General features: G+C 33.0%; 110 protein-coding genes (2 of these 110 only partly in view). 53 read left to right on the forward strand and 57 right to left on the reverse strand.

Annotation, left to right across the window (positions count from 1 at the left end; genetic code table 11):
• The 4 genes from C4S29_RS03745 to C4S29_RS03760 all read left to right on the forward strand — a co-directional run.
• Positions 1-497, forward strand: the 3' portion of a protein-coding gene (locus C4S29_RS03745) for an enoyl-CoA hydratase-related protein (protein ID WP_103912769.1). The gene continues 271 nt to the left of window position 1, outside the view; the window shows 497 of its 768 coding nt (coding positions 272-768); its start codon lies beyond the left edge, outside the window; the stop codon is at positions 495-497.
• Entirely contained in the window at positions 497-931 is a 435-nt protein-coding gene (locus C4S29_RS03750) for a deoxycytidylate deaminase (RefSeq protein ID WP_103912770.1), read from the forward strand. Before C4S29_RS03745 ends, C4S29_RS03750 begins: the two co-directional genes overlap by 1 nt.
• Before the next feature lie 12 nt (positions 932-943).
• Positions 944-1,861, forward strand: coding sequence for a site-specific tyrosine recombinase XerD (xerD, locus tag C4S29_RS03755; RefSeq protein WP_103912771.1), 918 nt, complete (start codon positions 944-946; stop codon positions 1,859-1,861).
• A 148-nt stretch (positions 1,862-2,009) separates the two neighbouring features.
• The gene (locus C4S29_RS03760) at positions 2,010-2,525 is read left to right on the forward strand and encodes an NUDIX hydrolase (RefSeq protein WP_103912772.1); all 516 of its coding nucleotides are present in this window, start codon (positions 2,010-2,012) and stop codon (positions 2,523-2,525) included.
• Here the strand turns inward: C4S29_RS03760 and C4S29_RS03765 are convergent.
• From C4S29_RS03765 to C4S29_RS03815, 10 genes are all read right to left on the reverse strand, one after another.
• Entirely contained in the window at positions 2,512-2,970 is a 459-nt protein-coding gene (locus C4S29_RS03765; protein ID WP_103912773.1) for a heme-binding domain-containing protein, read from the reverse strand. The two genes, C4S29_RS03760 and C4S29_RS03765, sit on opposite strands and share 14 nt — an antisense overlap.
• Positions 2,971-3,055: 85 nt before the next feature.
• On the reverse strand, positions 3,056-4,828 hold the full coding sequence (locus tag C4S29_RS03770; RefSeq protein ID WP_103912774.1) for an Ig-like domain-containing protein: 1,773 nt from the start codon (positions 4,826-4,828) through the stop codon (positions 3,056-3,058).
• 48 nt (positions 4,829-4,876) lie between these two features.
• A complete protein-coding gene (locus tag C4S29_RS03775; RefSeq protein WP_103912775.1) occupies positions 4,877-6,112 on the reverse strand; it encodes a serine hydrolase domain-containing protein in 1,236 nt (411 codons plus the stop codon).
• Between the two features lie 76 nt (positions 6,113-6,188).
• Entirely contained in the window at positions 6,189-7,118 is a 930-nt protein-coding gene (locus tag C4S29_RS03780) for an NAD(P)-dependent oxidoreductase (protein ID WP_103913032.1), read from the reverse strand.
• Positions 7,119-7,196: 78 nt separating this feature from the next.
• Positions 7,197-7,721 carry an acyl-CoA thioesterase gene (locus C4S29_RS03785; protein WP_103912776.1) on the reverse strand — a complete coding sequence of 175 codons (525 nt, stop codon included), beginning with the start codon at positions 7,719-7,721 and terminating at the stop codon, positions 7,197-7,199.
• Positions 7,722-8,396, reverse strand: coding sequence for a hypothetical protein (locus tag C4S29_RS03790; RefSeq protein WP_103912777.1), 675 nt, complete (start codon positions 8,394-8,396; stop codon positions 7,722-7,724). It abuts the gene before it with no gap.
• Between the two features lie 86 nt (positions 8,397-8,482).
• Positions 8,483-9,163, reverse strand: a complete 681-nt coding sequence (locus C4S29_RS03795; protein ID WP_103912778.1) for a T9SS type A sorting domain-containing protein — start codon at positions 9,161-9,163, stop codon at positions 8,483-8,485.
• Between the two features lie 62 nt (positions 9,164-9,225).
• On the reverse strand, positions 9,226-11,337 hold the full coding sequence (locus C4S29_RS03800) for a TonB-dependent receptor (protein ID WP_103912779.1): 2,112 nt from the start codon (positions 11,335-11,337) through the stop codon (positions 9,226-9,228).
• A gap of 614 nt (positions 11,338-11,951) precedes the next feature.
• On the reverse strand, positions 11,952-12,659 hold the full coding sequence (locus C4S29_RS03810) for a WG repeat-containing protein (RefSeq protein ID WP_103912781.1): 708 nt from the start codon (positions 12,657-12,659) through the stop codon (positions 11,952-11,954).
• 19 nt (positions 12,660-12,678) lie between these two features.
• Positions 12,679-13,056: a DUF2752 domain-containing protein gene (locus C4S29_RS03815; RefSeq protein WP_103912782.1), complete on the reverse strand. Its 378-nt coding sequence runs from the start codon at positions 13,054-13,056 to the stop codon at positions 12,679-12,681.
• Positions 13,057-13,244: 188 nt separating this feature from the next.
• Between C4S29_RS03815 and C4S29_RS03820 the strand changes: the two genes are divergently transcribed.
• The 3 genes from C4S29_RS03820 (at position 13,245) to C4S29_RS03835 (ending at position 18,089) form a co-directional block, all read left to right on the forward strand.
• Positions 13,245-13,553 (forward strand): hypothetical protein, encoded by a 309-nt coding sequence (locus C4S29_RS03820; RefSeq protein ID WP_103912783.1) that lies wholly within the window; start codon positions 13,245-13,247, stop codon positions 13,551-13,553.
• 410 nt (positions 13,554-13,963) lie between these two features.
• Positions 13,964-16,240 carry an aconitate hydratase gene (locus C4S29_RS03830; protein WP_103912784.1) on the forward strand — a complete coding sequence of 759 codons (2,277 nt, stop codon included), beginning with the start codon at positions 13,964-13,966 and terminating at the stop codon, positions 16,238-16,240.
• A gap of 349 nt (positions 16,241-16,589) precedes the next feature.
• Positions 16,590-18,089 carry a GH1 family beta-glucosidase gene (locus C4S29_RS03835; protein ID WP_103912785.1) on the forward strand — a complete coding sequence of 500 codons (1,500 nt, stop codon included), beginning with the start codon at positions 16,590-16,592 and terminating at the stop codon, positions 18,087-18,089.
• A 262-nt stretch (positions 18,090-18,351) separates the two neighbouring features.
• On the opposite strand, the gene C4S29_RS03840 is transcribed toward C4S29_RS03835, so the two are convergent.
• The 6 genes from C4S29_RS03840 to C4S29_RS03865 form a co-directional block, all read right to left on the reverse strand.
• A complete protein-coding gene (locus C4S29_RS03840) occupies positions 18,352-19,104 on the reverse strand; it encodes a hypothetical protein (protein ID WP_103912786.1) in 753 nt (250 codons plus the stop codon).
• Positions 19,105-19,540: 436 nt separating this feature from the next.
• Positions 19,541-20,218: an RluA family pseudouridine synthase gene (locus C4S29_RS03845; protein ID WP_103912787.1), complete on the reverse strand. Its 678-nt coding sequence runs from the start codon at positions 20,216-20,218 to the stop codon at positions 19,541-19,543.
• The gene (locus tag C4S29_RS03850) at positions 20,219-20,545 is read right to left on the reverse strand and encodes a hypothetical protein (protein WP_103912788.1); all 327 of its coding nucleotides are present in this window, start codon (positions 20,543-20,545) and stop codon (positions 20,219-20,221) included.
• Complete coding sequence (gene panB, locus C4S29_RS03855) at positions 20,545-21,360, reverse strand: 3-methyl-2-oxobutanoate hydroxymethyltransferase (RefSeq protein WP_103912789.1); 816 nt, start codon at positions 21,358-21,360, stop codon at positions 20,545-20,547. Before panB ends, C4S29_RS03850 begins: the two co-directional genes overlap by 1 nt.
• Before the next feature lie 94 nt (positions 21,361-21,454).
• Complete coding sequence (locus C4S29_RS03860; protein WP_103912790.1) at positions 21,455-21,835, reverse strand: VOC family protein; 381 nt, start codon at positions 21,833-21,835, stop codon at positions 21,455-21,457.
• Between the two features lie 137 nt (positions 21,836-21,972).
• Positions 21,973-22,683, reverse strand: a complete 711-nt coding sequence (locus tag C4S29_RS03865; protein WP_103912791.1) for a Crp/Fnr family transcriptional regulator — start codon at positions 22,681-22,683, stop codon at positions 21,973-21,975.
• Positions 22,684-22,769: 86 nt separating this feature from the next.
• Between C4S29_RS03865 and C4S29_RS03870 the strand changes: the two genes are divergently transcribed.
• The gene (locus C4S29_RS03870) at positions 22,770-25,145 is read left to right on the forward strand and encodes a heavy metal translocating P-type ATPase (RefSeq protein ID WP_103912792.1); all 2,376 of its coding nucleotides are present in this window, start codon (positions 22,770-22,772) and stop codon (positions 25,143-25,145) included.
• A gap of 117 nt (positions 25,146-25,262) precedes the next feature.
• Here C4S29_RS03870 and C4S29_RS03875 read toward each other — a convergent pair whose 3' ends face one another.
• Entirely contained in the window at positions 25,263-27,296 is a 2,034-nt protein-coding gene (locus tag C4S29_RS03875; protein WP_103912793.1) for a M13 family metallopeptidase, read from the reverse strand.
• A 174-nt stretch (positions 27,297-27,470) separates the two neighbouring features.
• Here C4S29_RS03875 and ccoS point away from each other — a divergent pair, with 174 nt between their 5' ends.
• From ccoS to C4S29_RS03920, 9 genes are all read left to right on the forward strand, one after another.
• On the forward strand, positions 27,471-27,677 hold the full coding sequence (gene ccoS / locus C4S29_RS03880) for a cbb3-type cytochrome oxidase assembly protein CcoS (protein ID WP_103912794.1): 207 nt from the start codon (positions 27,471-27,473) through the stop codon (positions 27,675-27,677).
• Positions 27,678-27,686: 9 nt separating this feature from the next.
• Positions 27,687-29,969: a cytochrome-c oxidase, cbb3-type subunit I gene (ccoN, locus tag C4S29_RS03885; protein ID WP_103912795.1), complete on the forward strand. Its 2,283-nt coding sequence runs from the start codon at positions 27,687-27,689 to the stop codon at positions 29,967-29,969.
• Between the two features lie 21 nt (positions 29,970-29,990).
• Positions 29,991-30,197: a cbb3-type cytochrome oxidase subunit 3 gene (locus tag C4S29_RS03890; protein ID WP_103912796.1), complete on the forward strand. Its 207-nt coding sequence runs from the start codon at positions 29,991-29,993 to the stop codon at positions 30,195-30,197.
• 6 nt (positions 30,198-30,203) lie between these two features.
• Positions 30,204-31,082 (forward strand): c-type cytochrome, encoded by an 879-nt coding sequence (locus tag C4S29_RS03895; protein WP_103912797.1) that lies wholly within the window; start codon positions 30,204-30,206, stop codon positions 31,080-31,082.
• 53 nt (positions 31,083-31,135) lie between these two features.
• Positions 31,136-32,587 (forward strand): cytochrome c oxidase accessory protein CcoG, encoded by a 1,452-nt coding sequence (gene ccoG, locus C4S29_RS03900; protein ID WP_103912798.1) that lies wholly within the window; start codon positions 31,136-31,138, stop codon positions 32,585-32,587.
• 5 nt (positions 32,588-32,592) lie between these two features.
• Positions 32,593-33,048: a FixH family protein gene (locus tag C4S29_RS03905; protein WP_103912799.1), complete on the forward strand. Its 456-nt coding sequence runs from the start codon at positions 32,593-32,595 to the stop codon at positions 33,046-33,048.
• On the forward strand, positions 33,039-33,776 hold the full coding sequence (locus C4S29_RS03910) for a sulfite exporter TauE/SafE family protein (RefSeq protein WP_103912800.1): 738 nt from the start codon (positions 33,039-33,041) through the stop codon (positions 33,774-33,776). The genes C4S29_RS03905 and C4S29_RS03910 overlap by 10 nt, the downstream gene beginning before the upstream one ends.
• 74 nt (positions 33,777-33,850) lie before the next feature.
• The gene (locus C4S29_RS03915; RefSeq protein WP_103912801.1) at positions 33,851-34,603 is read left to right on the forward strand and encodes a hypothetical protein; all 753 of its coding nucleotides are present in this window, start codon (positions 33,851-33,853) and stop codon (positions 34,601-34,603) included.
• A 2-nt stretch (positions 34,604-34,605) separates the two neighbouring features.
• Positions 34,606-35,385, forward strand: coding sequence for a hypothetical protein (locus C4S29_RS03920; RefSeq protein WP_146063251.1), 780 nt, complete (start codon positions 34,606-34,608; stop codon positions 35,383-35,385).
• A 5-nt stretch (positions 35,386-35,390) separates the two neighbouring features.
• Here C4S29_RS03920 and serS read toward each other — a convergent pair whose 3' ends face one another.
• The 5 genes from serS to C4S29_RS03945 all read right to left on the reverse strand — a co-directional run bounded on the left by serS (position 35,391) and on the right by C4S29_RS03945 (position 41,324).
• The gene (gene serS / locus C4S29_RS03925; RefSeq protein WP_103912803.1) at positions 35,391-36,659 is read right to left on the reverse strand and encodes a serine--tRNA ligase; all 1,269 of its coding nucleotides are present in this window, start codon (positions 36,657-36,659) and stop codon (positions 35,391-35,393) included.
• Positions 36,660-36,712: 53 nt separating this feature from the next.
• Complete coding sequence (locus C4S29_RS03930; RefSeq protein ID WP_103912804.1) at positions 36,713-37,219, reverse strand: hypothetical protein; 507 nt, start codon at positions 37,217-37,219, stop codon at positions 36,713-36,715.
• A gap of 93 nt (positions 37,220-37,312) precedes the next feature.
• Positions 37,313-38,560, reverse strand: a complete 1,248-nt coding sequence (locus C4S29_RS03935) for an oligosaccharide flippase family protein (RefSeq protein WP_103912805.1) — start codon at positions 38,558-38,560, stop codon at positions 37,313-37,315.
• A gap of 2 nt (positions 38,561-38,562) precedes the next feature.
• Positions 38,563-40,200, reverse strand: a complete 1,638-nt coding sequence (locus tag C4S29_RS03940; protein ID WP_103912806.1) for an asparagine synthase-related protein — start codon at positions 40,198-40,200, stop codon at positions 38,563-38,565.
• Positions 40,200-41,324, reverse strand: coding sequence for a glycosyltransferase family 4 protein (locus tag C4S29_RS03945; RefSeq protein WP_103912807.1), 1,125 nt, complete (start codon positions 41,322-41,324; stop codon positions 40,200-40,202). Before C4S29_RS03945 ends, C4S29_RS03940 begins: the two co-directional genes overlap by 1 nt.
• Positions 41,325-41,380: 56 nt before the next feature.
• Between C4S29_RS03945 and C4S29_RS03950 the strand changes: the two genes are divergently transcribed.
• A complete protein-coding gene (locus C4S29_RS03950) occupies positions 41,381-42,190 on the forward strand; it encodes a class I SAM-dependent methyltransferase (RefSeq protein ID WP_103912808.1) in 810 nt (269 codons plus the stop codon).
• Between the two features lie 4 nt (positions 42,191-42,194).
• On the opposite strand, the gene C4S29_RS03955 is transcribed toward C4S29_RS03950, so the two are convergent.
• The 7 genes from C4S29_RS03955 to C4S29_RS03980 form a co-directional block, all read right to left on the reverse strand.
• Positions 42,195-42,686 (reverse strand): hypothetical protein, encoded by a 492-nt coding sequence (locus C4S29_RS03955; protein ID WP_103912809.1) that lies wholly within the window; start codon positions 42,684-42,686, stop codon positions 42,195-42,197.
• The gene (locus C4S29_RS14720) at positions 42,676-42,849 is read right to left on the reverse strand and encodes a hypothetical protein (protein ID WP_159969821.1); all 174 of its coding nucleotides are present in this window, start codon (positions 42,847-42,849) and stop codon (positions 42,676-42,678) included. Before C4S29_RS14720 ends, C4S29_RS03955 begins: the two co-directional genes overlap by 11 nt.
• Complete coding sequence (locus tag C4S29_RS03960) at positions 42,849-43,634, reverse strand: (Fe-S)-binding protein (RefSeq protein ID WP_103912810.1); 786 nt, start codon at positions 43,632-43,634, stop codon at positions 42,849-42,851. The genes C4S29_RS14720 and C4S29_RS03960 overlap by 1 nt, the downstream gene beginning before the upstream one ends.
• A gap of 31 nt (positions 43,635-43,665) precedes the next feature.
• On the reverse strand, positions 43,666-44,121 hold the full coding sequence (locus C4S29_RS03965) for a GNAT family N-acetyltransferase (RefSeq protein ID WP_103912811.1): 456 nt from the start codon (positions 44,119-44,121) through the stop codon (positions 43,666-43,668).
• Between the two features lie 40 nt (positions 44,122-44,161).
• Positions 44,162-45,490, reverse strand: a complete 1,329-nt coding sequence (locus C4S29_RS03970) for a (Fe-S)-binding protein (protein ID WP_103912812.1) — start codon at positions 45,488-45,490, stop codon at positions 44,162-44,164.
• Positions 45,491-45,503: 13 nt separating this feature from the next.
• A complete protein-coding gene (locus C4S29_RS03975; protein ID WP_103912813.1) occupies positions 45,504-46,454 on the reverse strand; it encodes an MlaD family protein in 951 nt (316 codons plus the stop codon).
• A gap of 119 nt (positions 46,455-46,573) precedes the next feature.
• Positions 46,574-48,727 (reverse strand): SurA N-terminal domain-containing protein, encoded by a 2,154-nt coding sequence (locus C4S29_RS03980; RefSeq protein ID WP_103912814.1) that lies wholly within the window; start codon positions 48,725-48,727, stop codon positions 46,574-46,576.
• Between the two features lie 351 nt (positions 48,728-49,078).
• Between C4S29_RS03980 and lon the strand changes: the two genes are divergently transcribed.
• The 14 genes from lon (at position 49,079) to C4S29_RS04050 (ending at position 66,452) form a co-directional block, all read left to right on the forward strand.
• Positions 49,079-51,478, forward strand: coding sequence for an endopeptidase La (lon, locus tag C4S29_RS03985; protein WP_103912815.1), 2,400 nt, complete (start codon positions 49,079-49,081; stop codon positions 51,476-51,478).
• 279 nt (positions 51,479-51,757) lie between these two features.
• The gene (thrA, locus tag C4S29_RS03990; RefSeq protein WP_103912816.1) at positions 51,758-54,208 is read left to right on the forward strand and encodes a bifunctional aspartate kinase/homoserine dehydrogenase I; all 2,451 of its coding nucleotides are present in this window, start codon (positions 51,758-51,760) and stop codon (positions 54,206-54,208) included.
• 64 nt (positions 54,209-54,272) lie between these two features.
• Entirely contained in the window at positions 54,273-55,205 is a 933-nt protein-coding gene (locus C4S29_RS03995; RefSeq protein WP_103912817.1) for a homoserine kinase, read from the forward strand.
• A gap of 35 nt (positions 55,206-55,240) precedes the next feature.
• Complete coding sequence (gene thrC / locus C4S29_RS04000) at positions 55,241-56,533, forward strand: threonine synthase (protein WP_103912818.1); 1,293 nt, start codon at positions 55,241-55,243, stop codon at positions 56,531-56,533.
• Between the two features lie 83 nt (positions 56,534-56,616).
• A complete protein-coding gene (locus C4S29_RS04005) occupies positions 56,617-57,732 on the forward strand; it encodes an AI-2E family transporter (protein WP_103912819.1) in 1,116 nt (371 codons plus the stop codon).
• Between the two features lie 270 nt (positions 57,733-58,002).
• Positions 58,003-58,920, forward strand: coding sequence for a DUF4349 domain-containing protein (locus tag C4S29_RS04010; RefSeq protein WP_103913033.1), 918 nt, complete (start codon positions 58,003-58,005; stop codon positions 58,918-58,920).
• 27 nt (positions 58,921-58,947) lie between these two features.
• Positions 58,948-59,379 carry a hypothetical protein gene (locus tag C4S29_RS04015; RefSeq protein WP_103912820.1) on the forward strand — a complete coding sequence of 144 codons (432 nt, stop codon included), beginning with the start codon at positions 58,948-58,950 and terminating at the stop codon, positions 59,377-59,379.
• A gap of 125 nt (positions 59,380-59,504) precedes the next feature.
• Entirely contained in the window at positions 59,505-61,145 is a 1,641-nt protein-coding gene (gene pgi / locus C4S29_RS04020) for a glucose-6-phosphate isomerase (RefSeq protein WP_103912821.1), read from the forward strand.
• 6 nt (positions 61,146-61,151) lie between these two features.
• Positions 61,152-62,036 (forward strand): bifunctional 5,10-methylenetetrahydrofolate dehydrogenase/5,10-methenyltetrahydrofolate cyclohydrolase, encoded by an 885-nt coding sequence (locus C4S29_RS04025; protein WP_103912822.1) that lies wholly within the window; start codon positions 61,152-61,154, stop codon positions 62,034-62,036.
• 174 nt (positions 62,037-62,210) lie between these two features.
• Complete coding sequence (locus C4S29_RS04030; protein ID WP_103912823.1) at positions 62,211-62,840, forward strand: 7-carboxy-7-deazaguanine synthase QueE; 630 nt, start codon at positions 62,211-62,213, stop codon at positions 62,838-62,840.
• A 27-nt stretch (positions 62,841-62,867) separates the two neighbouring features.
• Entirely contained in the window at positions 62,868-64,235 is a 1,368-nt protein-coding gene (locus tag C4S29_RS04035; RefSeq protein WP_103912824.1) for an exopolysaccharide biosynthesis polyprenyl glycosylphosphotransferase, read from the forward strand.
• A 39-nt stretch (positions 64,236-64,274) separates the two neighbouring features.
• Complete coding sequence (locus tag C4S29_RS04040; protein ID WP_103912825.1) at positions 64,275-65,027, forward strand: MlaE family ABC transporter permease; 753 nt, start codon at positions 64,275-64,277, stop codon at positions 65,025-65,027.
• On the forward strand, positions 65,027-65,845 hold the full coding sequence (locus tag C4S29_RS04045; RefSeq protein WP_103912826.1) for an ABC transporter ATP-binding protein: 819 nt from the start codon (positions 65,027-65,029) through the stop codon (positions 65,843-65,845). Before C4S29_RS04040 ends, C4S29_RS04045 begins: the two co-directional genes overlap by 1 nt.
• The gene (locus tag C4S29_RS04050; protein WP_103912827.1) at positions 65,829-66,452 is read left to right on the forward strand and encodes an outer membrane beta-barrel protein; all 624 of its coding nucleotides are present in this window, start codon (positions 65,829-65,831) and stop codon (positions 66,450-66,452) included. Before C4S29_RS04045 ends, C4S29_RS04050 begins: the two co-directional genes overlap by 17 nt.
• Before the next feature lie 34 nt (positions 66,453-66,486).
• Here the strand turns inward: C4S29_RS04050 and C4S29_RS04055 are convergent, their stop codons facing one another.
• Both C4S29_RS04055 and C4S29_RS04060 read right to left on the reverse strand, forming a co-directional pair.
• Positions 66,487-66,813, reverse strand: a complete 327-nt coding sequence (locus C4S29_RS04055) for a hypothetical protein (RefSeq protein WP_103912828.1) — start codon at positions 66,811-66,813, stop codon at positions 66,487-66,489.
• Positions 66,814-66,895: 82 nt separating this feature from the next.
• Entirely contained in the window at positions 66,896-67,702 is an 807-nt protein-coding gene (locus tag C4S29_RS04060) for a M48 family metallopeptidase (protein WP_103912829.1), read from the reverse strand.
• A gap of 189 nt (positions 67,703-67,891) precedes the next feature.
• On the opposite strand from C4S29_RS04060, the gene C4S29_RS04065 reads away from it, so the two are divergent.
• Positions 67,892-68,422, forward strand: coding sequence for a DUF4251 domain-containing protein (locus tag C4S29_RS04065; RefSeq protein ID WP_159969822.1), 531 nt, complete (start codon positions 67,892-67,894; stop codon positions 68,420-68,422).
• Here the strand turns inward: C4S29_RS04065 and meaB are convergent, their stop codons facing one another.
• From meaB to C4S29_RS04125, 11 genes are all read right to left on the reverse strand, one after another.
• On the reverse strand, positions 68,423-69,406 hold the full coding sequence (gene meaB, locus C4S29_RS04070; protein ID WP_103912831.1) for a methylmalonyl Co-A mutase-associated GTPase MeaB: 984 nt from the start codon (positions 69,404-69,406) through the stop codon (positions 68,423-68,425). It abuts the gene before it with no gap.
• A 5-nt stretch (positions 69,407-69,411) separates the two neighbouring features.
• Positions 69,412-71,529 (reverse strand): methylmalonyl-CoA mutase, encoded by a 2,118-nt coding sequence (gene scpA / locus C4S29_RS04075; protein ID WP_103912832.1) that lies wholly within the window; start codon positions 71,527-71,529, stop codon positions 69,412-69,414.
• A 439-nt stretch (positions 71,530-71,968) separates the two neighbouring features.
• Entirely contained in the window at positions 71,969-72,448 is a 480-nt protein-coding gene (locus C4S29_RS04080) for a hypothetical protein (RefSeq protein WP_103912833.1), read from the reverse strand.
• 120 nt (positions 72,449-72,568) lie between these two features.
• Positions 72,569-73,654: a peptide chain release factor 1 gene (prfA, locus tag C4S29_RS04085; protein ID WP_103912834.1), complete on the reverse strand. Its 1,086-nt coding sequence runs from the start codon at positions 73,652-73,654 to the stop codon at positions 72,569-72,571.
• A gap of 122 nt (positions 73,655-73,776) precedes the next feature.
• Positions 73,777-75,501 (reverse strand): tetratricopeptide repeat protein, encoded by a 1,725-nt coding sequence (locus tag C4S29_RS04090; protein ID WP_146063252.1) that lies wholly within the window; start codon positions 75,499-75,501, stop codon positions 73,777-73,779.
• 96 nt (positions 75,502-75,597) lie between these two features.
• Positions 75,598-76,467, reverse strand: coding sequence for a PstS family phosphate ABC transporter substrate-binding protein (locus C4S29_RS04095; protein WP_103912835.1), 870 nt, complete (start codon positions 76,465-76,467; stop codon positions 75,598-75,600).
• A 250-nt stretch (positions 76,468-76,717) separates the two neighbouring features.
• On the reverse strand, positions 76,718-77,560 hold the full coding sequence (locus tag C4S29_RS04105; RefSeq protein ID WP_103912836.1) for an energy transducer TonB: 843 nt from the start codon (positions 77,558-77,560) through the stop codon (positions 76,718-76,720).
• Between the two features lie 18 nt (positions 77,561-77,578).
• Positions 77,579-78,151 carry an ExbD/TolR family protein gene (locus C4S29_RS04110; RefSeq protein WP_103912837.1) on the reverse strand — a complete coding sequence of 191 codons (573 nt, stop codon included), beginning with the start codon at positions 78,149-78,151 and terminating at the stop codon, positions 77,579-77,581.
• 3 nt (positions 78,152-78,154) lie between these two features.
• Positions 78,155-78,760, reverse strand: a complete 606-nt coding sequence (locus tag C4S29_RS04115; protein ID WP_103912838.1) for an ExbD/TolR family protein — start codon at positions 78,758-78,760, stop codon at positions 78,155-78,157.
• A 71-nt stretch (positions 78,761-78,831) separates the two neighbouring features.
• A complete protein-coding gene (locus tag C4S29_RS04120; RefSeq protein WP_103912839.1) occupies positions 78,832-79,698 on the reverse strand; it encodes a MotA/TolQ/ExbB proton channel family protein in 867 nt (288 codons plus the stop codon).
• Between the two features lie 276 nt (positions 79,699-79,974).
• Entirely contained in the window at positions 79,975-83,001 is a 3,027-nt protein-coding gene (locus C4S29_RS04125) for a leucine--tRNA ligase (protein ID WP_103912840.1), read from the reverse strand.
• 503 nt (positions 83,002-83,504) lie between these two features.
• Here C4S29_RS04125 and C4S29_RS04130 point away from each other — a divergent pair.
• Genes C4S29_RS04130 through C4S29_RS04140 form a run of 3 tightly spaced genes read left to right on the forward strand, consistent with a single transcriptional unit; the run spans position 83,505 to position 85,893 of the window.
• A complete protein-coding gene (locus C4S29_RS04130; protein ID WP_103912841.1) occupies positions 83,505-84,482 on the forward strand; it encodes an acyltransferase family protein in 978 nt (325 codons plus the stop codon).
• 26 nt (positions 84,483-84,508) lie between these two features.
• Positions 84,509-85,264 carry a glycosyltransferase family 2 protein gene (locus C4S29_RS04135; protein ID WP_103912842.1) on the forward strand — a complete coding sequence of 252 codons (756 nt, stop codon included), beginning with the start codon at positions 84,509-84,511 and terminating at the stop codon, positions 85,262-85,264.
• Positions 85,264-85,893: a deoxyuridine 5'-triphosphate nucleotidohydrolase gene (locus C4S29_RS04140; RefSeq protein WP_103912843.1), complete on the forward strand. Its 630-nt coding sequence runs from the start codon at positions 85,264-85,266 to the stop codon at positions 85,891-85,893. Before C4S29_RS04135 ends, C4S29_RS04140 begins: the two co-directional genes overlap by 1 nt.
• 82 nt (positions 85,894-85,975) lie before the next feature.
• Here C4S29_RS04140 and C4S29_RS04145 read toward each other — a convergent pair whose 3' ends face one another.
• The 5 genes from C4S29_RS04145 to C4S29_RS04165 all read right to left on the reverse strand — a co-directional run bounded on the left by C4S29_RS04145 (position 85,976) and on the right by C4S29_RS04165 (position 89,749).
• Positions 85,976-87,220 (reverse strand): 3-deoxy-D-manno-octulosonic acid transferase, encoded by a 1,245-nt coding sequence (locus C4S29_RS04145; protein WP_103912844.1) that lies wholly within the window; start codon positions 87,218-87,220, stop codon positions 85,976-85,978.
• A 4-nt stretch (positions 87,221-87,224) separates the two neighbouring features.
• On the reverse strand, positions 87,225-87,563 hold the full coding sequence (locus tag C4S29_RS04150) for a cupin domain-containing protein (protein WP_103912845.1): 339 nt from the start codon (positions 87,561-87,563) through the stop codon (positions 87,225-87,227).
• A gap of 267 nt (positions 87,564-87,830) precedes the next feature.
• Entirely contained in the window at positions 87,831-88,301 is a 471-nt protein-coding gene (locus C4S29_RS15015; protein ID WP_103912846.1) for a DUF1648 domain-containing protein, read from the reverse strand.
• Between the two features lies 1 nt (position 88,302).
• On the reverse strand, positions 88,303-89,019 hold the full coding sequence (locus C4S29_RS04160; RefSeq protein WP_103912847.1) for a C40 family peptidase: 717 nt from the start codon (positions 89,017-89,019) through the stop codon (positions 88,303-88,305).
• Between the two features lie 82 nt (positions 89,020-89,101).
• Entirely contained in the window at positions 89,102-89,749 is a 648-nt protein-coding gene (locus C4S29_RS04165; protein WP_103912848.1) for an O-methyltransferase, read from the reverse strand.
• Positions 89,750-89,824: 75 nt separating this feature from the next.
• Here C4S29_RS04165 and C4S29_RS04170 point away from each other — a divergent pair, with 75 nt between their 5' ends.
• Together C4S29_RS04170 and C4S29_RS15020 are read left to right on the forward strand one after the other, a co-directional pair.
• A complete protein-coding gene (locus tag C4S29_RS04170) occupies positions 89,825-90,064 on the forward strand; it encodes a hypothetical protein (protein WP_103912849.1) in 240 nt (79 codons plus the stop codon).
• Between the two features lie 82 nt (positions 90,065-90,146).
• The gene (locus C4S29_RS15020; protein WP_394338658.1) at positions 90,147-90,365 is read left to right on the forward strand and encodes a type II toxin-antitoxin system RelE/ParE family toxin; all 219 of its coding nucleotides are present in this window, start codon (positions 90,147-90,149) and stop codon (positions 90,363-90,365) included.
• A 54-nt stretch (positions 90,366-90,419) separates the two neighbouring features.
• On the opposite strand, the gene C4S29_RS04175 is transcribed toward C4S29_RS15020, so the two are convergent.
• Positions 90,420-91,253 (reverse strand): OmpA/MotB family protein, encoded by an 834-nt coding sequence (locus C4S29_RS04175; protein ID WP_103912850.1) that lies wholly within the window; start codon positions 91,251-91,253, stop codon positions 90,420-90,422.
• Between the two features lie 126 nt (positions 91,254-91,379).
• Here C4S29_RS04175 and tilS point away from each other — a divergent pair, with 126 nt between their 5' ends.
• Both tilS and C4S29_RS04185 read left to right on the forward strand, forming a co-directional pair.
• The gene (tilS, locus tag C4S29_RS04180) at positions 91,380-92,660 is read left to right on the forward strand and encodes a tRNA lysidine(34) synthetase TilS (protein WP_103912851.1); all 1,281 of its coding nucleotides are present in this window, start codon (positions 91,380-91,382) and stop codon (positions 92,658-92,660) included.
• 90 nt (positions 92,661-92,750) lie between these two features.
• Entirely contained in the window at positions 92,751-94,820 is a 2,070-nt protein-coding gene (locus tag C4S29_RS04185; protein ID WP_103912852.1) for a protein-disulfide reductase DsbD family protein, read from the forward strand.
• A gap of 75 nt (positions 94,821-94,895) precedes the next feature.
• On the opposite strand, the gene C4S29_RS04190 is transcribed toward C4S29_RS04185, so the two are convergent.
• The 3 genes from C4S29_RS04190 to C4S29_RS04200 form a co-directional block, all read right to left on the reverse strand.
• Complete coding sequence (locus C4S29_RS04190; protein ID WP_233740477.1) at positions 94,896-97,415, reverse strand: hypothetical protein; 2,520 nt, start codon at positions 97,413-97,415, stop codon at positions 94,896-94,898.
• 136 nt (positions 97,416-97,551) lie between these two features.
• Positions 97,552-98,331: a GLPGLI family protein gene (locus C4S29_RS04195; RefSeq protein WP_103912854.1), complete on the reverse strand. Its 780-nt coding sequence runs from the start codon at positions 98,329-98,331 to the stop codon at positions 97,552-97,554.
• Between the two features lie 25 nt (positions 98,332-98,356).
• Complete coding sequence (locus C4S29_RS04200) at positions 98,357-98,620, reverse strand: hypothetical protein (RefSeq protein WP_146063253.1); 264 nt, start codon at positions 98,618-98,620, stop codon at positions 98,357-98,359.
• A 536-nt stretch (positions 98,621-99,156) separates the two neighbouring features.
• Here C4S29_RS04200 and C4S29_RS04205 point away from each other — a divergent pair.
• Positions 99,157-99,675 (forward strand): ExbD/TolR family protein, encoded by a 519-nt coding sequence (locus C4S29_RS04205; RefSeq protein ID WP_103912856.1) that lies wholly within the window; start codon positions 99,157-99,159, stop codon positions 99,673-99,675.
• A gap of 59 nt (positions 99,676-99,734) precedes the next feature.
• Here the strand turns inward: C4S29_RS04205 and C4S29_RS04210 are convergent, their stop codons facing one another.
• Positions 99,735-100,106 carry a rhodanese-like domain-containing protein gene (locus C4S29_RS04210; RefSeq protein ID WP_103912857.1) on the reverse strand — a complete coding sequence of 124 codons (372 nt, stop codon included), beginning with the start codon at positions 100,104-100,106 and terminating at the stop codon, positions 99,735-99,737.
• 316 nt (positions 100,107-100,422) lie between these two features.
• Here C4S29_RS04210 and C4S29_RS04215 point away from each other — a divergent pair, with 316 nt between their 5' ends.
• The 4 genes from C4S29_RS04215 (at position 100,423) to C4S29_RS04225 (ending at position 103,841) form a co-directional block, all read left to right on the forward strand.
• Complete coding sequence (locus C4S29_RS04215) at positions 100,423-101,205, forward strand: alpha/beta fold hydrolase (protein ID WP_103912858.1); 783 nt, start codon at positions 100,423-100,425, stop codon at positions 101,203-101,205.
• A 533-nt stretch (positions 101,206-101,738) separates the two neighbouring features.
• On the forward strand, positions 101,739-102,098 hold the full coding sequence (locus C4S29_RS14655) for a hypothetical protein (protein WP_146063254.1): 360 nt from the start codon (positions 101,739-101,741) through the stop codon (positions 102,096-102,098).
• Positions 102,099-102,127: 29 nt separating this feature from the next.
• Entirely contained in the window at positions 102,128-102,667 is a 540-nt protein-coding gene (locus C4S29_RS04220; RefSeq protein ID WP_185116938.1) for a phage tail protein, read from the forward strand.
• A 148-nt stretch (positions 102,668-102,815) separates the two neighbouring features.
• Complete coding sequence (locus C4S29_RS04225; RefSeq protein WP_103912859.1) at positions 102,816-103,841, forward strand: T9SS type A sorting domain-containing protein; 1,026 nt, start codon at positions 102,816-102,818, stop codon at positions 103,839-103,841.
• Positions 103,842-104,131: 290 nt separating this feature from the next.
• Here C4S29_RS04225 and C4S29_RS04230 read toward each other — a convergent pair whose 3' ends face one another.
• Positions 104,132-105,655, reverse strand: a complete 1,524-nt coding sequence (locus C4S29_RS04230; RefSeq protein ID WP_103912860.1) for a SulP family inorganic anion transporter — start codon at positions 105,653-105,655, stop codon at positions 104,132-104,134.
• Positions 105,656-105,702: 47 nt separating this feature from the next.
• Positions 105,703-106,707: a DHH family phosphoesterase gene (locus tag C4S29_RS04235; RefSeq protein ID WP_103912861.1), complete on the reverse strand. Its 1,005-nt coding sequence runs from the start codon at positions 106,705-106,707 to the stop codon at positions 105,703-105,705.
• A gap of 374 nt (positions 106,708-107,081) precedes the next feature.
• Between C4S29_RS04235 and rpmH the strand changes: the two genes are divergently transcribed.
• Positions 107,082-107,240: a 50S ribosomal protein L34 gene (gene rpmH / locus C4S29_RS04240; protein WP_054511485.1), complete on the forward strand. Its 159-nt coding sequence runs from the start codon at positions 107,082-107,084 to the stop codon at positions 107,238-107,240.
• 346 nt (positions 107,241-107,586) lie between these two features.
• Positions 107,587-108,297 carry a cell division ATP-binding protein FtsE gene (locus C4S29_RS04245; RefSeq protein WP_103913036.1) on the forward strand — a complete coding sequence of 237 codons (711 nt, stop codon included), beginning with the start codon at positions 107,587-107,589 and terminating at the stop codon, positions 108,295-108,297.
• Positions 108,298-108,301: 4 nt separating this feature from the next.
• Here C4S29_RS04245 and C4S29_RS04250 read toward each other — a convergent pair whose 3' ends face one another.
• The 3 genes from C4S29_RS04250 to C4S29_RS04260 are packed head-to-tail and all read right to left on the reverse strand — an operon-like array spanning position 108,302 to position 111,044.
• Positions 108,302-108,997, reverse strand: a complete 696-nt coding sequence (locus C4S29_RS04250) for a tRNA1(Val) (adenine(37)-N6)-methyltransferase (protein ID WP_103912862.1) — start codon at positions 108,995-108,997, stop codon at positions 108,302-108,304.
• A gap of 6 nt (positions 108,998-109,003) precedes the next feature.
• A complete protein-coding gene (locus C4S29_RS04255; RefSeq protein ID WP_103912863.1) occupies positions 109,004-110,458 on the reverse strand; it encodes a sensor histidine kinase in 1,455 nt (484 codons plus the stop codon).
• Positions 110,439-111,044 carry a riboflavin synthase gene (locus tag C4S29_RS04260; RefSeq protein ID WP_103912864.1) on the reverse strand — a complete coding sequence of 202 codons (606 nt, stop codon included), beginning with the start codon at positions 111,042-111,044 and terminating at the stop codon, positions 110,439-110,441. The genes C4S29_RS04255 and C4S29_RS04260 overlap by 20 nt, the downstream gene beginning before the upstream one ends.
• 205 nt (positions 111,045-111,249) lie before the next feature.
• Between C4S29_RS04260 and pdxA the strand changes: the two genes are divergently transcribed.
• The 6 genes from pdxA to rocD all read left to right on the forward strand — a co-directional run.
• A complete protein-coding gene (gene pdxA / locus C4S29_RS04265; protein ID WP_103912865.1) occupies positions 111,250-112,323 on the forward strand; it encodes a 4-hydroxythreonine-4-phosphate dehydrogenase PdxA in 1,074 nt (357 codons plus the stop codon).
• A 96-nt stretch (positions 112,324-112,419) separates the two neighbouring features.
• On the forward strand, positions 112,420-112,941 hold the full coding sequence (locus C4S29_RS04270) for a YceD family protein (protein WP_103912866.1): 522 nt from the start codon (positions 112,420-112,422) through the stop codon (positions 112,939-112,941).
• A 51-nt stretch (positions 112,942-112,992) separates the two neighbouring features.
• Positions 112,993-113,196 carry a 50S ribosomal protein L32 gene (rpmF, locus tag C4S29_RS04275; protein ID WP_103912867.1) on the forward strand — a complete coding sequence of 68 codons (204 nt, stop codon included), beginning with the start codon at positions 112,993-112,995 and terminating at the stop codon, positions 113,194-113,196.
• A gap of 107 nt (positions 113,197-113,303) precedes the next feature.
• The gene (accB, locus tag C4S29_RS04280) at positions 113,304-113,783 is read left to right on the forward strand and encodes an acetyl-CoA carboxylase biotin carboxyl carrier protein (RefSeq protein ID WP_103912868.1); all 480 of its coding nucleotides are present in this window, start codon (positions 113,304-113,306) and stop codon (positions 113,781-113,783) included.
• 80 nt (positions 113,784-113,863) lie between these two features.
• The gene (accC, locus tag C4S29_RS04285; RefSeq protein WP_103912869.1) at positions 113,864-115,219 is read left to right on the forward strand and encodes an acetyl-CoA carboxylase biotin carboxylase subunit; all 1,356 of its coding nucleotides are present in this window, start codon (positions 113,864-113,866) and stop codon (positions 115,217-115,219) included.
• A 50-nt stretch (positions 115,220-115,269) separates the two neighbouring features.
• Positions 115,270-115,343 carry the beginning of an ornithine--oxo-acid transaminase gene (gene rocD / locus C4S29_RS04290; RefSeq protein WP_103912870.1) on the forward strand. Its footprint extends 1,201 nt past the window's final position, so only the first 74 of its 1,275 coding nucleotides appear in the window; its start codon is at positions 115,270-115,272; its stop codon lies beyond the right edge, outside the window.

Below are 115,343 nucleotides of genomic sequence, written 5' to 3' on the forward strand. Positions count from 1 at the left end.
TTAATAAAATTGAAAATTTAAGCAAACCGGTTATCGCAGCAGTCAATGGTTTTGCGTTAGGCGGCGGTTTAGAATTAGCAATGTCTTGCCACATTAGATATGCGTCCGAAAACGCAAGATTGGGTTTGCCAGAAGTGACTTTAGGCTTAATTCCGGGATATGGCGGCACGCAAAGATTGCCGAAATTAGTCGGAAAAGGAATGGCAAATGAAATGATTTTTTCGGCAAAAATGATTTCTGCTCAAAAAGCGAAAGAAATTGGTTTGGTAAATGAAGTTTTTTCTAGCGAAGAACTTTTAGATAAATGTATGGAATTAGCCAACATAATCTCCAGAAATTCCCCGCTCGCAATTGAAAAAGCCATCAAAGCGGTTAACTTATCTGACACCGCAGAAGGCTTTGAAACTGAAATAAAATCCTTCGGAGAAGTCTTTGATTTAGCAGACAAAACTGAAGGCGTCACTGCATTTTTAGAAAAAAGAAAACCCAATTTTTAATGGCAGAAACAACAAAATTTGATATCGCCTACTTAAAAATGGCGATAGAATGGGGAAAATTGTCTTATTGCAAACGAAAAAAAGTGGGCGCATTAATCGTGAAAGACAGAATGATAATTTCTGACGGTTACAACGGTACGCCATCTGGATTTGAAAATTGCTGCGAAGATAAAGACGGAAATACACATTGGTATGTGCTGCATGCAGAAGCAAATGCAATTTTAAAATTGGCTTCATCCACGCAATCTGCAAAAGATAGCACGCTTTACATCACACTTTCACCGTGCAAACAATGCAGTAAATTAATTTTGCAAGCGGGTATTAAAAAATTAGTTTACATGGAGGATTATTCAGATTTTGATGGGATTTCATTTTTAAAAGAACACAAAATAGAAATTTTAAAAATTGATAAAAAGCAACTTATTGAGGCTTAAATAGAACGTAAAATGAACTGGAATGAAAGGATTAAAGAATTTGAAGACTACTTGCGTTTAGAAAAAAATTTCTCTAAAAATACTTTAGATGCTTATTTGCGGGACATTAATAAGGTGAAAAAATATGTTTCAGAAAATCTCCCAGAAGCCACGCCAGAAAATATTTCTTATGTGCAAATCCAAGAATATTTGTTTCAAAATTCTAAAACCAAATCTAGCGAACGCTCGCAAGCCAGATGGTTGTCTTCCATAAAATCTTTTTTTAAATATTTGGTAGCAGAAGAGATCCGCGAAGACAATCCGACTTCGCTTTTAGAAGCGCCAAAACTTGGGCTTTATTTGCCAGATACACTTTCGGAAAAAAATATTACAAAATTGATAAATGCCGTAGATCGCAGTTCTGATCTTGGCGAAAGAAATTATTGTATTATAGAAGTGCTTTACGGCTGCGGTTTGCGCGTGTCTGAATTAATAGATTTAAAAATTTCTAATATTAATTTTAAAGAAAATTACGTGAGCGTTTATGGAAAAGGCGACAAAATGCGCTTCGTACCTCTCGCAGATTTTACGGCAAAAATTATTTTAAATTATATAAAAAAAATCAGAATTAATTTTAAAATTAATAAAAAATCTGAAGACATTTTATTTTTGAATAGACGCGGCAATGCGATGACTCGCGTTATGGTTTTTATTATCATCAAAGATTTGGCCCTAAAAGCCAACATTAAAAAGAAAATCTCACCGCACACTTTTCGGCATTCATTTGCGACACATTTGCTTCAAAATGGCGCAGATTTGCGATATATTCAAGAAATGCTTGGGCATTCGAGCATTACAACTACAGAAATTTACACGCATTTACAAACGGAAGAATTGCGGGATGTGATTCTAAATTATCACCCGAGAAATAAATTTACCACAAAAGCCTAAAAAGAAATATTATACATAACGTTTTTTAAAGGAAAAAAGTTGAACAGCAAATTTTGCTTTTGCCATCTTATAATTTGCTTGTTATTACGAGATGATCTTTTGCTTTTAAAATTTTAAAAACTCTTATGCTAATCAAAATTATATTAAAATGGAAGAACTCAAAGTTTGCCCAAAATGCGGCCACGAAACTTTAATTTGGAACAATGTTTCAAAATTAACTTGCAGCAACTGCGATTTTGTAATGTACCAAAATGTTGCGGCAGCAGTTGCGGTTTTAATTAAATTTGAGGAAAAATATCTTTTTACGAGACGAAATAAAAATCCACAAAAAGGCTTTTTGGATCTGGCCGGCGGTTTCACAGACCCAAAAGAATCTGGGGAAGAAACTTGTGTAAGAGAGCTAAAAGAAGAGTTAAATCTTGATATTACAGCAGAAAATCTAAAATATATTGGCAGTTTACCAAATATATATCTTTATAAAAACATTAAATACAACACTTTAGATTTATTTTACTTGTATGAAATGGCTGCTGGAAGCGATTTTAATCTTCAGATAGAAGAAATTTCTGAAACGCTTTGGCTTGAAAAAGAAAATATTAAATTAGAGGACATCGCTTTCGATTCCCAGCGAAAATTTTTGAAAAAATATTTTAATATTTCTTAGATTTTAGCAATTTTTCAAAATAAGAAGTTAAAACTTTTCTTTGCGCGTTGCTAAGATTGGCTTTCGGATGATAGGGAATATAAGCTGTCATCGGCATAGATTTACCATCCAATTCTTCGATGGAATTTGTGAGCATACTTTCCTTTAAATCCGAATTAAAAGTAGCCCATTCAGAAAAATTTAGGTGTTCTCTCCCCTCGTTGATGTGGTGTTTTATAGACCAAGAAATCGGCGCAATAAAGGCGTAATCTGGATAAATGGTTTCGTTGGAATGGCAGTCGTAACAGGCATTTTTTAAAAACGCGCGTATTTTTGGCGGCGCGTTCACAACATCTACGAAATTTTCTGATTTTTTTACAGGTTTATTAGTTCTATCAATTGGTATGAACTGGATCGCTGCAATTACCACCAAAAACCAGTATAAAATAGTTTTAAACGTTTTCATTTGTAGATATTTATTTTTTTATAGCTCGTATTCAATCGCTCAACATCGCTGGCGTTTTTTTACAAACTTTTTTATAGCGATTTCATTATTGTCTATCAAGGCTATCATCTCGGCCGGTTTTCAACTCAAATTTTTTATTTGCATCGCCATTTGTTTTATCCTCCGATTTTTTGTCTGCTTGGTTTGGAAGACTAGTTTGCACAGGTTCATCTTGCAAATCTTCGCCATCATCGGCTGGCAATTGATTTTTCAAATCCCAAGATTCCACAATTTCCCACAATGGTTTTACGCGCAATTTTTTATTAAAATTATAGACATCTTCCGCATAAGTTTGCGTTGTAAAATCCGCAGTATCCCAAACGCCATTTTCATTGTTATCCACTAAAATTCTGACGCTGTAAGTTCCCGGTTTTAGTTCTGTAAACTTATTTTCTGCCGTGGTAGATTTTTTTTGATATATAATTTTCTGGGTATTATCTAAAAGCTGAATCCAAAACGGATGTTCTGGTTTATTAATTAAATTTAAAGTAAAACTGCCATAATTTTCGGCTTTATCAATCTCAAAATTCCATTGGTAAGATTTCGCAATACTTTCAAAATAAGAGGCTACAGATTCTTTTAAAACCGTTAATTGGTATTTTTTTCCTTCTTTAAAATCTGCTTTAATGTAAATTTCATGCGGATTTAATTTTGAAATTTCAGCCTTGAAATCCTGCTTTATACTATCTGAAAGCAATGAAAATTTTTCAGGTAAAATAGTTTCAATCGGAAGATTAGAATAAATTTTATAATCTCTGTTTGGCGGCAACACATTTCCTTCTCGGTTACTAAGTTCCATCACACTTTTCGGGTCGTATTTGTAGAAGAGTGAAATACTGTCTTTTTTTGAAGGTATTTCGTAAGAAAATTTTAGATTTTGTGAATTTTGCAAGCCAATATTTTCGCGCTGTGCATCAAAATAAATATTAACACTGTCTGATTTTGGCTCATGAAAAACTTTATAATTCTTCAGTAAATTTCCTTTTGCTTCTACTTTCACTTCCTCTGGATGGCCTTCAAACAAAAGCAAAATCCCGCCTGTTTCTGGTTTCCATTCCACATATTTTTCGACTGGTTTTGATGGATAAATATCCAAATTTAAGCCTGAAATATTTTGTTTTAAATCTATTTCCTCTTTCAGAAAACCCACTTTTTCTTTCCCATTATCAAACACAGAATTACCATTTTCATCTTCAAAGGCTATGATTTTGTATTTTCCTGGAGAAAGATAATTAAGTTCAAAATAACCGTCTGGATCTACTTTTGTGATGTAGTAAGGTTTTTGACGGTAATTCATAGAATCTTTCACTTGAAACAAGCCGACTACAATATTTTTTTCTTTGCCATCGCTAGTGCCCTTTTTAGTTGCAAAAGCATCTTTCACAACGCCACTTATATACAAATCATCAATTTTATCGCCCGTAGAAAATGCAAAATTAAAATAAGGCAAAATGTTTCCCTCATTATTATCTTGGATAGAATTTCCAAAATTAAAACTGTAAGTAGTGTTTTTTTGCAAAGTATCTTTCCATTGTATCAAAACATATTTTGTGGATAAATTGGAAGGATAAATTTTAGAAATTTGCTGAATTGGTGGCGAAATAATAAGGTTTTTGGTGATGTCTTTTAATTTCACATATTCATCAAAATCCAAACGCAATTGTTTAATATCTCTCGGCACGTTGATGCGTGAAGAATCTATGTTGGAACCTAAAAATTTGGGCGCAATAGTGTCTTTTGCACCACCCACAGGCGAACCAACGCGTGCGCAAGAAAATGCAAAAAAAGCAAAAATAAATAGATATAAGTAATTTTTCATTGAAGGTAAAATTCGGCGGAAAGTTACGGAATTTATAGACTTTATTTTCTATTCTGAACTATCATCTGTCTTCAAACTATCTTTTTCGGTTACTTTTAATAATTTTTCTGTCTCATAAGGGAAATCTTCGAATAAACCAGAAAGCGACAAGGCAGAATAAAGGCGCTGCGAATATTTATTTCCAATCGCCACAATGGTGACTTTTGATTTTAAAAGATGGGCAAAAACGGCATTGCTTCCGTGCCACCAACCGTTATGATAAGTGAGTTTTTCACCATTATTAAATATTTTCATTCTAAAACCAATGCCATAATTATTTACGCCCGCGTTTTCATTGCTGTGCGGTTCAAAAACCAATTTCATTAGATCAGGACGAAGAAAATTTTTGGCAAAAAGTGCTTTAGAAAAATTAAATAAATCGCGCGGCGTGGTGTACACATTTTTGTCACCATAAATAAGATCTAATCGGTCTAAAGGATACAATTTATTTCCTGTATTATAAAAGGATTGCGCGGCTGAAAGTGAATCTTTTTCCTGATAAATATAAGTATCTTTCATTTCCAAAGGCTTAAAAACAATTTCTTGCATCGCCTTTGGAAAGGGCATTTTCGTTACTTTTTCTACAATTAAAGCCAACAATGCGAAATTGGTATTGCAATACATAAAGCCCGAATTTGTAGCTTTTGCAAGTTCTGGTTTGTATGTTTCTAAAAGATTCAAAACATCTTGGTTTGAAAGAAATTTTTTAGATAAGACGGGCGCTTTTGGATCTATTTTTTCAATAACATATTCATATTTTGGCAGGCCACTTCTCTGCGTGAGAAGGTTAAAAACCGTTACATCTGGATAAGGAAATTTTGGGAAAAATTTTGTGACATGATCGTCTAATTTCAGTAAACCGCCTTCCACTAATTTCATCGTTGCCATCGCCGTCATTGTTTTAGAAACAGATGCAACGTGCAGCGGTGTATCCTTATTAATGGGCATTTGCTCATTTTCCCGGCCAAAACCTCGGTAATCTTCAAAAAGAATTTTATCGCCTTTTGCCACTAGAAGTCCGCCACTTAAATTGCCATCTTCCCAAACTGTTTTATAGTAATTGGCAAGAACTTTTTTTACAGAATCTTCATTTTTAAGACTTAAATTATCGTCTTTAAAAACAGTTTTTAAATCTACATTTCCAAAATTAGGGAGTTTAGATTCGTTCGCAATTTTATTTGATTTTTTTTTACAAGAAGTTAGGCAGAAAGCCAGAAATAAAAGGAAAAAAGTTCGGTTCAGCATTTTTTATCAGCGGGGATTTTTTAAAAAAAAACGAATTTAGGAATAATATGCTGAAAAAGCCTTTGGCGTAAAAAGATTAAGAATATTTTAACAGAATTTTATCTACAATCACCTGGGCCAATTTTTCTTTACTTTCCACCGTCCAGCCAGCAATATGTGGTGTGATAATTACTTTTTCAGAATTTAAAAGAAATTCTAAGTTATCGTTTTTCACTTCGATATTTTCGAAAGATGCTTTTTCGAATTCTAAAACATCTAAAGCGGCGCCTTTTATTTTCCCAGATTTTAAGGCTTTTACAAGCGCTGACGTTTCTACATTTTTCCCACGTGCGGTATTAATTAAATAAAAATTATTCTTCATTTTAGAAATAAAATCTTCATTAATTATATAATGTGTGCTTTCATTTATCGGTAAATGCAAACTAATGAAATCGGCACTTTGTTGCAATTCTTCTAAAGAAACTTGGCTTGCAAATTCATCTTGCAAATTGGGTAAAATATCATGGAAAATAATTTTCGCACCGAAACCTTGCAATCTTTTTGCAACGGCTTTTCCCATATTTCCGTAACCAATAATGCCAAAGGTTTTTCCTAAAATTTCTTCGCCACGGTTTTCTTCGCGTTTCCAAATGCCTTTTTTTACTTCTTCTGAAGAAATAATTAATCTATTCATCAGCAACAAAAGCATGCCTAAAACCTGTTCTGCAACAGCATCTCTATTTCCTTCTGGCGAATTAATGAGCGTAATTCCTAATTCTTCGGCAACTTTTACATTAATGTTTTCCATTCCCGCGCCCACTCTTGCAATGAATTTTAAATGTTTGGCGTGGCGTAAAAAATTTTCATCTAAAGGAATTCTACTGCGGATAATAACAGCATCAAAATTTGAAATTTTTTCTAAAACCTCATCGTAAGTGGATGTGAAATCTTCCTCAAAAGTGAAACCTTTTGCAGAAAGTTGCTTTTCAATTAATGGGTGATTTTTATCTAAAAGTAGGATTTTCATTTTGCTTTTTTTCTTGGAATATTTTAACACAAAAGCACTAAAAAATTTTTGTGGCATTTGTATTTAACTGAAGTCGTTTTATTCTGCGGAAAAAAGTTTTTTTAGTTCCACGCTGTCTTTCGCCTTCATTCTTCCGCCTAAAATAAGTGATAATTCTTTTCTGCGCAAAGCAGCATTCCAACGCTCAATTTCTAATTCTGTTTCGGGCGTTGCTTCTGGTATTGGAACCGGATTATTGTATTCATCAACCGCAACGAAGGTGTAAATACCGTTATTGGTGTGTATTTTTGTTTGTTTAATAGGATCATCTAACCAAACATCTACATAAATTTCCATGGAAGTGGAAAAGGCGCGCGAAACTTTGGATTCTAAAACCACAATGCCTCCTTCTGGAATGGGATGATCGAACGAAACGTGATTTACGGAAGCGGTTACAACTCTTCTGGCGCAATGTCTGGCGGCAGAAATCGCAGCACAACGATCCATTTTTGCGAGCAACTCACCACCGAATAAATTCCTTAAAGAGTTGGTTTCGTTTGGTAAAACGATGTTCGTCATTACCGTAAGCGATTCGCTTACCGTTTTCTTATTTTTTGGAGGCATCTATTTTAATTTTGGGGTAGGAATTTTGGATTTAGTAGAATCTATTTTCGTTGAATCTTTCAAAAGATTTCTCGATTTTACAACAGAATCAGTTTTAGTTTTTTTTAGATTTTTAAACGATTTTTTACCAAATATAAGTTCAGGGTTTTGTGTTCCTAAATAAATAATTGCCGTTACAGGAATTATTAAAAGTAGCCACCAAAACGGATTTCGACTGGTTTTATATTCATTTTCAAGACTTTTACCAAGAGCAGATTTTCTATTTTTCAGTTCACTTAAATTCAATTCTTCCAATCCGAAATTTTCTGGGCTTTCTGTAGAAAAATGTTTGCCTTTAAAAATAAAATTTCCCTCATCATTAAAATAAAAAGTACCGAGATCAGGAATTTCTAAAACTATTTTATTCTGTAACGTGAATTTCCAATAATTGACTAATTCTGCTATTTCGGCATAACTTTCATTAATATCTATATTTTTTTCTTTTGCAACAAATTGTATGAAATTTTCGTCTTTTAAATTAAAATCTTCAGTAAAGAAAAACTCTTTTGCAGGCGGCAAAAGCGCGGCTAATCTTTCGTCATAAAAAGCAGGTACATTTTTTTGCTGAAAAATTCCAAAACCTGGAATTTTTACTTCTGTTTTTATTGATAAATACTTTAAGATTAAATCCGTCATCTTCATAGTTTCAGCAAATTTAAGGTAATTTTAAACAAAAAAAAAGACTGCGCGATGCAGTCTTAAGTATTTCTAAAAGAAAAATCTTATTTTATAAATTTCACTACTTCGGTTTGGCTACCGTTAGAAATTTTTACCATATAAGTTCCTCTTTGTTTTACATTAAGGTCTATAGACGAATCTGAAGATTTCACTTGTGATTTATTTACCACTTTTCCAGACATATCATAAACCGTAATATCTAAATTACCCGCTTGCTTAGTGTAAAGTTTCCCACCTGCAACAAAGGATTTATTTTTAGCAGAAACCAAATCACTCACACCTAAAGTAGAAATGGTAACTGGGCTCCATCCAGTTGCATGCGCGCCATCTGTTGTAGCGAAACCTCCAGATGTAGGGTTTTGATAATAGCCGCCAGTACCATTAGAAGTATTGTAAATAAAATTAATATTATTTACAGTAGTTCCTGTAGAAAAAATTGTAGCTAAATCTACTGATACAGAAAAATTACCACTACCATCATCTACCATCGCCGTGCCTGGCCAACCACCCAAAACATTTGTGCTAGAAGAACCGTTTGGTGTTGTGTCTGCAACATCTGTATACGCATATAAGTTTACTGGTGAAGAAGTCCAATCTGTACCTCCTGAACCATCTACTCTACAAGTAAATGTAACAGTATTCCCAGAAACCGACACATTCATTTGCTGTGCAAACATCAAAATGCTACTTGTAAGCATTAAGAAAGAAAATAAAAGTTTTTTCATCGTAATAAATTTTAGTTAAGATTAATTACAAATATATTAATTTTTCATTACGAAAATGTAAATTATTTAAAAAATTTCCACGAAACACCGATGGATACTATTGTCCCAGATTGAGAAAAATAATAAGGGCCGTCATAAACAAAGCCATTATTCACATATTTTTTATTAAATAAATTATTAACTAAAAGTTTAAATGTAAAATCATTTCTATTAATTTTTAATTGATAATTTGCTAAAAAATCTGCAACAACATAATCCTTTAATTGATACAATTTATTCTCCGTATTATCCAAATATTGCTTCCCGACATATTGACTCTGAATTTTTAAATTAAAATTTTGTATCGGCGAATACTGCAAACTTAAATTAGAAATTATATCTGGCGATAGAGAAATAGAAGTGGTTCCGAGGTTTTGTAAATTATTTTCGGAAATAAAATTTTTATTTTTATTTTGGCTAAAAGTGGCATTTCCGGCCAACAGAAACTTTCTAGATAAAGGAATTATTGTTGCAATTTCGATTCCCGCACGATAACTTTTGCCAGAATTCACGCGGATAAATTCGCCAACGTTATTTATTTGCCCGTTATATACCAACTGATTTTCGTAATTCATAAAATATACATTGGCCGTAAGAGAAGCATTTCCTAATTTTTTTTCTAAACCCGCTTCAAAATCATGGAGTTTTTCGGCTTGCGTTTCTGGGTTCGAAAATAAATCATCGCGGTTGGGTTCGCGGTGTGCATGGGCATAAGAAAAGAATAATTTTCCGCCAATTATTTTATAATTAATACCAAATTTGGGGTTAAAGAACAGCCAGTTTTTATCTAAATTCACACCTTCATCGTCGCCTTGTTGAATAATTTTTGTAGAATAACCAATATTTCTGACTTGTAAATCGCCAAAAAATTCAAAATTATTGACTTTAACTAAAGCTTTTGCGAAACCTGAAATTTCATTTTTTAAAGACGTATTTCTATAATATTCAAACGCATTAATTTCAGGAAACTGAACGCCAGAAACATTTCCAAAATGCCGCCCAAAATATTGATTGGCAACCACACCAAAATTTACATCTAGATTATTAAATTTACCATACAACGTAGAAACTGCGCCATAAAAATCGTTATTCAACCATTTTTTTCGCGTGAAATCTGTGTTTGCAACTTCTGTATTATTAACGAAAATATTGGGCAAATTATAGGTAGAAAATTTTGCATCTTGCTTATAATTGTCGTAGTAACCTTGTCCTTTTGTATAATGAAACGTAGTTTCAAGATTCCAATTTTTATTTAAAATTTGTTCCCACAATAATTGATAGTGGTTTTGTTTATAATTATCGGTTTCATTATTATAAAAGCCAATAATTTTAGAAAAAGTGGGATCATAAATAGCGCCAGAAATATTAAATTTCGGGTTTGTCAGCCAGGTTTCACGATCAATTCCGTTCCAAGCTTGGTAAGTTTTTTCTTTTCCGCCAAAAGTTAGAAAACGTAATTTTGTTTTTTTGGCTTCATACAGAGCGGTAAATTGGTAAGAATCTAAATCTGAAAAAGCACGATCGACGTAGCCGTCGGAATGGATTTTGGAGTAGCGCGCAAAAAGCGATAGTTTATTATTTAAGAACTTTCCAGAACCGATTTCAGCGGCATATTTTTGGGTATTAAAAGAGCCGAAACTCGCATCAGATTTCAAATAAAATTTTTCTGAAGGATCTTTCGTAAGAACATTCACACTCGCTCCGAAAGCTGAAACGCCGTTACTAGAAGTTCCCACGCCGCGTTGAATAATAATATTGGAAGCAGAACTCGCCAAATCTGGCACATCTACAAAATAAGTTCCTTGGCTTTCAGAATCGTTATAAGGAACGCCGTTTAGCATTACATTTATAGAACTTCCACCAACGCCTCGAATTCTAAAACCTGTGTATCCAACGCCATTTCCTGCATCTGAAGTAGATAAAACCGAGGTTTGATTTTTAAGTAAAATCGGCAAATCTTGCCCGAGATTTCTATCGCCCAAATCTTTCTCAACATTGATGATGTCTTTTGAAACAGGCAATCTTCTGGTAAAATTTACGGACTCAATCTCTTTCACATTCAGAGAATCTTGTGGCTTTTTTTGTGCAAAAATAATGGGACCTGCACAAAGTCCTAAAATAAAAAATCCTTTCATTCTTTTAATTTTTTTAAAATAAATTATTAGAATAAAAGGGGAAATAATAAGATACGGTCACCAAAATAGTTTGGTGTTTTTCCCTAAACAGCATTACCTGTTCTAGGTTCTTTGGGTATCATCTCAGCCTTTCACAGCACCCCTTTTTTCTTGATGCAAAGATAAAAAAATATTGAATATTAAGTTTAAAATCTTGATTTTTTTTTGGGCGCCAAATTTCCTCGTTCCGTTCCCAATCTTTTTTGCTTCACTTCGTTCAGCAAAAAAGGATTTCCACTCAACTCGGGGCGCAAATTATTTAGAAAAAGAAAATTTTAAAAAAATCTGAAAAGAAGATGCAGTAGAAATAAATTAATACAATTAAAAAAATTGCAGTTACTTTTATGAGTTTAGAAGATTTAAAAAAGTACGAAAATAATAATACATGAATTAGCGCTAATGAATAATAAATATAATTTGGGAGATTTCCATACTTTTCATTAAACCCATCTAATCCGGCTCCTGAACCAGTAATTCCAATAACAATGGTGAAAGATTCAAAAAAATACAACAAATAAGCAAACAGTAAATTGAGTAAAATAATTAAAATTTTCACAATTTTATTTAATTAAAATTTAATAAGCCACATTATTCTCATCCACATAAAAATAATTTTTGCCGTCTAAACTTACTTCAAACATTTTACCAAGTTTCCAGGAGTAGTTCATTTTAATGTCGGCATAAATAAATGGTATAACCACTTTTCCAGTTTTGGTAATCACGCCAAATTTATTATTGTAAACCGCTACAATCATCGGGTTATCAATATCATCGCCTTCCATCACGTGCAATCTCTGATATTGCGGATAAATTACAAAATCGCGATAATCTGCCTCATTGATGATGTCTTTATCTACCAAACCATAAAAGCCTTTCATCACATAGGCTTGGTATTTTTGCGCTTTGTACGGTGTAGTACATTTTGCTAAATCTTTTTTATCATATTTATAAACTATTTTTCCGCTTTTATTGATGCGATAGGCAATTTCGTTTAACTCAACTGTGGCAAAATCTTTAGTTCCATATTTTTTCGCATTTGGGTTTGAAGAATTTAGCAGATTGCAATCAGGATTAAAAAACATAGCTATATGAAACTTTGGCGCAATCACAAAATCACGGTTGTGATTCACGTAGCCTACTTTGCCATTAATTTTTTGCGGAATTAAATCGGGGATTTTATTTACCAAAACAGAATCTGACGTTGAATTGGTCATCTGCGCAGAATAAAATAGCGCAGAAAAAAGGGAAAAGATTAATAAAAATCTATTTATAAACGTTTTCATAACAAATCAAAAATAAGCATTATAAATTTCGTAAAATAAAAAACAAAATAATGATTGCCACAACCATATAAATGGCAGTTTTGCCAAAAAGTAATTTTCGGGTTTTAGGATATCTGTTTTTTAAACCAAACCATTCAAATAAAATTCCCACAAAAACGTAAGGAATTGCTAGCACAAACAAGAGATTGTAGGAAAAAGCCCTATAAATATCGCCGTGCAAAAGCGCATGCAAAGCACGCTGACTGCCGCAACCAGGGCAATCTAAACCGCTTAATGTTTTAAATGGGCATTTTATGAAATAAGAATTTGAGAGTGGATTTGCAAAATAATAAAAGCCTAAACCACCCAAAATAAAAACGAAAAACAAAATGGAATTAATATTTTTCTTAAACCACATTTCAATTAATAATTACTTTTTTGAGTAAATATATCATTTTTATACCAAAAAGGTAAATTTTCAACTTTGTCTATAGATTGTTTTTAAAATAAATTAATGGTTTTTAAAAATTGTAATTTTTTGATTTGAAATTTTACTAGTTAAAAAAAATTGAGGATATTTAATAATTTTGTATAAATCTTTGAAGCATGAAATCTACACGAGAACTTTTTAAAAATAAGCCATCACTCCTTGAAGAGCCAGAAGTGATCGACCTTTTGGAATATTGTGAGGAATTAGAAAGTGAAATTGTAGAATTTAAATTTCAAAAAAAAAATAATAAGGAACTTGTAATGCTGGATATGCTTCAGGAAGTGATAAAAGGCTGCAATGCCTTAGAAAAAGAGCAAATGGAACACGAGCGCTTTGGCTACGAAGCTCCGCAATATCAAGAATCAATTTTAAATCTTAAGCGATATATTTTGGATCGTTGTAGAGATGAAAAAATTTATCTTTGAAGGGTTTTTTTAAATTTAAGTTCAATCTACAGGTTTATTTGTGTGCAATATTCAATTTAATAGGCGATTTTTATAATTGGATTATGCTTCACAATAAAATTTACAGAATTTGCAATAAAACAAAGTTTAATTGCTTTTTTGTGCAACTCTAGTGTTTTATTAATCATAGATTTTTTTTAATCATTTTGCATTTATCTAAAATTTATTTGTTAGGAATATGTTTATTTTGATTTTCTACAACATTTTAATTCAGATGAATTTTTTATTAATCGAAATTTAGAACAATGTACTTTAAGTAAAATATAGATAAAAATAATTAACAAAATCATTAATCTAAATAAATTTATAATGATATCAATTTATAATTCCTTAAATTTGACTCTTATAAATTTAAGATTAAAAAACAAGGTATGACTTTCGACATTGACATGATTAAAAAAGTGTATGAGCGTTATCCAGAGCGTATTGCAGCCGCAAGAAACGCCGTAGGAAAACCATTAACACTTGCAGAAAAAATTCTTTATTCTCACCTTTGGGACGGAGCCGCAACGGAAAGTTTCGCTCGTGGAAATTCTTATGTAGATTTTGCACCAGACAGAGTTGCCATGCAAGATGCAACAGCACAAATGGCTTTATTGCAATTTATGCAAGCTGGAAAAGCAAAAGTAGCAGTTCCTTCCACCGCTCACGCCGATCACTTGATACAAGCAAAAGTAGGCGCCGAAAAAGATTTACAAGAATCATTAAATAAGAACTCGGAAGTTTTTAATTTTTTAAGTTCAGTTTGTGATAAATACGGCATCGGTTTTTGGAAACCGGGCGCAGGAATTATCCACCAAGTAGTTTTAGAAAACTATGCATTTCCAGGCGGAATGATGATTGGAACTGACTCTCACACAGTAAATGCAGGTGGTTTGGGAATGGTTGCCATCGGTGTTGGTGGCGCGGATGCAGTTGATGTAATGGCTGGAATGCCTTGGGAATTAAAAATGCCTAAACTAATCGGAATAAAATTAACAGGAAGACTAAATGGTTGGACTTCCGCTAAAGATATTATCTTAAAAGTAGCCGGAATTCTTACTGTAAAAGGCGGAACTGGGTGCATCGTAGAATATTTTGGTGAAGGTGCAATTTCACTTTCTGCAACTGGAAAAGGAACCATTTGTAATATGGGCGCAGAAATTGGCGCAACCACATCAACTTTTGGTTATGATGATTCTATGCGAAGATATCTTTCTGCAACAGGAAGACAAGATGTTGTAGATGCAGCAGATAAAATTGCAGAACATTTAACAGGTGATGCAGAAGTTTATGCCAATCCAGAACAATATTTTGATGAAGTAATTGAAATTAATTTAGATGAATTAACACCTCATCTTAACGGTCCTTTTACACCAGATTTAGCGACACCAGTTGCAGAATTTAGAGAAAAAGCCTTGGCAAATGATTGGCCTATAAATATAGAATGGGCTTTAATTGGTTCTTGTACAAACTCTTCTTATGAAGATTTATCAAGAGCGGCTTCTGTAGTTGAAGACGCTGTTGCAAAAGGCGTAAAACCAAAAGCAATTTTAGGAATTAATCCTGGTTCTGAGCAAGTAAGATTTACAGCAGAAAGGGATGGATTTTTAGATTCTTTTAGAAAATTTGAAAACGCTAGAATTTTTACCAACGCTTGTGGACCTTGTATCGGACAATGGGACAGAGAAGGCGCAGAAAAAGGCGAGAAAAACTCGATTATTCACTCATTTAATAGAAATTTTGCTAAAAGAGCAGATGGAAATCCAAACACTAATGCTTTTGTAGCCTCACCAGAAATGGTTGCAGCCATCGCAATTGCAGGAAGACTAGATTTTAACCCAATCACTGATACTTTAACCGCAGAAAATGGTGAACAAATAAAATTAAACGAACCATCAGGAAGCGAACTGCCGAGCAAAGGTTTCGCAGTTGGAGATAACGGTTTTCAAAAACCTTCCGAAGACGGATCTGGCGTGAAAATTATTGTAAATCCAGATTCTGACCGTTTACAATTATTAACCCCTTTCGAACCTTGGGATGGAAAAAACATTACCAACGCTAAAGTTTTAATAAAAGCTTTTGGAAAATGTACAACAGACCATATTTCTATGGCTGGACCTTGGTTAAAATACCGTGGACATTTAGATAATATTTCCAATAATATGTTGATTGGTGCCATAAACGCTTACAACATGGAAACCAATAAAGTTAAAAATGAATTAACCGGCGAATATGGCGAAGTGCCTGCAGTAGCAAGAGCGTACAAAGCAGCGGGCGTTCCAACAATTGTAGTTGGTGATCATAATTACGGCGAAGGTTCTTCCAGAGAACACGCCGCAATGGAACCTAGACATTTAGGAGTAAAAGCCGTTTTGGTTAAATCTTTTGCGAGAATTCACGAAACGAATTTGAAAAAACAAGGAATGCTTGCTTTAACATTCGCGAACGAAGAAGATTATAACAAAATTCAAGAAGATGATGTTGTGAACTTTTTAGATTTAGACCAATTTGCTCCAGGAAAAACTTTAAGTATTGAGTTTAAACATAAAGACGGAAGTTCTGATGTAGTTTTAACCAACCACACTTACAACGATGCACAAATCGATTGGTACAAAGCAGGTTCTGCATTAAATTTAATTGCAGCGGAAGCGGCAAAAAACGCTTAATTTCCTCACCCTAAATTCCTCTCCAAAGGAGAGCGGCTTTAAAAATCCCTTTCGAAAGAGAGGGATTTTTTTATTTTCGATTACTCTCAAACGGGCTATACCGTTTTCAGAATAAATTGTAGTTTTTGCTTTTTTTGAAATTTATATCATCTACAATAGCAAAACTTATTATATATTAAACAATATGTATTATGATAATAAATTTTAAGCTTACGAAAGGTGCTCTAAAAAAAACTAAAATTTCCTTTTTATTTAATAATTCATCAATCCATCATAATTACCTAATAAAACCCCAAAAATCTTGAAAAATTATCATTACATTTGAGAATAAAAATTATTCAAAATACACATGAAAAGCACTGAATTTGAAGATAACAGAAGGAATTTTATTAAGAAAATCGCAGTTGGAGGTTTGGGTCTTGCAACCCTACCGTTAATAACCTCTTCTCAAAAGGAAGAAAAAAAATTGATCCTTCCAAAATCAGATCATCTCATTTTAGATAATACCAGTTTTCCTGCCGATTTTCTTTGGGGAACGGCAACTGCTGCTTATCAAGTGGAAGGCGCTTACAAAGAGGACGGACGAGGTCTATCCATTTGGGATACATTTTCTCATATTAAAGGAAACATTAAAAATAATGATACGGGCGATGTCGCCAACGATTTTTATCACAGATATAAAAGTGACATCCAACTAATGAAAGATTTAAACACTAAAATTTTTAGATTTTCCATTTCATGGTCGCGGATTTTTCCTGATGCAACAGGCAAACCCAATCAAAAAGGAATAGATTTTTACAATAAATTGGTAGATGAATTACTCGCAAACGGCATACAACCCTTTGCCACACTATATCATTGGGATTTGCCGCAATATTTACAAGACAAATATAAAGGTTGGGAATCTAAAGAAACCTCCAAAGCATTTGGTGATTATGCTGCTTATGTCGCAAGAAATTTGGGAGATCGAGTTAAAAATTTCTTTACAATTAATGAGTTTCGGACGTTTATAGAATTGGGTTATGGCGCAGGCGTTTTTGCGCCTGGATTAAAATTACCAGAAGAAAAACTGGGACAAGTTCGGCATAATGGTGTATTAGCGCATGGTTTGGCCGTACAAGCCATCCGAGCAAACAGTGGCGCAGACGTAAAAGTAGGTTTAGCCGATAATCTTTCAATCGCTGTGCCCGTTATTGAAAACGAAAAAAATATAAAAGCTGCTAAAATTGCGATGCGCGAAATTAATGCGAGTTATCTTACGGTTATTTTAGAAGGAAAATATACAGAAAATTATCTAAAATCTTTTGGCAAAAATCCCCCAAAATTTACAGAGGAAGAATTAAAAATCATTAGTTCACCTTTGGATTTTGTGGGGCTAAATGTATATAATCCAACACATTTAATTGAAGCCGCAGATAATAAATTAGGGTATGAAGTTATACCTTTTGCAAAATCTTTCCCAACCACTACTTCGAAATGGGAATATATTGCTCCAGAAGCACTTTATTGGGCTACAAAACACGTAAAAGATATTTGGAATGTGAAAGAAATGTACATTACAGAAAATGGAAGCAGCAGCACCGATGAAAGAACGGCAGACAATAAAATATATGATACTGATAGAATTTCCTTCTTAAGAAATTATCTTACCCAACTGCAACGCGCCACTTCTGAAGGCGTTCCTGTAAAAGGCTATTTCTATTGGAGTTTAATGGATAATTTTGAGTGGACTAGCGGCTACAGCATTACTTTTGGACTTTATAATGTAGATTTTAAAACGCAAAAGAGATTTCCAAAATTAAGTGCGGAATACTACAAAGAAGTGGCGACTAATAACAAAGTGATGTAGTAAATTTTAATCTAGGAAAAAAAAATAAAATTAATTTTTCAAAAACTTGCGTAGAACTCAATCTTTCAGGAAAATTTATGAATATTCGTAATATGGTCAAAAATACTTGGTCTTTTGCGGAAAATCTTTTTAGATTAAGACAAAAAAGAAGATGGTGGATTGATTCGTGGGAAATAAAAATAAGGTGATTTTAGATTAAATTTATCTACTAAAATGCTTTTTTATTCTTCATACAATCGAAAATTTCTTTTAAAAGTGTTATCTAAAACTGGTTTATAAGTGCAATATTCAAAGAAGCATCCGATAAATTTGCGACGGCACCAGCGGAATAAATATACAGTCTCAATACATCACCTTTATTAAAAAAAGCAATTCTGGTATATAACATTGTCCATCTATTTCCAGAATTCGTTTGCCAAATACCATCAGGTATATCTGCATTTGAAACACCAACCGCTTGAAATATGTTTCTTGCCGAACTTCCGTCCACCAATCTAATACTAGATTTTATAATATAAGTTCCGCTCTTTGCGACAGTGTAAGTATAATTTGGCGCACCATTCCAAACGCCACCACCTACGTTGCTAACAACCGTAGGCAATGGAACAGTATTAAATCCATTTGCTGCAATCGTAGCATTTGTAGTTCCACCGGCACCACTGCCTAAAGATGCCGTAAAAACTGGCGAACTATTTTGCTGATTTAAAGGTTGCCAAATTACGCCATCAAAATAATAATATCCAACACTTAAAACCCTCGCAGTTGCAGCAACAGTTGCGCCTGTAATATCACTTACATAAACTATTGAACCCGTTTGTGCAGCGCCATAGTTTGTTTTTGCATTGAGTTGTGCAAGTGTAAGTCTCGGTGCAATGATGCCATCAGAAACTGCAGCATCAGTTGGTTTTCCAACTACATCAAGAGTAGCTTTCGGCAGATCTGTATTGATACCTACATACTGCGCCTTACCAAGTCCGAAAATTAGTAAAATTATATAAAAGATTATTTTCTTCATTTTTTAAAATTTAAACTTTATCAAAAATACAAAATATAGAAAGGTATTTACTAATAAAAGAAAATTCAAAAGTTTTCAACAAATTATAAAAATTTCAACACCAATTATTATTATAATTAAATTACGGTAGTTTTTTATTTTATCTTCTATATTTGAAATTGTCAATCAAAAATACTAGAATTAATTTTATATTTCAAAGAAATTTGTAATAACCTGAGTTCGATTATTAATTAATTTTAAAAACTCAATGTAAACTGGATACAGCCCAAGGCCAATAATTAACTTACAATCCATTCATAACCATAATATTAAAACTAATATAACAATCGAAATCAAGTTAAAACTTAAAAGCCAACTGATAATGTATATTCATAAAAAATAGTTGAACTATATTTTTACTATTTCCCAAAACAAATAAACTTTGAAGTCTGAAAAACTACGCATCACAAGCCTTCCAAACCGCATCATTCTCCGGAACTGGCGCAGTAACAGCAATTTTATGTTGCGTGACAGGATGTAGAAATTCTAATTTTCTGGCATGCAAATGAATGCCTCCATCAGCATTTGAGCGTGCTGAACCATATTTTAAATCACCCTTTATTGGAACACCAATTTTTGCTAATTGTGCCCGAATTTGATGATGTCTTCCAGTTTCTAAATCTACTTCCAACAACTGAAAATTATCTAAAACTTTTAAAATTTTATAATTTAAAATGGCTTCTTTTGCGCCTTCTGTTGGTTTCGGGAAAACGGTAGATTTATTGTTTTTCTCGTTCTTTTTTAAATAATGAACAAGTTTTTGCGCTTCTGGAATTTCGGTTTTAGGAACCACCGCCCAATAGGTTTTTTTTATTTCGCGGTTTTTTACCATTACTGTTAGCCTCGATAACGCTTTTGAAGATTTAGCATAAATTACGCAGCCAGAAGTGGGTCTATCAATTCTATGAACCAAACCGAGAAAAACATTTCCTGGTTTTTTTTCTTTTATTTTAATGTAATTTTTTAAGGAATCTAAAAGCGATTCATCGCCCGTTTTATCGCCTTGCACCAGTTGTCCCGCTTTTTTATTGATGATTAAAACGTGGTTATCTTCGAATAAAATTTGTTCTTGCATTTATGGTCGTTGGATTTTTGGTCTTGCAACCAATGAAATGATGACACCAGCCAAAAACCCGATTGTTTTAAGGAAACTTACACCCAAACTTGCTGGGATAAAAGCACCGATAATGCACAATGCAGCAGCGCCATACATTGGGTAAATCAACTTTGGATTAGATAATGTGGGTGCCTGGAAAAAGAAACTCCCAGCTATTAAAATATAAAATAATTGGTTGTAAATAAAATAGTTGATTTCTTGTGAAAAAGGTTGGATCCACCCGATAATCAAACATGCTAATGCGGCGAATGATAAAATTGCTTGTGTACTAAACTGATTGTTCATTAATAACTTTCTTTTTCGTTAGGGAATTCTTGGTCTTTCACATCTTTCACGTATTGCGAAACTGCACCAGTAATTTCTGTATATAAATCTAAATAACGCCGCAAAAATTTTGGCGAAAAATCCTTATTCATTCCCACCATATCGTGGTAAACCAAAACCTGGCCGTCACAAAATTGTCCTGCGCCAATTCCAATTGTAGGAATTGAAATACTTTCTGATACTTTTTGGGCTAAATGGGCCGGAATTTTCTCTAAAACCACAGCAAAACAGCCCAATTCTTCTAAAAGTTTTGCATCAGAAATTAATTTTTCAGCCTCTGCATCTTCTTTCGCGCGCACTTTATAAGTCCCAAATTGATAGATACTTTGCGGCGTTAACCCCAAATGCCCCATCACCGGAATACCTGCATTTACAATTTTTTTTATCGATTTTTCAACTTCAATGCCGCCTTCTAGTTTTATAGCGTGTGCGCCAGATTCCTTCATAATTCTTACGGCAGAATCCAAAGCTTTTTGCGAGTCACTTTGGTAAGATCCAAAAGGTAAATCTACTACAACCAAAGCTCGAGAAACACCTCTCACAACACTTTGCGCGTGGTAAATCATTTGGTCCAAAGTAATCGGCAAAGTGGTTTCGTGGCCTGCCATCACATTTGAAGCAGAATCTCCCACCAATATTGCATCTACTCCACCAGCATCTACCATTTTTGCAGTTGTAAAATCATACGCCGTGAGCATCGTGATTTTTTCTTTATCGAACTTCATCTTTCGCAAAGTCTCGGTGGTAATTCTCTTTATTTCTGAATGTACGGACATTTTTTTATATTAAATATTTAAAAATTATTTGAAAATAATTTACTTTTAATTTTACTTTCATTTTTTGAACGTGCCATGTGGCAAGTTCCAACTATTACTTTTTTTTCATTTTTATTTGAAATACATTTCCTTCCAAATCTTCGCCATCGCAAAGCCAAAAATCATAATTTTGGAAAGTTTTTATTTCTCGCATTGCGACTTTTTTTTCAATTAATAATTGTCTTACTTCATTGATGTCTTCATCGATTTCAAAAATTAATTTCGCGTTATTATCAAATTTATAGCCTTCTTTTAATTCTTTTAAATATTGTGCACCAATTTTATGAAGTCCTAATTTACAATTTCCAGTTTCTAAAAGTGCCCATTCTGAATGGTATTCTTCTATTATTTTAAAATTAAAAACATCTTCATAAAAAAATTTTAATCTATCTACATTTTGTACATAGAAAATAATGCTGTTTAAATTAAATTTCATTGCAAAATTTTTTAGTTCTTCAAAATATTTTTTTAATTAAACTTATGAAGAGTTTTGTCAGCCCGTAGTAATTTTAGCGGCCTAGATTCCTACGGAATGACAAAAGCAAGCAAAAAAGTCTTCTTTAAGGCATTTCCTTAATTCACGTGTCCCACTTTTCGCAGTTTCTCGTGGTTGATAATTTTTATATTTCTACCTTCTGCTTCAATTAAATGGTCATTCTTAAATTCAGAAATTAATCGGATTGCGCTCTCTGTAGCCGTGCCAATAATATTTGCAATTTCCTCTCTGGTCAATGAAATATTGATAAAACCTTCAGGATTGGTCCCTAATTTTTGCTCCAGCAAAAGTAAGATTTCTGCCAATCTTTCGCGTACTGTTTTTTGGGCTAAAAATGTGATTGTATTAGAAGATTCGCCCAATTCGAAAGCAATTTTTTGCAACATTACGAAACACAATTTAGTATCAACCTCCAAAAGATGCATAAAAATATCTGCGGGTAAAAAAGTGACTTCAATTTCAGACATTGCTTCTGCACTTGCCTGGAAATCTTCGCCGCAAAGCAGTGAACGATAGCCAATTAAGTCGCCTTCCTTTATAAAACGCAAAATTTGTTCTTTGCCATAAACGCCAGATTTTGAAAGTTTTAAAGTTCCTTTTTTTATAAAATGTACGCCTTTTGGCTTTTTACCGTCTTCAAAAAGAAGATGTCCTTTTTTAAAACTTAATTCCTGTTTTTCAGCCAAGTACTTTTCAAAATCTGCTTCTGAAAGATTTTTTTTAAAAGATTCTTCATTAAAAACTTTTTGGAAATTCTCGGAAACTGCTTGTTGTTGTTCTAAAGACATAACTAATGACATTTATCAACAAAAATAGAGATTTTAAAGCCGTGATACAACATTAAATATTATAATTTTGCAAATCATTAAGATAGATGGTTCAAAATAATTGTTTTCACTGCGGGCAAGAATTTGAGAAGGAACGCATTTCCTTTGACGGTAAAGAATTTTGCTGTAATGGTTGCAAATCGGTATATGAAATACTGAATATGAACGACTTAGGGAATTTTTATGAACTTAATAGAAATTCCGGAATCCGCCCGAATTCTGAAAATAACGACCAATTTGATTATCTTGATACACCCGAAGTTTTTGATAAAGTAGTCGATTTTTCTGAAGGAAAAACCACTTTGGTCACTTTTAAAATCCCTGTAATACATTGTTCTTCTTGCATTTGGCTTTTAGAAAGTTTGCAAACCTTAGAACAAAATATTCAATATTCCCAAGTAAATTTTACGCGAAAAACGGTGCAAATTTCTTTTAACAATGAAGAATTGCCACTAAGTAAGTTAGCAAAATTGCTGACCGATCTAGGCTACAAACCCGTTGTAAGCATGGAAACAGCGGACAAGAAAGAAGAATTTTTAGATAAAACTTTAATTATAAAAATTGCAATTGCTGGTTTTGCATTTGGAAACGGCATGTTTTTCAGTTGGCCAGAATATGTAGGTGGAAACGATTTTTATTTTCATCAATATAAAAATTTATTTCGTTTACTGATGTTTCTTTTGGCATTCCCCGTTGTATTTTATTCTGCTTCCGACTATTATAAATCTGCTTGGTATGGCTTAAAAAATAAAATAATCAACATAGATGTTCCAATTGTAATTGGGATTTTTGTGCTTTTCGGAAGAAGCCTTTATGAAGTTTTGACGGATTATGGACAAGGCTATTTTGATACTTTATGCGGCTTGATTTTCTTTATGCTTTTAGGTAAATATTTCCAGAAAAGAACTTACAGTGCGCTGTCTTATGATAGAGATTACAAATCGTTTTACCCAATTGCCGTCACGAAAGTTGATTTTAACGGCGCTCAACAAAATATTTTATTGTCAGAATTGAAAGTGGGCGATAGAATTATGGTAAGAAATCAGGAAATAATTCCTGTGGATGCTATTTTAATAAAAGGTGAAGCGAATATCGACAATAGTTTTATCACCGGAGAATCTGCTTCAATTCCGAAAAAAGCGGGCGATAAAATTTTCGCAGGTGGAAAACAGGTTGGCGCTATTTTAGAATTGGAAGTCATTAAAAACGTTAATCAAAGTTATCTCACGCAACTTTGGAACAAGGAAACTTTTAAAAAAATAGAATCTGGTTTGGATACGATGACGAACCAATTGAGTAAATATTTTACTTTTATAATCCTCAGCATCAGTTTATTAGCCGGCATTTATTGGATAAGAACAGATTTTGAAAAAATGTTTCAGGTGGTTTCTGCGATTTTAATTGTGGCTTGCCCTTGCGCTTTGGCACTTTCTGCGCCTTTCACTTTTGGGCATATCATGCGGATTTTAGGACGGAATAAATTTTATGTAAAAGATGCTTTAACGATAGAAAAAATTGCAAAAATCAACACTTTGGTTTTTGATAAAACGGGGACAATTACGCACAATAAAAAGTCGGATATCAAATATTTAGGAGCAGAAATTTCTGATTTTGATTTGGAAAACATTAAAACTTTAATTAAAAATTCTACGCATCCGCTTTCGAAATTGTTGTACGATTTTATTGATGTTGAAGACCCTTATTTTGAGATTGAACATTATATAGAAATTGCTGGAAAAGGCTACAGCGGAAAAGTAAGAAGCCACGTTTACAAAATAGGTTCGGCTAATTTTGTTGGAGAAAATTCTAAGGATTTAGAAACAGCGGTTTACATTAAAAAAGACGACCAATTTTTGGGTAAATTCATCTTTAAAAATGAATATAGAAAATCATTAAAGGAGATGTTTTTTTCACTTAAAGATTTTAAAATCAATATTTTAAGTGGCGATAATGAATCGGAAAAATCTGTTTTAGAAAAATTAATTAATAATGCAGACGAATTAAAATTCAACCAAACGCCAGAAGATAAACTGACATACATCCAAAATTTGCAAAATTCTGGGGAAAAAGTGGCCATGTTTGGCGATGGACTGAATGATGCAGGTGCTTTGAAGCAAAGTAATGTAGGCGTTGCGATTGCTGATGATAGCAATTCTTTCACACCGTCTTCCGACGTGATTATGGATGGCAGCAAAATCACAAGAATTAAAGATTATTTTGATCTTTGCAAAGATGCCGTGAGCATTGTGAAAATCACTTTTGTAATTAGTTTAATGTATAATATCGTCGGTTTAAGTTTTGCTATTACTGGACATTTATCGCCATTAAAAGCGGCAATTTTAATGCCGATAAGCTCTATTTCTGTGGTGGCTTTCACTTCTGTTGCAACTTGGTGGCGAAGTAGAAAATATTTTGAAATTTAATTTTTTACTATTATTCTTTTTTGGCTTAAAACAAAAACTGAAGAATAGAAATTCAATTAAAAATAAAAAGCAGCGAAAAATTTTCGCTGCTTTTCTTAGAATTTAATTTAAAATATTCTACCAAATTTTTACTCGTAAAGAATCTGGAATATACATTTTATCACCTTTTTTAATATTAAAGGTTTTGTAGAAGGCTTCAACATTCGGGAAAGGTCCATTCACACGGTATTTTGCGGGCGAATGAACATCTGTCAATAATCTTTGAGCCAAAGATTCTTTTCTGATATTATAAAGCCAACCCAAAGAATAACCCAAGAAAAAGCGTTCCGCAGGTGTTTGCCCGTGAAGTTTTTTACCTTCTTTATATTGTTTGGTTTTTGTAAACGCATCCCAACCTAAAAGCACGCCACCTAAATCTGCAATATTTTCGCCCAAAGTTGCTTTTCCATTGATGTGAATGCCTTTAATTGGCTCAAATTGATTAAATTCATTAACCATCACATCTGCTCTTTTGTTAAATTTCGCCACATCTTCTGGCGTCCACCAATTTTTAAGATTTCCTTGCGCATCGAACTGTCTGCCTTCATCATCAAAACCGTGCGTGATCTCGTGGCCGATTGTTGAAGCAGCGGCGTAACCATAAACCAAAGCATCATCTAAATCCGCATCTTTTGTGCCCGGAACAATGAAAATTCCGGCTGGTAAAACGATTTCGTTATTTGACGGATTGTAATAGGCGTTGTACGTTTGTGGCGTCATTTCCCATTCGTCGCGATTTACTGGTTTTCCTAATTTATTTAAATCATAATTATTTTGCCATTTATTGGCTGCAATTACGTTTAACACATAAGGTTGGTCTTTAATTTCCATGGCAGAAAAATCTTTCCACTTATCTGGATAGCCCACTTTTTTCTTCATTTTGGCCAATTTATCTAAAGCCTTTACTTTGGTTTCTGGGCTCATCCAATCTAGTTTTTGGATGCGTTCTTTTAAAGCGCCACGGATTTCTTCCACAATATTTTCATATCTTTTTTTAGCAGTCGCATCAAAGTTTTCTTTTACGAATAACTGACCTAAAGCCTCGCCGATTGCATTTTCTTCAGTTCCTAAAACTCTTTTCCAGCGAACTTCCTGTTTTTTGGTACCGTTTAAAGTTTTACCATAAAAATCAAAATTTTCCTGATCAAAATTTTTGCTTAAATATGAAGCAAATTCTGACACTAAATGGTACTTCATGTAGTTTTTCCAAACGTCAATTGGTGTTGATTTTAATAAACCACTTAGAGATTTCAAATATTCTGGCTGCCCAATAATTACGCTATCCACTTTCTTTACATCGGCTTGATTTAACCAAGAGACCCAATCAATATTTGGTGTTAATTTTGGTTGAATATCTGCAATCTTGTATTTGTTGTAGTTTTTATAAGGATCACGCAAACCTTCTAATTTTCTGCTGGATTTTGCCATTTGAGTTTCTAAATTGAAAGTATTTTCGGCTGATTTTTTTGCAGTTGCAGAATCTTGGCCAATCATCGCAAGTATTCTCTGAATATGTTTTGGATAAAGGTTTCTCACTTTCGTGGTTTGCGCATCGGTATTAAAATAATAATCTCGATTTGGCAAGCCAAGACCGCCCTGGTCAATATTATAAGCCATCACAGAACTTTTTTTGGAATCTTGCGCCACACCAGCATTAAAAAGCGTAGAAACACCAATTTTCTGTAAATCTGCAGCGGTTGTTAAAAGTGAACTTTCATCATTGATGGCGTCAATTTCGGCTAAATAATTTTTTAAAGGTTCAAAACCACTTTTATCGATATTTAAAGTATCTAAACCACTTTTCCAGAAATTGGCAATTTTTTTAGAAATATCATCTTTCGGATTTTTTACGGCTTCTTCGTTGATGGTTTTTAATCTTTTTTGTAAATCGTCAATCACCAATCTGCCAATTCCGTTGCTGCTGTATTGATCTGGAATTGGGTGTTTTTTAATCCAACCACCATTGGCGTAATCAAAAAAATCATCGTTTGGCCTTACAGTTGAATCTATGTCTGTAGATAGAAAATCTACGGGTGGAATTTCTTTTTTCTTGCAAGCACCTAAAAAAAAGAGACTTAAAATTAAAATTAGAAAATGGTTTTGGGGTTTCATAATAGTCGTTTATTTAAAATTTTTCTAAATTACAAAACGTTTGCGAAAGCGAATTGATTTTTAAGTAAATTTGCTGGATGAATAATTACTTTTAACAATAATTAACGTTTGCTGACGAAAGTCATTTAAAAATTATATTTTTAAAAATAATTCTTCCTACTTTTGTAAGCAATTATGGATATACTATACTTAATGATAATTTGCAGCGTTTCTATTGCTGTTGTATTCTTGGTTATATTTATAATTGGTGCAAAAAACGGACAGTTTGAAGATGATGAATCTCCCGCAGTTCGAATTTTAATGGAAAACGAGATATTAAAAGATGAGCCTAAAATTGATGAAAACACCGAATCAGTTTTAGAAAACAAAAAAAATAAGTGATTGATATTTATGGAAACACAAAAATTTAGTTATGACAATGGCATTGTACGCGCTTTTCTATATGCGACAGTAGTTTTCGGACTTTTGGGTATGTTAATTGGCCTTACGGTTGCCTTGCTACTTTTTTACCCAGAATTGCCAGAATTTTTATTCGGGACTGATGATTTAACCATTAAAAGTTTATTTTCTGGAAATCATCTGCAAGGACTTATCGCTACCCAAGGGAAATTTGGTTATGGTAGGTTGAGAATGATGCATACTAACACGGTGATTTTTGCTTTCGTAATGAATGGATTTTTTGCTGGTGGCTATTATTCTCTTCAAAGATTATTGAAAACCAGAATGTGGAGTGACACATTATCATGGGTTCATTTCTGGGGGTGGCAATTGATGATTGTTTCATCTTTAGTAACATTTATGTATGGCATCAATACTTCAAAAGAATATGCAGAACACGAGTGGCCAATTGATATTTTAATTTTAATCGTTTGGCTTATTTTCGGAATAAATATGTTCGCGACCATTGCCAAAAGGCGAGTTCGACATTTGTATGTAGCAATCTGGTTCTACATTGGGACTTGGGTTGCGATTGCAATGCTTCACGTTTTCAATAATTTAGAAGTGCCTTTAACTTTTGGTGGCTGGAAATCTTACTCTGCCTACGCTGGTGTGAAAGATGCTTTGGTACAGTGGTGGTATGGACATAATGCAGTGGCATTTGTTTTAACGACGCCTATTTTAGGTTTGATGTATTATTTTTTACCAAAAGCCGCAGACCGTCCAGTTTTTTCATATAAATTATCTATCATTCACTTTTGGTCTTTAATTTTCGTTTATATTTGGGCTGGTCCTCACCATTTGCAATACACTGCAATTCCAGCATGGGCACAAGCTTTAGCAACAGGTTTTTCAATTATGTTGATAGCACCATCTTGGGGTGGAATGCTAAATGGACTTTTAACTTTAAGAGGCGCTTGGGATAAAGTTCGAGAAAATCCGGTGTTAAAATTCTTTGTTGTGGCATTAACTTGTTACGGTATGGCGACTTTCGAAGGTCCATTATTAGCTACAAAAACTTTGAATAAAATTGGGCATTTTACCGATTGGGTAATTGGTCACGTTCACGTTGGAGCACTTGGATGGAATGGTTTTATGACTTTTGGTATGATATATTATCTTTTACCAATTATGTGGAGAACCAAATTGTGGTCAACCAAGTTAGCAAACTGGCACTTCTGGTTGGGAACTATGGGTATTATTTTTTATGTAGTGCCGATGTATATTTCTGGTTTCACACAAGGATTGATGTGGAAACAATTTAACCCAGATGGAACACTTTTATATAAAAACTGGTTAGACACTGTTTCTGCTGTTATCCCATATTATGAGATGAGATTTGTAGGTGGTTTATTCTATATTTCGGGTGTAGTTTTAATGTGTGTGAATGTTGTTGCAACTGTAAGACAAGGTTCTTTTCAGAAAAATGTACCTGCTGAAGCACCTGCTTTGGCTAGAATTTCAAACTCAAGAAAAGAGGGCGAAGGCATCCATTTATGGATAGAAAGAATACCAGTTTTATTGACAGTGCTATCTTTGTTTGCCGTATCAATTGGTGGTTTCTTTGAAATTGTTCCTACTTTAACAATCAAATCCAATGTTCCAACAATTTCCGCTGTGAAACCATATAGTCCGTTAGAATTAGAAGGAAGAGATATTTATATCCGTGAAGGTTGTAACGCTTGTCACTCGCAAATGATTCGCCCATTCAGAGATGAAGTAGTACGTTTTAATGGTAAAAACGGGCAATATTCAAAGGCAGGAGAATTTATCTATGATAGACCATTCCTTTGGGGTTCCAAAAGAACAGGTCCAGATTTGCAAAGAGAAGGTGGTGTAAGACCTAGTTCATGGCATTTTAAGCATATGCTAAATCCAAGGGTTACTTCAGCTGGCTCTATTATGCCAAGGTTTCCGTGGTTAATTGCTAATACTTTAGATAGAAGCCAATTGGTAGATAAAATAGTGTTCATGAAAGATGTTTATGACGTGCCTTATACTAAAGCAGAAATTGATACTGCTAATGCTTGGGCAGACCATCAATCAGACCATATAGTAAAACAAATTTACAGTGAAGCAGCAGATGTGAAAGAAGAATTTGCAAAAAGAAAAGCGGAAGAAGGAAGTAAATTTGTACCTTTAGAAAAAAGAGAAATTGTTGCAGTTATCGCCTATTTACAAAGATTAGGAACAGATATTAAAACAACGGAAGTTAAAACAGCTAGTATAAAATAAACTTTCAGGAAGAAAGAACTTATGGTACCACAAAATTTTAAAGATATATTATCAAACGGTGAGCATGTTGGTTTGTACCAAACTATTGCAATGTTTATTTTTCTTGCCTGTTTTGTTGGGTTGTTAGTTTATGTTTTCTCTAGATCTAAAAAACACTATGAGGAAGAAGCCAACGCTCCACTACAAGATGATATTGAAGAAAATGACCCATTTTTTAAAAAAAATTAAGCCATTATGAAAAAAAGAAATCCGGTATCAATTACCATTTTAGCAGTATTGCTAATTATTATAGTCGCATATTATTTATTCGTTCAAAATTTCACCTATTTAACTTCTCCACTCTTTTGGGGCACAGTTTTTATTTGTGTCATTATAGTCATGATTCAAAACTCAATCGGCGATTTAGTTGAAAATCAAAAATTTTTGAAATTATCTGAAGCTGAAAAAAGTGCATATTTAGAAGAAAAATCTAAACCGTACTTTAAAGCATTATATGAAAGTGCTTTCAAAAAACAATCGGTTTCCGAAGAAAAAGATATTTTAATAGATCATGGCTTCGATGGTATTATGGAACTCGACAATCAACTACCGAAATGGTGGCTAGGTCTATTTTATTTTGGTTGTGCTTTTTGCGCCATCTACATGGCTTCGTTTTGGTTGACAGATTTTGCGCACCCAGTAAAGGAATATGATGACGAATACAAAATGCAAACTGCTGCTGTTGCAGAATATATGAAAAATGTCCCACAAGCCACATTAGAAACTGCTGTATTCTCTGAAGATAATGTTGAAGCTGGAAAAGAAGTTTTCCAAACTAACTGCGTTACCTGCCATGGCGAAGGTGGAAGAGGTGGTATTGGCCCTAATTTAACAGATAAATATTGGATCAACCAACCCGAAAAAACCCTATTTAAAAACGTTTTCTGGATGGTGGAAAATGGTTCACCAAACAATCCTACAATGCAAGCATGGGGCAAAAATGGTGTAGTTTCTGGTAACGATATCCAAAATGTGGCTGCGTATGTGTATCACATCAACCAAGAGCAACCACCAATCACAGTTGCTGAAGGCGGCGCTGCTCCACAAGGAACAGAAGCCCATTGGGAAAAATAACAATAAAAACTAAAACCGAATTTATTATTAATAATAATTAATACGGTACATTTATGACCGATCCAGAAAAAGAATACAAAGGCGGACAAGGGCAAGTTATAGAAGCCGAAACTTTCCGCGATTCCGTAGGTACTATGGAAGTCTCGGGTAAAAGAAAGTGGGTTTTCCCCCGTAAACCTTCAGGCAAATTCACCAACTATAGAAATATTGTTGCCTATTTTTTGCTAATTGTTTTTTTTGCCATGCCTTTTGTTACGATTAATGGTAATCCATTCTTTTTATTTAATATTTTAGATCGACAATTTTTCATAATTGGCCAGCCTTTTTATGTGCAAGATTTCTTTATACTTGCTTTAGGTTCAATTACTGCAATCGTCTTTGTCATTCTATTCACAGTAGTTTTTGGAAGAATTTTTTGTGGCTGGGTTTGCCCACAAACCATTTTTATGGAAATGGTCTTTCGGAAAATAGAATACCTTATTGAAGGCGACAGAAACAAACAAATAAAACTAGATAAACAAGAATGGAACTCTGAAAAAATACTCAAACGAGGCCTGAAATGGGGTATTTATGTTCTTATTTCTTTAGTCATTTCTCATTTAATGTTCATGTATATTGTGGGTTACAAAGAAGTATTCCGCATTATGAAAGAAGGCCCAATCCAAAATCCAACCAATTTCTTGGTCATGATTTTATTTACAGCAGCCTTCTATTTCGTTTTTGCCTGGTTTAGAGAGCAAGTTTGTACCTTGGTTTGTCCTTATGGAAGACTGCAAGGTGTTTTGATTGATAAGCAAACTATCAACGTATATTACGACTTCAAAAGAGGCGAAAACCGTTCATCTTGGCGAAAAAATGAAGATAGAAAAGCAGAGGGAAAAGGAGATTGTATAGATTGTAACCAATGTGTAGTCGTTTGCCCCACAGGAATAGATATTAGAGATGGGCAACAATTAGAATGTATTAATTGCACAGCATGTATTGATGCTTGCGATGATGTAATGGCAAAAGTAGGACTTCCATTAGGATTAATTCGCTATGCTACAGAAGAAGAAATTGAAGAGGGTAAACCTTTCACATTTTCTAACAGAATGAAAGCTTACACCGCTGTATTACTCTTGCTTATCGGATTTTTAGGATTTTTACTATCTAGCCGAGGTGATATGGAAGCCAAATTTATAAAACCCGCAGGATCTAGTTATTTCATTCGTGATGGGCAGATTAGCAATACCTATAATTACACTTTTTTAAACAAAGCCAATAAAGATCAAATTGTAACCATCAAAATTATTGCACCAAAAAACGGCGTTGTTAGTTTTGGCAATACCGAAAATATTCTATTAAAAAAAGACAAAATATCTAAAGGTTCTATTAATGTAGGTTTCCCAGAAAAAGAAATTACAGCATCTAAACAAAATATTACTATTGGCGTATACGATAAAGATGGTAAACTTTTAGACAGCTTCAAAACTTATTTTGAAGGACCATTTAAAATGCAATTTTAAAAATTATGTTTAAAAAATTCAACTGGGGACATGGTGTAATTTTAGCTTTGGCATCCTTTATTATTTTCATAATGTTTATGATTCTAGTATTCACACGTGGTCAGCAAAATGCAGAAGTGGTTTCAGATCATTATTATGAAGATGAATTGGTTTACCAAGATGTCATCAACGCAAAAAATAACGCAGATAAATTGCCCGCAAAACCTGCTTTTGAGCAAAACATTCATGGTATAACACTCACGTTTCCCGCAGACATTAAACCCAACGATGGCAAAGTTCATTTTATACTTTTCCGAACAAATGATGCCAACCTCGATGTAAAAAAGGATGTAGAACTTTCGAACAACCATTCATTTACTATACCTGCAAAAATATTAATAGCAGGATCTTACACTTTAAAAGTAAAATGGATTGTGGATAAGAAAAATTACCAAGTAGATTACGACGTATTATGGAAATAGCACTAATTTTTTCTGCATTGGCCTTAGGTTTCGCATCAGGATTTCATTGTATCGGAATGTGCGGCCCTATTGCACTCTCAATGGGTTTAACCAAAAAACAAGCCACTAATTATTATCTCCAAAATCTAACTTATCAATTGGGTAGAGTTACCACCTACTCCTTTATGGGTGCTGTTTTAGGAATTGTGGGGCAAAGTTTTAAATTTGCAGGCTTCCAATCTTACCTTACCATTTTAGTAGGAATTCTATTAATCATAATGGCCTTATTTTCTTTTGGTGGAAAAGATTTCGCAGCAAAAATTCCTTTTTTATCGAAATTTTTGTTTAGAGTAAAAATGAATTTGGGCAAATTATTGCAAAAAGCAGATTACAAATCAAGATATTTAACGGGCATTCTAAACGGATTTCTCCCTTGCGGAATGGTTTATATGGCATTAACGGCATCATTAGCCGCGGGTGGAATTATGCAAAGCGCAATCTTTATGGCACTTTTCGGCTTAGGAACCATACCATTTATGTTTGCTGTTGTATTATTAGGAAACTTAATGACGACTGCATTTAGAATCAAAGTTTTAAAACTAATCCCAATTGTGATGATTATTTTAGGTGGCTTGTTCATTCTTAGAGGTTTAGAATTAGGAATTCCCTTTCTTTCACCGCCTGCAAATTCACTACAAATACACAATTCTCCCATGAAAATGGATATGGATCATTCTAGTTGTCATTAAATTTCATTTGAATATCCAAAATTAAAGATTGCTGCTTATAAATTTTTTATTAATTTTATATAAATTAATAAAAAATGAAAATAAAATATTTACTTCCTTTCGCAATCACACTACTTACTCTGCTACAATCCTGCTCCATCACAGCAGAAAACACGTATCATAAAGACGCAACGTCTAGCATGTTAATGACGATGAACATGAAAGAAGCCCTAGATATGCTAAAAAACATGGGTGACTCTTCAACCACCAAAAGCCCAATCGATTTTTCTAAATATCCAAAAACTTGGGAAAGCCTATACACTGTTGAAAAAAATGCAGCAGAAAAAAAAGGGCAACAATATGACGCAGTTGGCGACTCTGCCGAAGTTATGAAGAAAGTTTTCACCAAACAAAACCTAGATGAAAACGGCGAAATGAATGGTTTTTCTCTTAAATATGATCATCTTGCAAACGAAGAACTAAAAATATTATCTAAACTCAATTCTAAAAATAAAGACCCATTTTCTTCGGTAGATTTCATGGAATGGGATGGAAAAAAATTGGTTATAATTTTAGATCAATTAAACCCTGAAAACTTGATGAAAGATTCAAAATCAGAAGGAAAAGAAGAAATGGCGCAAATGAAATCTATGCTGCAAATGTTTAAAATGAACTATACAAACACCATCAGATTTGACCAAAAAATAGCAAAAATAGAAGGAAAACACGATTGGATTTCGCAAAAAGATGATCATACTATACTTTTGAACATAGATCTTTCTAAAATAATAGATCCAGACTCCAAATTAAAAAATAGTGATCCGAAAATTATAATTACAACTAAATAATAATGAGAAATTTTTGTAAGTACATAGTTTTACTTTCGCTATCCACATTACTTTTTTCATGTACTACCAACTCTACTACTTCTTTTCATAAAGATGAAACGCAAAGTAGTACCACAGATTTGGACTTTACTCAATTTCTAGCTTTATCCAAAGCATTTGCTCCAAATTCTGAGGCTGCCTTTGCCGATACAGTAGAAAAATTAAAAAAAATACCAACAGACTGGATAAGTTTTGATGTGGCAGCAACCAAAATGTTTGGTGAAGACAAAGTCGACTTCTCCACGCCAAGTGATACGCTTGATTTAATGAAGAAAATATTTATAAAAACAAACTATTTGGAAAAGGATCTAAGTGGAATTTCTTTAAAATACCAGAACTTAAATGCTAAAGAAATGGAACTGCTGAAATATTTTTTTTCTACTCAAAACTTTGGATTCAGTTATCCAAACGCACAGTTAACAAAATTTAATGGCAACCAATTAACAATTGATACAAACAAATTAGTCTCCGAAGAAATTACAAAATTTTTCGATGACACTTTTGCTAAATCAGATGTAAAAACAAATGAAGTACAAATTAGAGCGATATCAAAAATTTTTGAAATTAATTACACGAACATTCTAAAATTTGATAAAAAGATAAAATCCATAAAAGGAAATCATCCGTGGATCAGCAAAAAAGATGATTACACTGTTCTTATAAATTATAAATTATCCGATTTTTACAGCGAAAAATATCAAAATGCGAATCACGATAAGGAAGTAATTATTACGACGGAATAAAAATATTAATCCAAAAACTCAAACTTCGTATAAGCTGCAATTTTTGGAGGTATTCTAATGCCTTTTTCTGTTTGATTATTCTCTAACAAAGCCGCCATTATTCTCGGTAAAGCCATTGCAGAACCATTTAATGTATGCACCAATTGCGTTTTTCCATCACTTTTAAAACGGCATTTTAGACGATTCGCCTGGAAGGTTTCAAAATTTGAAACCGAAGAAACTTCTAACCATTTTTCTTGTGCGGCACTCCAAACTTCAAAATCATACGTCATTGCTGCCGCAAAACCTGTATCGCCGCCACAAAGACGAAGAATTCTATATGGCAATTCTAAATCTTCCAAAATACTTTGCACGTGTTTCACCATTCCTTCTAATGCTGCGTAAGAATTTTCAGGTTTTTCTAAACGCACAATTTCTACCTTTTCAAATTGATGCAAGCGGTTCAAACCTCGAACATGTGCGCCATAACTTCCCGCTTCTCTTCGGTAACATTGGGAAAAAGCTGTCATTTTTATAGGCAAATCCTTTTCATCAACAATCATATCGCGGTAAATATTCGTCACCGGAACTTCTGCTGTGGGAATTAAATATAAATTATCTTCATTTATAAAATACATTTGCCCTTCTTTATCCGGCAATTGACCCGTTCCGTAGCCAGACGCTTCATTTACCACGTGCGGCGGATTTACTTCTAAATAGCCTGCTTCCGTATTTTTATCTAAAAAATATTGCACCAAACTACGTTGTAATCTCGCGCCCTTTCCCAAATAAACGGGAAAACCGGCTCCCGCAATTTTTACACCGAGTTCGAAATCTATAATATTAAATTGTTTTGCCAATTCCCAATGCGGAATTGCGCCTTCTCCTAAAGCTTTCACTTCTTGAGATTGGAAAATAATTTCGTTATCCGTCTCAGAACTTCCAGCCTTCACTTTTTCAAAAGGAATATTTGGTATCTGGTATAAAACATCTAATAATTTTTGCTCAATATCTTTTAATTTTTGCTGATAGATACCTATTTTTTCTTTGAAATCGGCTGTTTTTATTTTTGCATTTTCTGCTTCATCTTTCTTACCATTTTTCATTAAAATCCCAATTTCTTTGGAAATTTTATTCATTTCCGCAAGATTTCCATCTAACTCGGATTGGGTAGATTTTCTTTCTGAATCTAAATTAATGGCATCATCAACCAAGTTTAAATCTTTGAAATTTCTCTTTTTTAAACCTTCTAAAACTTTTTCTTTTTGCTCTTTTAAAAAACTAACCTGTAACATAAATGGTAATATTTGTGTTGAATTTAATTAAAATTAAATCCCTTTTTTTAAATTTATTTAATAATTGTAACTACGTTTGGCTCGCCTGCCACTTTTGTAAATTTCAACTTTCCATTGTAATACAATTTTGAAATCTGAAATAACGTCGGCGACCACGAATATTCTATTTTAACTGTGTCTGTATCTAGTGTAGAATTTACCGAATCTATCTTTTTCGTTAAATTAATATAAAAATCAGACTCGTAAGTCTTATTTGTGGCACTCACAGAATCCGTCAAAATACGAACTGCTCCTGCAGCATAATCTATATAATTTACGGTATCTGCATCTTTCAGAAGTGAAAAAGAACTGATCGGGACATTGTCTCTCTCGGCGTTTAAATCTACTAACGCCACACTAAAAAACGATCCAGTAAGTTTAGAGTTCAATAAATCTTTACCTGTAGCATCTTTAATATAGAGATTCACCACCTGATCGATATTCTGCACATCTTCTTCATTTCCGCGGCAAGAAAAAGCAGCGAAACCAATAATCATCAAAATAAAAAATACATTTTTCATTGGTGCAAAGATAATTTTATTTTGAAAGGAAATAAAATTGAATTCAGAATTGTTTTATAAAAATTATTATAAAAAATAAAACCAATTTTAAAACTAACGCAATTTTTTTAAATAATTAAAAAAGAAAATCATAGACGCCAATCCTGTAAACAAAAGTGTAATCCCCAGGCTAAAACCCATTCCCAAAATACCATATTTCGGTACCAAAATAAAACCACAAATCGTGACTAAAACTAAGGCAGAAAATGACACAACAGTGTTAATTTTCATTTTTCCTACGGCAGAAAGCAGATTCCCAAAAAGATTTCTAAACAGCATATTGCAACAAAACACAAACAAAAAAACAGAAAAAAGCACTGCATTATCCGCATATTCTTTTCCGAAAAAAGAATTTAAAATAAAATCTCTAAATAAAAACCCAACCGTAAATATTAAAATACAAATCGGAATAAAAATTTTATAATAATTACGAATATAATCGCTCAAAAATGTTTTGTTAGAATAATTTTTTGCCAATACAGGAAAATCACTTTGCATAAAAGTAACGGCCAAAAACGTGATATTTGCAGGAATTAAGAGCGCTACTTTGTAATGCGCAACGGCATCGCCATTCATCATAAAACCTAAAAGTAAAATATCTGCAGAAAAAAGCGCATCGCTCATCAAAGCAGTACCAGACGCATGAAAACCATAACTCCAAATTTCTTTTTTGTTTAAAATTTCAGAAATACCTTTAAATTTAAAAGCACTTTTTTGATACCAAAACAAGGCGATAAACGGCGAAATGGCGACTGCAACTAAATAGCCTTTTAATCCTAAAAAATAAGTAAAAAACAAAATAAAAAACAAACCAGAAATATTCACGACATTATTTACTAAAGCAAAACTGCGGTTTTTGCCATTAATGCGAAGTTCAGATTGTATATGACTTAAAAAATAAAAACCAATAAGCCTAATCCCAAAAAAAATAAAAATTAAAATAATATCTTCATATTTCGAAACAAAAAAAATGGCTGTTCCCAAAAATATAACAGTGAGTAACAGTTGATAATAGAAACCAGATTTAAACAAATATTTCGTTAATTTTTCTCTAGAAACCTTATCAGATTCCATAGAACCGAAACGCAGCAAACTTTGCTGGCTGCCCATCCCATTGAACGCAGCAAAAATGCTAAAAACCGAAATTACCAAACTTAAAGTTCCAAATTCTGCCATCGGAAGCAAACGAATTGTAAAAATAGAACCTGCAAAAGCACAAACTTTCGCAATAAAAAGAGAAAAAAAAACGTATTGCCCTTGGTTGCTGATGAAATTTCGAAGAAATGCCTGTAGATTTTTCATCTTTAAAAATAGAGTTTGAAAATAGACAAAATATTTACAGCTTGCGCTTTTGCATAAAAGTCTTCTTTTAAAAACAAGGTTTGCACATCTTTTTGCAACTCTGGGAACGCATTTAAACGCTCCAGATTTTCAGAAAAATAAGTTTCATAACTATTTTTTAAAACTTTACTATTATCATAATAAAATTGATACGGACACATTTTAATCTCACCTTCTCTCCCCAGAATTTTACCTTTAATAATATCGTATTTTATTTTTTTATAATAATCTCCAAACTTTGTTTTCCACGCTGCATTGGGCTTTAGCAACGTTCTTTCCCAAATATATTCCGTAGATTTGGGGCAATATTCAGCAATCCATTTCAAATAAAATTTTTGATTAATTTTCCAATTTTCGGGTAAACTGACCGCCAATTTTATAAAATCTTTTGTCATAAAAGGCGAAGTTTGATAGGCTTTTTTCTGAAAAACCTGCGCGCCCAAAACCGTTCTGTTAGAAGCAATATTTCTAAAATAAAACATTTCTTCTCGTTCATAATTTCTTAAAATATTCTGAAGATGGGCTTCAATTTTTGGCAAAAATTCAGCATTGTAAACTATCTTTTTGAGATCTCCCTTATATTTGTACGGTTTTGTATTAAATCCGCCTAAAATTCCATCACCAATTTGCCCACTGTGGAAAATTTTGAAATCATTCTTTTGTTGCTTTTCTATGGCGTAATTCGCATGAATACCGCCTGTAAAAAGACAAGTTCCTTCCGAAATTGCGGTAAGTTCATCAATATTTTTTAAAAAAATTCCACCATTTAAAGGCACAAATTCATAGGGAATTTCAAAATCTTTGGCTATTTTTTTTGAAATTGTTTCATCCAAATAGCCTGATTGCGAAAAACAGAACGCAGAGGTTTTATAATTGTTTTTTAAAGCATAAAGTAGCGCTACTCTACTGTCTAAACCGCCGCTCAGAAGGGAAAGCGAAATAGAACCATATTCTAAATCTTTTTCATATTCCATTTTTATGGCTTCAGTAAAAATTCGATCGGTTTCAAATAGCGCATCTTTCTCTGAACCTTTGAAATAAGCGGTGTTTTTTAAATTGAAATAATCTGATTTTTCAAGAGTATTAGTTTCAATATTAATTTTTAGAAAATGACCATCTTCTAATTTATAAACCTCTTTTAGCGGCGTAGAATCTTCCAACATATTAATACAAACTAAAATTTGATAAAGCGCATCAATATTTGGTTCAGAGAAAATATTTTGTGATTTTAAGGTTTTATCTAAACGGAGCAAAGAAGAATCTATAAAAATTTGATCATCTTTTTTTGTATAAAACAAGCGTTGAGTGGACGTTGGATTGGTGAAAACTAAAATTTCTTTCGCCCTTTTATTCCAAATAAATCCTCGAAATTCACCCTCTAAAACTTCAATTGCTTTTACGTTTTTAGTTTTAATGAGTTCTAAAAAAAATCTATGAAAATCTATGGATTTTGAATTAAGAAGTTGCGTTTTATTTAATATTAAACCTTCGATACCAATTTTAAAATCTTCATTATCAATTAAAAAACTATCATTTCCCACGGGAAAATTTGTGGAAATTGAAACTTCATTTTTAAATAAATGTATAGAAAAGCCTGTCATTACTTTAAAACCTGTTCATAAATTTCTGAAAATTCTCTTGCTATTGTTTCGATTGAAAAAGTAAATTTAGCATATTCTTGCATTTTATTTTGAAATTCATTTTTAGGCTGCTTAAGTATCTCTATCATCGCCGCTTCAAGTCCAGATTCATCGCTATTCTGCAAAAGTATGCCAAAATCTTCAGGAAAAAATTCAGATATCCCACCCACATTTGTAGAAATTACTTTTATGCCACTAGCAAACGCTTCAGCAATAACACAGGGTTGATTCTCATCTTCACTAAATAAAATAAAACAGTCTGCATTTTTCATCTTGTCTGCAACTTGGGGTAAAGTTTGCGTGCCAAATACTTCTATTTTATCCTTAAATTCAGACTTTTCTACTGTTTCTAGTAATTTAGAATAGTCACCGTCTCCACCAATTTTTAATTTTACTTTGTATCCTAATTTTAATATATTTAAAGTAGAATTTAATATTTTATCGGCGTTTTTTCTAGGAATTAAGTTTGAAATATGAATAAAAGTAAATTCTGGATTTTCGTTTTTTTTAGGAAAAAAAAGACTTGTATCTACTAGGTTTGGTATGACTTTCAATTTGGTTTTTATGCCCAAATTTTCTAAACCTTTAAGTAAATCTTGGCTAACTGGTAAAATATAATCTGCACAGTTGCCAATTATTTGCGCAGTTTTTTTTATTTTAAATGGTGTTTTATTTTGATTAATTTCTCTGAGCGCCGTCCAATGCTCGGTAATTACAAACGGAATTTTATATTTTTTTTTAAGATAAACTGCGAAAAACATGGAATTGTGCAACACATTCGCGTGCACTAAATCTGGTTTCTGCATTTTAACAAAACCCTTTTTATATGCCAACATCCGGCGCGGAAAATTACGCAAAGGATTGCGAGAATTTTTATAGTAAACGATAAGCGTGCGCAGTCCGTTCACAATTTTATCATCAAATAAAAATTTTTCTTTTTGGTTAAAGTCGCCAATGGCATGCAGAATTTCCACGTCATTATAAAGCGCAGCGGCTTCAGCGTGGCGTTGCACAAAATTGCCGTTTGTAGGTTCCAACTTATTCGGAAACCAAGATGAAATGAAGAGTATTTTTTTTCTTTTCAATATTTTTATATATGTACTATCTTTGGCAACTCACTTATTTATGAAAATTTAAAATAATGATTGTTAAATTTAAAAAAATTCTGTCTTTTATTAAAATATTAATTAAAGAACCAAGCTTAATCAACATCACACTCACAAATAATGCAATACAACAAGAAAAATTCATACAAAAGTACGGCAATTTTGTCGCTTTACCGCAAATTGAAATAAAAGACTTGCAGCAAAAAAGTGCGCCGCCAATTGAAAGTTTCCTAAATGATGGTAGTTCACTAATAATGGATTTACATTTGCTAAAGGCGCTCGCCGGGAGAGAAAATGTGAATTCATATTTCGAAATTGGTACTTGGAGGGGAGAAAGTGTGTATAATGTTTCAAAAGAAATTGATGATTGCACCACGATGAATTTATCCGAACAAGAAATGAAAGCTTTGGGTTGGAGAGCAAAATATGCTGAACAGCACGGAATACTTTCAAAAAAGAATGACAAAATTCTTCATCTGGATGGCAATAGCAAAGATTTTAATTTCGCAGGACTCGACAAGAAATATGATTTAATTTTCATTGATGGCGATCATTCTTATGAGATGGTTTTAAATGACACCAAAAAAGTTTTTCAGCATCTAACTCACGAAAATACGATTGTGGTTTGGCATGATTACGCCTATAATCCACAGAAAATAAGGTTTGAAGTCTTCAGGGCAATTTTAGATGGCGTGGGAATAGAAAATCGAAAATGGCTTTACCATCCGAAAAATACCTTATGTGCGGTTTTTATTAAAGAAAAAATTCAAAGTTCAACGTTTGACGAAATGGAAATCCCGAAAAGTTTATTTGAAGTCCGCTTCAATGAAAAAGATTTTAAATAAAATTTTAATCTAGATAAATTTTAGCCCAACTTTCCTTCAAAGGCAGCAGAAATTCATTTAAAAAATTAAGATAAGAGTCTTTAGAAAAATCAAAAACTTCGATATCATCTGATAATTCTCTACTTTTTATTTTGGCGCGAAAATCTTGTAATTTTAAGGTTTTTACTTCCCCATTTTCTATGAAACTGGCTTTCATTCGGTCAAAAAATCCTAATTGAAATTCGCCATCAAGATTTCTCATAATTCCGCTTAAAGCATCGATAGAACAGCCGGAAGCCAATTCTTTATCTTCATCCACGCAAACCACAACAAACTGGTTTTTTTCAATTTTAAACGAAGCGGAAAGCGGTTTTCCGTGCGCAGCCCAAGTGGGCAAAAAATCATATAAATATTCTGTAATTTTCTTGGCTTCAAGCGCTGTGAAAGGGCGCGAAGCGGGAAAGACAATCACTCTATAATCATTTACTTCAACAGAAGTAGCGTCTTCAATTTTCATTTTTTTTCTTTTTTAATTCTACAAAGCCCAAAAGCACGATTAAGACACTTGAAGCGGTGCTAAAATAATTTAATTTTGACGTTTCAAAATTAGCCGACCAAAGGTTTCCGGCAAATAATAAAACGCCAGAAACCATAAAAAAATATGGTATTTTGCTTTTCATTATAAATCTTCCGCCTCAGCCAAAAGTTCTACAATATCACGAACTTCAACTTCCGTGTTTTTATTAAAATGTTTTACGCCGTCCGTCATCATTGTGTTACAAAATGGGCAACCTGTGGCGATAATTTTAGGATTTTCTGCTAGTGCTTCCTCGGTGCGTTCGATGTTGATGTCTTTATCTCCTGGTTCTGGTTCTTTAAACATCTGCGCGCCACCTGCTCCACAGCAAAGGCCGTTGCTTTTGCAGCGTTTCATTTCTACCAATTCTGCGTCTAGTTTTTGCAAAAGCATTCTTGGTGCTTCATATTCTCCGTTTGCTCTTCCTAAATAACAAGGATCGTGAAAGGTGATTTTTCTTCCTTTAAAAGTTCCGCCTTCAATTTTTAAGCGGCCTTCTTCCATCATTTTTTTTAGAAATTGCGTGTGGTGCAATACTTCATATTTACCGCCTAATTCTGGATATTCGTTCTTTAAAATATTAAAACAATGTGGGCAAGCGGTTACAATTTTTTTTATGCCATAACCGTTCATTATTTCGATGTTGGTAAACGCCATCATTTGGAAAACAAATTCGTTACCAGCGCGTTTTGCAGGATCGCCATTGCAGGATTCTTCCTGTCCTAAAACGGCAAATTCTACGCCTATTTTATTTAAAATTTTGCAGAACGCTTTGGTAATTTTCTTAGCACGATCATCAAAACTACCCATACAGCCTACAAAAAATAGAATTTCTGGTGATTTTCCTTCGGCGGCATATTCTGCCATTGTTTTTATGTTGAAATCCATTTCTTTTTAAATTATAAATTTTGGATTAATCTTAAATCTTTTTAATCATTTTAATATTACATCTTGCATACTCAGATTTTTCTACGGGAATTTCGTCAAATCCGAATTTTCGATATAAATTAATTGCGGGCTCTAATTTTGTATTTGAATATAAAAATAGATTTTCGCATTTCATTTTTTTTGCTTCGTCTATGCAATGTTGCATTAACAAATTTCCATAGCCTTTTCCTTGTGCAGTTTCATCAACGGCCATTTTTGTAAATTCTAATTCGCCATATTCATTATACATTAAAGCAAAAGTTCCGATTGCTTTTCCGTTTTCTACAGCAAAATAAATGTTTCCACCTTTTTCTAAAATATACTTTTGGGGATTTGAAAGTACTTCTTCGTCATAAGGTTCAACAACGAAATATTTTTCTAACCAAGCGGTATTTAAAGTTTTAAAATCATTGGCATATTTTGCTTGGAAAGACATTATTTCTGGCATTTTTAAAATAAAATTAAAACTGAAAATTTTCTAATAAAACTTACTCTTTCGCCCAATTTAAACGATCTGCTTGGTTGAATTGCCAAGGCGCGGCATTATTTTCTACGTTGGTCATCATAAGATTTAGTTCGCTTGGCGCGGAAGATTGTTCCATCACCAAAAACCGCCGCATTTCTACGATAATAGAAAGTGGATCTATGAGAATCGGGCAGGCTTCTACGCAGGCGTTGCAAGTTGTGCAAGCCCAAATTTCTTCTGGTAAAATATGATCATTAATTAATTTTTTACCGTCATCAATAAATTTTCCATTTTTATTGATGTTTTTGCCAACTTCTTCTATTCTGTCTCGCGTATCCATCATTATTTTTCGCGGCGAGAGTTTTTTTCCTGTAATATTTGCGGGGCAAACAGATGTGCATCGTCCACATTCTGTGCAAGAATAAGCGTTTAATAATTGTACTTGGTTTAAATCAAAAATATCATTGGCACCAAATTTCTCTGGAATTGCATTTGGATCTGCTTCTGGCGGGGCGGCATAAGGATCGGCATTTGGATCCATCATGAGTTTTATTTCTTTGGTAACAGAATCTAGATTATCCAACTCGCCTTTCGGTTTTAATTTAGAATACCACGTATTTGGAAAGGCTAAAATAATATGTAAATGTTTAGAATAATAAAGGTAATTCATAAAAAATAAAATGCCCAGAATATGAAACCACCAAGCGGAACGCTCAAAAATTTCTAAAGTATTTACACTAAAATTTTGAAAAAATGGCGCTAAAACATTTGAACTAAATGGAAAACTACCGTGAACCGCTAATGCCCCTTTTTGCTGCAAAACCAAATCGGAGGTGTTCATTGTAAGAAAAGCAATCATCAAAGCAAATTCTATTACCAAAATCCAGTTTGCATCGTCTTTTGGCCACCCAAAAAGTTCTTTCATTTGAAATCTTTTGATGCCATAAAAGTTTCTTCTGATGAAAAATAAAACGACTGCAACGATCACGAGAACTGCTAAGATTTCTAAAGTTGCGGTGAATAATGCATAAATATTTTGGCCAAAAATCCCGGCTAAAAACCGGTGTGTTCCAAATAAACCATCAATGAGAATTTCTAAAAGTTCGAAATTAATAATGATAAAACCGACATAAACAATGATGTGTAAAATGCCTGCTATAGGTCTTTTTACCATTTTTGTTTGGCCTAAAGCAATTTTCGCCATGGTCGCCCATCGTTCTGAAGGTCTATCATTTCTATCAATCTTTTTACCCAATTTGATATTGCGATAAATTTCGCGCAAACTTTTTGCAAAAAGACCGAAACCAACTGCTATTGCAATAAAGAAAATAATATTTGAAATATAGGCCATATCAAAAAAGGTTTTAATCTTTAGTATTTTTGCCGAAAACTGAAAAATTAATGTAGCGTTTCGGGTTTGCTTTCAAATCTTCTATTAAACTATTTAAGTTTGCCGAAGTTTTGTTCAAGTTGTCGTAAAGTTGATCATCTTGCATAAGTTTCCCTAAAGAACCTTTGCCATTTTGAATTCCAGAAATCACACCATTTAATTTGTCTGCGGTGATGCTTAGTTTATCAATCGTATTATTCAATTTTTTTACATCTAACTCATCTGCTTTAGTTCCGAACTTATCTATTGTGCTTTTTGCACTTAAAGTTAGTAAATTGGCGTTATCTAATACTTTTTCTACGCGAGGATTTGTGCTTGCTAGCAGCGCATTGGTTTCTTTTGACGTATTTTCAAAAGATAATACAGTTCTATTTAGATTAGTTAATAATGTGCTAATTTCTCGCCGATTTTTCTCATTTAATAATTGATTGGTATTTGCCGCAAGAGAATCCACTTGTTTTAGCACGCTTTGTACTTGGTCTTTTACTGGGGCTAATTGTGATGAGATAGAGTTCATCATAGAAAGCTGGAAATCTCCTGCCAAAGTATCGCCATCTTTGGCTTGTGGTTGTCCATAAGCCAATTGTATCCGCATTTCTTTTCCAGACATTAGGCCAGGTTCGAAAATCTGAACAGTGGATTTTTTTGAAAATACAAAACCATCATCGATGGTTATTTTTACTACGAAATATATTTTACCATTTGGCAAAGTAACTGGTTCTATTGCGCCTACTTGCCCTACTTTTAGCCCATTAATGGAAACGGGATTTGAAACCGCTAAACCTTCAACATTATCATATTTTACATAATAAACGTTATCTGTAGTAAAGAGATTTTTACCCTTCATAAACTGAAATAGTATAATGAAACCCACGATTGCAAGTAATGCAATGAGGCCTGCTTTAAGTTCTTTTGAAAATTTCATTTATTTTTTTTGAATTAACAAATATAGTATTTTTTACTTTAAAATTAAAAATTCTGGTGCTGATGTAAGATATAAAAAAAACGGCGTATAGCCGTTTTTAAAAGAAATATTAATAAAATTTATTGTTGTGTTTGTGTTTTTCCCATCACTTCAATTCTATAATCTTTAATATCGGCATTGTCTTCTAAACTCTTAAGAAATGCTTGTACAAATTGTTGAGAATTTTGTTTCGAAATACTTTCTGTCATTTGCTTTTCATCTCCAGGTTGTTTGTTTGTTTCCACAGATTTTCTTTGAACAACATAAACTCCCGTCATTCCTTCAACTGGTTTAGAAATTTTATTGTTTCCTACACCAAATGCAGCACCTGCCACTTTCGGCTCCATCGCACCGGCAATTAGAGGGTTAAGAACGTTTACTGTTGCTGTACTTTTCGCAACACCAAACATTTTAGCAACTTGGTCTAAAGAAGTTGGTTTGGCAGCATTTATTTTTTCAGCAATTTTTTTACCGAGCAATTCATTCATTACCAAAGGTTCTATTTGATCGCGAACACTTTCTGGATCGGCTGTTCCGGCCTCTTGCAAGCCATTAACATACGCTACAATTTTGTCACCAGTTCCTTCTACAGTAAAAATATTAGTATCTCCTTTTTTGCGATCTTTATCAAAGGCCCAAACGATAACATCACTATCTTGATCGGTCCCAATACCTTGCAGTTTTCCGTCAAACCTTTTTACTTGTTTCGGATTAGAAAATTTGTAATTGTTTTTCTTGGCGATATTTGCAAAATCATTAAAAGATTTCCCTTGAACTTGCTGGATAAACTTGGTTGCATTTCTATAAACTATATTTTCAGTTTTATCGGAAGATTTTATTTCTTTCACCAAATTGGCCAATTTATAAGTCATTGCACCAGATTTTTTATCTTCAATATTGATGATATGATAACCGTAAGGTGATTCTACAACGCCTGTTGCGCCTTTTCCGTGGCTAGCAAGAAAATCTAAATATGGTTTTACGAATGGTGTTGCAGGTGTCGTCCAGCCCACACTTCCACCTTGTGCAGCAGAATTTGGATCTGCGGAATATTTTAAAAACTCAGTGAATTTTGAAGGATCTGCTTTTACAACTGCATCGATAGAATCTGCTAATTTTTTCGCCTCTTCTTTTGTTCTTGTTGCAGTTCCGGCTGCTTGATTGCCTTTGTAAGAAATTAAAATATGACGAGAAAGCGTGGAATCTGAAGGTTTTTTATCCAACAATTTCGTTACCACATATAAGTTCTGCTCTTTGTATGGACCAAAAAATTGGCCAACACTTGCACCTGCAATTTTATCTTTTACACCCAATGGCAATTGGTTTAGCGCAAAATATTGCGGCGTATATTGCAAATCAGAATTAAGGGAAACAAACATAGAATCGTTTTTCGTATTCTGAAAATTTTCTGTTCCGTTGCTTGCATCTGTACCACCAGTATATAATTTTGTAATTTCTTTCAAGGTTTCAGCATCATCTTCTGCACTCGGCGAAGCGGGGAAATAAACAAGTCCTAAATTTCTAGACGCATCTGTTTTAAATAAAATAGGATGCTTTTTGATATAGGCAGCCAAATCTTCAGTTGTAACTTTTATCGGATTTTTTTGCATGTAAGTATTATAATCTACTTTTACAAAATCAATCACAGCATTTTCATCCCGCATTTTCACCATTTGTCCTACTTCTTTTTTGCTAGTTGTAACACCGTTAGAAACATTTGCAAAAAGTTGACGCGCCATCATTCTATATTCGATGGCTTTTTTCACTTTTTTCCAATTATTAAGACCTTCTATATTTCCACTTTTTTCCAAATCATCAATTTGGCCTTTTATTTCTTGTGTTTTAAAGTTACCTTTTTCATCAAAATTTTCTTTATTTTTTGCAAACATTGGGTCAAATTGCAGTTGACTCCAAAACATATCATCTGTTAATTGAAGTCCCATTTTTTTGAACTGCTGCTCAATCAATTTACTTTGTACCATCATTTGCCAAGCTTGTTCCTCCAAACCTGTATCTGGTTGCCCCTGTTGTTTTGCTTGATTTTGAAGCACAAAAAGTTGATCATTATACGCTTCTCTCGTAATGGCATCACCATTTACCTTTCCCAAAACATCGGGGTTTTTCCCAAAAACTTTATTTAAACTTTGTGGGTTTACTAAAAACGCCAAAAGCGCCACTGCAATTGCACCCATCAAAAGCCAAGGTCTTTTTCTAATCTCTCCTAAAACTGCCATTTCTGTTTATTATTTAGTTATAATCAATCCGCGAAAATACACATTTTTAAAATATTATAAAACTTTTAGAATTTTTTATTGGTATTTTTTTAGAAAAAGCCCTCGCAAGCGTCCATTAAATATACTTTAGTAAATCTTTAAATAGCGAGACGCACGTTCTTTAAAAGCAGACTATTTCGGGTTTTCTATTATTTTAAACTGGAAATATTGACGCAATAATATTCATTATTTTCATTGGCATAAGAATTGGCTACATTGCAAAAGAATTGATTGCGCAACATCTAAAACCCTATTTTTAGATTTGACTTAAATAAAATTTTTAAAAAATGACATTTTGTCATTACACAGACTATGAAAGAATTTGAAGATTTAGACTTTAGCGATATTTTAGACGATGGTTTCAGCATTGTAGCTGAAGAAATTGACGAGCGCGAATTGCCGCCAAATGATGAAAACCAAACCATTTTTCCCATTTTGCCCGTGCGAAACATGGTTATGTTTCCAAAGGTTGTGATCCCCATTACTGCTGGCCGACAAATTTCTAAAAATTTATTAGAAACCGCCCAAAGCAATAATGAATTGATTGGAATCATTAGCCAAAAAAATAGCGATATTGACAATCCTGTGCAAAAGGACCTGTACACAGTCGGAACAATTGCAAAAATTATTAAAATCATCAAACTTCCAGAAGGCAATATTACTGCTATCACTCGTGGAATTGGAAGATTTAAAATAAAAAATTATACGGCAACAAAACCCTATTTTCAGGCGCAAATTACTAATTTAAAAGACACTAATTCTCGCAACAAAGAAGAATTTGAAGCTTTGATTGATAACATTAAAGATTTAGCTTTAAAAATAATTGAAATAGATCCCAATATTCCAAATGCGGCGACTTTTGCAATTAGAAATATGAATCATAATGAGGATTTGCTGAATTTTATTTGCACCAATGCCAATTTTGCTTCTTCTGTAAAGCAAGGTTTATTAGAAGAAAAAAATCTTTTGCAACGCGCGCACAAGTGTTATGAATTAATGCACGAAGATTTCCGAAAATTGGAACTCAAAAATGCAATCCATCAAAAAACAAGTAAAGATTTAGACAAACAGCAAAAAGAATATTTTCTAAATCAGCAAATTCGAACGATTCAAGAAGAATTGGGCGGTGGGCCAGAATCTGACGTAGAAGAATTGTTGCTAAAAACCAAAAATACAAAATGGAGCGATGAAGTTGAAAATCATTTTCAAAAAGAGCTAAACCGTTTACAGCGCCAAAATCCCAATTCGCCAGACTATAATGTACAAAGAAATTATCTTGATTTTTTCACAGATTTACCTTGGGAAAATTACACTAAAGATGTTTTCGATATTATAAAAGCAGAAAAAGTTTTAGAAAAAGACCATTTCGGTTTAGAAGATATTAAGAAAAGAATTTTAGAACACATGGCGGTTCTAAAATTAAAAAATAATATGAAATCGCCAATTTTATGTCTTGTAGGCCCTCCCGGAGTTGGTAAAACATCTCTTGGAAAGTCGATTGCCGATGCTTTAGGTAGAAAATACATTCGTCTTTCTTTAGGCGGTTTACACGATGAGAGCGAAATTCGTGGACACCGAAAAACTTACATTGGTGCAATGGCAGGAAGAATTTTGCAATCTATTAAAAAAGCAGGAACTTCAAATCCGGTTATTGTTTTAGACGAAATAGATAAAATTGGAACTGGTGCGCACGGCGATCCAAGTTCTGCATTACTAGAAGTTTTAGATCCTGAACAAAACAATAATTTTTATGATAATTTCCTGGAAATGGGTTACGATTTATCTAAAGTAATGTTTATTGCCACAGCAAATTCGCTTTCGACGATACAAACGCCGCTTTTAGATAGAATGGAAATCATACAAATTGCGGGTTATACTTTAGAAGAAAAAATTGAAATCGCTAAACAGCATTTAATTAAAAAACAACTAAAAGAAAACGGACTGACCGCAAAATCTCTAAAACTTGGAGTTGCAGAATTAAAACACATTATTGATGCACACACATCTGAAAGCGGTGTGAGAAGTTTAGAGAAAAAATTAGCCGCTATTTGTCGTTGGGTTGCCTTGCAAACAGCCATGGAAAAGGATTATAATGCAAAAATAACAGTTGAAAAAGTAGATGAAATTCTCGGCATTCCTCGTCCTAAAAATTTATCAGAAATTACCGATGTTCCGGGTGTGGTAACAGGCTTAGCATGGACGAGCGTTGGTGGCGATATCTTATTTATTGAAAGTATTTTGAGCGAAGGCAAAGGAAACTTAACAATGACCGGAAACCTCGGAAATGTAATGAAAGAATCTGCTACAATTGCTTTAGAATATATCAAAGCGAAACATGATGAATTGGGAATTTCTTCAGAACAAATACAGAAAAATAACATCCACATTCACGTGCCAGAAGGTGCCACACCAAAAGACGGTCCTTCGGCAGGAATTGCGATGCTCACGTCAATAGTGTCGAGTCTTAAAAATAAAAAAATAAAATCTCATTTGGCAATGACCGGTGAAATTACTTTAAGAGGAAAAGTATTGCCAGTTGGCGGTATCAAAGAAAAATTATTAGCAGCAAATCGCGCCGGCATAACAGAAGTAATTCTCTGCGAAGCCAACCGAAAAGATGTAGAAGAAATTAAAAAAGATTATTTAAAAAATCTAAAAATTAATTACATCGAAAGAATGAGTGAAGTAATAGAGTTAGCCTTAGAAAAGTAAATTTTTCTTAAAAATTAAATTGAAAACCACCGAAAAAAATAATTTTTTGGTGGTTTATTTTTGAAATAAAAAATGTACTTTTGACTTTTAAAAATGGCAGTAAAACAAAACATACGCGAAATTCAAATTACAATTTACTTGGGAATTACTATTTCCACAGAGTGTACTGCTACATTTATTACCCCTTAAGGGGTTTCATTTTAAATATAATCCATTCCATTTTTTACTTTTTTTTAAAGTAAAGCACAATTTTATGACTTCATAACTAAAACAATCACGATGAAAACTTTAAAATTTGGCGGCACGTCGGTCGCCAATGCAGAAAACATTAAGCGCGTAGTAGATATAATTAAAAATCAAGCAAAGGACGAAAAAACAGTAATAGTAGTTTCTGCTTTTAGTAAAGTAACAGATTTATTGTCTCTCGCGGCCAAAAAAGCCGCAGTTGCAGACGAAAGTTACAAAGATTTACTAGAAACAATTGAAGCAAAACATTTAGATGCTTTAAAAGAATTACTTCCTGTAGGCGCACAAAGCAGTCCACTAAGCGAAGTTAAAAGACTTATTAATCATCTTGAAACACTATTAGATGGCTGTTTTCTCTTAAGAGAATTAACACAAAGAACCTCTGATACTATTTTAGGGTTTGGCGAATTATTATCTTCATTTATTATTTCCGAAGCGATAAAACAAGACAACAAAAACAGCATTTATAAGGACAGTAGAGATTTAATTAAAACAAATAATCAGCACGGAAAAGCAATCGTGAATTTTGAAAAAACCAATAAATTGATCACAGATTTTTTTGCCGAAAATAATTATCAGATCACTGTTTTGCCAGGTTTTATTGCGAGATCCGAAGATGGAATAAATACCACTTTAGGACGTGGTGGTTCAGATTACTCTGCGGCCATTTTTGCAGCTGCTTTAGATGCAGATCAATTAGAAATTTGGACGGACGTAAATGGCATGTTTACAGCGAACCCAAAAATAGTGAAGCAAGCGCAAGCCATCGAAACATTGTCTTACCAAGAAGCGATGGAACTTTCACATTTTGGGGCAAAAGTTTTGTATCCTCCTACAATTCAGCCAGTTTTGCAGAAAGGCATTCCAATTATTATCAAAAATACTTTTGAGCCAGAAAATAATGGCTCTTTCATTTCAGATAAAACAAGTAGTAAGCCAAATCCTGTGAAAGGCATCAGCCACATAGATCATATTACTTTGATTACGCTGGAAGGCTCTGGTATGATTGGGGTTTCTGGTTCTTCTAAAAGATTATTTGAGGTGCTTTCTCAAGAAAAAGTGAATGTGATTTTTATTACCCAGGCCTCGTCCGAACATTCCATCTGTATCGGTATTCTAAATGAAGATTCAGAAATTGCAGAAAAAGCGATTAATGATGCTTTTCAGATAGAAATAGCGCAACACAAAATCGAACCTTGCATTGTAGAAAAAGATTTGTGCATTATTGCATTGGTGGGTGAAAACATGAAAAACCACCAAGGTTTAAGCGGTAGAATGTTCAGCACTTTAGGGAAAAATAATGTCAACATTAGAGCAATTGCACAAGGCGCGTCTGAGAGAAATATTTCTGCTGTAATTAAAGAAAAAGATGTGAAAAAAGCACTTAATTCTTTGCACGAAAACTTTTTTGAGGAAGACACCAAACAATTAAACCTTTTTGTAATGGGCGTTGGCAACGTGGGCAAAATCTTTATCTCACAAATAGCACAGCAAAAAAAATATTTAAAAGAAAATTTTAAAATAAATGTTCGTCTAATTGCAGTTTCAAATTCCAGAAAAATGTACTTTGACGAAGATGGAATTGACCTAAAAAAATGGAATGATCTTCTAGATGAAAAGGGAGAAAAAGCAGATCATCAAGATTTTATTTTAAAAGTTAAAACCTATAATTTACGCAACAGTATTTTTGTGGACATTACTGCCAGTGAAAGTGTTTCTAAATTGTATGAAAGTTTTCTATACCAAAGTGTGGGCGTTGTAACATGCAATAAAATTGCTTGTGCATCTGAGTATAGCAATTATATAAATTTAAAAAATATTTCGCGTCAGTATAACGCTCCATTTCTTTATGAAACCAATGTAGGCGCTGGATTGCCAATCATTGATACATTAAAAAATCTAGTTGCTTCGGGTGACAAAGTCAATAAAATACAAGCCGTTTTATCTGGAAGTTTAAATTTTATCTTCAATAATTTTAATGAAAAAAACTCTTTTCACGACGTAGTAAAAGAAGCCGGAGTTCAAGGTTTTACAGAACCAGATCCCAAGATTGATTTAAGCGGAATTGATGTAGCTAGAAAAATTTTAATTTTAATTAGAGAAAGTGGCCATAAAATGGATATCGAAGAAATTTCTAACGAATCCTTTTTGCCAGAAGCCTGTTTAAAAACGGAAGACAATGACAATTTTTTCGCCTCATTAATTGAACATTCAGCACATTTTGAAGCACTTTATAATAATGCTTTGAGCAAAGATTCTCGCTTAAAATATGTCGCTCAATATGAAAATGGAAAAGCCAGCGTGGGCTTGCAACTTATCCCGAAAGACCATCCTTTCTATAATTTAGAAGGAAAAGATAATATTGTTTTATTTTTTACAGATCGCTATGTTGATCAGCCTTTGCTTATAAAAGGTGCGGGCGCAGGTGCTTCAGTAACTGCTTCGGGGATTTTTGCAGACGTAATTAGAATGGGAAATATTTAATTTAAGTCATTGATTTTAAGTTAATAATTTATTTAAAAATAAATGATCGATAATAAAAACACTTATGAACGAAATAAAAATATTTTGCCCCGCCACAATTGCCAATCTTTCTTGTGGATTTGATGTTTTAGGTTTATGTCTAGACACCGCAGGAGATGAAATGATTATAAAAAAATCTAACACAAAAGGCGTTCGCATCAATAAAATTGTAGGCGCAGACTTACCTTTAGAAACGGAAAATAATGTGGCCGGCGTTTCCTTATTGGCAATGCTAGAGGAAGTAGAAGCGGATTTTGGTTTCGAAATCGAAATTTATAAAAACATTAAAGCCGGAAGCGGCATTGGCAGCAGCGCAGCAAGTTCTGCAGGCGCCGTTTTCGGGGCTAATGAATTACTGGGGAAACCATTTACAAGAAAAGAACTTATAAAATTTGCCATGCAAGGTGAAAAACTTGCAAGCGGAAATGCACACGCAGATAATGTCGCGCCGGCTCTTTTAGGCGGTTTCACTTTGGTTAGAAGTTCCAACCCTTTAGATGTTATCCGAATAGAAAGCCCTGAAGAATTATTTGCAACGGTGATTCATCCCCAAATAGAATTAAAAACTTCCGATGCGCGTTCCGTCTTAAAAAAAACCGTTTCTTTAAAAAGTGCAATTACACAATGGGGAAATGTCGGCGGTTTAGTCGCAGGTTTATACACAAAAGATTATGATTTAATCGGACGTTCGCTCCATGATGAAATTATAGAACCAATTAGAAGTTTACTAATTCCAGGTTTTAATTTAATTAAAAATTCTGCTTTAGAAAACGGTGCTTTAGGCGCAGGAATTTCTGGCTCCGGACCATCTATTTTTTCATTATGCCGAGGAAATGAAATCGCACAAAAGATTGCCGCGGGAATGGGGAAAATTTATGATGACTTAGACGTTCCTTATGAAATTCACGTTTCAAAAATAAATCCAGACGGCATCAAAATCATTAGCACCAATCCATAAACTAAAAACGAAAACTTACTTTTTACATTAAATAAATGAAATATTACAGTTTAAATCACAATGCAAAAAAAGTTAACTTCAAAGACGCTGTAACAGACGGTTTAGCGCCAGATAAAGGCTTGTATTTTCCCGAAGAAATCACAGCATTACCGAAAACTTTTTTTGATAATATCGAAAATTTAGATCATAAAGAAATTGCCTTTCAAGTAATTCAGCAATTTGTGGGAGATGAGATTCCAGCGGAAATTTTAAAAGAAATTATCGCCGAAACCCTATCTTTTGATTTTCCTTTGGCAGAAGTAGAAGAAAATATTTACGCTTTGGAATTATTTCATGGCCCGACGATGGCATTTAAAGATGTCGGCGCTCGGTTTATGTCGCGTTGTTTGGGCTATTTTAACAAAGACAAAAAAGACAACGAGAACACCGTTTTGGTTGCAACTTCTGGTGATACTGGAGGCGCAGTTGCCAGCGGATTTTTGGACGTAGAAGGTGTAAAAGTGGTCATTTTATATCCTTCAGGAAAAGTAAGTGATATTCAGGAAAAGCAACTGACCACTTTAGGAAAAAATATCACGGCACTGGAAGTGGACGGTGTTTTTGATGATTGTCAGGACATGGTGAAGAAAGCCTTTTTAGATGAAGATTTAAACAGTAAAAATTTAACTTCGGCCAATTCTATAAACATTGCGCGTTGGCTACCCCAAATGTTCTATTTCTTTTTTGCCTATAAAAATTTGAAAAAACAAAATAAACCGCTTGTGTTTTCTTGCCCGAGTGGAAATTTTGGAAACATTTGCGCCGGAATTTTAGCCAAAAAATTAGGATTACCAATTAAACATTTTGTGGCTTCTACAAATATTAATGATACAGTTCCGCGTTTTTTGGTAAATGGTTTATATGAGCCAAAACCGTCAGAAAGCACGATTTCTAATGCAATGGACGTGGGAAATCCAAGTAATTTTTGCAGGATTCAAGAAATGTATGATAATGATTTAGAGCAATTAAAAAAAGATTTTTCTTCCTATAGTTTTTCTGATAAAGAAACTTTAGAAACGATGAAAACGATTTACAAAGCAAATAACTACATCGCAGATCCGCATGGCGCAGTGGGTTTTTTAGGTTTAAAAAAAGAATTAGAAAACCATCCAAATGCGCTAGGAATTTTTTTAGAAACAGCGCATCCCATTAAATTTTTAGACATTGTAGAACCCGCTTTAAATATAAAATTACCTATTCCAAAGCAAATAGAAAGCGTTTTAGGAAAAGAAAAGAAAAGTGTAAAAATAAAAACTTATGCTGATCTAAAATCATATTTAACTTATTGAAAGTAAATCTTTTAAGTTAGATATAATTTTAAAAATTATAGAATAATTTTCGCAATAAAAGTATATTTTTGTACTATAAAAAAATGTTAGAAAAAATAAAATTACCATTTCTACTCAGGCTTTCACTTGCTTTGGTGAGTATTCTTTGTTTGGGTTATTTAGCAGATATCGGCAAAACTATTTTGGCGCCACTTTTTTTTGCTTTTTTAGTTTCGCTATTATTTTTACCATTTGCCAACTTTCTAGAACGAAAGTTAAAATTCAGAAGAAGTTTTTCTACTTTATTTTCAGTATTTATTTTAATATTTTTTCTGGCTGGTCTCATCTACTTTTTTGGAAATCAGTTTGGAAGATTGAGTGATGATTTACCTCTTTTACAAAAACAAATCAACGAATCTTTTACTGAATTTCAGGTTTGGGTTTCTAGAACTTTTCATATCAATTTTAGCAAGCAATTAAAATATTTAAACGAGGCGGGCGATAAAATTTTATCTTCTAGCACCATAATTCTGGGTACTACTTTGGCTATTTTTTCTAGTAGTATGGCATTTGTAATCTTCAGTAGTATTTTTTTTATTTTTATTCTCAATTACCGACGTACTTTGTATAAATTTATAGTTCGTGTTTTTCACGAAGAACATCAGCCAAAAGTGCAAGATATTACCAATGAAATTCGTAAAATTATTAAACAATATATCGCGGGGCTTTTTCTTCAGGTATTTATAGTTTCAACGCTCACAAGTATAGTTTTAACGATTTTAGAAGTTAAATATGCTTTACTTTTAGGTGTGCTCACAGGTCTTTTAAACGTCATACCTTATGTGGGGATTTTTGTTTCTGCTATTTTTGCCAGTTTTATAAGTTTTGCAACGGGCGGAACATCCAAATTTTTATTTGTTTTGATTGGCTATTTTGGTGTTCATATTTTGGATGCCAATGTTATTTTACCTTTCGTAGTTGGCTCTAAAGTGAAAATAAATGCGCTTTTTTCTTTTCTAATAATTTTAATAGGCGAAAGTTTGTGGGGCATATCTGGAATGTTTTTAGGAATTCCTTTTTTGGCAATTTTAAAAATAATTTTAGACAGAATAGAGGGATTACAACCTTGGGGAGCGCTTCTAGGTGAAGAAGTAAAAGTGAAACGGCCAAAACGCAAACTAAAAATCAGTAAGAAAATTACTATTGAGGAGAAAGATTAACATAATTTTTCTAAGTTTTTTTCCATTTAAACCACCCCGTCTTCTCCTTTCAGTCGAATCCACCCCTCCAAAGGAGGGGAATTCTCATCTCGATTAATCGTCGACATTATAATTTTTTTAATATAATTTATTTTACAATAAATTTACAACTTATTCAATTACAATAATTTACAACACAATTGCTAGTTTACAAGTTTTAAACAAAGCATTTACAAAGGCTTTATCGTGTGGGTTTCGACCTTTACTTTTATAATTTTAAAACCAAATATTATGAAAGTTTCCAACACAAAAATCGCGATCCTCTTAATGGGTATTTTTTTTCTAAATGCCTGCAAAAAACAAGAAACTGCAAACACTTCCGGATTCGCCGCAGACAGCGCAATTGTATCTAGTGAAAATGTCTCCGATAGTATTTCTTATGCTGCAAAACAAAATATTGACGGTAAAAAATTCATAAAATCGGCTGACTTGAATATGGAAGTGAAAGATGTTTACAAAACGACCATAGAAATAGAAAAATATTTAAAAAACAACGGCGGATTTGTGACATTGAGTTCTTTAAACTCCGAAATAATTTCAGATGAAACCTATAATACTTCCGACGAAAATGCAATGCTCATAAGAAAATACCAAACCGAAAATAGTATGGAAGTTCGCATTCCTACAGAAAAATTGGGCGATTTTTTGCAATACATTAATGATGAAAAACTATTTCTAAAAGCACGAAATATTTATGCTGAAGACATTACCGCAAACATTCAATTAGCGAAACTAGAAAGTAACAGAATGCAAAAAAATGGGCAAGAAATTGCGAAATTAAAAACGACTGAAAAAAAAGTAAATCTCGCCAACGAAAATGAAAGCGAGAAAAATTATCAGCAAGTTCAAAATTTTATAACGCAAGACAATTTAAAATACAGCAGTGTAAAAATTTACATCAAAGAACCAAAAATCAGAATTGCTGAAATTGCGATTACCAATACCAAAAATATTGACAACAAGTACAAATTTAATTTTTTTTATGACGTGAAAAACGCTTTTGTAGAAGGCTTTTATCTTATTCAGAAAATTATTGTTGGCTTATTTAGCATTTGGCCTTTGCTTATAATTGGTGTAATAATTGTCCTTTTTTACCGCAAAAGAAATACGAAAAAAAATGATAAATTTCAGTATGAAATCAAAAAATAGTAATAAATTTATCTCAAAATAAAAAATATGAAAAAGTTGATTTTTTTAAGCGCTATTTTGACGACGGCTTTTGCCTTTTCACAAGTAAAAGTTACCCCTGAAAGTAAAGATTTAAACGAAGTTTATAAAGGTGGCGATAAGCAACTGGTGAAAGATGTTCAAAATAATTTCAGCACTTTTTCTTCAGAATATCAAGTAAATGGCAAATTTATTTTAAATTTTGATTTGGATAAAAATGGTAAAATTATTCACCCGAAAGTGTTGCCAGAAGTAAATAATGATTTTGCTTATGCTGTTATTCGCTCTTTCAAAAGGGTAAAAAATAATTTTAATCCGAATATGCCTAAAAGTAATTTGGCCCTTGTATTAGATTTTAACCCCAGTTTTAAAAGTGATGATGGCCGCGAGCGATTTACAGAAACTGCCGCTTCAGATCGTTTTCAGATGAGAAATAACTAAAAACCTTACAATTAAATTACTAAACCTTCGGAAATTTTTCGGAGGTTTTATTTTTACCTAAATTTGTGGTTTTAAACAGCATTTTTAATGTAAAACGATAAAACTTCTAATTTAAAATTTAACTAATGTTCCCAAAAATAAACCCTCTAGAAACTAAATCTTGGCAAAATTTGGAAGCGCATTTTACCCAAAATGATTTCGAACTTCGCACTTTATTTCAATATAATCCAGAAAGATTTTCACAATTTTCTATTGAAAAAGAAAATTATTTATTTGATTATTCAAAAAATTTAATAGACGAGAAAACCTTAGAACTTCTCCTCAATCTTGCAGAAGAATGCAAATTAGAAGATGCAATAAAAGCAATGTTTTCCGGTGAAATCATCAATGAAACCGAACACCGCGCTGTTCTTCATACCGCTTTGCGCGATTTTTCTCCGGAGCCAATTTTGGTAGATGGGGAAAATATTAAGCCTGAAATTAAAAAGGTTTTAGACCAAATGAAATCTTTTTCAGAAAAAATTATTTCTGGTGCGCACAAAGGATTTTCAGGAAAAGAAATTACAGATGTAGTCAACATCGGAATTGGCGGCTCAGATTTAGGTCCTGTGATGGTTTGTTCGGCTTTAAAACATTTTAAAACAAGACTAAATGTTCATTTTGTTTCTAATGTTGATGGAAATGATATTGCAGAAGTTTTAAAAAATCTCAATCCAGAAACCACACTTTTCATTATTGCATCTAAAACTTTTACCACGCAAGAAACAATGACCAATGCCAATTCTGCAAAAGATTGGTTTTTAAAAAACGGAAAATTAGAAGATGTTGAAAAGCATTTTGTAGCACTTTCAACTAATATAGAAGCCGTAAAAAATTTCGGGATTGCAGAAGAAAATATTTTCCAATTTTGGGATTGGGTTGGCGGTAGATATTCTTTGTGGAGTGCCATTGGTTTAAGCATCGTTCTATTTATTGGTTATGATAATTTCGAGCAACTTTTAAAAGGCGCAGAAGACACAGATACACATTTCAAAACAGCGAAATTTTCTGAAAATATCCCAGTGATAATGGGACTTTTAGGAATTTGGTACCGCAATTTTTATGATGCAGAAACTTATGCTATTTTGCCATATTCTCAATATTTAAACCGTTTTCCGGCCTATTTTCAGCAAGGCGATATGGAAAGCAACGGAAAATCTATCGATAGAAACGGCGAATTTGTAGAATACGAAACTGGCCCTGTAATTTGGGGCGAGCCAGGCACCAACGGCCAACACGCGTTTTACCAACTTATACATCAAGGAACAGAACTTATTCCAGCAGATTTTATTGCGTATGTGAAATCAGCCAATGTTGTTTCTGACCATCAAGTGAAATTATTGGCCAATTTCTTTGCTCAAACAGAAGCGCTCGCGTTCGGGAAAACTGAAAACGAAGTGATTGAAGAATTAAAAAAAGAAGGTAAAACAGACGAAGAAATTTCAAAACTCGCTCCATATAAAATCTTCACAGGAGATTCGCCAACGAACTCTATCTTTTTCCATGAATTAAATCCTTTTTCACTCGGACAACTCATTGCACTTTATGAGCACAAAATTTTTGTTCAAGGCGTGATTTGGAATATTTTCAGTTTTGACCAATTTGGGGTTGAACTCGGTAAAGTTTTAGCCAAAAATATACTTCCAAAACTAATTGATGACGAACATGTAAACTCTCATGACTCTTCTACAAATGCGCTAATCAATTACTATAAAAAAAATAAGTAAAAAAATATGGCAAAAATATTAGATGGCTTAAAAGTTTCAAAAGAAATAAAAAGCGAAATTAAAGCCGAAGTAGAAAAAATAATAAAAAGTAAAAAGCGAGCACCTCATCTCGTTGCAATATTGGTAGGCAATAATGGCGCAAGTAAAACTTATGTGAACAGTAAAGTAAAAGATTGCCAAGAAGTCGGCTTTACTTCTTCTTTATTAAAATTTCCGGCAACCGTATCCGAAGCAGAACTTTTAGAAAAAATTAATGAACTGAATCACAGTAAAGCCGTAGATGGTTTTATTGTGCAACTACCTCTTCCCAAACAAATCGATCAAGAAAAAATAATTATGGCGATTGATCCGCGGAAAGATGTGGATGGTTTTCACCCAGAAAATTTCGGAAAAATGGCACTCGAAATGGACACATTTCTACCAGCCACGCCCTTTGGAATCCTCACATTACTAGAACGCTACAACATTGAAACAAAAGGAAAACATTGTGTAATTATTGGCAGAAGTAGAATTGTAGGAAAACCAATGAGTATTTTAATGGGCAGAAAAGATTTCCCAGGAAATTCTACAGTAACCCTCACGCACAGTTATACACCACACATTGAGAAATTTACACAAAGTGCAGATATAGTAATCACCGCCTTGGGAGACCCCCACTTTTTGAAAAGTGAAATGATTAAAAAAGGCGCAATAATAGTAGATGTGGGAATTACGCGGGTTGATGACGATTCCAAAAAAGGATATCATTTAACAGGAGATGTGGACTTCGAAAGTTGTGCAGAAAAAGCAGCGTGGATAACACCAGTTCCAGGAGGCGTAGGCCCAATGACGAGAGCGATGCTCTTGAAAAACACACTTTTAGCTTACAAAACATCAGTGTACAACGATTAATTTTTGGGCGTGCCTGCTTTTTTTAAAACAATTGTTGCGCATAAAAAAAAGCAGTCGGTATCCGGCTCCCACTTTTTTTCTAATTTTTTTTAACAAAAAAAAATTAGAAAAAAGAGTTCCGCCTACTCCCTCACGCATATTCACTCAAGATAAGACGGTAGATTTTTAAAACAAATGACAGATTCAGAAAAGATAGAACTAGAAAAAGGAATTTCACTTCCTGTGATGGAACATTTTTATACCATCCAAGGCGAAGGTGCACACACAGGAAAAGCTGCTTATTTTATAAGATTGGGCGGTTGCGATGTCGGCTGCCACTGGTGCGACGTGAAAGAAAGTTGGGATCCCAATCTTCACCCTTTAATGAAAACCGAAAAAATTGCAGAAATTGCCGCATCAAATTGCAAAACAATTGTGCTAACTGGCGGCGAACCCCTGATGTGGAACTTGGACCCTTTAACGAAAAAACTAAAAGATTTAGGATGCACCATCCATATTGAAACCTCTGGCGCATACAAAATGAGTGGCATTCTAGATTGGATAACACTTTCGCCGAAAAAAACAGGTCTCCCAAAGCCAGAAATTTACAAAAAGGCGCAAGAATTAAAAGTAATTATTTTTAATAACAATGATTTCAAATTTGCAGAAGAACAGGCAGAAAAAGTAGAAGATGGCTGCAAACTCTATCTGCAAAGCGAATGGAGCAAACGTGCGGAAATGTACCCTAAAATGACGGATTTTGTGATGAAAAATCCAAAATGGCAAGTTTCTGTGCAAACGCATAAATATCTAAATATTCCGTAAATTTATTTTTTTAATAAAACCTTTTAGATGCAAAGACTTCGGTATTCCCGATATTTTAAGATTGTATTTATCCTGCTAGACATTTTCGTGATATCAGGTGTTTTCGCATTCGCCTATCTAAGAAAACACGATTATCATTATTTAAAAGGCTTAACTGAACTAAATACGATATCTTTACTCTTACTTATTTCATTTTGGATTTTATTGAGCGGTAGAACAAAATTATACTCCATTCCCCGAAATTTAACGTTTACAATTTATCTAGAAAGGCTTGTAACGCACATTTTCCTATTTATTGTGGGTGTTATTTTATTAGCAAAAATTAGTAATAATCCTTTTCTAAAAGAAGACCGATTTTTAATAGGTTTAGCACTATTTGTATGTCTATTTTTTGTGAAATCTTTTTCATTTTTTGCTTTAAAATACATTAGAACTTTTGGCCTAAACCACAGAAATATTATGTTTCTTTCCGAAAATGAATCTACTATTCTTTTAAAAAACATTTTGGAGCAAAGAAAGGACTATGGCTTTAAATTTTTCAAGTACGAAGGTCCAAATAACATAGAAGATTTGGTAAAATTTTGGAAAGAAAATGGCATACACACACTTTACTTGCCTTCGGAAAACACTTCCTTTGATAAAGATTTTGAGAGTGAAGTTTTTCACCAAGCAGAAATCAATAAAGTTCTCATATCTCTTGTGCCCAATATTATACAAAACAATTTTTTGCGCTATAATCTGGAATATGTAGAGATGCAACCCATTCTCACACAATCAAAATTTCCCCTAGATTATTTCTCTAATTTTTTAATAAAAAGAACTTTCGATATCGTATTTTCTCTGCTTTTTTTAATATTAATTGGATCTTGGCTTTTCCCACTCATCGCAATAGGAATAAAATTTAGTAGCAAAGGCCCCGTTTTTTTTAAGCAAAAAAGATATGGCTATCACGAACAAGTTTTTAACTGTTTGAAATTTCGCTCCATGGTTTTAAATGGAAGTAGCAGCACCAAAACAACCGCCGAAAACGATAAAAGAATTACGCCATTTGGCAGATTTTTAAGAAGAACGAGTTTAGACGAAACGCCTCAATTCATCAATGTTTTGAAGGGCGAAATGTCCATCATTGGCCCAAGACCGCACATGCTTTTGGTAGATGATTATTATAAGGATAAAATTGGTAGATATTCGTTACGAAATTTTGTAAAACCAGGTATTTCTGGTTTAGCACAGGTAAATGGTTTGCGCGGAGATGCTGGTAATATTGAAATAGAAATGCAAAAAAGAATTTTGGCAGATTCTTTTTATGTAAAAAATTGGACCATCAGTTTAGATTTTATCATCATACTAAAAACCATATTTTTGTTGATTAATGGAGATAAAAAGGCGCGCTAATTATCATTAAATAAAAATAAAAAACACTAATTTAGCGCAATGTTAAAAAGATTATTAACTTCAATTGGTGAATATTTCCTACTTCTAGGAAAAGCGATAAAAAGACCACAGAAATCTTCTGTTTTTGTTAAACTTTTTTTTCGAGAAATTGCAGATTTGGGCGTCAATTCATTTGGATTGGTTTTGTTTACTTCTACTTTCGTAGGTGCTGTTGTAGCGATACAAATGTTTAATAATTTTACGGCTTCTAGTTTTCCAATTCCTTTGAGTTTTATTGGCTATGCCACTAAGGTCGTTTTAATATTAGAATTTGCACCCACAATTATTTCTGTAATTTTAGCAGGTAAAGTAGGATCTTACATTGCTTCTAGTATTGGTACGATGCGTGTTACAGAGCAAATTGATGCGCTTGATATTATGGGCGTCAATTCACCTAATTTTTTAATCTTGCCAAAAATTTTGGCAAGTATAATTTTTAACCCACTTTTAATAGCTATCAGTATTGTTTTTGGTATTTATGGTGGCTATTTAGCCGGAATTGCAACTGGCAGTTGGAGCAAAGCAGATTACATAACTGGCGTGCAAATGTATATGCCTACTCATTTTATTTGGTATGCCTTTTTAAAAACTGCGGTATTTGCATTTATCATTGCAACTGTACCTTCCTACTTCGGTTATAATGTTAAAGGCGGCTCCCTAGAGGTTGGGCGTGCAAGCACACAAGCGGTGGTTTGGACTATTGTGTCTATAATTATTATGAATCTTATACTCACCCAAATGTTTTTAAGCTAATGATTGAAATAAAAAATTTAAAAAAAAGTTTCGGGAATGTTGAGGTTTTAAAAGGCATATCAACCACTTTGGAGACAGGTAAAGTTAATTTAATAATCGGGCAAAGCGGTTCTGGTAAAACAGTTTTTCTTAAAAGTTTACTAAATGTTTACCAACCTTCGTCTGGTGAAATATTGTTTGACGGAAGAGATATCAATAAAATGTCTCGAGATGAAAAACAAAGTTTACGTTCCGAAATCGGTACAGTTTTCCAAGGAAGCGCACTTTTTGATTCTATGACAGTTGATGAAAATATCATGTTTCCTTTAAATATGTTTACCAATTTAACTTACCGTGAGAAAAAAAGACGCGTAATGGATGTAATTGGAAAGGTACACTTAGGAAAAGCAAACCGAAAATTTCCTTCTGAAATATCCGGTGGGATGCAAAAAAGAGTTGCAATTGCCCGTGCTATTGTCAATAATCCTAAGTATCTATTTTGCGACGAACCAAATTCTGGTTTAGATCCCTATACTTCAAATATTATAGATGATTTATTACTAGAAATAACAAAAGAGTACAATACCACAACCATCATCAATTCTCACGACATGAATTCTGTGATGACAATTGGTGAAAAAATAGTTTATCTTCGCTCTGGGATTAAAGAATGGGAGGGCAATAAAGATATACTCATTAATGCAAATAATAAAAACCTTATAGATTTCGTTTATTCATCAGAGTTATTTAAAGAATTAAGAGAATATTTTTTAAAAACGCACAAGACTTCTATTGAAAATATAATAACAAAACCACCAGAAAATGAAGAAGATTTTTAGTTTAGCGATACTCACTTTATCTAGTTTGGCTTTTGCACAGGTTAAATTGGCCGTAAAAGCAAATGCAATTTTCCCAACAAGTTCGTCTTCTTGGAAAGACGTTTCAGGCACCATCACAGATGCCTACAACAAACAAGGGAAAAACATGACGGGCTTTAACATTGGGCTTTCTGCAAAAATAAATTTGCCAACCTCTTTATTTGTGATGCCAGAAATTTATTATACGACCTTTAAAAATGAATTTACAGATCCAAATACGAATGTCGCTTTAGAAGCAAAATACAATCGTGTAGATGTTCCTGTTCTTTTAGGATACAAAGTTTTAGGTGATACTTTTGGGCTTTTTATTGGTCCTGTTGCGAGTTATAATTTATCTAAAGACAACCAGTACAAGGATTTCCAGGAAAATGCAACCAAAGAATTTACGGTTGGTTACCAATTTGGCGCACAAGTTCAGATTTCTAAACTAATCTTAAATGCTCGCTACGAAGGTGCTTTTTCACAAGACCAAAGAAAATATGTCAGCAGCGCTGTTGGCTCAAATACTGAAGTTCGGTATGACAACCGACCAAGTTTTGTTTCAATTGGCTTGGGATATCAATTTTAAAAATAAATTTAAATTATTATAAGAAAAGGCTGAATTAGAATTGATTCGGCCTATTTTTTTCATCGATTTCTTTATCTGCTAAAGTCTGATTTTTCGCCAATTCTGCAGCCTGAATTTCTAGCGCTTCTTTCTCCTTTTGTAATTGCACATATTTTTTACGTTGGTTTTCTTTGCGAATAGAACTGCCTTTGCTCACATAACCAACCAAACCACCGATTATTAATCCAATACCAATTCCTGCTAAAATACCCATCAAATTAATAGGTTCAAAAAGTTTTATAAAAGAAAATTGAGGCATTAGATAATAAAGCAAAAAGGCTAAAGCTAGCAATATTATACCAATTAATGTGAGATTTTTCATTTGTTTAATGTTAAGTTTAAAAAGAAAACCTTTCCAAATTTAATTAAAAATAAGGAAAGGTTTCTACATTTTTCTGAAAATTTTATTTACCGCCCGCTGCTCTGTAATATTCTAAAGCTTTTGGCATATCATTTAATAAATCCGCTCTTCTATTTTCTGGTGCTGGGTGCGTCGAAAGAAACTCTGGCGGTCTTTGTCCGTTGCCAGCAGCACTTTCCATTCTTTCCCAAAAAACTGGTGCTTGTCTTGGGTCATATCCCGCCATTGCCATAAGATACAAGCCCATTTCATCTGCTTCTAATTCTTGTTTTCTACCATAAGCTAATAAGCCAACTTGGGCTCCAATAGGATACGCTTTTGCAAAAATTGATGCTAATTGTTGGTTAGATATAGCACCTCCTAAAATTTGACCACCATATTGCGCAACCATTGCTTGAGACATTCTTTCGTTTCCATGCCCTGCAAGTGCGTGCGAAATTTCGTGTCCTAAAACTACTGCAAGACCAGTTGCATCTTTAGTTACAGGCAGAATCCCGGAGTAAACGGCTACTTTTCCGCCCGGCATACACCAAGCATTTAATTGTGGGTCTTGTAGCAAATTAAACTCCCATTGGTAATCAGCAATATCTGCTTCTCTACCGATACTTGTGTAATATTTTATGGCGGCATCTTTAATTCTATTTCCAACTGTTTTCACCATTGTTGCAGAAGAAGTTCCGTTGATTACCTTGCCAGTTTGCAATGTTTTTTGGTATTCTTGCAGCGCCATTGTATTTATTTGTTGATCATTTGCCAGATGCAGAGAAGATCTCCCAGTGATTGGGTTCGTGGTACAAGCAAATAATGCTAAAGAAACCAAGCCAATTCCCAAAATATTTTTCATTTTCATATGTATTTATTTTATGTTTGTTAAAGTAATATGTAATCGCCTTACTTCATTAGCGTTTGATTAAAAATTTATTGATAGCGATTTTATATCAAAATTTTTGATGAATTTACAACTTTTATTCCAAAAATAAATTTATTGAAAAAAAGTAATTTTAGCACTAAATTTGATAGTATTTAGAAAATGTTCAAAATGAAAAATTACTTTTATATCAGCCTTTTGCTTCTCGCGTTTAGTTTAAGCAGTTGTTCAAAAAGAATATATGCTACACCAGAGGCGATATCGCAAATTACAAATAGCGGCAATTTCACCTTTACCGCAGAACGCGCAAACCCAACAAATATGGATGTTGTGAATGTTTTGAGCAGCCTACCAAATGGAAATTCACAAAATATTTTAAATTTAGATCAAGGTTATGTTCTGACTATAAAAGATAAAAAATTGACTGTGGATTTACCTTATTTTGGTCGGCTTTTTACACCAAGTATGGATCCCTCTAAAAACAGTTTTAATTTTAATACGGAGGATTTTACTATAAAAAAATCTCAAAATAAAAAAGGAAATTGGCAATATCAAATTGTTGCGAACAATCAAACCCACACCGTTACTTTTAACCTCGAAATTTTCGGAAATGGAAAAGCCTATTTATCGGCGAGTTCTCCGGACAGACAACCGATTTCTTACGACGGATACGTGAAGAATCCCGTAACAGAGAAAAAATAATTAGCGGCTTTTAAAAATTTCATCTACCCACAATCTTGCTTCCGAACTTGGATTAACTTTCATTTCGGAAGCATTTTTTTTATGCTCCAAATAGCGGTCGGCAGATTGTTTATCACTTTTTATTTTTTCTAAAATATATTCTTGCACCCAATAATCAAATCGTTTTTCTGCTTGCGTTTGACGGGTTTCTAAGAAATTTTTGTTTTTAATTTTTAAATCAATGAAATTCTGCAAAGCGGTAAAAACTTCCACTAAACCTTCATTCTTCAAAGCACTTCCGAAAAGCACGGGAATTTGCCAATTTTCTTCTTTTGAAGGCATAAAATGCATCGCGCGTTTCAATTCTATCTTTTCGTTTTTTGCGGCTTGCAAATTATTTTCGTTTATTTTATTGATGAAAACCACATCTATCATTTCCATTATGCCACGTTTGATTCCTTGCAATTCATCACCGCCGCCAATAATTTTAATAAATAAAAAAACGTCTGTAATATCTGAAACCAAAACTTCACTTTGCCCTACTCCAACCGTTTCTATTAAAATATAATCATAACCTGCCGCTTCACACAGCAACATGGTTTCAAAAGTCGCATTTGCAACGCCGCCCAAAAAACCAGAACTTGGACTTGGCCGGATAAACGCATTTTCTTCGCGCGACAATTCTTCCATTCGGGTTTTATCGCCCAAAATACTTCCTTTATTTATGGCCGAACTTGGATCAATTGCAAGGACCGCTACTTTTTTACCCTTTTCTAAAAGTAATTTTCCGAAATTTTCGATAAATGTGGATTTTCCTGCACCTGGCACACCAGTTATTCCCACACGAACGGAATTTCCAGTAAATGGTAAAATTTCTTTTAAAAGCAAATCGGCCTGAATTCTATGTTCTGGTTTTTTACTTTCCACCAAAGTAATGGCTTTTCCGAGCAATCTTTTATCGCCGGATTTTATGCCTTTTACTAAAGTTTCTGTGGAAATTTGCATTGAAATTATTTCAACATTTTTTCTAAAATCTCGCAGGCAGATTTTGGTAAATTCGTTCCTGGTCCGAAAATAAATTGTGCGCCATTTTGCGTTAAAAACTCATAATCTTGCGCCGGAATTACGCCGCCCACAACAATTATAATATCTTCTGCCCCCATTTTTTTTAATTCTTGCACCACTTCTGGTACCAAAGTTTTGTGACCTGCCGCCAAAGAAGAAATCCCCAAAATATGGATGTCATTTTCTACCGCTTGCTTCGCCACTTCTTGCGGCGTTTGAAAAAGCGGCGCCACATCTACATCAAAACCCATATCTGCAAATGCGGTTGCTACGACTTTTGCGCCACGATCGTGACCATCTTGTCCCATTTTTGCGACCATAATTCGTGGTCTTCTACCTTCTTGTTCTTCAAATTTTGACGCAAGATTTACGGCTTCACCAAAATATTTATTTTTTTCTGCATTCATAGCATAAACGCCTTGTATAGTTTTAATATTTGCTTTGTATCTGCCAAAACTTTCTTCCATCGCATCACAAATTTCGCCTAAAGTCGCACGATTTCGGGCTGCATCAATGGAAAGTGCCAAAAGATTTCCAGAATTATTTTTGGCAGCCGTTTTTATTTTATTTAAACTTTCTTCTACTAAAAGCGAATTTCTGTTCTTTTTTATAAGATTTAATCGCTCAATTTGTGAGCGCCGAACTTCTGTATTATCGATATCTAAAATTTCTAATTCCATTTGCTTTTGGATAGATTTAAAAGAATTTACACCGATGATAAACTCTTCGCCACTATCAATTTTTGCCTGTTTTTTTGCCGCCGCTTCTTCAATTCTCATCTTTGGAATTCCGGCTTCGATGGCTTTTGTCATCCCACCTTGTTTTTCTACTTCATCTAAAAATTTTGTGGCTTCTTCTACCATTTTCTCTGTTAAAGTTTCAATTAAAACAGAACCGCCGAATGGATCTACCACATTACAAATGCCACTTTCTTGCTGCAAAATCAACTGCGTATTTCGGGCAATTTTGGCTGAATAATCTGTGGGCAAAGCAATGGCTTCATCCAAAGCGTTTGTGTGCAAAGATTGCGTGCCACCAAGAACTGCGGCTAAAGCTTCGATTGTAGTTCGGGTAATATTATTAAAAGGTTCTTGCTCCGTTAAAGACCAACCAGAAGTTTGCGAATGTGTTCTTAAGGCTAAAGATTTTTCGTTTTGTGGATTAAATTTTGAAATTAGATTTGCCCAAAGTAATCTTGCAGCACGAAGTTTGGCAATTTCCATAAAATGATTCATCCCAATTCCCCAAAAAAACGAGAGGCGAGGTGCGAATTCATCAATTTTTAAACCTGCTTCAATACCCGTTTTCACATATTCTAAACCATCAGCTAAAGTATATGCCATTTCTAAAACCGGTGTTGCACCTGCTTCTTGCATGTGATAACCTGAAATGGAAATCGAATTAAATTTTGGAATATTTTCGGCGGTATATTTAAAAATATCAGAAATAATTTTCATTGAAGGTTTTGGCGGATAAATGTAGGTGTTGCGCACCATAAATTCCTTCAAAATATCGTTTTGAATAGTTCCGGAAAGTTTTTCTTGAGAAACGCCTTGTTCTTCTGCTGCCACAATATAAAAGGCTAAAATTGGCAAAACGGCGCCATTCATCGTCATAGAAACTGAAATTTCATTTAAAGGAATTTCATTAAATAAAAGTTTCATATCCTCCACAGAATCTATTGCAACGCCTGCCTTTCCCACGTCGCCTGTAACTCTCGGATGATCGGAATCGTAGCCACGATGTGTGGCTAAATCAAAAGCCACGGAAAGCCCTTTCTGACCTGCAGCAAGATTTTTTTTATAAAATAAATTGGATTCTTCTGCGGTAGAAAAACCTGCATATTGCCGAATTGTCCATGGTTTTTTAACGTACATTGTGGAATATGGGCCGCGTAGAAAAGGTGCGATCCCAGCAGAATGATTTTCTTTTTTAAAATTTTCTAAATCTGAATATGAATAAGAAGACTTTAGTTCTAGTCCATCTTTTTCAAAAAAATAGGGTAATTTTTCTGGCAAATCAATTGAAAAATCGGGATTTCGGTTTTGGATTTTTTGGCGCATCTTCTTGTACTTTGTTTAAGTGTAAAGTTAAGAAATATTAGAAAGTTTAAATAATATTGTTGGAATAACTTATTGTTGATTTTAAATATTCTATTATCATAAAACTATCTTTTAACCTGAAATCGAATAATAATTTTTTGAAAAACATCAATAGGAAGGGGCTTTAGCCCGTTTTATAAGGTTTTAAATAAGAATTGGCTTTAGCCAAAACGTGTATTAGGTTTTGGCTAAAGCCAAATGACGTATTACATCTTTCATCGGGCTAAAGCCCGGCGTAATTGATGTTTTTAAGTTATTGATAATTAATACTTTGAAAATTGAATAATAATCGAACTCAGGTTTTTATGCATTAATAGCAAAAAAAAATCAGAAGAATCAATTTGAAATGAAAAAACACTTGCTAATTGCAAGTGTTTTTAATTTTTTAAAAAAGTTACGTTTATTTCTTAAATGCATTTTTTACGTCATTTACATCTTTCTTTACAGAAGAACTTACTTCTTTCGCTTTATCATTCGCGTCATTGGCAGTTTGTTTTACGGCATTTTTTGCATCTGTTACCGTCTTGGTTGCAGCATTTTTGGTATCTACAACTTTTTGCGCGGTATTATTTACGGTATTTACGGCGCTTGAAACAACTCCGTCTGATGTTTTTTTAACGCCTTCTTTTGCTTCATTTAAGCCATGTTCTACTTCTTCGCTTCCTTCTTTTTTACTTTTTTCACCATTTTCATTGTGATCTTCACCTTTCATTTCATCATTATCGACGGAAGAAGCATTATTTTTTTCAGAAGAAAGTGACGAAGAGTCGGCAGAAACTTCTGTATTAGAAACTTCCGAATCTGTGGTATTTTTTTCTTTTGAACAAGAAACGACTGTAAGTGCTAGAAGTGCGCTTAGCATTAAAATTGATTTTTTCATTGTGTTTTTTAATTAGTTAGCAAATTTAATAAATTTTTCATGTTAAAGTTTATTTATTTAATTTAAAAGCCAAACAATCCTAAAATAGAAAAAATCATACATTTTTCTGAAGAAATATTCTTAATAATTCTCTTCTTCAGCACTCATTTTTTCTGCATTTTCTGCCATAATTACGGCATCTATCATTTCTTGTAAATCGCCGTTCATGTAAGCGTCTAAATTATACATAGATTTATTTACGCGGTGATCCGTCACTCTACCTTGCGGATAATTGTAGGTTTTTATTTTTGCAGAACGGTCGCCTGTAGAAACCATTGTTTTGCGTTGCGCAGCGATATCGCCGACCGATTTTTGAACTTCTATGTCGTATAATTTTGTACGCAACATTTCCATTGCGAGCTCTCTATTTGCCAATTGAGAGCGCGCTTGTTGGCAAACGACTACCATTCCGGAAGGTTTATGGGTTAACTGAACTTTTGTTTCTACTTTATTTACATTTTGCCCGCCTGCTCCACCGGAACGTGAGGTTTGCATTTCAATATCGGCAGGGTTTAGTTCAAAATCAATTTCTTCTGCTTCTGGAAGAACGGCAACTGTGATTGCTGATGTGTGAACTCTTCCTTGAGATTCGGTTTCTGGGACACGCTGAACGCGGTGCACGCCAGATTCGAATTTCATAATACCGTAAACGCCGTCGCCTTCAATTCTTAAAATAAGTTCTTTGTAGCCTTTTGAGGCTTCACTAGAATCTGTGATTTCGTGCTTCCAACCTTTGGTTTTAAAATACATTGCATAAGCTCTGTAAACGTCTTCCACAAAAATTGCAGCTTCATCGCCACCAGTCCCGGCGCGCAGTTCTACAATTACATTTTTGTCATCTGCGGGATCTTTTGGAATGAGTAATACTTTTAATTCTTCTTCTAAAGTTGGAATTTTTTCTAAAGCCTCATTTTTTTCAATTTTGGCTAATTCTATAAAATCTTTATCTGATCCGTCAGCAATGATTTCATCTGCTTCTTCAATAGCTTTTAAGGCAGATTGATAGTCATCAAAAACTTTTACGATTTTTCCTAAATCACTGTATTCTTTATTTAAAGTAGAATATTTTTTTTGATCTGAAATAATATCGGGCTGTATAATGAGGTCTGCAACTTCGCTATAGCGTTGCTTGATGGCTTGCAGTTTGGGAATAAGAGATTTCGACATAAATTTTACTTGAGGTGCAAAGATACGATTTGAAAAGGCAATTTAAAAATGCCGAGTATTGAATTTCTTTAGCAAAAAAAATGCCCAACTTTTCAGTTGGGCATTTTATATCAATTAAAAAATTAATTAGATGTTGAAGTGCTATCAGTAACTTTTTTTTGAATTTCTTGGTTCATGGTATTATCTGATGCGGGCTGCATTGATGTACTATTTAATTCTTTGTTAAGTTTAGCAGCATCTTCATAAGTTGGATTTAATTCAACCGCTTTAGCAGCGTATTCTTTTGCTTTAGCAAGATCAGAGTCTTTTTTTAGATAAGCGATTGCAAAATAGGCGTAAGATAAAGTTTGTTTGTTGGCGTCTACATCTGCAGGTTTCACTTTATCAATGTATTTTTGATATGAATTTGCGGCCATATCATTATTTCCACCTTGCTGGTATGCCAAACCTTGGCTGTAATAGGCTGGTGCCCAATCTGGTAAAAGATTAATCATTTTTTGCCAAGTTAAAACTGCACCATTCCAATTTTGTGCTGTTTGGTAAGCATTTGCTAATTTGAATAGAAGATTAGTGTCTTTAGGATTGGCTTGAACTTGGACTTTCAAGTTCTCAATTTCAGGATTTGTTGGTCCGTCTTCTGCAGAACCAATTGCGCCACCATTAATTTTGGCTAATTCAAAATCCCAATCTAAAGTTGCATCTTTTTTTGCTTTTGCCAATGCTATATTTGCATTTGAGCTTGCAATTAAAGCGGCTTTTTTAGCAGGATCTGTTTCTGTTTTTGCTAAACCTGCTTGTATTAGTCCTTTCAGTCCTTTGTCTGCATCCAAAATTCTATTTTTTTCTGCTTTTTGCATAAACATATCCAAGTCTTGGTTAGCCATGGCATAGTTTCCATCTTGAAAGAGTAAATAGGCTCTTAATTTATATTTAATTGGATCTTCAACTTTATCAAAAATTTTATCTAAAGTCAACTTAGAATTTGCGTAATCATCTATTGTAAAATATAATTTTGCAATTTCTAATTGTGTAGATGGATCTTCATCTGCATATTTGGCATAATTAATTAAATCATTTTTAGCTTTTGCATTTTGTTGGTAGAAAATATCATAATTTGCAAGTGCTCTATAAGCGGGAGCGTAAGTTGGATCAATTGCAATTGCTGCATCAATTTTCTCTTTAGCCAATTTCCATTGTTTTGCTGCCATCCACAAGGTTCCCATCCTGGTAAAAACAGAGGCCTTATTTTGTGCAACTGCTGACGCTTTATCATATGCATTCATAGCATCACCAGGCATTTTCTTGATTCTGTAAGCATCTCCCAAGGTATAGTAGTAATACGCTGGAACGCCTTTTCTACCTGCGCGTTCAATTGCTTTATTCAAATAATCTATCGCTAAATCTGGTGAACTTGTCTCGTCAAACATCGTTAACGCTTCCGCTGCTCTGTAAAGAACATCTGCATCTTTCTCACGTGAGTCTTTCACGATTTCTTGAATATCTGCGATTCCAGATTTATCGCCTTTTCCTAATTTAATGGTTGCTAAACCAATTTTGTTTAAATATGCTTTTTTATCTAAAGCAATTCCTTTATTGAAATATTCCGCAGCTTTATCGAAATTTGGTTCAAATTGCGTTAGATATGTATCTCCTAAATAAAAATAATTTTCGGCTTCATCCGGAGATTTCGTAATCATTTGATTATAAATGTCTCTCGCTTTTGCATATTTTTGGCTATCAACACTTTGTATTCCTTCTTCTAAAGTTTGTGCAAAAGCAATATTAGCCGAAAACACGGAGGCAATTACTATTACCGATTTTCTAGTTACATTCATTATATATTTCATTTTAAAATTATTTGTGATTAAAATCATGATTTTAAAATCAACATTCAGACCAAATTAATTTGTCATTTAGTTCTAAAATAATTTGATTTTAATTTTTTAACGCATTTGCACTTCTCGCTTATAGGTATTATAAGGTTGTAATCCTTCTTTTTCTACAACAAGTTGCCCGAGTTGTGTACAAGAAAATCTAATAAAACCATTGCCTAAACCATAATAAGGCTCATTGGTTAAAAAATATAGAATTCTTGTAAAAGGGTACTCCATGTCTTTAATATTATTTAGAGAAGGATTGTATGATTTTCCATCTTTCACAACAGGCAAAACTTTTATTAAAGCTCTCAACTTCTCCGCATCACTACCATAAGGACGACTAATTGCATTTAAACTAATTGCACCGATTTTATCAGGATATTTTTCTAATTGATGCACCAGATTAGTAGTTCCAGAAATAATAGAAAATTTCAAATCTGCTGGTTTTTTGCTAAATTTTTGTGCAACAAAATTCAAATTACTACTATTTGTACCGTCAAAAACAATGTTTTTATCTTCTGAATCCAATTCTTTCCGAATTTCTTGATAAGAAATCGATGTTCTGGAAGATGATTTCGGAACTACAAAAATTACTGCATCACCTGCAAACTTCGCAGGTTCCCATTTCAGACCTACTTGGCTATCATACGCTGCTCGTTCTTCTTTAGATAATTCTCTAGACATTACAACAACTCTAGCTTTATTCTTTAATAAGTCTAAAAAACATAAATCTTCCTTTTTAGTTACAAAATCTATCGTTGTTTTTGGGTTTAGATTCATATAACTTTCTTGTAATGCTGATACTACACTTTTAAAGGAAGGATCTGCTTCAATTAAAATATGACCTAATTGTGGATTATCTATGACTTTATCTGATTTTTTACTACAGTTCATATTTAGCAAAAGCACGAAAAGAAATAAAAAATTATACTTCATCTTTGTCACTTTTTAATTTAATTATTACTCTTACAATACGAAATATTCCATACGCAATGAGTAATCCGCCTAAGGGATAGGCGATATTAGGTTCTAAATGTACGATAAAGAATTTATACACGATTACTACTATACCTAAAACGATATAGAAAAATCCCGTGATTAGTGAAAGCCAATTGAACATCATATTATGACAAAAATATAAAAAAAAAGAGAAGCAATGCTTCTCTTTTTACAAATTTATGAAATTTTAATATGCAAATTGCATTGTTAAAGGTAATCTGTATCTAGATCGAACAGGTTGGCCATTAATTTTTGCTGGGGTCCACTTATTTCTAATGCCTTTTATAGTTCGTACTGCTTCACTATTAAAGTCTGAATTTGGACCGCTTGCTCTTACATCAGTAATACTTCCATCACGCTCAACTACAAAAGTTACTTCCGTTTTTACTGTTCCCTCATCACCACTCATCACAGAAGTATCAAAATTACCAGACACTTTTTGTCTAAAGGCATTAATACCACCTGGGAATTCAGATTGTTGATCTACGGCATCATAAATTTCAGTATCGCTCACTTTTGGTTTAACTTCCACTGTAGCTGTCTTACCTGTAGATGGTGGAGGCGGTGGTGGCGTGTAAGTCGGCGTTTTGATACCTTCTTGATTTTGTAAACCTGTTGTTGTCTCCAATTGTTTTGTAATTGGTGGCGGCGGCGTTTCAAGTTTTGGTGCTCTTTTCGGTTCAGGCACCACATTTTGAATCACCTCTTGCTTAGGTTGCTCTTTCGGCGGTGGAGGCGGTGGAGGTGGTTCCTTTTCTTTCGGGATTTCTATTATTTTATCTTCCTTCAAAACGTTCATCAGATTAGAATCTACTTCTACCTTTGCTTTAGCATTCATTTGCTGAATTTTCATATAAACGAAAGGTGCTATCACTAATACTGCGAACAATAAAGTTCCAACTATGAAAGATTTCGTGAGGATTTGTGGATATCGAGTTCTTAAATCGTAAGCGCCATATTCCTTATTCCTGTTTTGAAATACAATTTCATCTAAAGAAGGATTATCATTATATATCGTTTCGTCTGCCATCTTTATAAATTTTTAAAATTATTTAGCAGGAGTTGTGCCCGCTGGTGCCGGAGATTCTCCTACTTTCTTTTCATAGATTGCCTTCTCCCAGGGTTTTAGCTCTGTCACACCATACATCTCGTTCTTGGTAATAGCCATCTCATCTAAAACATCTACAAAGTTTTTATAAACCGCATCATCTGTGGGTTTAATAATGACCGTAAATATTTTCGGATTTTCAGCGCGAGCTTTTGCTTGCTCTACAATTTTTCTAATCCCTTCTCTATCAAAATTTGTTTCGTTTAAATTTTCATCTGTAAGGGAGGTGTTGTCTTGCTGATGCCAAAAAATTCTATTGTCTTTCCCCAAAATTAAAGTAATTGAGTTACTTAATTTAATTTCAGTATCAGGTGCTTTTTGCTCTTTTTTTGGTTTGGCGGGCAGTCCTAAATCCATCACATTAGGTTTACTAAAAGTTGTAGTAAACATAAAGAAAGTGATAAGCAAAAATCCTAAATCCACCATCGGTGTCATATCTACTCTACTATTCTGCTTCTTGGAGCGAACCTTGCCGCCCTTTCCGCTATCTTCTTTTACTTGTACTTCTGCCATTTCTTATTGTTCTTTACCTTCTTGTGAAGTGATTAGCCAAAATTTAAGAAAATCAATATCTCTTAAACCTTCAAATAAATTTTTTACTTTTGGATATTTAGTACTTACGTCTCCTTTTATAGCTAATTTATAACCAGGATTTACACTTAAACTCTGTTGTACCCAATCTATCAATTGCTTATTTGTACTATCCAAAGGTATTCCAGGAGATTTTTTTATCGCTTTTCTTTCTGCATCTGGCAATTCCAAGTAACTTTTAAGTTGTGTCATCGGCACACCAATAGACTGAACCTTTGTGAAAGCCACTTTGTCAGCATTAGAAAATTTAAGGCCATATTTTTCTCCCATTTTATCTAATAGTGCAATTCTTTCTGAACCATTATCTACTGGCTGGAAATAAAAAGTGCCTTCAGGAGTTATATTTATTGTCATCAAACTTGCATCTGGTAGCAATTTTTCTGAAATTGACGATGGCGGTTTTATCTGCTCCACATCTGGTTTTTTGAACTGTGTGGTTAAGATAAAGAAGGTAAGAAGCAGGAAAGCCACGTCACACATCGCCGTCATATCTGTTACTACGCCATGTCTTTTCGGTTTTATTCTCGCCATTATACTTATTATTTTAATTAAAATTTTACTACTTACATCTTAACTATTAGATGCAATTTCTTTGCCGAATTTTAGTGAAATTCTGCAAAAGATTGTTGGATACTCATAGCGATTTCATCAATCTTATAAGTTAAGCCATCAATTTTAGAAGTAAAAAAGTTATAAAGTATAATTGCAATTGCAGAAGTACCAATACCTAAAGCAGTATTAATTAAGGCTTCAGAAATACCAATAGATAATGCAGCAGCATCTGGAGTACCTCCTCCTGAACCTAAAGCGAAGAATGCTTTAATCATCCCGATTACTGTTCCAAGTAAAGCAATTAAGGTAGAAACCGTTCCTAATGTAGATAGAATCATCATATTTTTCTCTAACATCGGCATTTCTAAAGTTGTAGCTTCTTCAATTGCCTTATTTAAAGCGACCATTTTTTGTTCCTTATTTAAGGAAGTATCATTTGCTAATGCTTTGTAAGTTGTAAGCCCTTCTTTTACAACATTACCCACAGAGCCTTCTTGTCTGTCGCATTCTTCTAAAGCTTCATCCACTTTATTTTGATTTAGTAAATTTCTTACATTCACTACAAAACTATCTAAATCTCCAGATCCAGATGCTTTTTTCAAAACAAAGAAACGTTCAAAAGAGAAGACTATTACCGTAATCATAAAAGTAATAAGAATTGGAACAATTGGACCTCCCATGTAAATAATTCCCATAAAAGATTCAGGATGTAACTCCTTTGCATCTAAACTTGCCGTGGCAACTGATAAATGACCTGCAGTACGTGCATCTTCGTGAAAATTACTCGGACTTCCCAGAACGAATAAAAATATTGCAACACCTACTACAAATAAGATAGGAATAATAACAGCAGGGTTTAGACCGCCTTTCTTTTTAGCAACTACTTGCTCCTCGTTGTTTGAAACATTCATTTCCATACTAAACTAAATTATAATTGTTATTTTATTTGTTTGAAGTTGTAAATTAAAGTTAAAAATTTTTAAAATGCAAATGTAATTTTAGCATATTTCTTATTTTTTTTACAACCAACACTCTTGTTCTTTATTGATATAATAAATATCCGTCCAAATATTAAATATAGTGGGCTATTTAACATCAAACCTTAAAATATCAAAAATAAAAGCACTATTTTTTTTTTGATTATTAAATATTTTACTCGTTTCAATTTTTTGAAATTTTAAGAAAAATTATAATTAAAAAACAATATTTATTATTTTTTTAGGAACTATAATTACTTTTTTGGGTGCATTTCCATCGAGATATTCTCCCGTTTTGGCTTCCTCAAAAACACTTTTCTCTATTTCTTCTTTAGAAAATGTAGTAGGTAGCGATAATTTAAACCTCATCTTGCCATTAAAACTCACCGGATAATCAAAATTATCTTCAATTAAGTACTTTTCTTCAAAGATAGGAAACGCTTCAAATTCTATACTTTTCTCATTTCCTAATTTTTGCCACAATTCTTCTGCAATGTGCGGCGCATACGGCGAAATTAAAATCGCCAAAGGTTCTAAAATCTTTCTTTTATTGGTTTTTAATTTCTGAAATTCATTCACCGCAATCATAAAAGAAGACACCGAAGTATTGAAAGAAAACTGCTCCAAATCAGAATTTAATTTTTTAATTAAAGTATGAAGCGTTTTATACTCCTCTTTTGTTGGTTCTTCGTCAGAAATATTTAATTCGTCTTCATTAAAATAAAGATTGTAAAAACGTTTTAAAAATCCGTAAACGCCCGTTAAACCTTGCGTATTCCAGGGTTTACTTTGTTCTAGAGGACCGAGAAACATTTCGTACATTCTCAAACAGTCTGCTCCAAATTCTTCACAAATTTCATCTGGATTTACCACATTGTATTTTGATTTGGACATTTTTTCGACTTCCCTTTCAACATCAAAATCTTGAATATTATTTTCATTAATTAAGTGAAATTCTCCATCAAAATAAATTTCTATTTCACCATAACCATATTGATCTAACCACGAATTTAGATAGTAAGGATTAATCTTATTGGAATTATCTACTAACTTTACATCAATATGAACTTTTCTAATTTCTTTTATTGAATTTTCAAAATCTATATTAGAATAAAAATCTGAAAACAGAACTTCAGAATTTTGTTTTAAATAATTATTTAATTTTTCAATATTTAAATCTTCAATTCGATCCTTGTGAACTAAAATCTGAATAGGATTTATTTCTCTCCAATGAGATTCACTTGTAATTTTATTGGTCGAACGCAATGTTAAAATATTTACAAACGCACTCATTCCCAAAATCATTCCTTGATTGATCAGTTTCTTAAAAGGTTCTTCCTGCGCAATAAAACCGCGGTCTTTTAAAAATTTATTCCAAAAACGAGAATATAATAAATGTCCTGTTGCATGTTCGCTTCCGCCAATATATAAATCAACTTGTCCCCAATAATCTGCTTTTTCCTTGCTTACAAAACCGTTTTCATTATTTGGATCCATGTAACGCAAGAAATACCAAGAACTTCCCGCCCAACCGGGCATTGTAGAAAGTTCCAAAGGAAAAATATTTTTGTTATTAATTAAATCTGTGGCAACAATTTTTTCATTTTCTTCATCCCAGGCAAATTCATTTGCATTTCCCAAAGGTGGATCGCCGTCTTCTGTCGGTAAGTATTTTTCAACTTCTGGTAATTCTAAAGGCAAGGCAGAAACGGGCAAAGTAAAAGGCATTCCTTCTTTATAATAAACAGGAACCGGTTCGCCCCAAAATCTTTGCCGGGAAAAAATCGCGTCGCGCTGTCTATAATTAATCGTTCCGTGTCCGATATTTCTTTTTTCTAATTCTTCTATAATTTTGGCTTTGGCGTCTTTGTAATTTAAACCATTTAGAAAATCAGAATTCACACATACAGAATCTTTAGAATCGAAAGATTCTTCTTGAACATCTACATCGCTTTCTACCACTTTTAAAATTTCTAAACCAAATTTTTTCGCAAAACGATGGTCGCGTTCGTCGTGCGCCGGAACTGCCATTACAGCGCCGGTTCCGTAACCCATCAATACGTAATCTGAAATATAAATGGGAATATTTTTTCCGCTAAAAGGATTTACCGCAAAACTTCCCGTGAAAGCACCCGAAACAGATTTTACATCTGCCATTCGATCTCTTTCCGTTTTTTTCGAAGTTTCCTGGATGTAATTTTCAACTTCAGTTTTTTGATCTTCTGTTTTTAATTTTTCAACCAAAGGATTTTCTGGTGCCAAAACCATAAAAGTCGCACCAAAAATAGTGTCGGGACGCGTGGTGAAAACTTCGATTTGGTTGTCGGTTGTCGGTTGTTGGTTGTCAGAAATCTCGGTTCTTGAATCTTGAATCTTGAATCTAACGAGTGCGCCTTGCGACTTCCCAATCCAATATTCCTGAGAATCTTTTAACGGTTGTGGCCAATCTAAAGTTTTTAAACCCTGTAAAAGTCTTTCGGAATAAGCAGAAATCCGCATGCTCCACTGCATCATTTTCTTTTGAAAAACCGGAAATCCACCACGTTCAGATTTTCCGTCTTTTACTTCGTCATTCGCTAGAACGGTGCCTAAACCTGGACACCAATTCACCGTGGTTTCCGCTCTGTAAGCCAATCTGTAATTTAGAAGTAAGTCTTGCTTTTCGTTTTCATCAGCATTTTTCCATTCTTCCGCAGTGAAATTTAATTTTTCATTTTGCGCGGCGTTTAGATTTTCTGTTCCGTGATTTTCAAAATGATTTATTAAAGTAGAAATTGGTTCTGCTTTATCCGTATCGTTATTATACCAGGAATGAAATAATTCAATGAAAATCCATTGTGTCCATTTATAATAATTGGGTTCTGAGGTTCTTACTTCCCGACTCCAATCGAATGAAAAACCAATTTTTCGTAATTGCTCTTCGTATCTCGTGATATTTTCTTGAGTTGTAATTGCGGGATGTTGACCGGTTTGTATCGCGTATTGTTCCGCCGGAAGTCCGAATGAATCGTAACCAATTGGATGCAGAACATTAAAACCTTCGTGTCTTTTGTATCTTGCATAAATGTCTGAAGCGATATAACCCAATGGATGACCAACGTGCAAACCTGCACCAGAAGGATATGGAAACATATCTAAAACATAATATTTTGGTAGATCTGTGCTGTCTGAAGTTTTGAAAGTTTGATTTTCTTGCCAGAATTTTTGCCACTTTTTCTCGATGGCTTGATGGTCGTAGAACATTCTTTAATTTGATTTTAAATTATGGATTATAGATTTTAAATTATAATCTGCGGCACAAATTTAAGATTTTGAAATGAAAAAAATTTAAATTAATAAAATTCTAAATAATTAATGTAAATAAATTTTTTTGAATGTCCGCTTTCAACCGTAAAAAATATTTATGATGAATGACGGACATACAGTTAAATTTTTCTCGCAGATTTTTTTGATTTGGCAGATTTGTATGCATTAAAATCTGTGGAATCTGTTAAATCTGCGAGGGTTTTTAAAAAATAAAAATTAGAAATCCTAACGAAAACTCGTCCCTTCAAAATAAAAAATAATCTAAATTTTTAGCTCCGGGTGAAGCGGCATCCCCCGCTTGAAAAGCGGGGATATAGCGGAACACGGGACGACGCGACTAAAGAAACAATACCTTGTTGCTCTAAATAAAAATGAAAATTTAGTTTTAAATTGCTCTGCGCAGAAAATTTATTTAAAAACCCTATTTTTGTCAAAAAAAAGTGCAGGAAATAACAAAAAATAATTTTGATTTCATTCGGGTTTTATTAGCCTTTATTGTTTTTGTTGGGCATTTGGGAATTTTGAGCGCATCACCGCAACTGGCTTTTCTGCAACACAGCCCTATAGAAATTGCTGTTTTTGCCTTTTTTATTGTGAGTGGTTTTCTTATCGCGCGAAGCTATGAACGCACGAGAACACTAAAAAGTTACATTAAAAAGCGGATTAATAGAATTTTTCCGGGTTATTATTTAGTTATTTTTCTCTTTGCCATTTTGCTTTCTTTAGTGAGTGTTTATTCATTTACAGATTATTTCAGCAGTCCGCAGCTTTACAAATATCTTTTTTGGAATTCTATTTTTCTGAATTATGAAGCGCCCAATTTGCCAGGAGTTTTTCATAACGGCGCTGTAAATGGCGCACTTTGGACGATTAAAATTGAACTTTCTTTTTATGTGGCGGTTCCTATTTTATTTCTTTTTTTTGGGAAAGATAATAAATATCGAAATGCAAGTTTGGTCGTATTTTACTTTCTATCCATCGCATATTTAAACTATTTTGCATACATCGGAAAAGGCGAAATTTCACGACAAATTCCTGGCGCGCTTTGTTATTTTATCGGCGGAATGTTGATCTATTTTAATTTTGAAAAATTCATTAAATATAAACATCTTCTTTTCGCAATTGCTATTGCAACAGTTTGGGTTGATTTAATTTTCAATATCAGGTTATTTTCACCTATGATGTTGAGCATCATAGTTTTATACATCACCTACTCTTTTAAATTTCTGAATAATTTCGGGAAATATGGCGATTTCACTTATGGCATTTACATTTTTCATTTTCCGATTATTAGAGTTTTTGCGACTTTAGGACTTTTCGCCAATTATAATCCGTTTCTTATTGGTTTTCTTTGTATGCTTTTGGTGGTAGCAATCGGCATTATGTCTTGGCATTTCTATGAAAAAAAATTCTTGTAAATTTCCATTAATTATTAAAATTTTAGATGAAAGAACTTGTCTCCATCATAACACCCAGTTATAATTCGGCCAAATATATGGAGGAAACGATACAATCTGTTTTGAACCAAAAATACCAAAACTGGGAATGGCTGATCACAGATGATGGCTCGTCCGACGATACCATAGAAATAATTAATAAATATAAAGATGCTCGTATAAAATTAGAAATTTTACCGAAAAATGGCGGTGCAGGAAATGCCAGAAATAAAAGTTTAGAAAGAGCCAAAGGAAGATATATTGCGTTTTTAGATTCCGATGATTATTGGTTACCAGAGTATTTAGAAGCAATGATTCACTTTTCGCAAGAACATAATTTCGAATTGGTTTATAGCAATTATTCCAGATGTAATGAGCAATTAGAACCTGTTATAAAAGATTTTTCAGCCAATAAAGTTGTTACTTTTTCTACTTTATTGAAAACTTGCACTTTAGCACCAGTTTCTACAATTTATGATTCTAAAAGAGTTGGTATAGAATATTTCCCCATAAAAAGCAAGCGTGAAGACCACGTCATGTGGCTAAATTTATTGAAAAAAATCCCAAAAGCGCAGCCTCTTACTCGAACTTTAGCAAAATATAGAATGGTAGAAAATAGTGTTTCTCGTAAAAAAACCAATATTATGTACGATCAATATTTGGTTTATAAAGATTTTATGAATTTTTCTACTATAAAATCACTCTATTACACGGCAAATTGGGCAATGAATGGCTTTTTAAAATATTCTAAATTTTTTAATTAATGGAATACAGCAAAGAATTTAAAGAAGCATTGAGTAATTTTTCGCCAAAAGAAAAAGACAAGCTCATTTTTCGTTTGCTGAAAAAAGATAAAATACTCTCGCAAAAGCTTTATTTTGAGTTGATTGAGACGCTAACTGTAGATGAAAAACGGCAAATTTTAGAAGAAGAAATTTCTGAAAAAATGCTTTATTACGCAGAAAATGTAAGCAATTTGAAATATTTTTTGATGTTGGTTCGCAAATTAAGCGGCGAAATCACTTTACACGTAAAAGTGACTTCGGATAAATTTGGCGAGGTTTATTTGCAATTATTTTTGGTTAATGAAATTTTGCATTTGTACAAAAACCGTTTGAGCAAAGCCAGTTTTGAGCAATCTTACAAATTGTATATTTATTTAATAAATAAGATTTTCCGTGCCTTAATTTTAACTTTAAAATTAGATCGGGATTATGATCTGGAAATTGATGAAATTTTAATGAAAACTTTACTGGAAATAAAAGACAACCAGAAAATGCAGGATTTGTGTTTTAATAATGAATTGAATTTCAGTTATTTCCAAACAGAAAACATTCCGGAAAATATCGCGGAAATTGTTAAGGATTTAAAAGCAGAAGGATTTTTAAAATAAAATCTGCGTCATCTACAAAATTTGCGCTATAAAACATTCTCTCAGATTTTGCGGAAGACGCAGATTGAATACTTTTAAATTATTAGATTTCTTCTAATATTTTCTCTATAATTAATTGCGTCGCATTGGGTTGTAAATGGATAAATTCTTTTGAATTTTCTCCCATTTTTGCCAGAGTTTCGCTTGGATTTTCCTCTAAAATTTTAATTAAAAAGTCTGCCGCTTCATATTCGTTAGCGAAAGATTTTGCACCATTATTTTTAATTAAATCATCGGCTTCAGGATTTTTCTTGTAATGGTTTCCGAAGAAAACAGGAATTCCAAAAGTGGCGGCTTCTAAAATATTGTGCAATCCGGCGCTGTGAAAACCACCACCAACGACCGCTAAATCTGCATAAGAATAAATTTTTGAAAGCAAACCGATGGAATCTATAATTAAGATTCGAGATTTGAGATTTGAGATTTGAGATACTTTTAGGTCGCTATATAAATTGGCTTGTGGAAATTGATTTTGAATTTCAGGAATTCTTTTTAAATCGTGTGGTGCTAAAATAATCTTCACATTTTCAGTCTTTTTTAGAATAATTTCCACTATTTTTTCTTCTTTTTCCCAAGAACTTCCGAAAACTATAAGTTTATTTTCACTTTTAAATTCTTCAATATTTGCCACAAAATTATCGCGTTCTGCGATTTCTTTTACGCGATCATATCTTGTATCGCCCGTTGTTACAGAATTTTCTAAACCAATACTTTTCGCCAGCGCCGTAGAATGATAAGTTTGATGAAAAAAGAAATCAATATTTTTCTTTAATTCTTTAGCAAACCATTTTCCATAAGGTTTAAAAAAAACTTGTGTTTCGTAAAAAAGCGCAGAAATAACATAAGTTTTCGCGCCTTGAAGTTTTAATTCTTCCAATAAATTATACCAATAATCATATTTTACGGTAAAAAATATTTTGGTTTTAAAATTTGAAGTGAAATCTTTGACCCATTTTTTTTTATCAAAAGGTAGATAAACAATGGCATCGGCAATATTTTTCTTGTTGATGACATTTTCATATCCGCTCGGTGAAAAAAATGAAACCAAAATTTTATACTCGGGAAATTCTTTCTTTAGAAGTTCTAAAACTGGCAAACCTTGTTCATATTCACCGAGACTTGCAGCATGCATCCAGATAACTTCATCGGTTTTTTTAAAGGCTTTTTCTACAATAGTGCAACTTTGTTTTCTTCCAAGAATTCCTTTTTTTGCCTTTTCATTAAACCACGAAAAAACTTCCATGCTGGTTATTAAGAATTCGATAAAAATAAAGTATAGAAATCTCATATTTTTAAACTAAAATTCTATCATTATTTGTATTCGGATTAGAAATCACCAAAAATTCTAAATCTTCTGATGTTTCATTAGAAATAAAATATTTTTGCAAAGGTTTAATAGAAATACCATTTTTCTCCGGAACTTCAATCTTTTCTTCGTCAATATAAAAAGTGGCTTTTCCTTTTAAAACATAAAAAAATTGCTGTGCGTTCTTGTGAAAATGTAATGTTTCAGAAGTGTTTGAAGGCATTTTTTCTTGTTTTATAGAAAGATTTTCGCCGTCTTGCAAAACCCAAGAATCGCAATTTTCACCCCAAATATAATGTTCAGAATTTTCTTTAGATTTTACCATCTTTTTGCTGATTTTATGAATGCCTTTTATTTATATTTTCTCGCTGATTTTGCTGATGAAGCAGATTTTCCACTAGTTACTATCTGCACGATTTGCTTTAATATGTGAGAATATAATTAAATTTACTTTTTTAATTTTTGCTAATTTTTCAATCTTCTAGCCTATTTACAACCCAATCATTAAACCACGAAAAAACTTACTTGCTTGAAATTAAAAGTTCGATAAATAAATAGTAGAGATATTTCAAGGTTTTATTTTAATGATAAATTAAGAGATGTTTAATTTTCCAATTTTTTTTGAAAATATGTTTATTAAAATAATTATTAACAATAAAGCGCCAAGCAAATATAAAATATTACCACTTAATTCTGTTCTTTTCGACATTGCAACTAAATAACTTTCATAAAAAAGATCCGCAAAAATAAGTGAGAACACACAATTTATGACAGATAAAACCAAAAAGGTCGCAAGTTTGTTCTCTTTGATATCTTTTGGTAGATTCAAAAATGGTGATTCAGGATTTTTTGATGTAAAGAAAAGCGTTAAAAATATCATAAAACCTATCGGCATCAAAAAAAAGATAAAATTTTTATTTGAAAAACTATCTGGTTTTCCTGATAAATTAAAGTGAGTTGGAATTATGTCTGGTAAAGAATTAAAATTTAAAATAATAAATGCCGTGATTCCAACTAAAATTAAAAAGGCGACTGAGTGAAAAAAATAGCCTAGATTTTTCATTTTAAAGTAAATTTTTTACAAACCTCAATTTATGCGTGTGCGTATTTTTTTCTTTATTAAAAATTCCCGTAGAATCTAGTTCATCAATGCGAACTTTTCCATGTGCGTGAATGATTTGATGAGAATTTAGCATAATTCCGACGTGAATAATTCTGCCTTCAGAGTTTTCAAAAAACGCCAAATCACCGGCTTGACTTTCTTCTACAAAATCTAAAACTTGCCCTAAATCGCCCTGCTGATATGTATCGCGCGGAATTTTTTTTCCGTTAACTTTATAAACCAATTGCGTGAAACCGCTGCAATCTATCCCAAAAAAACTTTTACCGCCCCACAAATAAGGCACGTTTAGAAATTCTTTTGCGGTGGCAATTATATTTTGTCTTAAATCTTCACTTTTTTGTGTAGAAATGGTTTCAAAATCAACTTCAGATCCGATGGATAAAAGGATTTTGCCATCTTTTAAAATATGGGACTGAAAATTTTCAGTGATTAGATTGACTCTTCTATTTTGTAAATATTCTTCAGAAACTACAGAATATTGCTTGGTATCCATCCAACCTTCATAGCCGTCGTAGTCCATTTTTATTTTGGTCCAGTTAGAATTCACTTCCAAGACAGAAATACTTTCACCAAATAAAAGTTGGGTAACGATTTCCGCTTTATCGGAAGATTCTGCACGAACTGGTGCGACTGAAACGTTGCAAATGGCTTTTTCCATAAAGAGATTTTAGATTTTAGATTTTAGAAAATTAATGCTTCTAAATTTCTTAATCGTTTTTAATTTTAAATTATTTCAATTTCTAAATTTTCCTGGCGAGTTGAATGCCGTCTCGCAAAGGTAAAATAAGATTTTCAAAATCTTGGTCTTGCGCGATTAATTCATTTAATTCTTTGATAATTTTGGTAGATTCTAGTTTCGGATTATCTTCTAAAACCTTTCCGTACCATAAAATATTATCAATTAATAGAATACTTCCGCTTTTCATTTTCGGCTTAATTAGATTAAAATATTGAACATAATTTTCCTTGTCGGCATCTATAAAAACCAAGTCCCAATCGATATTTAATTTTGAAATTTCTTGCAGAGCGTCGCCTTTTATGAAATTTATTTGGGAAGCAAATTCACTTTCGGCAAAATATTTTTCTGGCAAATACGCCAATTCTTCATTTTTATCAATCGTGTAAATTGTTCCATCTTTTGCTAAACCTTCGGCTAAAGAAAGCGTGGCGTAACCCGTAAAAGTGCCGATTTCTAAAATACTCTTGGGCGAAATCATCTTCGAGATGATACTTAATAATCTCCCTTGTTGATATCCAGAAATCATGTGTGGTTGCGTCGTTTTCTGATACGTTTCGCGCCGCAATTTTTTTAAAATTTCTGGCTCTGCGGAAGCGTGATTTTCTAAATAGCGGTCTATTTCTGGGCAATTTTCTTCAAAAAAACTCATACATTTTTGTTTGTTCAAAAATACTAAATTTTGTTGACTGTTTTTTTTATCTTTGATGGACAAATATATTTTATAATGGATATTAATGCAGAAAAAATAGAATTAGCGCAAGAGATTTTAAAAATTCAGGACGTTGAAATTATTTCTAAACTAAAGAAATCTTTGAAAAATTTCATTAAACAAGAAAAAATAAAACCGATGAGTTTGGAGCAATTTTATGCTGAAATTGACGAATCTTTGAGAGATAGCGAAAACGACAACGTTTTTACTACTTCTGAGGTAAAAGACAAGATAAAAGAATGGACTTCGAGGTAGTTTGGACGAGATTTGCTCTAAAAAAACTATTCAAAATTTTTGAATTTTATAAGTTAAAGCAAGTATAAGAGTTGCTGAAAATATTACAACTGGCATAGAAAATGCAACTGAAATTTTAAAACATTTCCCATTAAAAGGAGAAAAAGAAGAACTTCTGATTAATCATAAAAAAGAATTTAGACACCTTATTTATAAAAATTATAAAATAATTTATTGGCAAAACGAAAAGAAAAATAGAATAGAAATTGTAAATGTTTTCGATACTAGACAAAATCCAACAAAAATTAAAAAATTAAAATAAAAATTCCCGAAAATTGCTTTTCGGGAATTATTTATATTTGAGATTAAAATTTATTTATTTAACTGGCGCACTGTCCATTAATTTCATAAATTCATCTAGTTTTGGCATGATGATAATTTCTGTTCTTCTGTTTTCTGCTCTTCCAGAAACCGACATATTCGTGGTTTTCGGTTGGTATTCAGAATTTCCTCCGGCCGTCATTCTCGATGGATCTACACCAAATTGATTTTGCAAAATTCTCGCTACAGAAGTCGCTCTCAAAGCACTTAAATCCCAATTATCTTTCGGAACTGATGCGCTTTTCAAAGGCACATTATCTGTATTCCCTTGTATTAGTACAGAATATTTATCATAATCGTTAATCACTTTTGCCACTTTTCCTAAAACTTCTTGCGCTGCAGGCATTACATCAAAACTTCCTGTGTTATAAAGCATTTTATCTGAAAGGGAAATCATTACAACACCTTTTAAAACTTTCACTTGAACATCGCTATCTGCAATATTATCAAGAGAACGTTTTAATTTATTAGACAGTGCTAAATTCAAACTATCGTTTTTCGCGTTGGTAGAAATTAAGCGTTTGATGTATGCGTTTGATGAATTTATTTCACCAATCAATTTATCGATGTTTGCAGAACCTTTTCCGGTATTTGCTAAACAAGCATCTAAAGATGATTTTAATGAATTATTTTGGTCTTTCAACAAACCATTTTCACTCGTTAATCCGGCATTGGCGCTTTTCAAATCTTGAATGGTTCTCTGGTTGGCCGCGGCTCCATCAAGACATTGCTTATAATTAATGTTTAGTGCTTCAAATTGCTTTTTACTAACGCAAGATGTAAGCGAAATCGCCACTGCTCCAATTGCGATCATTTTTAAAATTTTCATAAAAATTTATTTTAATTGTTTGATTTTATTGGTTCATCAATTTATATACCGCAATTATTTTTGTGCGGTTTTTTATTTAATCCAAATTTACGAAATCATTTTAATAAGAAGAATTATCTTTGTTAAATGTATCTTAATAAACAAAACTTTCAAACTCAAATTTTAAAATTAATTCCAAATTTTAAAGACCAAAAATTTCTTTTGGCTGTGAGTGGCGGCGCAGATTCTATGGTTTTAGCAAATCTGTTTTTAAGTTCAAATTTAAACTTTCAAGTTGCGCATATCAATTATAAACTTCGTGGTGAAGATTCTGATTTGGACGAAAAAATCGTTCAAAGTTTTTGTAAAAAAAACGGCATAAAACTACATTTATATAAAGTATCTGAAGTTGATAAAAAGCCAGAAAATTCTATTCAACTTTGGGCGAGAAATTTACGCTATGATTTTTTTAATAAAATTAAAACTGAAGAAAACCTAGATTTTATCGCCACTGCGCATCATTTGAATGACGAACTCGAAACTTTCATCATCAATCTCTCCCGCGCTTCTGGCTTAAAAGGTTTGAGTGGAATTCCGAAAAACGAAAACAGCATTTTAAGACCTTTGTTGAAATTCAGCAAAGACGAAATTTACCAATTTGCCGAAGAAAATAAGATTGAATTTCGGGAAGATAAAAGCAATGCAAAAACTGATTATTTAAGAAATTTTATTCGACACGAAATTGCACCTAAACTTCTACAAACAAACGAAAATTTCTTAGAAAATTTTAGCAAAACTTTAACTTATTTAAAGGAAGCAAATGATTTTATTGACGTAGAAATTGAAAACAAACGTAAAAATATAAGTAAAGAAAAAAATTCTAAAATAATTTTTAACAAAGAGAAATTTAAAAATGAGTCAGATTTAGTCAAATTCAAACTTCTTAAGATTTATAATTTTAAAGATAGTAAAGAGATTGCAAAAATATTGATGGCTAAAACCGGGGGTTCGTTTTTTTCAAAATCACATTCTTTAAAAGTATCATCTAATGAATTGATTATTAAACCATTGGATTATTCTCATGAAGAAAATTCGCCTATCGTTATTCGCAAAACCTCAGAAATCCATGTTTCAAAATTTATCGAAAACTATAAGATGCAGCAGAAAATATGGGAAGTAGATTCCTCAAAAATTAAATGGCCAGTTATTATCAGAAAACCTTTACCTAAAGATGTTTTTCAGCCGGCCGGAATGCGGGGGAAAAAGAAGGTTTCAAAGTTTATAAGAGAACTAAAAATTTCCGATTTAGACTTTCAACCTTTGGTTTTAGTAGATTCTGGCGACACAATTTTGGGGATTATTCCACAACGTCAAAATGAGATTATGATTTCAAAAAATTCAACCGAAATCTTAACCATATTTTTATGAAAATTTGTTTTGTCGATAGTCCTTATTCATGTTTATTAGCCTCAGTTTGATTTGGTTTAAATATATTTGCAACTTAATTTTAAAATAAAAATGAAAAAGTTCCTTCTCTTTATAATTCTCGTCTTTTCACAGATTATTTCGGCTCAAATAAAAGATCCCGTAAAATTCAAATACGATATAAAAGATCTTGGAAACAACCAATATGAAGCGGTTCTCACGGCCTCTATTGAAAAAGGATGGCATATTTATTCTAAAGATTTACCAGAAGATTCTGGGATTCCGACGGAAATGAATTTAACATCTACTGAAGGAATAGATTTAATCGGAAAAGTAACCGAAGTTGGTAAAAAACACGATGAATTTTCTGAGGCTTTCGGGGCGAGAATTGTGTTTTACTCGAATCAGGTTTTATTTAAGCAAAAATTTAAGTTAAAAAATCCTGCAAACGCGGCCAATGTTTCCGCGGAAATTACTTATCAAACTTGTAATGACCGCATTTGTCTCGCGCCAAATACTTTAGAATTTCAGAAAAAAATAGCGGCTTCGGTTGCAACAGAAACGACGGATTCAACAGACGAAAATAAAGTTGAAAATTCCGCTACTGTTTCGCCAGTTTTAAAAGATTCTACGGTTGAACCAAAAACGCAAACTCAAGTAGTTTCAACAAAAACTTCTGATCCAAACAACATAAAAGTTTCGAGTTTAGATTTTCAACATCCATTGACGAATTGTGGCGTTGTTCAAGAAAAAGCATCTGAAAATTATTGGATGTATTTGCTTCTCGGTTTCATCGGCGGATTGGTTGCTTTGCTTACGCCGTGCGTTTTTCCGATGATTCCTTTAACGGTTTCCTTCTTCACAAAAGGCATGAAAGATAAAGCGAAAGGCAAAAGAGATGCGTTTATTTATGGCTTTTTTATCCTTTTAATTTTTGTTTTATTGAGCGTTCCTTTTCATATTATTGATGGAATTGCAGGAAATATTTTTAACCAAATTGCTACAAGTGTTTGGTTAAACATCGCATTTTTCATTATTTTTCTATTTTTTGCTGGAAGTTTCTTCGGTTATTATGATATTACTTTGCCAAGTTCCATTGCTAATAAATCTTCAAAAGCCGAAGATGCAGGCGGAATTGTCGGCATATTTTTTATGGCTTTAACTTTAGTCATTGTTTCATTTTCCTGTACAGGACCAATTTTAGGAAGTTTGCTCGGAAGCGCAGTTACAGGTTCATCAAATGTTCCGATGCTATTAACTTTTGCTTTGGCTGGTTTTGGTTTGGCTTGGGCGATAATTTTTGGACTTTTGGCCTTATTTCCTCAAGCATTACAATCTTTGCCAAAATCTGGCGGTTGGATGAATACGGTGAAAGTAGTTTTAGGTTTCATTGAACTCGGCTTTGCACTAAAATTTTTATCAAAAGCAGATTTGGTGTCAAAAACTTTCTTATTAAAAAGAGAATTATTTGTGGCGATTTGGATTGTTTTAACAATCGCTTTGGCTCTATATTTATTTGGTTTAATTAAATTTCCACACGATGATAAAAAACCAAAAATATCTTTAGGAAGAAAACTATTTGGTGTCGCCGGAATTGCTTTTGTAATTTATTTGGTTCAAGGTTTAATACCTGCAGAAAGACCAAAACTTCAACTTTTAAGCGGAATTTTGCCGCCTTTAAATGTGAGTTATTTCCATGATGAAAAAGACGGAATTCTCGGCATGCATCCGGAACATGATTATTTTAAAGCCATCGAACTGGCAAAAAAAGAAAACAAACCTATTCTGATAGATTTTACAGGTTATGGTTGCGAAAACTGCCGTAAAATGGAAGAATTCGTGTGGTCGCAAGATGATGTTTTACCGATTTTGCAAAACGATGTGATTCTTGCGTCGCTTTACGTGGACGATAAAGAAGAATTGCCTTTAAACCAACAAACGAAAATTGATATGGGAAATGGCCAGTTGAAAAAAGTAAAAACCATCGGCGATAAATGGAGTTTGTTTCAGCAGGTTAATTTTAATAACAATTCCCAGCCGCATTACGTTTTGGTAACGCCAGACGGAAAAGTGATCAACCCGCCAGTTTCAGGTTATATGTCAAAAGAGGATTTTAAAAAGTTTTTGACTTGCGGGATTGGGTATTTTGAGAAGAATAAATAAATTTTTACATTTATAGAGTTGAACCTTGGTAAGAAATTATCAAGGTTTTTTTATGTTTTGTTTTATAAATATCTATCACAAACTCAAATCTACACCGATAAGAAAAACCCTATTCAGTAGTTCCGTCTTTCTATACGAAACCGAATAATCCAATACAGATTTCGTATAGTTATATTTTACATTTAAAATATTATTCAATGCTAGAGAATACTTGAAACTACTATTCTTTGGTCCATAGTTGAAGTTAAAATTTAAAAATAAAAAATCTGTATTCTGCTGGAAATCTGGTTTATAATATTCGTTGGTGAGTTTAAATACAAAAACATTACTTTGAAAACTATATAGAAGTTCGTTTTTTAAACTTAAGGAATTAATTTTAATTTTGGTACGGATTTCTGACTGATTTACTGCTGAGGTAAAATCTAGGGTATTTTTGATTTTTAAAGGAATATTAAACGCAAACTGCTGAATTAAATTAATTTGAAAAATTTTAGAATTTATCTTATTTAATTCATTTTCATTAATTGAACTGTAATAATCAAATATATAGTAATTGGCTTTAAGATTAAATCTGCTGGAAATAAAAGGAACAAATTTCTCAACATTCAGACTTATATTATAGGTTTCATTGGGCTTCGGACTCCGAAAACTTACTGTATAATCAAAATTAGAATCCACTAAATATTTGCCAATAAAACCGTTCCTGCTTTTTGTGTAACCTACGGAAGCAATAACTTTAAATTGATTTGTATAAGAATCATTATAAGTAAAACCAATGTTATAGTTTTCTTGCGTTTGATAATCTAATGAATATTTATTACTAATAATGCTTCTGTTAGATACCAATATATAATCATCGAACAGATAATTTTCGGAGATCGGAATTGTAGAAATATCGGCACTAACGAAAGTGGCAGTTTTCGAAAATATATTTCTGAAAACAGAAAGTGAAGTTTTATTTAAAAATAAATTTTTAGAGTTTATGAAACCATCAATTAAATTTTGTTTTAAAATTTGTGAATTCTGGGTAAAATTGATATTCCAATCTGTGGTTTTTAGATAATATTCTAAGTTCAAAAAGGCAGAATTAGTTTTATAGGAGATATTATTCTTAAAGTTAGCAAAAGTTGCCGAATCGTCTGAACGCGTGGTTGAGCGAAGCATATAATTTTCATTTGCAAAACCAACTGTGACTTTTATTTTATGATCTTCCGTAAATAAATGGTGCAGTATAAAATCCACACCCAGATGCTGTTTACTGGCTTCTACCGCTTGTAAATTGATAGGCGATGAGCCATTATTTGGAAAAATTAATAAAGATGGTGTAATAAATAAATCTTGTGGTTTATTGTCATACGTATACAGTGCTCTTATTTGCAGAGCATTTTTTTTCTTTAATTTTAAGGTATAGATCAGTTCGTTTTTAGAAAATAGATTTTTAAATGTTTTTCTTGTCGAATAAAGACGATCTGAGTTCGAAATTAAATTATTCGTAACGTTCTCATTTAAAGCACTTACACTACTTAATATTTCAAAATATTCTTTCTCAGATTTATGCCATCTAAACTCTAGGTTTCCGGTTATATAAAGCGGTTTTTTTACGATTGCATTGTCATCTTTGGTGTAAATATTCTCATTATTCAGGTTGTAAAAATTTTCTGAAATATTATTAAGAAGTATTTTATCTTTTACAAAACTGCCAATAATTTTCAGGTTTGCTCTACTGCCTATTTTAAGTAGCGAATTACTGCTTGTAAACCATTGTTGGTTTCTATATGCCTTTTCTGAACCAAATCTTGAATCTATAGAATTTTTCTCAATAAGGAAAGGCGCCTGATACTTCGTATTTTGATAATCTTCAAAACTCAAAGAATTGGTACTTAAATCTAAAGGTGATTTATTTACGCCGACATTATTGTAATTTGAGGTGGCAAAAGTTTTTACTAATTTGTTTACTACTAAACCGTATGCACCCAGATTATATCTCTTATAAAAATCTGTTTCTGCCTTTAAACTAGATGAAAAACTCGTTTTATCTTTTTTTAATTTTAGATTAAGGGCTACTTTATTTTCGCCTCCGATGCTTTTTAATACAGGATTATCAGACCAGTTATCAATTGCCTGAACTTGATCAATAATATTAGGATTAATACTACGGGTACCAATCATGTAATTAGAATTAAATAAATCGCCCCCGTCAAGCATCACGGCAGTTACAGTTTTCCCTTTAAACTCAAGGGAGCCACTTTCATTTACTTTTATTCCAGGAAGTTTTTTTAATAAATCTTCTACAGTTTTTTCTGAACCGTCAATAAAATTTTCCGGATTATAAACAACGGTGTCCTTTTTTATCTCAATTGATTTTCGTTTACCTTCAATCTTAATTTCTTCAATGGAAACTGAAGATTTAGTCAACTCGAAATTTGTGGAATAAGATTCTTTATTATCAACTAGAGAAATAGAGATGCTATCACTTTTTAAGCCTGTGGAACTTGCTATTAGCAAGGCCGTATTTCCTAAACGATTTTCATATTTTATTTGATAGAAACCTTTTGCATCTGTAAATGTATATCTTGTTTCATTATCTGATTTCAAAAAAACGCGCGCTCTATTGAGCGGCGTTTTATTTTCATCGGTAACAAATCCTCTAAAATAAATTTGAGCACTAGCTTTAAGAATTATTAAGAGGAAAAAAACTATAAAACATTTGTTAAATTTCAAATTAAATTTTTTATGGATAACAAAAACAGAAGTCAAATGTAGTACTTGAAGAACAGGATTTTCCTGTTATGACATCATTACTTACGTCTGATTCTTTACTACGCAAGTAATTGTTTTTCAAATTGTTTAGAGTACTTTTTGATATATCTGCATAAAATGTTGCATAATCAATCAACTTAAACTCTGGATTAACAAATGGATAAAAAATATATTTCTTTAATGAATCCTTTCTAAAATTGACATCTATTAAATTAAAATTATAAATTATGTTACTACAAGATTTTGCCTTAGCCGCCAAAATGAGACCAGGCAAACCATTCAGTTTGTAAGGACCTTCTGATATAGGTATATCCTCATCATACCACGCTTCCCAGTCGAAATCCCGCCAATGCGTGGTTGCCAATTTACAACTTCTTCCACCAATTATTCTTATTGAATCCTGTAATTTCCACTCAATATTATTTAGGGAATCTTTTATAACATAACCATCATTTTTGTAACCGATTGCTCTGCCATACATTTCATTTTTATTAAAATCTTTATAAACAGAAACGTGATTTGGATAAAACTGCCCAGGATATAACTTTTCCGCTTTTTCAAAATACATATCAAATTTAGAAACACCGTCCTGAACATAAAGATAACAATCAACTTTAGGTAAAGTTGTTACCTGATCAGTACTGTTAAAGTTTACTTCCATTTGATATGCAACTCGTAAATTCAGACGTTCTTGTGCAATAAAAAAAGTTACCGTGATTAATAATATGAAAACAAAGACTTTCTTAAACATAAAAAATTATTTAATTTTACACTAATTAAGGTTGGTCTGGCGGTGTTGCTTCCATCAATTTTGTAATAGTGGCTCTTACGCAATTGTTACCCCACTGTTGTTGAGCAACTATAGATGCAGCATTACAATCCCCAGATGGAGAGGTAGCAGAACCTGTTTCTATTGTGCCAGAACCAGAGCAATTTTTAGTGACTGTAACCGTGCAAGGATCTGGCTTTAATAACTTTTCTGCTTTCACATTAGTAGATGCATATGAAACTGCATAAGTGCCAACCAATGCAATTGCCAAAATAAATTTTTTCATAATAGTAAATTATTTGATTTTTCAGAAAACACTTTGTTTACATTTTAAAAAAGTTAGCATTAAAAATGCAAATTACTATTCAAAAAAAACTCATGCATTAGTTGCTTTGATAGTAATCATGGGCTAAAATTAAAATTAAAATTGTGCAAACTTATTTTAACATTTTTTTCAATTTACCAAAAATTCAATATTTATAGCATAGCGTATTATTTATTTTATGTACAATAACCTACGTTAATAAATGAAGATGTATAAGTAAAACAGTCCTTTGATCTCTTTAAACCTTAAAATCAAAATAGTTGTAAAGAAATTTGTTATAAATCTAAAGAAGGACAATATTTCTTTAATTGAAACAGAAAGATTGGTAAGAAATCATCAAGGTTTTTTATGCACCAAATATTACTTTTAAGAATAATTTAATTAAATCGATTTTTTGGTATAACACTTGTAAATATTTTTTTAATTAATTACAATTAATTAATCAATTTAAAAAAATCTTTACACATTTAAAATCAAAAATTATGGAAAATCTAAATGAACCCAAAAGCACAGGTAAAAAATCTTTAAGTAAAAAATTAATCCGCGTGGATATGACGCCGCTGGTCGATCTAGGATTTTTATTAATTACATTTTTTATGTTTACAACCAATTTCTCCAAACCTAATGTGATGGATTTGGGTTTGCCAGCAAAAGGGCCAATTACAGAAACTCCAGTTATTGATTTTAAAAATCAAGTGACTTTTATTATTGGAAAAGATAACCGCGTTTTTTACTACCAAAGTGAATTGGGCGATTTGAATTCAAATATTTTAAAAGAAACCTCTTTTGACGGCATCAAAATTTCAAATATTATTTCAAATTACAAAAAAGCAGCACCAAAACCAGAGTTTTTCACCGTTATCATCAAACCAACAGATGATGCGAATTACAAAAACTTCGTTGATATGCTAGATAATATGGCGATTACAAAAAGCGACCGATATGGAATCGCTGAAATAAAACCTTTAGAGAAAAAAATTTACGAAGAGAAAGTAAATTAAGACATCAAAAAAAGCAGCCAAAAGTTTGGCTGCTTTTAAAAATAATGAAACTCGAATTTTTATTTCTCGGCTTCTAATTTTTTGAGATTTTCTACGCCAATTCCGCTGGTAACATCTGTAATGCCGTTTTCCTTTAAAATTTTAATGGCTTCACCACTCCGTCTTCCTGTTACACAAAAAGTAACGATGTTTTTTTTGCCTTTAAATTCAGAAATTCGATTTGGAATTTCATCCAAAGGGATATTTACCGCGCCATTTATACTTCCTTTCGCAAATTCTTCTGGCGTTCTTACATCCACCAAAAAAGGATTTTCTTTTAATTTTTGCTTTAAAATTTTAGTAGCATTTACAGACTCGATTTCGCTAGATTTTGTGGAAGGATTGCAATTAATTAAAAAAGCAAGAAGTAAAATTGCCAATATATTTTTCATATGTAGATATTTTTTATTGTTTTTAAGGATATTTGTTACCGTCCATTCTTCATCAGTTTATATCTCTCAATTATTTTATTTAGATTGAAATCGATGAATTTTCAATTGTTTGCAAACTTATTAATGGCGATTTCCTAATATTTTATATTTTAAAAGTTAGACTGCAATTTACCACAATAAAAATTGTTCTAAAAAAAATGGGTGATATTTCTTTAAACCATTCTTATTTTTTAAATTTAGACAAATCTTGCTTTGCGCCTTAAAATATTTTTATGAACATTAATAAAATTGCGCCTTTGCGTTAAAACAAAACAATATGTTACACCACGAAATTTCTGGAAAAGGGGAAGAAAATTTAGTTTTACTACATGGTTTTATGGAAAATTCTGAAATCTGGAAATTTCTTGAACCTCATCTTTCAAAAAAATTTAAAATCATTAAAATAGATTTACCAGGGCATGGAAAATCTAAAAATTTCGCGGAAATTCATTCGATGGAAATGATGGCGAAAGAAGTTGAAAGAGTCATTTCTTTTTTAAATTTAGAAAAAACACATCTACTTGGGCATTCTATGGGTGGTTATGTTTCGCTTGCTTTTGCTGAATTATTTCCTGAAAAATTAAAAAGTTTAACTTTATTTTTCTCCACTTTTTTTGCTGATGATGAAGATAAAAAAGAGCAACGCCGAAAAAGTTTTAGAGTGATAAAAGATGCTTTTGTGCATTACGTAAATGTGGGAATTCCGAATTTATTTAATCCGAATGACAAAGATTTTTTAGAAGGAAAAATAAATTTTGCGAAAGACATTGCTTTATCTACAGACAATTCTGGAGTTTTAGCCGCCGTAAAAGGCATGATTGAAAGAACCGATAAATTAGAAATTTTAAAGAATCTGGATGCAAAAATTTTAGTTCTCTGCGGTAAACACGATTCTGCTGTGAAAACTGAAAAAACAATAAAAAATCTTCCAGATAAAACGAACCTCAAATCTTATGTTTTAGATTGCGGGCACATGGGGCAATTAGAAAAACCGGAAATTTGTGCTGCAATTATAAACACAGAATTATTGCATCATTTGCCGAAACATTTTATTTTTTAAATCTTTCCGAACTTGCTTCAGGCAAAAGAATTTTACACAAAATCATTAAAATTTAATCACAGAAAATTATAGTATTTCTGTGATTTAGTATTTGTGTATTTAACCAAAATAAATGAGATTAAATTTAAAAGCGAAATACTTACAATTTCAAAAATGTCACTACTTTTTTTAGAAGTTGTGTGTTTTAGTCAAATTTACCATGAATTCTGCATTATTATTACTACATTTGTATAAATACTTACTTTAAAAACTGGTCTTTTTCAAGTTATTGGTCTTTATTAATATTTCATTTTGGATTAATACCATAATAGTGCAAACCGATTTGTCTTCTTAAACCAAACAGGTTTGATCAAAGCAAAAAATAAACTTCAGACAAATTTAAGTTTGCTCCTTTTTTAGATTTATTTGCAAAATTTATTTTATGGTTTTGGTGTTCTTCTAAATAGAATGCATCGATTATATTGTTTCAATTTGATTATCAAAAATTAAAATTTACACAACTAAAATTATAATAACTAAAAAAACAATTAACCATGTACAATCTCACAATTAAAAACGATTACATTTATGATTTAGGAACCTCTACAGGTGTAACTATTTCAAAAGGCAAGAGTTTTACACTGAACGACAGAGGTTCCCTTGTGTTAACCATTCCTGGAATGAGCAATATGAACTTTATAGATTTAGGAGACAAAAAACTAGAAGGTTTTCCATTTCCTAAAGAAACTTGGGGCACGTTGGTGCGCTATAGCACTATTGAAGCGTATTATAGGTACGAAGGACAAGGCGAATTAACCGTAGTTGTTGATTCTCTTGGAATGTGTACCATTTCTACTACCAATGGATCAATGATACGAATTTCGATACCGGAATTTGTTATTCAACAACATTAAAACTAACTAACCAAAAAACAAAAAAAATTATGGAACCATTTCTCGGACAAATTATGATGTTTGCAGGAAATTTCGAACCAAAGGGTTGGGCGTTTTGCAACGGTCAATTACTTTCAATTTCGCAATATTCATCGTTATTTTCAATTTTAGGAACAACTTATGGTGGCAATGGCATAAATTCTTTTGCTTTACCAGATTTACAGGGTAGAAGTCCAATTCATGCTGGTCATGGTGCAGGACTTTCGGACATCAAATTAGGACAAAAAGGCGGCGCAGAAACGCATACTCTAACTGTGGGGCAAATGCCAAATCATAGTCATGATGGAAGCCCATTAAACATAGGTTGCAATGAAGAAGACGGAGATAGCGATGAAGCAAAAGGTGGAAACTTTGGAATTGCAAATTCAGGAACATCTTATAATTCCAATGCAAACGATAGTACGATGGCAAGTAAAATTACTGGAAATACAGGAGCAGCCGGAGGAGGACAAGCCTATAATACGCGAAACCCCTATTTAGGTATAAACTATATAATTGCTTTGGAAGGAATCTTCCCTGCTAGAAACTAAGTTTAAATAAAACCAAAAATCATAAAATTTCAATTAAAACATTTAGAAAAACATGTTTTAATTATAAAAAATAGCACTAAAAATTATAAAATTTCTTAACCTAACATTTTTAACTTTAATAAAATATAACCTTTAAACCTATTTAATTATGAAACAAAAACATTTATTATTTTTATTTTTTTGCATTGCTTTTTCTGTGTGCAATACATTAAAAGCACAAACCGCTTTGGCTCCCGGAGATATTGCAGTTTTTAATAATCAAGCAGATACTCCGGACAAATTTTCATTTGTGACATTTGTAGATTTAGCGGCTGGAACAGCGATTTATTTTTCAGATTGCGGGGTTGTTCCCTCTGGAACATTTGATCCCGGAGGCTGCAGTGAAGGTGCAGTTAAATACACTGTCCCTTCAGGTGGATTAGCTAAAGGAACAATTGTGACTTGGACAAGTGGCGCGACTAATTTTTCTAATTATTCTGACCCTCTTATTACGGGATCGATTGCGCTTTCAACTGGTGGAGATCAAGTTTTAGTTTTTCAAGATGCATCAAATCCTGGAGGTTCTACATTCGCGTCAGCAAATCCAAAATTTATTTTTATTATAAATAATGCTTCCACTTTATTTACGGGCGACGATTCTGCTTCTTCTACACAAACTGGTCTTCCAACCGGTTTATCAGATACAGGATTACCTAGAACCGCATTAGGCGTTGGCTCAGGCTCAGGACCTTCGGATGAATATGATAATACTGTTTACATAGGCACATATACATTTGCAAATGTAGCGGATGCAAAAAAAGCCTTAACAAATCCCGCAAATTATTATGGCTCCGATATAAATCCCCCTGGTGATGCCGCTTATGATTCATATGTAAGTGCGATACCTGCCAAGCTTACTTTAAGCACGTTATCTGCGTTAGATATGAATCTAAAAAATAACGTAAACATTTTTCCAAACCCATCAAACGGTAAATTCACTATTCAAAATTCTGCTAAAACCTTACAATCTGCAAAAATTTATGATGCTAATGGTAGAATTGTTAGAAAAGTAAATTTAAATGGAACTACCAGAGATATACAAATAAATCTTGCTGGCAAACTTTCTTCTGGTGTATATTACTTAGAATTACAATCTGAAGAAGGATCAATACTAAAAAAACTAATCATTAAATAAAATCATTTTTAAATTAAAAAGAAGGCTGTCTCACAACTTGTGAAACAGCCTTTTTTGGTGGAATTTTGATTGACTTATTTTTCCTAAAGAATCTCAGATCTATATTTTGGAACTGAAAAGATACTTTTACATAATTTGGTATTTTTTTTAATATCGTGAACACAGAGCGCTTTTAACAAATTACAGAAATTAAATATTATAAAAAAATTCGTGAAAACGAACCTACAAATTCACGAAATTATAAACAATTGACGCATGAATTCACATCGAAAAATAGTTTTTCTAAAAATTTATTTCGACATTACCTTATAACTCGGATCTTCTAAAATATTGACTTCTATTAAAGCTTCTGCATTTTGAAGTAAATCGCGGCAATCTCTGCTTAGGTGCTTAAGATGAACGGTTTTTCCTGCTTTCTTGTAGCGTTCTGTAATTTTATTTAAGGCTTCAATAGCCGACATATCTGCCACTCGGCTTTCTTGGAAATCTATAACCACATCTTGAGGATCATTTTGCACATCAAATTTTTCTGAAAAAGCCTGCGTAGAACCGAAAAATAAAGGGCCATAAATATCGTAATGTTTCACGCCATTTTCATCAAAATACTTCCTTGCACGAATTCTTTTGGCATTATCCCAAGCAAAAACCAAGGCAGAAATTATCACACCTATAATCACGGCAAGCGCTAAATTATGAAGAAAAACAGTAACTAAAGTTACCACTATCATTACAAAAATATCAGATTTTGGCATCTTGGTAAAGACTTTAAAACTCGCCCATTCAAAGGTTCCGATGGCAACCATAATCATCAATCCCGTTAAAGCAGCGACGGGAACTTTTTCTATCAAAGAACTTCCAAACATTATAAAAACCAAGAGCATCACACTTGCAACAATCCCAGAAAGTCTTGCTCTAGCGCCATTTGAAATATTAATTAAACTTTGGCCAATCATCGCACAACCACCCATTCCCGAGAAAAACCCCGAAAAAATATTGGCCGCTCCTTGCGCCACGGCTTCTCGGTTACTATTGCCTGTAGATTCTGTAAGTTCATCAACGATATTTAAGGTTAATAAACTTTCTATTAATCCCACACCCGCAACAATGGCTGCATATGGAAAAATAATTTTTAAACTCTCAAGATTAAAAGGAATTTGCGGAATATGAAAAGGAGGAAAACCACCTTTGATGGAAGCCAAATCTCCAACTGTTTTTGTATTTATATTAAAGAAAAAAACCAGCGCAAAAACTACCAAAATAGCCGTTAAACTTGCTGGAATCACTTTGGTATATTTCGGCATTTGCCAGATAATCAACATTGTAAGAATTACCAATCCCAAAATACTATACAGCGGAATACCTGTAAGCCAATAGCCCGAAACATCTTTAAATGAAACCAATTGCGACATAAAAATGACGATTGCCAAGCCATTCACAAAACCATAAATTACCGATTGTGGTACCAATCGAATTAGTTTTCCGAGTTTTAAAAACCCTGCTGCCATTTGAATAATTCCAGCGAGAATTACCGTTGCGAAAATATATTCTATACCTTCGGTTTTTGCCAAAGCCACGATAACGATGGCAACTGCGCCCGTTGCACCAGAAATCATCCCAGGTCTTCCGCCGAAAATGGAGGTTACAAATCCCATCACGAAAGCGGCATAAAGTCCTGTCAATGGAGAAAGCCCAGCAATAAAAGCAAAAGCAACGGCTTCTGGGATTAATGCCAAAGCCACTGTAAGACCTGAAAGAACCTCTGTTTTATAATCTACTTTTTGTTTAAAATCAAATAAATGTATCAGTTTCTGCATAAATTTTTCTAAAAAATAAATCCACTTTTTAAAGGTGGATGTTGTAATTAAATATTTTCTTTTTCAATTATTTCCTTAAATTCTGAAATGGTCTCTTCTAAAGATTTATCGCATCTTCCACCTGCTGCATTAATGTGGCCGCCACCGTTGAAATATTTCCTCGAAAATTGGTTTACATCTGTATCATCTTTACTTCGGAAAGAAATTTTTATAAAATCTTCATACAAATCCTCCATAAAAAACGCGGAAACTTTGGTGCCTTTAATGCTTAAGCCATAATTTACAAAACCTTCTGTATCTCCTTTTTGGAAGCCAAGTCTTTGCAATTCTTCTCTTTTTAGCCACAAAATGGCAACTTCACCATCTTTTACCGTTTCAATTCTACCTAAAACCAAGGCCAATAAATGCAACCGAGAAACGCTGTTTGTATCCCAAGTGTTTGAGGAAATTAAAGCAGGATCTGCACCTTTATCAATTAAAACCCCAGTAATTTTATGTGTTGTAGAACTTGTAGAACGAAATCTAAAACCGCCTGTATCTGTCATAATACCTGTATACAAACATTCTGCTACATCTTTATCTATTAAATTTTCTTCACCCAATGCTTCTATAAAATGGTAAATCATTTGGCAAGTTGCAGGAACTGTGGTATCAGAATAAACAAAATCAAAATTATCTGGCTGCTGATGGTGGTCTATTAATATTTTTTTTGCCCAAGATTTTGTAAGCCAATCGCCTAAATTTCCTATTCTTGCAGCAGTATTAAAATCTAAACAAAAAATAACATCTGCATTATAAATGGCTTCACCCGCTTTTTTTCTTTTATAATCGGCAATTACGATTTCTTTCGCATTTGGCAGCCATTTCAAAAATTTGGGGAAATCATTCGGAACTAAAACCGTCGCCTCAATACCCATGTTTTTTAAAAAATTTTTAAGTGCTAAAGATGAACCTATCGCGTCTCCATCAGGATTATGATGCGTAATGATAACGATATTTTTTTCTGGAATAAGTAATTTTTTGATTTCTGAAATCTCCTGATTGCTAAACATTTTCTAAAATTTATATGAATGCAAAGATAGATTTTCTAAAAAGAAAAGTTGCTAGGACTTATAGCAAAATATTTAACACTCTGAAATTCAATCCTTTGTTTTGAATAAAATTTAAAAAAAACTGAGTTTCAATAAATTAAAACAACTTAATGGTGCAGACTAACTTTTGCGATTCCAAATTTAAAAATAGGAATAAGCGCTGTGCAAAAATGTCGAACCAAAAAAAAATAGATATCCAATGCACTAAAATATTTACCAAAAAAAGCAATTGAAATTTTAAAATAAAAAAGTGATAATTGACTTGTACATTTTAAAAATATTTATATCTTTGCAATCTGAATTTTAAGAATAATAAAGGCTAAATATATAAAGCGATGAGCAAAAGAACCTTCCAACCATCAGAGAGAAAAAAAAGAAACAAACACGGTTTTCGCGAGAGAATGTCTACACCAAACGGTAGAAGAGTTTTGGCGGCTAGAAGAGCAAAAGGTAGAAAAAGCCTAAGCGTTTCTTCTGCACGTGCAAAAAGATAATTCTTTTTTAAAAAAATATTTTAAAATGCTTGAAACTTTTTCAGGCATTTTTTGTTGTTAAAATTTGCCAAAATTTAGGCTTTGCACTGCTTTTTATTTATTTTTGTGTGGTAAATTGCAGAAAATCAAAAAGCAAATCAATAACCGCAAAAGAGGCGAAAGTTTACTTCAAAAAAGTTTGAAAATCAACAGAATGCAAATCCAAAATCATTTTTTATTTTCATTTTTTTTAACTTTTGAAATACTTTAAATATCATATTTTCTTTTGTTACTTTTGAGATAAAATTTTTTGTTTTGTACAAAATTACTTCTGATAAATATTATTCTAAATACCAAAAAAATAATTATGCCACATAGAAATGAAGCCGGAGATAATATCATAACACTGAACAATGCCAAAATTGTTCAAAAAAATTTTATGGTTTTAGACAATGTAAACCTGCACATACAACGCGGTCGTTTTTGCTATCTTATCGGGAAAACAGGTTCTGGCAAAAGTTCTTTATTAAAAGTGCTTTATGGCCATCTTCCTTTGAAAAACGGCACAGGTAATGTGGCTGGCTTTAAATTAGAAACGCTTCGGGCAGGCGATATCCCAAATCTTCGCAGAAAATTAGGCATTGTTTTTCAAGATTTTCAGTTATTAACGGACAGAGACATTGAAAAAAATTTAAAATTTGTACTTCAAGCGACTGGTTGGGACGATAAAATAAAAATGAATGATCGCATCAATGAAGTTCTTTCTAGCGTTGGTATGAAAACCAAAAAACACAAAATGCCACACCAACTTTCTGGTGGCGAACAGCAAAGAATTGCAATTGCAAGAGCACTTTTAAATCATCCAGAATTAATTTTAGCCGATGAGCCTACTGGTAATTTAGACCCCGAAACTTCTAACGATATTATGACATTGCTGAAGCAAGTAGCGCAAGAAAATAATTGTGCTGTTGTAATGGCAACGCACGACTATCACATGATTCAGAATTTCCCAGGAGAAGCCATAAAATGCGAAGACGGTGTGGTTTCTATGATGGATACAGCAGAATTGTTTGAGTAAAAATCTATTTAAAAACATGGAAGTCTTTGGTGATTTCTAAATAAGCGTCCGAGAATTTTCTCGGACTTTTTTCTATTATAAATTCAGAAATTTCTGGTGAAGTTTTCTCTTTTGTAAATTCTAAAATCACTCTTTTTGGTTTTAAATTTTCCCTGCCAAAAATGATGATTTTTCTATCTAAATAAAGTGAAAAATCTTTTGCTAATTTTTCAAAATCTTCTCCACTTTCTACGGGAATTATGACTGAAAATAATCCCTTTTCTTCTAAATGAAATGCTGCGTTAGAAATTAATTCGGAAAAATTGAGGTGAATTTTTTGCCGAGCAACTGCATCTTTCTCGCTTTGTGTATTAACTTCAAAATAAGGCGGATTGCAGATAATTAAATCAAATTTATTTGAAGCAGAAAGTGCTTTAAAATCAATATTTTTTGCAGAAATTTTTGCTGAAAATGGAGAATTTTCAAAATTAAATTGGGATAATCGTGCTGCATTTTCATCAATATCAATCGCCAAAATGCTTGCAGATTTATTTCTTTGCGCAAGCATTAAAGAAATAATTCCGCTGCCACTTCCAACTTCTAAAATTCTTTTTGATTTTTCTACAGATGAAAGTGCGCCCAGCAAAACGGCATCCGTGCCTACGCGGAACACGTCTTCATTTTGCGCTACAGAAAACTCTTTGAAGTGAAAATCTTTCACGAACTTCTAAATATTATTTGGAAAAGAAAGTGTAAATCTCGTTCCCTTTCCCTCTTCAGATTTCACAATAATTTCTCCATCATAATCCAAAATCATTTTTTTCACCATCGTTAGGCCAAGTCCCATCCCACTATTTTTAGAGGTAAAATTAGGCTCGAAAATTTGTTCTTGCATTTTCTCAGGAATTCCGGTGCCATTATCTTCTACAGAAATATTAATTTTTTTATTGATGGCTTCTAAATCTACATTAATGATGGATTTTCTGCCTTCTTCTTTTGCTTGGATGGCGTTATTCACCAAATTTGTAATCATTCTGGTGAGATAAATTTTATCCATATTAACGATTATTGCCGAATGACTTGCGTGCAAATGCACATTTTCATCATTAAAAATATATAGAATTTGCTTTATCTCTACATTTAGATTAAGCAGTTCATTATGTTTTTCGGGTAACTTCGCAAACTGCGAAAATGCCGATGCAACATTGGCTACCAAATCTATTTGGTGAATCATTGATTTGCTTAAATTTTTTACTTTTTCGCCAATTTCTGGGTCATTAGAGTCAAATTTTCTTTCAAAATTTTGCATTGTCATCTTCATGGGCGTCAAGGGATTTTTCACCTCATGTGCCACTTGTTTTGCCATAAGTTGCCATGCTTTTTCTTTTTCAGTAAAACTTAATTGCTCTTTCTGATCTTGAATTTGCAAAATCATTTTATTGTAAGATTTTACCAGAGAACCCAATTCATCATTGTGCAAATATTTTATGGGTTTTAAATCTTTTTCAAAAAGTGTAATTCTGGTGATCATATCAGAAAATTTAGTAATGGTTTTAGTTAAATTATTAGAAATAACCCAACTCAACCAAATGCTAAAAGCGATGATGAACAAATTTAAAATGACTAGATATTTCAAATATTTATTAAAAACAGCAATATAGCCACTGTCATTATGATAAAAGGGCAAATATACAATGGCAATTGGCTCTAACATATTATTTTTTAAAATTAAATAAGAAGAGGTAACGGTTGCATTTATTTTCTTATCAAAATTCTGAAAATCTACACGGCTATCTTTTTTCAAAACTTCATGTAAAATTTTTGAGGGCAAGGTTTTCTGCGAAATGAGATTTCTATCTTTATTAGAGAGCAGAAAATTCCCGTGCAAATCATACAAAATCACATCATGCTTATTTATATCTGCAATTTCATAAATTTGGTTTTCTAAAACTTTTGGTAAATCTTTGGTTTCCACTTGTGTGTGGCTCACGGCATAATCTAAATACGCCATCAAGGCTTCAGATTTATTTTGCAATTGCGTGCGGCTTTGCTCTATAGAATTGCTTTTTAAAATAAAATAACTCAAAAAACTAGTACCCATTATGCTCAACAAGCAAATGGTAAGAAATCCCCAAAACACGCGGTTTCTCAGGCTATAACCTTTATATTTTGTAAGCGGCATTCCCTTTGTTTACTAATTTTGCAATATATTTCCCAATAATATCGAATTCCAAATTTACCTCATCACCTACTTTCAAATGTTTCATGTTGGTAAAATCCCAAGTATAAGGAATAATGGCCACAGAAAAGGCTTCATCTAAACTTTCGGCAACCGTTAAACTGATGCCATTCACTGTTATCGAACCCTGTGGAACAGTTAAAAAATCTGAATTTTCTTTCATTTTAAAAGAAATAAAATAACTGCCATCACGGTTTTTAATCTCGGTAACTAAAGCAGTTTCATCCACGTGGCCTTGCACAATATGCCCGTCTAAACGCCCATCAAATCTCAAACAGCGTTCCAAATTCACTTCAGTGCCATTTTGCCAGTGTTTCAAACTTGTTTTCTCTAAAGTTTCATCGATCGCCGTCACTTTATATTGGTTCCCGTTGATTTCTACAACCGTCAAACAGCAACCGTTATGCGCCAAACTTTGGTCGATTTTCAACTCATTGGCAAAATCACAACTCAACGTAAAATCAATATTAGAACCATTTTTTTCGATTTTTTGAACTGTTCCTGTTCCTTCAATAATTCCTGTAAACATTTTTTTATTTTTTTTGGAGCAACACAATCTCGCATTTTCGAATATTATACCTGCTCTCCATTATATCCCGCCGCGGCGGGGATGCCATTTCGATCAGGGCTAAAAAGTTAGAGATTTTCTCTTTCCACCCGAAATGCAAATCGCAAAATGCTAAATTTATTTTGCTAAATTTGTAAACTTTAATTACAACCTCAAAGATAGATAAATGAGTTCTAAACAACATAAAATACGCGTAGGAATTTCAGTGGGAGATTTTAATGGCATTGGGCCAGAAATCATCATGAAATCTTTGAAAGACAAAAGTATTACCGATTTTTTCACACCAATTATTTTTGCATCAGGAAAACTATTTAGTTATCAGAAAAACGTGTTCAAACTTCAGATGAATTTTCATTATGTGGATGACGTGAAAGATGTGGTAAATGGCAAAATAAATATGGTAAATCTTTGGAAAGACAACGTTAACGTCAATTTTGGAACACCAACTGAAGAATCCACAAAAATGGCAATTGAATCTTTAGAAGCAGCCACAGAAGCGCTTTTAAATAAAGATATTGATGTTTTAGTAACAGCACCCATCAACAAAGATGAAATGCTAAAATTGGGCTTCAAACACGCGGGACACACTGGCTATTTAGAAGAAAAAATGGACAAAAAAGGCGTGATGTTTTTAGTAACAGAAGATTTGAAAGTGGCTGTTTCCACACATCACATTCCAGTTTCTGAAGTCGCACAAAATATTTCTAAAGAAAAAATTAAAAAACAAATCAAAATTCTAAATCAAACTTTAATTGAAGATTTCTGCGTAGAAAAGCCGAAAATTGCAGTTTTAGGTTTAAATCCACACGCTGGAGATGGCGGCGCTATTGGCACAGAAGAAATAGAAATTATCACACCGGCAATAAAAGAACTTTTTGAAAATGGCATTTTCACGTTTGGCCCATACCCTGCAGATAGTTTTTTTCAGCCATCTAATTATAAAAAATTTGATGCTGTTTTGGCAATGTACCACGATCAAGGTTTAGCCCCCTTCAAAACAATTTCTTATGAGGACGGTGTAAATTATACCGCAGGCTTGCCATTCATTAGAACTTCCCCAGATCACGGCGTGGCCTATGATATTGCAGGAAAAAATCTCGCAGATGAGCATTCTTTTTCAGAAGCTATCTTTACAGGAATCAAAATTTTTAAAAACCGTTTAGAATATAACGATTTAAGGGAAAACCGACTTGTGGTGCGAAAATCATCATCTGAAAATAGATGGCAAGAAGATCAATAATGACCTTTAAAAAATAAAATCTTCAAGACTAAGTTTTAAAAGTTGAAAAACATTTTGTTATATTAAAAAATTAATTTATTTTTGCAAACCGATTTTATGGACAAATTTAGAAACTACGACATTGCATTTTCTGGTTTAAAAGACGGAAAGCATGACTTTAGATTTGAAGTAAATCAGGCGTTCTTTAATTTATTTGAGACTGAACAAGAGTTTTCTAACCCCAAGATTATAGCAGATGTTTTTTTAGATAAACATTCTACTTTTTTGGAATTTGAAATCAACGTAAAAGGAAGCATACAGTTGGTTTGCGATATTACTCTAAAAGACTTTGATTATCCGATTGAAAATCAGATTAAAGTTTTGGTGAAATTTGGTGAAGTTTATGATGATAGTGATGTAGATATTATCACAATCCCGCATAAAGAAAACGCCTTCAATATTGCGCAACTGCTATATGAAGATATCGTTTTGACGGTACCGATGAAAAAAGTATCACCGGATTTATCACAAGAAGATATTGCACTATTAGAAAAATTTAGTCCTCAAGAAGATGAAATTGAAGAGCAAGAAGATGAAATAGATCCACGCTGGAATGCGTTGAAAAATTTAAAAAAATAAAAATTAAACAATATAATTTTAAGCTAAGATTTAAAATTTAAAATTTACAAAATGGCACATCCTAAAAGAAGACAATCCACCACGAGAAGAGATAAAAGAAGAACGCATTACAAAGCGGTTGTTCCTCAATTGGCAAAAGACGCCACTTCTGGAGAAATGCATCTTTACCACAGAGCACACTGGCACGAAGGTAAATTATATTACAGAGGAAAAGTTGTAATGGAAAAAGAAGTTGAGCAAACTGAAGAAAACTAAATCTTTAGAAAAACTGTGTTTTATATACAAAACCACTCAAATTTTAATAATTTGAGTGGTTTTTTATTGTTTTTTAGTATCTTTGGCATATAAATAATATACACTTTATGGACATAAAAGACATCCAAAATCTAATTAGATTTGTAGCAAAAGCAGGCGTTTCTGAAGTAAAATACAAAACAAAAGATTTTGAAATCAACATCAAAACTCCACTTGCAGGTGGTGAAACGGTAAGTTATATGCCGCAACCACAAGTCTATCAGCAATCGGTGGCACCGCAAGTAAATACTGAGCCTCAAACCTCAGCAAAATCTGCAACAGATAATTCCGCGGAAGATGAAAGTAAATATATTACTATAAAATCTCCGATGATTGGCACTTTTTACAGAAGGTCTGCTCCAGATAAAGATGTTTTTGTGAATGTTGGCGATGCGATTACAGCAGACAAAGTAGTTTGTGTAATAGAAGCAATGAAATTATTCAACCAAATTGAAGCTGAAGTAAGCGGTAAAATTGTGAAAATTTTGGTTGAAGATTCTTCACCTGTAGAATACGATCAGCCATTGTTTTTAGTCGATCCATCTTAATTATATATGATAATTGATAAATGATCATTAATATCGTTTATCAAATTTTTCAAATTGTTTAATTTTCAAATTAATTTAAGATGTTCAAAAAAATATTAATAGCCAACCGTGGTGAAATTGCAATGCGTATTTTACGCTCTTGTAAAGAAATGGGCATAAAAACGGTTGCCGTATATTCTACTGCTGATAAAGACAGTTTACACGTAAGATTTGCAGATGAAGCAGTTTGTATAGGTCCTGCAGCAAGTAAAGATTCTTATCTAAAAATACCAAATATTATCTCTGCAGCGGAAATTACCAATGCAGATGCAATCCATCCAGGTTATGGTTTCTTATCAGAAAATGCAAATTTTTCTAGAATTTGTGCAAAAAACGGTATTAAATTTATCGGTGCATCACCTGAGCAAATAGAAAAAATGGGCGACAAAGCCACTGCAAAAAAAACCATGAAAGAAGCGGGAATTCCATGTGTTCCAGGTTCTGATGGTTTGATAGATTCTTACGAAGACGCCGTGAAAATTGCTGAAAAAACAGGGTATCCTGTGATGATAAAAGCAACCGCAGGCGGCGGCGGAAAAGGGATGCGCGCTGTTTGGAAACCAGAAGATTTAAAAGAAATGTGGGATTCTGCCATTCAAGAGGCAGTTGCTGCCTTTGGAAATGGAGGCATGTACATGGAAAAATTAATCGAAGAACCACGTCATATTGAAATTCAAATCGCTGGTGATCAATACGGTAAAGCGTGTCATCTTTCCGAAAGAGACTGCTCCATCCAAAGAAGAAATCAGAAATTAACTGAAGAAACACCGTCACCATTTATGACGGACGAACTTCGTAAAAGAATGGGTGATGCAGCTGTAAAAGCAGCAGAATATATTGCTTACGAAGGTGTTGGAACCATAGAATTTTTAGTCGATAAAAACCGTGATTTCTACTTTATGGAAATGAATACAAGAATCCAAGTAGAACATCCAATCACAGAGCAAGTAATTGATTATGACCTAATTAGAGAACAAATTATGCTTGCTTCTGGGTCGCCAATTAGCGGCGTAAATCATTTCCCAAAACTGCATTCTATCGAATGTAGAATAAATGCGGAAGATCCTTACAATGATTTTCGACCATCGCCAGGAAAAATTACAGAACTCAATATTCCTGGAGGCCATGGAATTCGCGTAGACACACATGTTTATTCAGGTTACACAATTCCATCAAATTACGATTCAATGATAGCAAAATTGATTGCAACCGCTCAAACGCGAGACGAAGCAATTGCAAAAATGCGCCGTGCTTTGGATGAGTTTTATGTAGAAGGCATTAAAACAACCATTCCATTTCACCGTCAATTAATGGACAATAAAGATTATTTGGCCGGAAATTACACCACAAAATTTATGGAAGATTTCGTGATAGATAAAAATTTTGACAATAATTAATTAAAATTTCTAAAGTTATCTTCGGATAACTTTTTTTAAATACCCACTTTATGGAAACTGTACTAAAAGACTCACAATATTACATTGAACTAGAAAATAAACACGGCGCACACAATTATCATCC

The sequence above is a fragment of the Halpernia humi genome (genome assembly GCF_900108025.1).
Lineage (GTDB): Bacteria > Bacteroidota > Bacteroidia > Flavobacteriales > Weeksellaceae > Halpernia > Halpernia humi.

Excerpts from the sequence above, each read along its gene's own strand:
- C4S29_RS03750 (WP_103912770.1), top strand. The coding sequence starts at position 497 with ATGGCAGAAACAACAAAATTTGATATCGCCTACTTAAAAATGGCGATA.
- xerD (WP_103912771.1), top strand. The coding sequence starts at position 944 with ATGAACTGGAATGAAAGGATTAAAGAATTTGAAGACTACTTGCGTTTA.
- C4S29_RS03760 (WP_103912772.1), top strand. The coding sequence starts at position 2,010 with ATGGAAGAACTCAAAGTTTGCCCAAAATGCGGCCACGAAACTTTAATT.
- C4S29_RS03765 (WP_103912773.1), bottom strand. The coding sequence starts at position 2,970 with ATGAAAACGTTTAAAACTATTTTATACTGGTTTTTGGTGGTAATTGCA.
- C4S29_RS03770 (WP_103912774.1), bottom strand. The coding sequence starts at position 4,828 with ATGAAAAATTACTTATATCTATTTATTTTTGCTTTTTTTGCATTTTCT.
- C4S29_RS03775 (WP_103912775.1), bottom strand. The coding sequence starts at position 6,112 with ATGCTGAACCGAACTTTTTTCCTTTTATTTCTGGCTTTCTGCCTAACT.
- C4S29_RS03780 (WP_103913032.1), bottom strand. The coding sequence starts at position 7,118 with ATGAAAATCCTACTTTTAGATAAAAATCACCCATTAATTGAAAAGCAA.
- C4S29_RS03785 (WP_103912776.1), bottom strand. The coding sequence starts at position 7,721 with ATGCCTCCAAAAAATAAGAAAACGGTAAGCGAATCGCTTACGGTAATG.
- C4S29_RS03790 (WP_103912777.1), bottom strand. The coding sequence starts at position 8,396 with ATGACGGATTTAATCTTAAAGTATTTATCAATAAAAACAGAAGTAAAA.
- C4S29_RS03795 (WP_103912778.1), bottom strand. The coding sequence starts at position 9,163 with ATGAAAAAACTTTTATTTTCTTTCTTAATGCTTACAAGTAGCATTTTG.
- C4S29_RS03800 (WP_103912779.1), bottom strand. The coding sequence starts at position 11,337 with ATGAAAGGATTTTTTATTTTAGGACTTTGTGCAGGTCCCATTATTTTT.
- C4S29_RS03810 (WP_103912781.1), bottom strand. The coding sequence starts at position 12,659 with ATGAAAACGTTTATAAATAGATTTTTATTAATCTTTTCCCTTTTTTCT.
- C4S29_RS03815 (WP_103912782.1), bottom strand. The coding sequence starts at position 13,056 with ATGTGGTTTAAGAAAAATATTAATTCCATTTTGTTTTTCGTTTTTATT.
- C4S29_RS03820 (WP_103912783.1), top strand. The coding sequence starts at position 13,245 with ATGAAATCTACACGAGAACTTTTTAAAAATAAGCCATCACTCCTTGAA.
- C4S29_RS03830 (WP_103912784.1), top strand. The coding sequence starts at position 13,964 with ATGACTTTCGACATTGACATGATTAAAAAAGTGTATGAGCGTTATCCA.
- C4S29_RS03835 (WP_103912785.1), top strand. The coding sequence starts at position 16,590 with ATGAAAAGCACTGAATTTGAAGATAACAGAAGGAATTTTATTAAGAAA.
- C4S29_RS03840 (WP_103912786.1), bottom strand. The coding sequence starts at position 19,104 with ATGAAGAAAATAATCTTTTATATAATTTTACTAATTTTCGGACTTGGT.
- C4S29_RS03845 (WP_103912787.1), bottom strand. The coding sequence starts at position 20,218 with ATGCAAGAACAAATTTTATTCGAAGATAACCACGTTTTAATCATCAAT.
- C4S29_RS03850 (WP_103912788.1), bottom strand. The coding sequence starts at position 20,545 with ATGAACAATCAGTTTAGTACACAAGCAATTTTATCATTCGCCGCATTA.
- panB (WP_103912789.1), bottom strand. The coding sequence starts at position 21,360 with ATGTCCGTACATTCAGAAATAAAGAGAATTACCACCGAGACTTTGCGA.
- C4S29_RS03860 (WP_103912790.1), bottom strand. The coding sequence starts at position 21,835 with ATGAAATTTAATTTAAACAGCATTATTTTCTATGTACAAAATGTAGAT.
- C4S29_RS03865 (WP_103912791.1), bottom strand. The coding sequence starts at position 22,683 with ATGTCTTTAGAACAACAACAAGCAGTTTCCGAGAATTTCCAAAAAGTT.
- C4S29_RS03870 (WP_103912792.1), top strand. The coding sequence starts at position 22,770 with ATGGTTCAAAATAATTGTTTTCACTGCGGGCAAGAATTTGAGAAGGAA.
- C4S29_RS03875 (WP_103912793.1), bottom strand. The coding sequence starts at position 27,296 with ATGAAACCCCAAAACCATTTTCTAATTTTAATTTTAAGTCTCTTTTTT.
- ccoS (WP_103912794.1), top strand. The coding sequence starts at position 27,471 with ATGGATATACTATACTTAATGATAATTTGCAGCGTTTCTATTGCTGTT.
- ccoN (WP_103912795.1), top strand. The coding sequence starts at position 27,687 with ATGGAAACACAAAAATTTAGTTATGACAATGGCATTGTACGCGCTTTT.
- C4S29_RS03890 (WP_103912796.1), top strand. The coding sequence starts at position 29,991 with ATGGTACCACAAAATTTTAAAGATATATTATCAAACGGTGAGCATGTT.
- C4S29_RS03895 (WP_103912797.1), top strand. The coding sequence starts at position 30,204 with ATGAAAAAAAGAAATCCGGTATCAATTACCATTTTAGCAGTATTGCTA.
- ccoG (WP_103912798.1), top strand. The coding sequence starts at position 31,136 with ATGACCGATCCAGAAAAAGAATACAAAGGCGGACAAGGGCAAGTTATA.
- C4S29_RS03905 (WP_103912799.1), top strand. The coding sequence starts at position 32,593 with ATGTTTAAAAAATTCAACTGGGGACATGGTGTAATTTTAGCTTTGGCA.
- C4S29_RS03910 (WP_103912800.1), top strand. The coding sequence starts at position 33,039 with ATGGAAATAGCACTAATTTTTTCTGCATTGGCCTTAGGTTTCGCATCA.
- C4S29_RS03915 (WP_103912801.1), top strand. The coding sequence starts at position 33,851 with ATGAAAATAAAATATTTACTTCCTTTCGCAATCACACTACTTACTCTG.
- C4S29_RS03920 (WP_146063251.1), top strand. The coding sequence starts at position 34,606 with ATGAGAAATTTTTGTAAGTACATAGTTTTACTTTCGCTATCCACATTA.
- serS (WP_103912803.1), bottom strand. The coding sequence starts at position 36,659 with ATGTTACAGGTTAGTTTTTTAAAAGAGCAAAAAGAAAAAGTTTTAGAA.
- C4S29_RS03930 (WP_103912804.1), bottom strand. The coding sequence starts at position 37,219 with ATGAAAAATGTATTTTTTATTTTGATGATTATTGGTTTCGCTGCTTTT.
- C4S29_RS03935 (WP_103912805.1), bottom strand. The coding sequence starts at position 38,560 with ATGAAAAATCTACAGGCATTTCTTCGAAATTTCATCAGCAACCAAGGG.
- C4S29_RS03940 (WP_103912806.1), bottom strand. The coding sequence starts at position 40,200 with ATGACAGGCTTTTCTATACATTTATTTAAAAATGAAGTTTCAATTTCC.
- C4S29_RS03950 (WP_103912808.1), top strand. The coding sequence starts at position 41,381 with ATGATTGTTAAATTTAAAAAAATTCTGTCTTTTATTAAAATATTAATT.
- C4S29_RS03955 (WP_103912809.1), bottom strand. The coding sequence starts at position 42,686 with ATGAAAATTGAAGACGCTACTTCTGTTGAAGTAAATGATTATAGAGTG.
- C4S29_RS14720 (WP_159969821.1), bottom strand. The coding sequence starts at position 42,849 with ATGAAAAGCAAAATACCATATTTTTTTATGGTTTCTGGCGTTTTATTA.
- C4S29_RS03960 (WP_103912810.1), bottom strand. The coding sequence starts at position 43,634 with ATGGATTTCAACATAAAAACAATGGCAGAATATGCCGCCGAAGGAAAA.
- C4S29_RS03965 (WP_103912811.1), bottom strand. The coding sequence starts at position 44,121 with ATGCCAGAAATAATGTCTTTCCAAGCAAAATATGCCAATGATTTTAAA.
- C4S29_RS03970 (WP_103912812.1), bottom strand. The coding sequence starts at position 45,490 with ATGGCCTATATTTCAAATATTATTTTCTTTATTGCAATAGCAGTTGGT.
- C4S29_RS03975 (WP_103912813.1), bottom strand. The coding sequence starts at position 46,454 with ATGAAATTTTCAAAAGAACTTAAAGCAGGCCTCATTGCATTACTTGCA.
- C4S29_RS03980 (WP_103912814.1), bottom strand. The coding sequence starts at position 48,727 with ATGGCAGTTTTAGGAGAGATTAGAAAAAGACCTTGGCTTTTGATGGGT.
- lon (WP_103912815.1), top strand. The coding sequence starts at position 49,079 with ATGAAAGAATTTGAAGATTTAGACTTTAGCGATATTTTAGACGATGGT.
- thrA (WP_103912816.1), top strand. The coding sequence starts at position 51,758 with ATGAAAACTTTAAAATTTGGCGGCACGTCGGTCGCCAATGCAGAAAAC.
- C4S29_RS03995 (WP_103912817.1), top strand. The coding sequence starts at position 54,273 with ATGAACGAAATAAAAATATTTTGCCCCGCCACAATTGCCAATCTTTCT.
- thrC (WP_103912818.1), top strand. The coding sequence starts at position 55,241 with ATGAAATATTACAGTTTAAATCACAATGCAAAAAAAGTTAACTTCAAA.
- C4S29_RS04005 (WP_103912819.1), top strand. The coding sequence starts at position 56,617 with ATGTTAGAAAAAATAAAATTACCATTTCTACTCAGGCTTTCACTTGCT.
- C4S29_RS04010 (WP_103913033.1), top strand. The coding sequence starts at position 58,003 with ATGAAAGTTTCCAACACAAAAATCGCGATCCTCTTAATGGGTATTTTT.
- C4S29_RS04015 (WP_103912820.1), top strand. The coding sequence starts at position 58,948 with ATGAAAAAGTTGATTTTTTTAAGCGCTATTTTGACGACGGCTTTTGCC.
- pgi (WP_103912821.1), top strand. The coding sequence starts at position 59,505 with ATGTTCCCAAAAATAAACCCTCTAGAAACTAAATCTTGGCAAAATTTG.
- C4S29_RS04025 (WP_103912822.1), top strand. The coding sequence starts at position 61,152 with ATGGCAAAAATATTAGATGGCTTAAAAGTTTCAAAAGAAATAAAAAGC.
- C4S29_RS04030 (WP_103912823.1), top strand. The coding sequence starts at position 62,211 with ATGACAGATTCAGAAAAGATAGAACTAGAAAAAGGAATTTCACTTCCT.
- C4S29_RS04035 (WP_103912824.1), top strand. The coding sequence starts at position 62,868 with ATGCAAAGACTTCGGTATTCCCGATATTTTAAGATTGTATTTATCCTG.
- C4S29_RS04040 (WP_103912825.1), top strand. The coding sequence starts at position 64,275 with ATGTTAAAAAGATTATTAACTTCAATTGGTGAATATTTCCTACTTCTA.
- C4S29_RS04045 (WP_103912826.1), top strand. The coding sequence starts at position 65,027 with ATGATTGAAATAAAAAATTTAAAAAAAAGTTTCGGGAATGTTGAGGTT.
- C4S29_RS04050 (WP_103912827.1), top strand. The coding sequence starts at position 65,829 with ATGAAGAAGATTTTTAGTTTAGCGATACTCACTTTATCTAGTTTGGCT.
- C4S29_RS04055 (WP_103912828.1), bottom strand. The coding sequence starts at position 66,813 with ATGAAAAATCTCACATTAATTGGTATAATATTGCTAGCTTTAGCCTTT.
- C4S29_RS04060 (WP_103912829.1), bottom strand. The coding sequence starts at position 67,702 with ATGAAAATGAAAAATATTTTGGGAATTGGCTTGGTTTCTTTAGCATTA.
- C4S29_RS04065 (WP_159969822.1), top strand. The coding sequence starts at position 67,892 with ATGAAAAATTACTTTTATATCAGCCTTTTGCTTCTCGCGTTTAGTTTA.
- meaB (WP_103912831.1), bottom strand. The coding sequence starts at position 69,406 with ATGCAAATTTCCACAGAAACTTTAGTAAAAGGCATAAAATCCGGCGAT.
- scpA (WP_103912832.1), bottom strand. The coding sequence starts at position 71,529 with ATGCGCCAAAAAATCCAAAACCGAAATCCCGATTTTTCAATTGATTTG.
- C4S29_RS04080 (WP_103912833.1), bottom strand. The coding sequence starts at position 72,448 with ATGAAAAAATCAATTTTAATGCTAAGCGCACTTCTAGCACTTACAGTC.
- prfA (WP_103912834.1), bottom strand. The coding sequence starts at position 73,654 with ATGTCGAAATCTCTTATTCCCAAACTGCAAGCCATCAAGCAACGCTAT.
- C4S29_RS04090 (WP_146063252.1), bottom strand. The coding sequence starts at position 75,501 with ATGAAATATATAATGAATGTAACTAGAAAATCGGTAATAGTAATTGCC.
- C4S29_RS04095 (WP_103912835.1), bottom strand. The coding sequence starts at position 76,467 with ATGAAGTATAATTTTTTATTTCTTTTCGTGCTTTTGCTAAATATGAAC.
- C4S29_RS04105 (WP_103912836.1), bottom strand. The coding sequence starts at position 77,560 with ATGGCAGACGAAACGATATATAATGATAATCCTTCTTTAGATGAAATT.
- C4S29_RS04110 (WP_103912837.1), bottom strand. The coding sequence starts at position 78,151 with ATGGCAGAAGTACAAGTAAAAGAAGATAGCGGAAAGGGCGGCAAGGTT.
- C4S29_RS04115 (WP_103912838.1), bottom strand. The coding sequence starts at position 78,760 with ATGGCGAGAATAAAACCGAAAAGACATGGCGTAGTAACAGATATGACG.
- C4S29_RS04120 (WP_103912839.1), bottom strand. The coding sequence starts at position 79,698 with ATGGAAATGAATGTTTCAAACAACGAGGAGCAAGTAGTTGCTAAAAAG.
- C4S29_RS04125 (WP_103912840.1), bottom strand. The coding sequence starts at position 83,001 with ATGTTCTACGACCATCAAGCCATCGAGAAAAAGTGGCAAAAATTCTGG.
- C4S29_RS04135 (WP_103912842.1), top strand. The coding sequence starts at position 84,509 with ATGAAAGAACTTGTCTCCATCATAACACCCAGTTATAATTCGGCCAAA.
- C4S29_RS04140 (WP_103912843.1), top strand. The coding sequence starts at position 85,264 with ATGGAATACAGCAAAGAATTTAAAGAAGCATTGAGTAATTTTTCGCCA.
- C4S29_RS04145 (WP_103912844.1), bottom strand. The coding sequence starts at position 87,220 with ATGAGATTTCTATACTTTATTTTTATCGAATTCTTAATAACCAGCATG.
- C4S29_RS04150 (WP_103912845.1), bottom strand. The coding sequence starts at position 87,563 with ATGGTAAAATCTAAAGAAAATTCTGAACATTATATTTGGGGTGAAAAT.
- C4S29_RS15015 (WP_103912846.1), bottom strand. The coding sequence starts at position 88,301 with ATGAAAAATCTAGGCTATTTTTTTCACTCAGTCGCCTTTTTAATTTTA.
- C4S29_RS04160 (WP_103912847.1), bottom strand. The coding sequence starts at position 89,019 with ATGGAAAAAGCCATTTGCAACGTTTCAGTCGCACCAGTTCGTGCAGAA.
- C4S29_RS04165 (WP_103912848.1), bottom strand. The coding sequence starts at position 89,749 with ATGAGTTTTTTTGAAGAAAATTGCCCAGAAATAGACCGCTATTTAGAA.
- C4S29_RS04170 (WP_103912849.1), top strand. The coding sequence starts at position 89,825 with ATGGATATTAATGCAGAAAAAATAGAATTAGCGCAAGAGATTTTAAAA.
- C4S29_RS04175 (WP_103912850.1), bottom strand. The coding sequence starts at position 91,253 with ATGAAAATTTTAAAAATGATCGCAATTGGAGCAGTGGCGATTTCGCTT.
- tilS (WP_103912851.1), top strand. The coding sequence starts at position 91,380 with ATGTATCTTAATAAACAAAACTTTCAAACTCAAATTTTAAAATTAATT.
- C4S29_RS04185 (WP_103912852.1), top strand. The coding sequence starts at position 92,751 with ATGAAAAAGTTCCTTCTCTTTATAATTCTCGTCTTTTCACAGATTATT.
- C4S29_RS04195 (WP_103912854.1), bottom strand. The coding sequence starts at position 98,331 with ATGTTTAAGAAAGTCTTTGTTTTCATATTATTAATCACGGTAACTTTT.
- C4S29_RS04205 (WP_103912856.1), top strand. The coding sequence starts at position 99,157 with ATGGAAAATCTAAATGAACCCAAAAGCACAGGTAAAAAATCTTTAAGT.
- C4S29_RS04210 (WP_103912857.1), bottom strand. The coding sequence starts at position 100,106 with ATGAAAAATATATTGGCAATTTTACTTCTTGCTTTTTTAATTAATTGC.
- C4S29_RS04215 (WP_103912858.1), top strand. The coding sequence starts at position 100,423 with ATGTTACACCACGAAATTTCTGGAAAAGGGGAAGAAAATTTAGTTTTA.
- C4S29_RS14655 (WP_146063254.1), top strand. The coding sequence starts at position 101,739 with ATGTACAATCTCACAATTAAAAACGATTACATTTATGATTTAGGAACC.
- C4S29_RS04220 (WP_185116938.1), top strand. The coding sequence starts at position 102,128 with ATGGAACCATTTCTCGGACAAATTATGATGTTTGCAGGAAATTTCGAA.
- C4S29_RS04225 (WP_103912859.1), top strand. The coding sequence starts at position 102,816 with ATGAAACAAAAACATTTATTATTTTTATTTTTTTGCATTGCTTTTTCT.
- C4S29_RS04230 (WP_103912860.1), bottom strand. The coding sequence starts at position 105,655 with ATGCAGAAACTGATACATTTATTTGATTTTAAACAAAAAGTAGATTAT.
- C4S29_RS04235 (WP_103912861.1), bottom strand. The coding sequence starts at position 106,707 with ATGTTTAGCAATCAGGAGATTTCAGAAATCAAAAAATTACTTATTCCA.
- rpmH (WP_054511485.1), top strand. The coding sequence starts at position 107,082 with ATGAGCAAAAGAACCTTCCAACCATCAGAGAGAAAAAAAAGAAACAAA.
- C4S29_RS04245 (WP_103913036.1), top strand. The coding sequence starts at position 107,587 with ATGCCACATAGAAATGAAGCCGGAGATAATATCATAACACTGAACAAT.
- C4S29_RS04255 (WP_103912863.1), bottom strand. The coding sequence starts at position 110,458 with ATGCCGCTTACAAAATATAAAGGTTATAGCCTGAGAAACCGCGTGTTT.
- C4S29_RS04260 (WP_103912864.1), bottom strand. The coding sequence starts at position 111,044 with ATGTTTACAGGAATTATTGAAGGAACAGGAACAGTTCAAAAAATCGAA.
- pdxA (WP_103912865.1), top strand. The coding sequence starts at position 111,250 with ATGAGTTCTAAACAACATAAAATACGCGTAGGAATTTCAGTGGGAGAT.
- C4S29_RS04270 (WP_103912866.1), top strand. The coding sequence starts at position 112,420 with ATGGACAAATTTAGAAACTACGACATTGCATTTTCTGGTTTAAAAGAC.
- rpmF (WP_103912867.1), top strand. The coding sequence starts at position 112,993 with ATGGCACATCCTAAAAGAAGACAATCCACCACGAGAAGAGATAAAAGA.
- accB (WP_103912868.1), top strand. The coding sequence starts at position 113,304 with ATGGACATAAAAGACATCCAAAATCTAATTAGATTTGTAGCAAAAGCA.
- accC (WP_103912869.1), top strand. The coding sequence starts at position 113,864 with ATGTTCAAAAAAATATTAATAGCCAACCGTGGTGAAATTGCAATGCGT.